Origin of the sequence: Pseudomonas sp. NY15181 (assembly GCF_048068055.1) — a bacterium.
In the GTDB taxonomy this organism is placed as follows: domain Bacteria; phylum Pseudomonadota; class Gammaproteobacteria; order Pseudomonadales; family Pseudomonadaceae; genus Pseudomonas.
Genome location: NZ_JBLUPT010000003.1, coordinates 221,093 through 327,265 on the forward strand (window position 1 = coordinate 221,093; position 106,173 = coordinate 327,265).

General features: G+C 65.0%; 118 protein-coding genes, 3 tRNA genes, 1 pseudogene and 1 riboswitch (2 of these 123 only partly in view). Of the genes and pseudogenes, 75 read left to right on the top strand and 47 right to left on the bottom strand.

Annotation, left to right across the window (positions count from 1 at the left end):
- A protein-coding gene (gene hrpA / locus ACNFBT_RS09585) for an ATP-dependent RNA helicase HrpA (protein ID WP_416748708.1) crosses the window boundary here: on the top strand, positions 1–493 show its 3' end. The gene continues 3,527 nt to the left of window position 1, outside the view; 493 of the gene's 4,020 nt are visible here — the last part of the coding sequence; its start codon lies beyond the left edge, outside the window; its stop codon occupies positions 491–493.
- Positions 494–749: 256 nt separating this feature from the next.
- Here hrpA and ACNFBT_RS09590 read toward each other — a convergent pair whose 3' ends face one another.
- Entirely contained in the window at positions 750–1,454 is a 705-nt protein-coding gene (locus tag ACNFBT_RS09590) for a glutathione S-transferase N-terminal domain-containing protein (protein WP_416748710.1), read from the bottom strand.
- Positions 1,455–1,593: 139 nt separating this feature from the next.
- On the opposite strand from ACNFBT_RS09590, the gene ACNFBT_RS09595 reads away from it, so the two are divergent.
- Positions 1,594–2,031 carry an HIT family protein gene (locus ACNFBT_RS09595; RefSeq protein ID WP_416748712.1) on the top strand — a complete coding sequence of 146 codons (438 nt, stop codon included), beginning with the start codon at positions 1,594–1,596 and terminating at the stop codon, positions 2,029–2,031.
- Between the two features lie 19 nt (positions 2,032–2,050).
- On the opposite strand, the gene ACNFBT_RS09600 is transcribed toward ACNFBT_RS09595, so the two are convergent.
- The gene (locus ACNFBT_RS09600) at positions 2,051–2,470 is read right to left on the bottom strand and encodes a 3-isopropylmalate dehydratase (RefSeq protein WP_416748714.1); all 420 of its coding nucleotides are present in this window, start codon (positions 2,468–2,470) and stop codon (positions 2,051–2,053) included.
- 196 nt (positions 2,471–2,666) lie between these two features.
- Between ACNFBT_RS09600 and ACNFBT_RS09605 the strand changes: the two genes are divergently transcribed.
- On the top strand, positions 2,667–3,731 hold the full coding sequence (locus ACNFBT_RS09605) for a GGDEF domain-containing protein (RefSeq protein ID WP_416748716.1): 1,065 nt from the start codon (positions 2,667–2,669) through the stop codon (positions 3,729–3,731).
- Positions 3,732–3,736: 5 nt separating this feature from the next.
- On the opposite strand, the gene ACNFBT_RS09610 is transcribed toward ACNFBT_RS09605, so the two are convergent.
- On the bottom strand, positions 3,737–4,249 hold the full coding sequence (locus tag ACNFBT_RS09610) for an ankyrin repeat domain-containing protein (RefSeq protein ID WP_416748718.1): 513 nt from the start codon (positions 4,247–4,249) through the stop codon (positions 3,737–3,739).
- A 408-nt stretch (positions 4,250–4,657) separates the two neighbouring features.
- Here ACNFBT_RS09610 and ACNFBT_RS09615 point away from each other — a divergent pair, with 408 nt between their 5' ends.
- From ACNFBT_RS09615 to ACNFBT_RS09625, 3 genes are read left to right on the top strand one after another with little or no spacing between them, the layout of a single operon-like run.
- Entirely contained in the window at positions 4,658–5,779 is a 1,122-nt protein-coding gene (locus ACNFBT_RS09615) for a beta-ketoacyl-ACP synthase III (protein ID WP_416748719.1), read from the top strand.
- Positions 5,779–6,390 carry an RNA polymerase sigma factor gene (locus ACNFBT_RS09620; protein WP_416748721.1) on the top strand — a complete coding sequence of 204 codons (612 nt, stop codon included), beginning with the start codon at positions 5,779–5,781 and terminating at the stop codon, positions 6,388–6,390. The genes ACNFBT_RS09615 and ACNFBT_RS09620 overlap by 1 nt, the downstream gene beginning before the upstream one ends.
- A complete protein-coding gene (locus ACNFBT_RS09625) occupies positions 6,384–6,623 on the top strand; it encodes a zf-HC2 domain-containing protein (protein ID WP_416748723.1) in 240 nt (79 codons plus the stop codon). Before ACNFBT_RS09620 ends, ACNFBT_RS09625 begins: the two co-directional genes overlap by 7 nt.
- Positions 6,624–6,769: 146 nt before the next feature.
- Here the strand turns inward: ACNFBT_RS09625 and ACNFBT_RS09630 are convergent, their stop codons facing one another.
- Positions 6,770–7,684, bottom strand: coding sequence for a VTT domain-containing protein (locus ACNFBT_RS09630; protein ID WP_416748725.1), 915 nt, complete (start codon positions 7,682–7,684; stop codon positions 6,770–6,772).
- Positions 7,685–7,983: 299 nt separating this feature from the next.
- On the opposite strand from ACNFBT_RS09630, the gene ACNFBT_RS09635 reads away from it, so the two are divergent.
- Positions 7,984–9,300 carry an OprO/OprP family phosphate-selective porin gene (locus tag ACNFBT_RS09635; protein ID WP_416748727.1) on the top strand — a complete coding sequence of 439 codons (1,317 nt, stop codon included), beginning with the start codon at positions 7,984–7,986 and terminating at the stop codon, positions 9,298–9,300.
- 116 nt (positions 9,301–9,416) lie between these two features.
- On the opposite strand, the gene ACNFBT_RS09640 is transcribed toward ACNFBT_RS09635, so the two are convergent.
- The gene (locus tag ACNFBT_RS09640) at positions 9,417–9,881 is read right to left on the bottom strand and encodes a GNAT family N-acetyltransferase (protein WP_416748728.1); all 465 of its coding nucleotides are present in this window, start codon (positions 9,879–9,881) and stop codon (positions 9,417–9,419) included.
- Between the two features lie 145 nt (positions 9,882–10,026).
- On the opposite strand from ACNFBT_RS09640, the gene ACNFBT_RS09645 reads away from it, so the two are divergent.
- Positions 10,027–11,166 carry an acyl-CoA dehydrogenase family protein gene (locus tag ACNFBT_RS09645; protein ID WP_416748730.1) on the top strand — a complete coding sequence of 380 codons (1,140 nt, stop codon included), beginning with the start codon at positions 10,027–10,029 and terminating at the stop codon, positions 11,164–11,166.
- A 41-nt stretch (positions 11,167–11,207) separates the two neighbouring features.
- Positions 11,208–12,389, top strand: coding sequence for a CaiB/BaiF CoA transferase family protein (locus tag ACNFBT_RS09650; RefSeq protein ID WP_416748732.1), 1,182 nt, complete (start codon positions 11,208–11,210; stop codon positions 12,387–12,389).
- Between the two features lie 6 nt (positions 12,390–12,395).
- On the opposite strand, the gene ACNFBT_RS09655 is transcribed toward ACNFBT_RS09650, so the two are convergent.
- The 3 genes from ACNFBT_RS09655 to ACNFBT_RS09665 form a co-directional block, all read right to left on the bottom strand.
- On the bottom strand, positions 12,396–12,893 hold the full coding sequence (locus ACNFBT_RS09655) for a SprT family zinc-dependent metalloprotease (protein WP_416748734.1): 498 nt from the start codon (positions 12,891–12,893) through the stop codon (positions 12,396–12,398).
- A gap of 185 nt (positions 12,894–13,078) precedes the next feature.
- Entirely contained in the window at positions 13,079–13,675 is a 597-nt protein-coding gene (locus ACNFBT_RS09660; RefSeq protein ID WP_416748736.1) for a Yip1 family protein, read from the bottom strand.
- Between the two features lie 160 nt (positions 13,676–13,835).
- Positions 13,836–14,432 carry a DNA-J related domain-containing protein gene (locus tag ACNFBT_RS09665; protein ID WP_416748738.1) on the bottom strand — a complete coding sequence of 199 codons (597 nt, stop codon included), beginning with the start codon at positions 14,430–14,432 and terminating at the stop codon, positions 13,836–13,838.
- Between the two features lie 101 nt (positions 14,433–14,533).
- Between ACNFBT_RS09665 and ttcA the strand changes: the two genes are divergently transcribed.
- The 7 genes from ttcA to ACNFBT_RS09700 all read left to right on the top strand — a co-directional run bounded on the left by ttcA (position 14,534) and on the right by ACNFBT_RS09700 (position 18,956).
- Complete coding sequence (ttcA, locus tag ACNFBT_RS09670) at positions 14,534–15,361, top strand: tRNA 2-thiocytidine(32) synthetase TtcA (RefSeq protein ID WP_017522174.1); 828 nt, start codon at positions 14,534–14,536, stop codon at positions 15,359–15,361.
- Between the two features lie 20 nt (positions 15,362–15,381).
- Positions 15,382–16,053 carry a DNA-3-methyladenine glycosylase I gene (locus ACNFBT_RS09675; RefSeq protein WP_416748740.1) on the top strand — a complete coding sequence of 224 codons (672 nt, stop codon included), beginning with the start codon at positions 15,382–15,384 and terminating at the stop codon, positions 16,051–16,053.
- A 29-nt stretch (positions 16,054–16,082) separates the two neighbouring features.
- Positions 16,083–16,847: an NAD-dependent deacylase gene (locus tag ACNFBT_RS09680; RefSeq protein ID WP_416748742.1), complete on the top strand. Its 765-nt coding sequence runs from the start codon at positions 16,083–16,085 to the stop codon at positions 16,845–16,847.
- 69 nt (positions 16,848–16,916) lie between these two features.
- On the top strand, positions 16,917–17,546 hold the full coding sequence (locus ACNFBT_RS09685; RefSeq protein ID WP_416748743.1) for an NlpC/P60 family protein: 630 nt from the start codon (positions 16,917–16,919) through the stop codon (positions 17,544–17,546).
- 81 nt (positions 17,547–17,627) lie between these two features.
- Entirely contained in the window at positions 17,628–18,158 is a 531-nt protein-coding gene (locus ACNFBT_RS09690) for a C40 family peptidase (RefSeq protein WP_416748745.1), read from the top strand.
- A gap of 18 nt (positions 18,159–18,176) precedes the next feature.
- Positions 18,177–18,839, top strand: a complete 663-nt coding sequence (locus ACNFBT_RS09695; RefSeq protein WP_416748747.1) for an O-methyltransferase — start codon at positions 18,177–18,179, stop codon at positions 18,837–18,839.
- Between the two features lie 41 nt (positions 18,840–18,880).
- Positions 18,881–18,956 (top strand) — tRNA-Ala (locus tag ACNFBT_RS09700).
- 54 nt (positions 18,957–19,010) lie between these two features.
- Here ACNFBT_RS09700 and ACNFBT_RS09705 read toward each other — a convergent pair.
- The 5 genes from ACNFBT_RS09705 to ACNFBT_RS09725 form a co-directional block, all read right to left on the bottom strand.
- Positions 19,011–19,709 (bottom strand): pirin family protein, encoded by a 699-nt coding sequence (locus ACNFBT_RS09705; RefSeq protein ID WP_416748749.1) that lies wholly within the window; start codon positions 19,707–19,709, stop codon positions 19,011–19,013.
- Between the two features lie 139 nt (positions 19,710–19,848).
- Positions 19,849–20,604, bottom strand: a complete 756-nt coding sequence (gene tcyN / locus ACNFBT_RS09710) for an L-cystine ABC transporter ATP-binding protein TcyN (protein WP_416748751.1) — start codon at positions 20,602–20,604, stop codon at positions 19,849–19,851.
- Positions 20,601–21,275: a cystine ABC transporter permease gene (gene tcyL / locus ACNFBT_RS09715; RefSeq protein ID WP_152221461.1), complete on the bottom strand. Its 675-nt coding sequence runs from the start codon at positions 21,273–21,275 to the stop codon at positions 20,601–20,603. Before tcyL ends, tcyN begins: the two co-directional genes overlap by 4 nt.
- Positions 21,272–22,072, bottom strand: coding sequence for a cystine ABC transporter substrate-binding protein (gene tcyJ / locus ACNFBT_RS09720; RefSeq protein WP_416748753.1), 801 nt, complete (start codon positions 22,070–22,072; stop codon positions 21,272–21,274). The genes tcyL and tcyJ overlap by 4 nt, the downstream gene beginning before the upstream one ends.
- Before the next feature lie 116 nt (positions 22,073–22,188).
- Entirely contained in the window at positions 22,189–23,190 is a 1,002-nt protein-coding gene (locus ACNFBT_RS09725; RefSeq protein WP_416749445.1) for a D-cysteine desulfhydrase, read from the bottom strand.
- 241 nt (positions 23,191–23,431) lie between these two features.
- Here ACNFBT_RS09725 and hflK (ACNFBT_RS09730) point away from each other — a divergent pair, with 241 nt between their 5' ends.
- The 7 genes from hflK (ACNFBT_RS09730) to ACNFBT_RS09760 all read left to right on the top strand — a co-directional run bounded on the left by hflK (ACNFBT_RS09730) (position 23,432) and on the right by ACNFBT_RS09760 (position 30,756).
- Positions 23,432–25,393, top strand: a complete 1,962-nt coding sequence (gene hflK, locus ACNFBT_RS09730; RefSeq protein WP_416748755.1) for a protease modulator HflK — start codon at positions 23,432–23,434, stop codon at positions 25,391–25,393.
- Positions 25,390–26,439: a protease modulator HflC gene (gene hflC, locus ACNFBT_RS09735; RefSeq protein ID WP_416748757.1), complete on the top strand. Its 1,050-nt coding sequence runs from the start codon at positions 25,390–25,392 to the stop codon at positions 26,437–26,439. The genes hflK (ACNFBT_RS09730) and hflC overlap by 4 nt, the downstream gene beginning before the upstream one ends.
- Entirely contained in the window at positions 26,432–27,472 is a 1,041-nt protein-coding gene (gene hflK / locus ACNFBT_RS09740; protein ID WP_416748759.1) for a protease modulator HflK, read from the top strand. The genes hflC and hflK (ACNFBT_RS09740) overlap by 8 nt, the downstream gene beginning before the upstream one ends.
- A gap of 133 nt (positions 27,473–27,605) precedes the next feature.
- Entirely contained in the window at positions 27,606–28,058 is a 453-nt protein-coding gene (locus ACNFBT_RS09745) for a hypothetical protein (protein ID WP_416748761.1), read from the top strand.
- A gap of 18 nt (positions 28,059–28,076) precedes the next feature.
- Positions 28,077–30,041 (top strand): cation-translocating P-type ATPase, encoded by a 1,965-nt coding sequence (locus tag ACNFBT_RS09750; RefSeq protein ID WP_416748763.1) that lies wholly within the window; start codon positions 28,077–28,079, stop codon positions 30,039–30,041.
- A gap of 64 nt (positions 30,042–30,105) precedes the next feature.
- The gene (locus ACNFBT_RS09755; RefSeq protein ID WP_416748764.1) at positions 30,106–30,312 is read left to right on the top strand and encodes a hypothetical protein; all 207 of its coding nucleotides are present in this window, start codon (positions 30,106–30,108) and stop codon (positions 30,310–30,312) included.
- 189 nt (positions 30,313–30,501) lie between these two features.
- A complete protein-coding gene (locus ACNFBT_RS09760; RefSeq protein ID WP_416748766.1) occupies positions 30,502–30,756 on the top strand; it encodes a hypothetical protein in 255 nt (84 codons plus the stop codon).
- A 130-nt stretch (positions 30,757–30,886) separates the two neighbouring features.
- Here ACNFBT_RS09760 and ACNFBT_RS09765 read toward each other — a convergent pair whose 3' ends face one another.
- From ACNFBT_RS09765 to ACNFBT_RS09815, 11 genes are all read right to left on the bottom strand, one after another.
- Entirely contained in the window at positions 30,887–31,189 is a 303-nt protein-coding gene (locus ACNFBT_RS09765; RefSeq protein ID WP_416748768.1) for a LasR-specific antiactivator QslA, read from the bottom strand.
- A 539-nt stretch (positions 31,190–31,728) separates the two neighbouring features.
- Positions 31,729–32,073, bottom strand: a complete 345-nt coding sequence (locus tag ACNFBT_RS09770; RefSeq protein WP_416748770.1) for an ABC-type transport auxiliary lipoprotein family protein — start codon at positions 32,071–32,073, stop codon at positions 31,729–31,731.
- Between the two features lie 2 nt (positions 32,074–32,075).
- The gene (locus ACNFBT_RS09775; protein ID WP_416748772.1) at positions 32,076–32,270 is read right to left on the bottom strand and encodes a hypothetical protein; all 195 of its coding nucleotides are present in this window, start codon (positions 32,268–32,270) and stop codon (positions 32,076–32,078) included.
- Positions 32,254–33,516 carry a sel1 repeat family protein gene (locus ACNFBT_RS09780; RefSeq protein WP_416748774.1) on the bottom strand — a complete coding sequence of 421 codons (1,263 nt, stop codon included), beginning with the start codon at positions 33,514–33,516 and terminating at the stop codon, positions 32,254–32,256. The genes ACNFBT_RS09775 and ACNFBT_RS09780 overlap by 17 nt, the downstream gene beginning before the upstream one ends.
- 7 nt (positions 33,517–33,523) lie before the next feature.
- Complete coding sequence (locus tag ACNFBT_RS09785) at positions 33,524–34,705, bottom strand: DUF6396 domain-containing protein (protein ID WP_416748776.1); 1,182 nt, start codon at positions 34,703–34,705, stop codon at positions 33,524–33,526.
- 74 nt (positions 34,706–34,779) lie between these two features.
- The gene (locus ACNFBT_RS09790) at positions 34,780–36,702 is read right to left on the bottom strand and encodes a phospholipase (RefSeq protein ID WP_416748778.1); all 1,923 of its coding nucleotides are present in this window, start codon (positions 36,700–36,702) and stop codon (positions 34,780–34,782) included.
- Complete coding sequence (locus tag ACNFBT_RS09795; protein WP_416748780.1) at positions 36,702–39,413, bottom strand: type VI secretion system Vgr family protein; 2,712 nt, start codon at positions 39,411–39,413, stop codon at positions 36,702–36,704. Before ACNFBT_RS09795 ends, ACNFBT_RS09790 begins: the two co-directional genes overlap by 1 nt.
- Before the next feature lie 185 nt (positions 39,414–39,598).
- On the bottom strand, positions 39,599–40,222 hold the full coding sequence (locus ACNFBT_RS09800) for an ABC-type transport auxiliary lipoprotein family protein (protein ID WP_416748782.1): 624 nt from the start codon (positions 40,220–40,222) through the stop codon (positions 39,599–39,601).
- A complete protein-coding gene (locus ACNFBT_RS09805; RefSeq protein ID WP_416748784.1) occupies positions 40,219–41,157 on the bottom strand; it encodes an MlaD family protein in 939 nt (312 codons plus the stop codon). The genes ACNFBT_RS09800 and ACNFBT_RS09805 overlap by 4 nt, the downstream gene beginning before the upstream one ends.
- Positions 41,158–41,943 (bottom strand): ABC transporter ATP-binding protein, encoded by a 786-nt coding sequence (locus tag ACNFBT_RS09810; protein ID WP_416748786.1) that lies wholly within the window; start codon positions 41,941–41,943, stop codon positions 41,158–41,160.
- Entirely contained in the window at positions 41,940–43,085 is a 1,146-nt protein-coding gene (locus ACNFBT_RS09815) for an ABC transporter permease (RefSeq protein ID WP_416748788.1), read from the bottom strand. The genes ACNFBT_RS09810 and ACNFBT_RS09815 overlap by 4 nt, the downstream gene beginning before the upstream one ends.
- A gap of 130 nt (positions 43,086–43,215) precedes the next feature.
- Positions 43,216–43,442: riboswitch (cobalamin riboswitch) on the top strand.
- Between the two features lie 107 nt (positions 43,443–43,549).
- Here ACNFBT_RS09815 and btuB point away from each other — a divergent pair.
- The 11 genes from btuB (at position 43,550) to ACNFBT_RS09870 (ending at position 54,695) form a co-directional block, all read left to right on the top strand.
- The gene (gene btuB / locus ACNFBT_RS09820) at positions 43,550–45,394 is read left to right on the top strand and encodes a TonB-dependent vitamin B12 receptor (protein WP_416748790.1); all 1,845 of its coding nucleotides are present in this window, start codon (positions 43,550–43,552) and stop codon (positions 45,392–45,394) included.
- 14 nt (positions 45,395–45,408) lie between these two features.
- Positions 45,409–46,020, top strand: a complete 612-nt coding sequence (gene cobO, locus ACNFBT_RS09825; RefSeq protein WP_416748791.1) for a cob(I)yrinic acid a,c-diamide adenosyltransferase — start codon at positions 45,409–45,411, stop codon at positions 46,018–46,020.
- Positions 46,021–46,246: 226 nt separating this feature from the next.
- Positions 46,247–47,539, top strand: coding sequence for a cobyrinate a,c-diamide synthase (locus tag ACNFBT_RS09830; protein ID WP_416748793.1), 1,293 nt, complete (start codon positions 46,247–46,249; stop codon positions 47,537–47,539).
- Between the two features lie 13 nt (positions 47,540–47,552).
- A complete protein-coding gene (gene bluB, locus ACNFBT_RS09835) occupies positions 47,553–48,203 on the top strand; it encodes a 5,6-dimethylbenzimidazole synthase (RefSeq protein WP_416748795.1) in 651 nt (216 codons plus the stop codon).
- The gene (cbiB, locus tag ACNFBT_RS09840) at positions 48,200–49,129 is read left to right on the top strand and encodes an adenosylcobinamide-phosphate synthase CbiB (protein ID WP_416748797.1); all 930 of its coding nucleotides are present in this window, start codon (positions 48,200–48,202) and stop codon (positions 49,127–49,129) included. The genes bluB and cbiB overlap by 4 nt, the downstream gene beginning before the upstream one ends.
- Entirely contained in the window at positions 49,130–50,131 is a 1,002-nt protein-coding gene (gene cobD / locus ACNFBT_RS09845; protein ID WP_416748800.1) for a threonine-phosphate decarboxylase CobD, read from the top strand.
- Between the two features lie 8 nt (positions 50,132–50,139).
- On the top strand, positions 50,140–51,600 hold the full coding sequence (locus ACNFBT_RS09850; RefSeq protein ID WP_416749447.1) for a cobyric acid synthase: 1,461 nt from the start codon (positions 50,140–50,142) through the stop codon (positions 51,598–51,600).
- A gap of 128 nt (positions 51,601–51,728) precedes the next feature.
- Positions 51,729–52,250: a bifunctional adenosylcobinamide kinase/adenosylcobinamide-phosphate guanylyltransferase gene (gene cobU / locus ACNFBT_RS09855; protein WP_416748802.1), complete on the top strand. Its 522-nt coding sequence runs from the start codon at positions 51,729–51,731 to the stop codon at positions 52,248–52,250.
- Positions 52,247–53,302 (top strand): nicotinate-nucleotide--dimethylbenzimidazole phosphoribosyltransferase, encoded by a 1,056-nt coding sequence (gene cobT / locus ACNFBT_RS09860; RefSeq protein WP_416748804.1) that lies wholly within the window; start codon positions 52,247–52,249, stop codon positions 53,300–53,302. Before cobU ends, cobT begins: the two co-directional genes overlap by 4 nt.
- The gene (gene cobC, locus ACNFBT_RS09865; RefSeq protein WP_416748805.1) at positions 53,299–53,889 is read left to right on the top strand and encodes an alpha-ribazole phosphatase family protein; all 591 of its coding nucleotides are present in this window, start codon (positions 53,299–53,301) and stop codon (positions 53,887–53,889) included. Before cobT ends, cobC begins: the two co-directional genes overlap by 4 nt.
- Entirely contained in the window at positions 53,886–54,695 is an 810-nt protein-coding gene (locus ACNFBT_RS09870) for an adenosylcobinamide-GDP ribazoletransferase (RefSeq protein ID WP_416748807.1), read from the top strand. Before cobC ends, ACNFBT_RS09870 begins: the two co-directional genes overlap by 4 nt.
- A 175-nt stretch (positions 54,696–54,870) precedes the next feature.
- Here ACNFBT_RS09870 and ACNFBT_RS09875 read toward each other — a convergent pair whose 3' ends face one another.
- Positions 54,871–56,691 carry an acyl-CoA dehydrogenase C-terminal domain-containing protein gene (locus ACNFBT_RS09875; protein WP_416748809.1) on the bottom strand — a complete coding sequence of 607 codons (1,821 nt, stop codon included), beginning with the start codon at positions 56,689–56,691 and terminating at the stop codon, positions 54,871–54,873.
- 174 nt (positions 56,692–56,865) lie between these two features.
- Between ACNFBT_RS09875 and ACNFBT_RS09880 the strand changes: the two genes are divergently transcribed.
- The 5 genes from ACNFBT_RS09880 (at position 56,866) to ACNFBT_RS09900 (ending at position 60,377) form a co-directional block, all read left to right on the top strand.
- Positions 56,866–57,282 (top strand): MarR family winged helix-turn-helix transcriptional regulator, encoded by a 417-nt coding sequence (locus ACNFBT_RS09880; RefSeq protein WP_416748811.1) that lies wholly within the window; start codon positions 56,866–56,868, stop codon positions 57,280–57,282.
- 75 nt (positions 57,283–57,357) lie between these two features.
- Positions 57,358–58,551 (top strand): MFS transporter, encoded by a 1,194-nt coding sequence (locus ACNFBT_RS09885; RefSeq protein WP_416749449.1) that lies wholly within the window; start codon positions 57,358–57,360, stop codon positions 58,549–58,551.
- Positions 58,548–58,670 (top strand): hypothetical protein, encoded by a 123-nt coding sequence (locus tag ACNFBT_RS09890; RefSeq protein ID WP_416749468.1) that lies wholly within the window; start codon positions 58,548–58,550, stop codon positions 58,668–58,670. Before ACNFBT_RS09885 ends, ACNFBT_RS09890 begins: the two co-directional genes overlap by 4 nt.
- Before the next feature lie 48 nt (positions 58,671–58,718).
- A complete protein-coding gene (locus ACNFBT_RS09895) occupies positions 58,719–59,270 on the top strand; it encodes a glutathione peroxidase (RefSeq protein ID WP_416748813.1) in 552 nt (183 codons plus the stop codon).
- Between the two features lie 165 nt (positions 59,271–59,435).
- Positions 59,436–60,377 (top strand): DUF2167 domain-containing protein, encoded by a 942-nt coding sequence (locus ACNFBT_RS09900; RefSeq protein WP_416748815.1) that lies wholly within the window; start codon positions 59,436–59,438, stop codon positions 60,375–60,377.
- A 69-nt stretch (positions 60,378–60,446) separates the two neighbouring features.
- On the opposite strand, the gene ACNFBT_RS09905 is transcribed toward ACNFBT_RS09900, so the two are convergent.
- From ACNFBT_RS09905 to purM, 3 genes are read right to left on the bottom strand one after another with little or no spacing between them, the layout of a single operon-like run.
- A complete protein-coding gene (locus ACNFBT_RS09905) occupies positions 60,447–61,163 on the bottom strand; it encodes a DUF3108 domain-containing protein (RefSeq protein ID WP_416748817.1) in 717 nt (238 codons plus the stop codon).
- A 10-nt stretch (positions 61,164–61,173) separates the two neighbouring features.
- Complete coding sequence (gene purN, locus ACNFBT_RS09910; protein WP_416748819.1) at positions 61,174–61,824, bottom strand: phosphoribosylglycinamide formyltransferase; 651 nt, start codon at positions 61,822–61,824, stop codon at positions 61,174–61,176.
- Positions 61,824–62,885 (bottom strand): phosphoribosylformylglycinamidine cyclo-ligase, encoded by a 1,062-nt coding sequence (gene purM / locus ACNFBT_RS09915; protein WP_416748821.1) that lies wholly within the window; start codon positions 62,883–62,885, stop codon positions 61,824–61,826. The genes purN and purM overlap by 1 nt, the downstream gene beginning before the upstream one ends.
- Before the next feature lie 209 nt (positions 62,886–63,094).
- Between purM and ACNFBT_RS09920 the strand changes: the two genes are divergently transcribed.
- Together ACNFBT_RS09920 and hda are read left to right on the top strand one after the other, a co-directional pair.
- Positions 63,095–64,135: a DUF2066 domain-containing protein gene (locus tag ACNFBT_RS09920; protein WP_416748823.1), complete on the top strand. Its 1,041-nt coding sequence runs from the start codon at positions 63,095–63,097 to the stop codon at positions 64,133–64,135.
- Between the two features lie 158 nt (positions 64,136–64,293).
- A complete protein-coding gene (gene hda / locus ACNFBT_RS09925; protein ID WP_416748825.1) occupies positions 64,294–64,998 on the top strand; it encodes a DnaA regulatory inactivator Hda in 705 nt (234 codons plus the stop codon).
- Between the two features lie 24 nt (positions 64,999–65,022).
- On the opposite strand, the gene ACNFBT_RS09930 is transcribed toward hda, so the two are convergent.
- From ACNFBT_RS09930 to arsC, 3 genes are read right to left on the bottom strand one after another with little or no spacing between them, the layout of a single operon-like run.
- Positions 65,023–65,472: a DUF2069 domain-containing protein gene (locus ACNFBT_RS09930; protein ID WP_416748827.1), complete on the bottom strand. Its 450-nt coding sequence runs from the start codon at positions 65,470–65,472 to the stop codon at positions 65,023–65,025.
- Complete coding sequence (wrbA, locus tag ACNFBT_RS09935) at positions 65,473–66,069, bottom strand: NAD(P)H:quinone oxidoreductase (protein WP_416748829.1); 597 nt, start codon at positions 66,067–66,069, stop codon at positions 65,473–65,475.
- Positions 66,066–66,419 (bottom strand): arsenate reductase (glutaredoxin), encoded by a 354-nt coding sequence (gene arsC, locus ACNFBT_RS09940; RefSeq protein ID WP_416748831.1) that lies wholly within the window; start codon positions 66,417–66,419, stop codon positions 66,066–66,068. The genes wrbA and arsC overlap by 4 nt, the downstream gene beginning before the upstream one ends.
- A gap of 124 nt (positions 66,420–66,543) precedes the next feature.
- Between arsC and ACNFBT_RS09945 the strand changes: the two genes are divergently transcribed.
- Positions 66,544–67,773 (top strand): YihY family inner membrane protein, encoded by a 1,230-nt coding sequence (locus ACNFBT_RS09945; protein WP_416748833.1) that lies wholly within the window; start codon positions 66,544–66,546, stop codon positions 67,771–67,773.
- A 157-nt stretch (positions 67,774–67,930) separates the two neighbouring features.
- The gene (locus tag ACNFBT_RS09950; protein ID WP_416748835.1) at positions 67,931–68,128 is read left to right on the top strand and encodes a hypothetical protein; all 198 of its coding nucleotides are present in this window, start codon (positions 67,931–67,933) and stop codon (positions 68,126–68,128) included.
- On the opposite strand, the gene ACNFBT_RS09955 is transcribed toward ACNFBT_RS09950, so the two are convergent.
- Both ACNFBT_RS09955 and ACNFBT_RS09960 read right to left on the bottom strand, forming a co-directional pair.
- A complete protein-coding gene (locus ACNFBT_RS09955; RefSeq protein WP_416748836.1) occupies positions 68,129–68,524 on the bottom strand; it encodes a hypothetical protein in 396 nt (131 codons plus the stop codon). It abuts the gene before it with no gap.
- A 182-nt stretch (positions 68,525–68,706) separates the two neighbouring features.
- Entirely contained in the window at positions 68,707–70,116 is a 1,410-nt protein-coding gene (locus tag ACNFBT_RS09960; RefSeq protein ID WP_416748838.1) for a PilZ domain-containing protein, read from the bottom strand.
- Positions 70,117–70,146: 30 nt separating this feature from the next.
- Here ACNFBT_RS09960 and ACNFBT_RS09965 point away from each other — a divergent pair, with 30 nt between their 5' ends.
- Together ACNFBT_RS09965 and ACNFBT_RS09970 are read left to right on the top strand one after the other, a co-directional pair.
- Positions 70,147–70,617, top strand: coding sequence for a TlpA disulfide reductase family protein (locus ACNFBT_RS09965; RefSeq protein WP_416748840.1), 471 nt, complete (start codon positions 70,147–70,149; stop codon positions 70,615–70,617).
- Complete coding sequence (locus ACNFBT_RS09970) at positions 70,617–70,892, top strand: acylphosphatase (protein WP_416748842.1); 276 nt, start codon at positions 70,617–70,619, stop codon at positions 70,890–70,892. The genes ACNFBT_RS09965 and ACNFBT_RS09970 overlap by 1 nt, the downstream gene beginning before the upstream one ends.
- A gap of 144 nt (positions 70,893–71,036) precedes the next feature.
- Here the strand turns inward: ACNFBT_RS09970 and ACNFBT_RS09975 are convergent, their stop codons facing one another.
- Both ACNFBT_RS09975 and ACNFBT_RS09980 read right to left on the bottom strand, forming a co-directional pair.
- The gene (locus ACNFBT_RS09975; RefSeq protein WP_416748843.1) at positions 71,037–71,996 is read right to left on the bottom strand and encodes a hypothetical protein; all 960 of its coding nucleotides are present in this window, start codon (positions 71,994–71,996) and stop codon (positions 71,037–71,039) included.
- 8 nt (positions 71,997–72,004) lie between these two features.
- Positions 72,005–73,720, bottom strand: a complete 1,716-nt coding sequence (locus tag ACNFBT_RS09980; RefSeq protein WP_416748845.1) for a proline--tRNA ligase — start codon at positions 73,718–73,720, stop codon at positions 72,005–72,007.
- Positions 73,721–73,831: 111 nt separating this feature from the next.
- On the opposite strand from ACNFBT_RS09980, the gene ACNFBT_RS09985 reads away from it, so the two are divergent.
- A complete protein-coding gene (locus tag ACNFBT_RS09985) occupies positions 73,832–74,239 on the top strand; it encodes a PaaI family thioesterase (protein ID WP_416749451.1) in 408 nt (135 codons plus the stop codon).
- An 83-nt stretch (positions 74,240–74,322) separates the two neighbouring features.
- Here ACNFBT_RS09985 and ACNFBT_RS09990 read toward each other — a convergent pair whose 3' ends face one another.
- On the bottom strand, positions 74,323–75,648 hold the full coding sequence (locus ACNFBT_RS09990; RefSeq protein ID WP_416748847.1) for an OprD family porin: 1,326 nt from the start codon (positions 75,646–75,648) through the stop codon (positions 74,323–74,325).
- A 725-nt stretch (positions 75,649–76,373) separates the two neighbouring features.
- Between ACNFBT_RS09990 and ACNFBT_RS09995 the strand changes: the two genes are divergently transcribed.
- Together ACNFBT_RS09995 and ACNFBT_RS10000 are read left to right on the top strand one after the other, a co-directional pair.
- Positions 76,374–76,799 (top strand): HIT family protein, encoded by a 426-nt coding sequence (locus tag ACNFBT_RS09995; RefSeq protein ID WP_416748849.1) that lies wholly within the window; start codon positions 76,374–76,376, stop codon positions 76,797–76,799.
- Positions 76,800–76,802: 3 nt separating this feature from the next.
- The gene (locus tag ACNFBT_RS10000; protein ID WP_275610768.1) at positions 76,803–77,009 is read left to right on the top strand and encodes a SlyX family protein; all 207 of its coding nucleotides are present in this window, start codon (positions 76,803–76,805) and stop codon (positions 77,007–77,009) included.
- 55 nt (positions 77,010–77,064) lie between these two features.
- On the opposite strand, the gene ACNFBT_RS10005 is transcribed toward ACNFBT_RS10000, so the two are convergent.
- The 3 genes and pseudogenes from ACNFBT_RS10005 to ACNFBT_RS10015 all read right to left on the bottom strand — a co-directional run bounded on the left by ACNFBT_RS10005 (position 77,065) and on the right by ACNFBT_RS10015 (position 78,347).
- Complete coding sequence (locus ACNFBT_RS10005; RefSeq protein ID WP_243806129.1) at positions 77,065–77,295, bottom strand: cold-shock protein; 231 nt, start codon at positions 77,293–77,295, stop codon at positions 77,065–77,067.
- Positions 77,296–77,394: 99 nt separating this feature from the next.
- Positions 77,395–77,658: pseudogene (locus ACNFBT_RS10010) on the bottom strand (cold shock domain-containing protein membrane protein); the annotation flags it as partial.
- A 218-nt stretch (positions 77,659–77,876) separates the two neighbouring features.
- The gene (locus tag ACNFBT_RS10015) at positions 77,877–78,347 is read right to left on the bottom strand and encodes a Dps family protein (protein ID WP_416748852.1); all 471 of its coding nucleotides are present in this window, start codon (positions 78,345–78,347) and stop codon (positions 77,877–77,879) included.
- Positions 78,348–78,591: 244 nt separating this feature from the next.
- Between ACNFBT_RS10015 and ACNFBT_RS10020 the strand changes: the two genes are divergently transcribed.
- The 13 genes from ACNFBT_RS10020 (at position 78,592) to ybgF (ending at position 89,308) form a co-directional block, all read left to right on the top strand.
- Complete coding sequence (locus tag ACNFBT_RS10020; RefSeq protein ID WP_416748854.1) at positions 78,592–78,861, top strand: FmdB family zinc ribbon protein; 270 nt, start codon at positions 78,592–78,594, stop codon at positions 78,859–78,861.
- A gap of 43 nt (positions 78,862–78,904) precedes the next feature.
- Positions 78,905–80,683, top strand: a complete 1,779-nt coding sequence (gene aspS / locus ACNFBT_RS10025; protein ID WP_416748856.1) for an aspartate--tRNA ligase — start codon at positions 78,905–78,907, stop codon at positions 80,681–80,683.
- 70 nt (positions 80,684–80,753) lie between these two features.
- Positions 80,754–81,500 carry a YebC/PmpR family DNA-binding transcriptional regulator gene (locus ACNFBT_RS10030; protein ID WP_416748858.1) on the top strand — a complete coding sequence of 249 codons (747 nt, stop codon included), beginning with the start codon at positions 80,754–80,756 and terminating at the stop codon, positions 81,498–81,500.
- 116 nt (positions 81,501–81,616) lie between these two features.
- A complete protein-coding gene (gene ruvC, locus ACNFBT_RS10035) occupies positions 81,617–82,141 on the top strand; it encodes a crossover junction endodeoxyribonuclease RuvC (protein WP_416748860.1) in 525 nt (174 codons plus the stop codon).
- 31 nt (positions 82,142–82,172) lie between these two features.
- Entirely contained in the window at positions 82,173–82,778 is a 606-nt protein-coding gene (gene ruvA, locus ACNFBT_RS10040) for a Holliday junction branch migration protein RuvA (RefSeq protein WP_416748862.1), read from the top strand.
- Positions 82,779–82,788: 10 nt separating this feature from the next.
- Positions 82,789–83,847 (top strand): Holliday junction branch migration DNA helicase RuvB, encoded by a 1,059-nt coding sequence (ruvB, locus tag ACNFBT_RS10045; protein ID WP_207885030.1) that lies wholly within the window; start codon positions 82,789–82,791, stop codon positions 83,845–83,847.
- A 52-nt stretch (positions 83,848–83,899) separates the two neighbouring features.
- A complete protein-coding gene (gene ybgC / locus ACNFBT_RS10050; protein ID WP_275610776.1) occupies positions 83,900–84,346 on the top strand; it encodes a tol-pal system-associated acyl-CoA thioesterase in 447 nt (148 codons plus the stop codon).
- Position 84,347: 1 nt separating this feature from the next.
- The gene (gene tolQ / locus ACNFBT_RS10055) at positions 84,348–85,043 is read left to right on the top strand and encodes a protein TolQ (protein WP_416748865.1); all 696 of its coding nucleotides are present in this window, start codon (positions 84,348–84,350) and stop codon (positions 85,041–85,043) included.
- Positions 85,044–85,067: 24 nt separating this feature from the next.
- The gene (gene tolR / locus ACNFBT_RS10060; RefSeq protein ID WP_416748867.1) at positions 85,068–85,532 is read left to right on the top strand and encodes a protein TolR; all 465 of its coding nucleotides are present in this window, start codon (positions 85,068–85,070) and stop codon (positions 85,530–85,532) included.
- Positions 85,529–86,596 (top strand): cell envelope integrity protein TolA, encoded by a 1,068-nt coding sequence (gene tolA, locus ACNFBT_RS10065; protein ID WP_416748869.1) that lies wholly within the window; start codon positions 85,529–85,531, stop codon positions 86,594–86,596. The genes tolR and tolA overlap by 4 nt, the downstream gene beginning before the upstream one ends.
- Positions 86,593–87,891 carry a Tol-Pal system beta propeller repeat protein TolB gene (tolB, locus tag ACNFBT_RS10070; RefSeq protein WP_416748871.1) on the top strand — a complete coding sequence of 433 codons (1,299 nt, stop codon included), beginning with the start codon at positions 86,593–86,595 and terminating at the stop codon, positions 87,889–87,891. The genes tolA and tolB overlap by 4 nt, the downstream gene beginning before the upstream one ends.
- Positions 87,892–87,943: 52 nt before the next feature.
- A complete protein-coding gene (gene pal / locus ACNFBT_RS10075) occupies positions 87,944–88,450 on the top strand; it encodes a peptidoglycan-associated lipoprotein Pal (protein WP_017522099.1) in 507 nt (168 codons plus the stop codon).
- 6 nt (positions 88,451–88,456) lie between these two features.
- Positions 88,457–89,308: a tol-pal system protein YbgF gene (gene ybgF / locus ACNFBT_RS10080; RefSeq protein WP_416748873.1), complete on the top strand. Its 852-nt coding sequence runs from the start codon at positions 88,457–88,459 to the stop codon at positions 89,306–89,308.
- A gap of 88 nt (positions 89,309–89,396) precedes the next feature.
- On the opposite strand, the gene ACNFBT_RS10085 is transcribed toward ybgF, so the two are convergent.
- Complete coding sequence (locus tag ACNFBT_RS10085; RefSeq protein WP_416748875.1) at positions 89,397–89,615, bottom strand: YegP family protein; 219 nt, start codon at positions 89,613–89,615, stop codon at positions 89,397–89,399.
- A 308-nt stretch (positions 89,616–89,923) separates the two neighbouring features.
- Between ACNFBT_RS10085 and queE the strand changes: the two genes are divergently transcribed.
- The 4 genes from queE (at position 89,924) to nadA (ending at position 92,636) form a co-directional block, all read left to right on the top strand.
- Positions 89,924–90,571 (top strand): 7-carboxy-7-deazaguanine synthase QueE, encoded by a 648-nt coding sequence (gene queE / locus ACNFBT_RS10090; RefSeq protein WP_416748877.1) that lies wholly within the window; start codon positions 89,924–89,926, stop codon positions 90,569–90,571.
- A gap of 38 nt (positions 90,572–90,609) precedes the next feature.
- Entirely contained in the window at positions 90,610–91,284 is a 675-nt protein-coding gene (gene queC, locus ACNFBT_RS10095; protein ID WP_416748879.1) for a 7-cyano-7-deazaguanine synthase QueC, read from the top strand.
- 59 nt (positions 91,285–91,343) lie between these two features.
- Positions 91,344–91,419: transfer RNA gene (locus tag ACNFBT_RS10100), tRNA-Lys, on the top strand.
- A gap of 158 nt (positions 91,420–91,577) precedes the next feature.
- Positions 91,578–92,636, top strand: a complete 1,059-nt coding sequence (nadA, locus tag ACNFBT_RS10105) for a quinolinate synthase NadA (protein ID WP_416748881.1) — start codon at positions 91,578–91,580, stop codon at positions 92,634–92,636.
- 62 nt (positions 92,637–92,698) lie between these two features.
- Here nadA and ACNFBT_RS10110 read toward each other — a convergent pair whose 3' ends face one another.
- On the bottom strand, positions 92,699–94,135 hold the full coding sequence (locus ACNFBT_RS10110) for a M48 family metalloprotease (RefSeq protein WP_416748883.1): 1,437 nt from the start codon (positions 94,133–94,135) through the stop codon (positions 92,699–92,701).
- A 227-nt stretch (positions 94,136–94,362) separates the two neighbouring features.
- Here ACNFBT_RS10110 and ACNFBT_RS10115 point away from each other — a divergent pair, with 227 nt between their 5' ends.
- A complete protein-coding gene (locus ACNFBT_RS10115) occupies positions 94,363–94,614 on the top strand; it encodes a sulfurtransferase TusA family protein (RefSeq protein ID WP_152221589.1) in 252 nt (83 codons plus the stop codon).
- A 53-nt stretch (positions 94,615–94,667) separates the two neighbouring features.
- The gene (locus tag ACNFBT_RS10120) at positions 94,668–95,747 is read left to right on the top strand and encodes an AI-2E family transporter (RefSeq protein ID WP_416748884.1); all 1,080 of its coding nucleotides are present in this window, start codon (positions 94,668–94,670) and stop codon (positions 95,745–95,747) included.
- Positions 95,748–95,801: 54 nt separating this feature from the next.
- Here the strand turns inward: ACNFBT_RS10120 and ACNFBT_RS10125 are convergent, their stop codons facing one another.
- Together ACNFBT_RS10125 and ACNFBT_RS10130 are read right to left on the bottom strand one after the other, a co-directional pair.
- Positions 95,802–96,275 carry a peroxiredoxin gene (locus ACNFBT_RS10125; RefSeq protein WP_416748886.1) on the bottom strand — a complete coding sequence of 158 codons (474 nt, stop codon included), beginning with the start codon at positions 96,273–96,275 and terminating at the stop codon, positions 95,802–95,804.
- Positions 96,276–96,286: 11 nt separating this feature from the next.
- Positions 96,287–96,844, bottom strand: coding sequence for a glycine cleavage system protein R (locus tag ACNFBT_RS10130; RefSeq protein ID WP_207885018.1), 558 nt, complete (start codon positions 96,842–96,844; stop codon positions 96,287–96,289).
- A gap of 172 nt (positions 96,845–97,016) precedes the next feature.
- Here ACNFBT_RS10130 and dapA point away from each other — a divergent pair, with 172 nt between their 5' ends.
- The 5 genes from dapA to ACNFBT_RS10155 all read left to right on the top strand — a co-directional run bounded on the left by dapA (position 97,017) and on the right by ACNFBT_RS10155 (position 100,725).
- Positions 97,017–97,895 (top strand): 4-hydroxy-tetrahydrodipicolinate synthase, encoded by an 879-nt coding sequence (gene dapA, locus ACNFBT_RS10135; RefSeq protein ID WP_416748888.1) that lies wholly within the window; start codon positions 97,017–97,019, stop codon positions 97,893–97,895.
- Between the two features lie 13 nt (positions 97,896–97,908).
- On the top strand, positions 97,909–99,102 hold the full coding sequence (bamC, locus tag ACNFBT_RS10140) for an outer membrane protein assembly factor BamC (RefSeq protein ID WP_416748889.1): 1,194 nt from the start codon (positions 97,909–97,911) through the stop codon (positions 99,100–99,102).
- The gene (locus ACNFBT_RS10145) at positions 99,041–99,799 is read left to right on the top strand and encodes an MBL fold metallo-hydrolase (protein WP_416748891.1); all 759 of its coding nucleotides are present in this window, start codon (positions 99,041–99,043) and stop codon (positions 99,797–99,799) included. The genes bamC and ACNFBT_RS10145 overlap by 62 nt, the downstream gene beginning before the upstream one ends.
- A gap of 30 nt (positions 99,800–99,829) precedes the next feature.
- A complete protein-coding gene (purC, locus tag ACNFBT_RS10150; RefSeq protein ID WP_416748893.1) occupies positions 99,830–100,540 on the top strand; it encodes a phosphoribosylaminoimidazolesuccinocarboxamide synthase in 711 nt (236 codons plus the stop codon).
- A 95-nt stretch (positions 100,541–100,635) separates the two neighbouring features.
- Positions 100,636–100,725: transfer RNA gene (locus tag ACNFBT_RS10155), tRNA-Ser, on the top strand.
- Positions 100,726–100,811: 86 nt separating this feature from the next.
- On the opposite strand, the gene ACNFBT_RS10160 is transcribed toward ACNFBT_RS10155, so the two are convergent.
- The 3 genes from ACNFBT_RS10160 to ACNFBT_RS10170 all read right to left on the bottom strand — a co-directional run bounded on the left by ACNFBT_RS10160 (position 100,812) and on the right by ACNFBT_RS10170 (position 102,233).
- Positions 100,812–101,189 (bottom strand): hypothetical protein, encoded by a 378-nt coding sequence (locus ACNFBT_RS10160; RefSeq protein WP_416748895.1) that lies wholly within the window; start codon positions 101,187–101,189, stop codon positions 100,812–100,814.
- 100 nt (positions 101,190–101,289) lie between these two features.
- Positions 101,290–101,634: a carboxymuconolactone decarboxylase family protein gene (locus tag ACNFBT_RS10165; RefSeq protein WP_207885013.1), complete on the bottom strand. Its 345-nt coding sequence runs from the start codon at positions 101,632–101,634 to the stop codon at positions 101,290–101,292.
- Positions 101,635–101,750: 116 nt separating this feature from the next.
- Positions 101,751–102,233 carry a GreA/GreB family elongation factor gene (locus ACNFBT_RS10170; protein ID WP_416748897.1) on the bottom strand — a complete coding sequence of 161 codons (483 nt, stop codon included), beginning with the start codon at positions 102,231–102,233 and terminating at the stop codon, positions 101,751–101,753.
- 144 nt (positions 102,234–102,377) lie between these two features.
- Here ACNFBT_RS10170 and ACNFBT_RS10175 point away from each other — a divergent pair, with 144 nt between their 5' ends.
- The 3 genes from ACNFBT_RS10175 (at position 102,378) to rmuC (ending at position 105,757) form a co-directional block, all read left to right on the top strand.
- Positions 102,378–102,746, top strand: coding sequence for an antitoxin Xre/MbcA/ParS toxin-binding domain-containing protein (locus tag ACNFBT_RS10175; RefSeq protein WP_416748900.1), 369 nt, complete (start codon positions 102,378–102,380; stop codon positions 102,744–102,746).
- The gene (locus ACNFBT_RS10180) at positions 102,747–103,517 is read left to right on the top strand and encodes an RES family NAD+ phosphorylase (RefSeq protein WP_416748902.1); all 771 of its coding nucleotides are present in this window, start codon (positions 102,747–102,749) and stop codon (positions 103,515–103,517) included.
- A gap of 875 nt (positions 103,518–104,392) precedes the next feature.
- Positions 104,393–105,757, top strand: coding sequence for a DNA recombination protein RmuC (gene rmuC, locus ACNFBT_RS10185; protein WP_416749454.1), 1,365 nt, complete (start codon positions 104,393–104,395; stop codon positions 105,755–105,757).
- A gap of 216 nt (positions 105,758–105,973) precedes the next feature.
- On the opposite strand, the gene ACNFBT_RS10190 is transcribed toward rmuC, so the two are convergent.
- Positions 105,974–106,173, bottom strand: the end of a protein-coding gene (locus ACNFBT_RS10190; RefSeq protein ID WP_416748904.1) for an NAD(P)/FAD-dependent oxidoreductase. The gene runs 1,147 nt beyond the window's last position; 200 of the gene's 1,347 nt are visible here — the last part of the coding sequence; its start codon lies beyond the right edge, outside the window — the gene reads right to left on this strand; it ends in the stop codon at positions 105,974–105,976.

Consider the following 106,173-nt stretch of genomic DNA (forward strand, 5'->3'; position numbering starts at 1 on the left):
GGCCGAGAAGAAGCGCGGCGCCTGGACCGAGCACGCCGAGCGCATCGCCCGCCTGACCCTGGAAATCCTCAAGCTCTGGCACGGCCTGCAGAAGCGCTTCAAGGGCAAGATCGACCTGGCCATGACGGTGCCGCTGAACGACGTGAAGGGGCAACTGGCCAGGCTGGTCTACCCCGGCTTCGTGCGCGACACGCCGCTGGAGTGGCTCAAGGAGTACCCGCGCTACCTGAAGGCGGTCGAGCAACGTCTGGACAAGGTGGCAGGGCAAGTCCAGCGCGACCGCGTGTGGAGCGGCGAGATGGCCGGCTACTGGGAGCAGTATTCGGCGCGCCTGGCCAAGCACTGCCAGGAAGGCAAACGTGACCCCGAGCTGGTGCTGTACCGCTGGATGCTGGAGGAATACCGCGTCTCGCTGTTCGCCCAGCAACTGGGGACGAAGGTGCCGGTGTCGGACAAGCGCCTGTCGAAGCAATGGAGCCAGGTCGAGGCGTAGGGTGTATAACGTTCGACGTTATACACCGTTTGACCTGGGTTTCCGGCCGCTCCGACTTCAACCAGGACGCTTGTCACCGAGTGCTTCTAGCTCAACCAATGCGTCAACTGACGATCATGGCGTATCGGCGTACAACCGCGAACGGTTGTACGCCCTACGGGCTGAACCCTCAGTGTTCACGGACACCCCCCTCTCCCTTCGGGAGAGGGCTGGGGTGAAGGGAGCCGCATAGCGGCTTTGCCTCCGCCTCCGCGCTTTAGTCCCGCTTCGGAATCCCCAGCCCACGCTGCACCGCCGGCCGCGCCAGGAATCGCTCCAGCACGCGCTTCACATTGTGGAAGTTCTCGAAGCCCACCAGATCGCCCGCTTCATAGAAGCCGATCAGGTTGCGAATCCACGGGAAGGTGGCGATGTCGGCAATGGTGTAGCGCTCGCCCATGATCCAGTCGCGGCCTTCCAGGCGCTGGTCGAGCACGGCCAGCAGGCGCTTGGCTTCGTCGACGTAGCGCTGCAGCGGGCGCTTGTCCTCGTAGTCCTTGCCGGCGAATTTGTTGAAGAAGCCGATCTGGCCGAACATCGGGCCGATCCCGCCCATCTGGAACATCACCCACTGCAATGTCTCGTAGCGGCCGGTGGCGCCGGGGAGGATCAGCGAGTCGGTCTTGTCGGCGAGGTAGACCAGGATCGCGCCGGACTCGAACAACGCCAGGGGTTTGCCGTCCGGGCCGTTGGGATCGATGATCGCGGGGATCTTGTTGTTCGGGTTGAGCGAGAGGAATTCCGGGGAGTGCTGGTCGTTGCGCTCGAAGCTGACCAGGTGCGGCTCGTAGGGCAGGCCCAGCTCTTCCAGCATGATCGACACCTTCACGCCGTTGGGCGTGGGCAGCGAGTACAGCTGCAGGCGGTCAGGGTGTTCGGCGGGCCATTTGCGGGTGATGGGGAACGCGGAAAGATCCGACATGCAAACTCCGGTCTGTTGAGCGAAAGGCCTCAGGATAGACCCCTGCGCGTCGCCGGTCATGACCCGCGCGCGACAAACCGGTATGGTGCGGCCCCATAGTCACCGGACCCACACCCAGTCAAGGGAAAAGGAACTCACCATGAGCCTGCACGGCACCTACGATCCGCAGAACATCTTCGCCCAGATCATTCGCGGCGACGCTCCCTGCTACAAGCTGTACGAGGACGACGACGTGCTCGCCTTCCTCGACCTGTTCCCGCAGTCCTATGGCCACACCCTGGTGATTCCCAAGAACTCGCCGGCACGCAACATCCTCGAAGTCGATCCCGACGCGCTGGGCAAGGTGATGCGCGTGGTGCAGCGCCTGACCGGCGTGATCGTCGACGAGCTGAGCCCCGATGGCGTGCAGGTCGCCCAGTTCAACGGCGCGCCAGCGGGGCAGACGGTGTTCCATATCCACATGCACATCGTCCCGCGCTATGCCGGCGAAGGCCTGGGGATTCACGCGGCGAACAAGGCCGAGGCGGTTGAACTGGAGAAGCTGCAGGCGCGCCTCGTCGCTCGCTTGAACGGCTGAGACGAGCCCGGGCTGGCGGTTACCGGACCGCCGGCTGGATGTCGAAACCGGTGCGGTTGTCGCTGTTGATGCGGAAGCTGTTGTCCTGGCCGGGCTCCAGCGACACCAGCAGTTCGCGGCGCAGCATGGCCTTGCTGCACAGGCCGTCGCCGTCCTTGTCGCCGATGATGCCGACCACGTGCTTGCCCGCCGGCACGTGGAAGCTGGCCGACTCGCCCTTGCCGATGCGCGCCGCCACTTCATGGTCGATGGTGACGGCGACGTAGCAGCCGCCGCCGATGTAACCCACGTCGCGGGTCACGTCGACCTTGACGCTGTCCTTGCCCGGTTGCTGATAGGCCAGCAGGCGGTCGGTGGGAACGGGATGGACTTCATCGCTCTGGTACGAGGCACAACCGGACAGCACCAGCAACGGCAGGACGGCAAGGATCGAACGCATAGATTTCCTCCACGGATGATGCAGCGAAGGCTAGCCCAGAGCGGCCGATCCTGCAGTGAATCGGCCTGCTCAGCGAATGATTCGCTCAGATAGCCCTACGTACTGTGGGAAATTGGAGTAGTCTTCTGTGACGGGAGACAAGGCCGGATGACGGGGGTGGTCGACCCGCTGACGGCCGAGCCAAGGAGCCAGGCTGATGTACCGCAACAGCGATCCCGAACAACTCTACGAGCCCAGCACCGGGCCATCGGGGCTGGAAGAAGCCGATCACCGCTTGCTGATGCGGCTGATCTTCGTCTGCACCGGCGTGACCCTGGGAGTGTTCTGCGTCCTCCAGAGCCTGGCCGGCAACTATTGGCTGGCCGCTGTCGAAGCGGCTGCCTGCGGCCTGCTGCTGTGGGCCTCGCACCGGCTCAAGCGGGTGCGCCATCTGGTGCCGTGGATCTTCGCCTACCTGCTTCCGACCTTCTGTTTCATCCTCTATATCATCGTCATGCCCAAGGCCTCGGCCTCGGCGTTCGTCTGGGTCTACCTGATGCCGGTCATGGCCTATCTGTTGCTGGGCCAGTGGCGCGGTTTTCTGCTGAGCGTGCCATTCATGCTGCTGGCGACCCTGATGTACCTCTACATGAACCACCTGCGGCTGGATGCGCCAGGGCTGATCGACATCGGCAACGGCATCTTCTGCGGCGTCCTGGTACTGGCCTTCATGCACCTCTACGAAGGGCGTCGCGCCGATGCCTACAAGCAACTGCGCCATCTCGCACTCACCGACGCGCTGACCGGGGTAGCCAGCCGCGAAAGCTTCCAGCGTGCGTTGCAACGCTGCATCCAGGAGTCGGCCCGCTACGACACGCGGCTGGTGCTGGTGGTGCTGGACGTCGATCACTTCAAGCTGATCAACGACCAGTGGGGGCACGAGGCCGGTGACAAGGCCCTGCAGCACCTGTGCAAGTCCCTGCGCCACCGGCTGCGTGCCACCGACCTGATCGGCCGCCTGGGCGGGGAGGAGTTCGGCATCCTGCTGCCGTTCACCGACCGCTTCGATGCCCAGCCGCTGGTGGAGGCGCTATGCCAGGAAGTGGCCCGGCGGCCATTGGAGTACTCCGGGCAGCGCATTCCGCTGTCCGCCACCTTCGGCCTGGCCGAGTGGCCCACCGACGGCCTGGATGCCGACGAACTCTACCGCTGCACCGACCGCCGCCTTTATCGAGGCAAGGCGGAAGGACGCAACCGACTGGTGCACAGCGACCCGGTCTGAGTGGCTCAGGCCGCTTGGAGCAGGGCGAGCGTATCGACGGCGTTCATCATCCGCGCCGCGGCCAGGGGCGTCAGGCCGCTGGCATCCTGGGCCGCGCGATCGGCGCCATGTGCCAGCAGGCAGCGAACGATCTCCGGGCGATTGAACATCGCCGCCATCATCAGGGCGGTCTTACCGTCGGGCGAGGCACCTTCGACGTCGGCACCATGCGCCAGCAATAGGAGGGTCATCGGCAGATCACCCTTGAAGGCCGCGCCGGCCAGGGGCGTCTGCCCGGCGTTGTTGCGCAGCTCCGGATCGGCGCCGTGCTCCAGCAGCAGTCGCGCTGTGTCATGGTGGCCGTAGTAGCTGGCCAGCATCAGCAGGCTGTCGCCCTTGTGGTTGCGCAGATTGGCCGGCAGGCCCTGGCGCAGCAGCGTGGCGAGGCGCTCGGTATCGCCCTGGCGAGCCAGATCGATCACCTGGTTGGCCAATTCCAGTGTCTGTTCGTCCATTTCCGGGCGGGGCATGTCACTCATCCTGTCAGTCTCCCTGGGCAATGGCGTGAAGCATACGGGCCGCCGCCGATTCCGGCGCGCCAGCCATGGCTATGGTGCCCTTGCAGAAATTCAATCGATCGGGCCATGCCAGGCAGTACGAGGCCTTATTACGGAAAGTGGCGCAATCACCACGCTTTGCCGGCGACTTTTTGCCGAAAATTGCAGCATAATCAGTGCCCCGTGGTTGTACTAAGGTGCCACTGCGGACCGCCGGGCGGTGAAAGATGCCGCCTGCGAAGGGGGATGGCAAACTGCCCTGTTACGTACCCCCGGACTCCGCGCCATGTCACGGAGCCCCAGAATATCCAGTGCCGGCCCCTGTGCGGGCACCTTGATGCCTAACTTTGCCGCCTGGTCCGGCGGCCCGATACTTGAAGAGGATTGACCGTGCATAAAGTCGTGATCAGCGGAACCGGCCTGTACACCCCGCCGTTCAGCATTTCCAACGATGAACTGGTGGAATCCTTCAATAGCTACGTCCGCAGTCACAACGAGCAGCACGCCGAGGCCATTGCCAAGGGCGAGATGGAGCCCCTGGCCGAGTCCAGTTCCGGCTTCATCGAGAAAGCCTCCGGCATCAAGAGCCGTTTCGTTGTGAACAAGGAAGGCATCCTCGACCCGCAGCGCATGACCCCGCGCATTCCGGAGCGCTCCAACGAAGACTGGGGCATCCTCTGCGAAATGGCCGTGCATGCGGCGAAGGAAGCCCTGCAGCGCGCCGGCCGTACCGCCGAGGACATCGATGGGGTGATCGTCGCCTGCTCCAACCTGCAGCGCGCCTACCCGGCGGTGGCTATCGAAGTGCAGGCCGCCCTCGGCATCCAGGGCTTCGGCTTCGACATGAACGTCGCCTGCTCCTCGGCCACCTTCGGCCTGCAGGCTGCGGTGAACAGCGTGCAGCTCGGCCAGGCTCGCGCCATCCTGATGGTCAACCCGGAAATCTGCACCGGCCACCTGAACTTCCGCGACCGCGACAGCCACTTCATCTTCGGCGATGCCGCCACCGCGGTAATCGTCGAGCGCGCTGACCAGGCCACCTCCAAGCACCAGTTCGACGTGGTGAGCACCAAGCTGCTGACCCAGTTCTCCAACAACATCCGCAACAACTTCGGCTTCCTCAACCGCGCCGCGGAAGAGGGTATCGGTGCGCGCGACAAGCTGTTCGTGCAGGAAGGCCGCAAGGTGTTCAAGGACGTCTGCCCGATGGTGGCCGAACTGATCGGCGAGCACCTGGCGCAGAACGACATCCCGGTCAGCGACGTGAAGCGCTTCTGGCTGCACCAGGCCAACCTGAACATGAACCTGCTGATCACCCGCAAGCTGCTCGGCCGCGACGCCGAGGCCCACGAGGCGCCGGTGATCCTCGACACCTACGCCAACACCAGCTCGGCCGGCTCGGTGATCGCCCTGCACAAGCACCAGGACGATCTGCCCGCTGGCTCCATCGGCGTGCTGAGTTCCTTCGGCGCCGGTTACTCCATCGGCAGCGTGATCCTGCGCAAGCGCTGATGGTGCCCCTCGACGACAGCGAACTGTTGTCGCGCCTGCTGGCCGGTGACCAGCAGGCTTTCCGCACCCTGGTCGCCACCTACCAGGGTGCGATGCGTGCCGTTGCCATCGCCATCGTCGGCGGTGCCCAGGCCGATGAAGTGGTGCAGGACGCCTGGCTCGCCGCCGTGCGCAACCTCGACGGCTTCCAGGGGCGCTCCAGCCTCAAGACCTGGCTGCTGACGATCACCGCCAATACCGCCAAGTCCCGCCTGCGCAAGGTCCGCCGGGAGGTCTCCCTGGACGACCTGCCCGCACCCCACGGCAGCATCGACGACGCCCGTTTCGCCGCGGACGGCCACTGGAGCCCGGCACCGCTGGCCTGGCACGAGGACTCCCCGGAGGCCCTGCTGGCCGAGGACGAATTGCGCGAATGCCTGGAAGAGACCCTTGCCAGCCTGTCCGAACTGCAGCGCAGCGTCCTGCTGCTGCGCGAACGGCAGGGGCTGGAGCTGGAGGAGATTTGTAATCTTCTGGACGTTTCGCTCTCCAATGTCAGGGTGCTGCTGCATCGCGCGCGGCTGAAGGTGTTCGCCACGCTGGAGCACTTCGAGGAGACCGGGGAATGCTGACCTGCAAGGAACTGGTGGCACGCTCCAGCGACCTGCTGGACGAACAACTGGGCTTTCGCGAGAAGCTGGCGCTACGGCGCCACCTGCTGCTGTGCCGCAACTGCCGGCGTTATCTGCGGCAGATGCGGCTGGCGCAGGCGACCCTGCGCGCGCTGCCGGAGAAGTCCGGCGCGGACACCGACCTGCTCGCCGCGCACCTCGCCGAATTGCGACGGGATCACTCGCGGCGCTGAATCCGCGCACGGCTCTTCGTAGGACCGAGGGGAACGCCCAGTCTTTGCTCGCGAACCTGCCTGACACCGTAGTCGCCGGAAGCCTCGCTTCGCGAGCAAGCTCGCTCCTACACGTTTCGGGGTTGTGCGGCCGTTCCTGCGTGCGCCTAGTCCGGCCCCTGCGCATGCCACGCATCCAGCCCACCTGAAAGCGCCCACGCGCGCGGATGTCCGGACGCTTGCAGGCGCTCGGCGAGCATGGCGGCGGAGAGTTCGTGGGGGCAGGCGCAGTAGATCACTACATCGCGATCACCCAGGCTGTCGCGCAAGTCGTCCAGCGGTGCGTCGAGCCCGAAGGGGATGGAGCCGGGGATCGCTTCGGCATCGAACTGCGCACGCACGTCGAGGATCAGCGGCGGCTGGTCGGCGTCGATTCGGGCGCGCAGTTCGTCGACGCTGATGCGCGGAATCCGCGAGGTGCGCCGCAGCAGGCTGTAGCGCTGCCAGAGCTTCCAGGCGATGAACAGGGCGAAGGCGCCCAGCAGCAGCGCGGCGCCGAGGCTGGCGTACTGGCTGAGCCAGTCGAGCACGTAATCCACCGCGTCGCTGAAGATGCTGCCGATCATCAGGGCCGAGCCAGCCCAGAGCGCGGCGCCGGCGCAGTCGTAGCCCAGGAAGCGGTGCAGGCGGGTTCCGGTCATGCCGGCCATTGTGGTGGTCAGCGCGCTGGCCCCAGGCAGGAAGCGCGAGATCAGCAGCGCGCGCGGGCCGATGCGCAGGTACAGGCTCTGGCTCTGGCGGATGCAGCTGTCCGGTGACAGCGAGACCTTGCACACGCTGCGCAGCATGAAGCCGCCGTAGTGCCGGCCGGCGAAGTACCAGATGCAGTCGGCGATCAGGCAGGCGACGACCGCCACCGCCAGCGCTTCGCCCAGCGGCACGCCGCTGCCTTGCAGGGCGAGGGCGCCGGCGACGATCAGGGCCGGGTAGGCAGGAATCGGCAGGCCGAGCTGCTCCAGCAGGACGTTGAGGAACAGCAGGGAAAGACCGTGCTGTTGGATCAGGGGTTGCAGTTCGTGCATGGGAAAGCCTGAGGGCAAGGTCTTTCAGGGGGAGGTGGAAGCATACCGCCAAAGCTACGGTCGGAAAGCGTCCGAAACCTAGTCGGACGTGGCTTAGGAGCTTTATGACTCAAGGAAATCAAAAGTTCCTCTGTAATAAAAGTTTTATCTACGAGCAACTGATCTGAAATAACCCCTCGCCAAGATTCCCAGCAACACAAACGGGGGCCGCCAGAACGGCCTGTGCGAGTCCTTGGGGGGCGCGCAGCAGCCAGGCACTCGGCGTGTTCAACGCTAAATACCATTAAGGGGAATCTTCGATGATCCGTAAGCACTTCGCCGGTTACGCCGCCACTGCCCTGGCACTGGCCGTTTCCGCCCAGGCTTTCGCAGGCACAGTCACCACCGATGGCGCCGATATCGTTATCAAGACCAAGGGCGGCCTTGAGGTCGGCACCACCGACAAAGAGTTCAGCTTCAAGCTGGGTGGCCGTCTGCAAGCGGATTACAGCCGTTTCGATGGTTTCTACACCAAGAACGGCAACGAGGCTGACGCCGCCTACTTCCGTCGTGCCTACCTGGAACTGGGCGGTACCGCGTACCGTGACTGGAAGTACCAGATCAACTACGACATGTCCCACAACTCGGGTAACGCTGACAACGGTTACTTCGACGAAGCTTCCTTCAGCTACGTCGGCTTCGCTCCGGTCACTCTGAAGTTCGGCCGCTTCGACCCGGACTTCGGCCTGGAAAAAGCCACCAGCTCCAAGTGGGTTACCGCTACCGAGCGTACTTCGGCCTACGAACTGGCTGACTGGATCAACACCCACCAGGACGGCATGGGTGCCCAGGTTGGCGGCGTGATCGCCAACATGGCCTACGTTGATGCGGGCGTGTACTCCAAGGACGTCGACGACAAGGACGGCGACAGCGTCAAGCAGTTCAACTTCCGTGGCGTGTTCGCTCCGATGAACACCGACGGCAACGTTCTGCACGTTGGTGTGGACTACGCCTACCGCGACCTGAACGACACCGCCTTCGACTCCCGCATCCGTCCGCGTCTGGGCATGCGTGGCGTGGCCACCAACGGTGGTAACGACGCTGGCGACAACGGCAACCGCGCTACCTTCGGCGGCGCCACCCTGAGCCCGGCCGGTTCCTACAAGGACGACACTACCTGGGGTGCTGAATTGGCCTACGCCTTCGGCCCGTTCTCCGCTCAGGCCGAATACCTCGACCGCAAGCTGAAAGCGGATGCCAATGCCTACCAGGACATCAAGGCTGACGGTTACTACGGCCAACTGGCCTACACCATCACCGGCGAGTCCCGCGTGTACAAGCTCGATGGCGCCAAGTTCGACACCATCAAACCGGCCGACAAGCAGCTCGGCGCTTGGGAAGTCTTCTACCGCTATGACCACATCAAGGTCGATGACCCGAACGTGACCGTAGCCACCGCTACCCGCGACGTGGGCGACACCAAGGCCAGCACCAACACCATCGGTGTGAACTGGTACGCCAACGAAGCCGTGAAGGTCTCCCTCGACTATGTTCACGTCTCCACCGACGGCATTCGCAATGCCAACGGCGACGACGATGGCGATGGCGTCGTGACCCGTCTGCAGTACGTGTTCTAAGCAATACGCAGTACCGTTGACTCCTTTGTGTGAACCCCCGCCTCGGCGGGGGTTTTTTTATGGGTGTCGGGATTGCTCTTCGTAAGAGCGAGCAAGCTCGCTCCCACAGGTCTGGCTCAGCGGAAGTTCGGCACCGCCGGCTGCCGTTGGAATTCGAACTCGATCAGCTCGTCGAAGGGGGTGTCCGGTTCGCGGCGCGCCCAGCCCAGGCGAGCCAGGAACGCCAGCGCCCCTGGGTTGTCCGGCATGACGCCCGCGCGCCACAGGGTGCTGCCCTGCAGGTCGGGGTGGGTCATGAGCAGAGCCTGGGCCTGACGGCCAACGCCGGTGCCGCGCAGCTCCGGCCTGACGGCGAGATCGGTGATGAAGTAGTAGGGATGCGCTTCCGCCGGCAGGCAAATGCCAACCACCGCCACCAGTTCATCGCCGCGAAGGACGCTGTATTGCGCTACCGCGGCATCGGCCAGCACGTGTTGCAGCCATTCGCGGTCCATCGGCCCCAGCTGCGCGTTGAGTACCGGATCGGCGAACCAGCTTTCATACGCGGGAAAGTCACCCGCCTGGAAAGGGCGAATCTGCATGCGGGCGCTCTCCGCTGGCGCTGTGGGACGCATTACCCTCGCATCCGCTGGCCGATTGCGTCAATCGACCCTGAGCGCTCGTGTCATTGAGGCCGCGCGCGGCCAGCAAATACCCTGCGGGCACTCAACCCACCGGGAGTCGACCATGCTGCGCAATCACTTCGAGACCGAGCACAACCTGTTCCGCGATGCGTTCCGAGCCTTCCTCGACAAGGAAGTGGTGCCTCATCAGGAAGCGTGGGAGGAGGCTGGCGTGGTGGACCGCAGCGTCTGGCGCAAGGCGGGGGAGATGGGCTTCCTGCTGCCCTGGGCGGAAGAGGAGTACGGCGGAACCGGTCTGAAGGATTTCCGCTACGAACAGATCATGTGTGAGGAACTGGCCGCCATCAACGAGCCGGGCTTCATGATTCCGCTGCATTCGGCGCTCTGCGGCCCCTATATCGCCGAGTACGGCAATGCCGAGCAGAAAGCCCGCTGGTTGCCGGGGATCATCCGCGGCGAGAGCATCCTGGCGGTGGCGATGACCGAGCCGTCTGCCGGCTCCGACCTCGCCGGCATGCGCACCACGGCGGTGGACAAGGGCGACTACTTCCTGCTCAACGGCTCCAAGGTGTTCATCTCCAATGGGCTGCTGGCGGACCTGGTCATCGTCGCGGCCAAGACTGATCCGGCGAACAAGCACGCCATGGGCCTGTTCGTGGTCGAGCGCGGCATGGAAGGCTTCGAGCGCGGGCGCAACCTGAAGAAGCTGGGCATGAAGAGCCAGGACACTGCCGAGCTGTTCTTCAACAACGTGAAGGTGCCGAAGCAGAACCTGCTGGGCGATGCCAAGGGAGGCTTCTTCTACCTGATGAACATGCTCGCCCAGGAGCGCCTGACCAACGCCTGCGGCGCAGTGGCCGGCGCCGAGGCGGCGCTGAACGCGACCATCGACTACGTGAAGGAGCGCAAGGCCTTCGACCGCCCGGTGGCGCACTTCCAGAACACCCGCTTCAAGCTCGCCGAGATGCGTACGCAGATCGACGTGGCGCAGGTCTTCACCGACCGCTGCGTGATGGACCACAACCAGAAGAAACTCACCCCGGAAGTGGCCGCCGAGGCCAAGCTGTTCACCACCGAGTTGCTGTGCAAGGTGGTCGACGAAGGCGTGCAACTGCACGGCGGCTGGGGTTACATGTGGGAGTACCCGATCTGCAAGATGTACGCGAACGCGCGCATCCAGCGCATCTTCGCCGGCACCTCGGAGATCATGAAGGAGATCATCAGCCGCGGCATGAAGCTCTGAGGCGCGGCCCCACGTATCGATTGAGCGAAACAGGAGTGCCCATGAACGGCCCGCTCGCCTCACTGAAGATCCTGGACTTCTCCACCCTGCTGCCGGGGCCGTTCGCCTCGCTGCTGCTGGCGGACATGGGCGCCCAGGTGCTGCGCGTGGAATCGCCCTCACGCATGGACCTGGTGCGCGTATTGCCGCCCCACGTGGATGGCACGTCCGCCAGCCACGCCTACCTGAACCGCAACAAGCGTTCCATCGGCCTGGACCTCAAGCAGCCACAGGCGGTGGAGGTGGTGAAGCAACTGGTGCGGGAATACGACATCGTGCTGGAGCAGTTCCGCCCCGGCGTGATGGACAAGCTCGGCGTCGGCTACGAGGCGCTGAAGGCGATCAATCCGAAGCTGATCTACGTGTCGATCACCGGTTACGGCCAGACCGGGCCGTTCCGTGACCGCGCCGGGCACGACATCAACTACCTGGCCCTGGCCGGCGTCGCCAGCTACACCGGCCGCCGCGACACCGGCCCGCTGCCGCTGGGCGTGCAACTGGCGGACATCGGCGGCGGATCGCTGCATGGCGTGATGGGGCTGCTGGCGGCGGTCATCCACCGGCAGCAGACGGGGGAGGGGCAGCAGGTCGACGTGAGCATGACCGACTGCGCGTTCAGCCTGCACGGCATGGCGGGCGCGGGGTACCTCGCGGCCGGGGTCGAGCCGGAAATGGAATCCCTTGCGCTCAACGGCGGCAGCTTCTACGACTACTACCGCACTCGCGACGGCCGCTGGTTCTCGGTCGGCAGCCTGGAGCCGCAGTTCATGCAGCAGTTCTGTGCCGCCATCGGACGCCCGGAGCTGGCCGCGCGCGGGCTCTCGCCCAAGCCGGAGGACCAGCAGGCGCTCAAGCGCGAGATCGCCATCGAGTTCGATAAGCATGATTTCAGCGAGTGGCAGGAACGCTTCGCCGCACTGGATGCCTGCGTCGAGCCGATGCTGTCCTTGTCCGAGGCGGTGGAGCATCCGCAACTGCGCGAGCGTGGCGTGGTCACGCAGGTGCCCAACGGCAAGGGGGGAGAGCAGCGGCAGATGGCCTGCCCGATCCGCTTCTCCGCCGGTCTGCCCGAGCCGAGCCACATCGGCGCCCCATTGGGCGCGCACACGGCGGAGGTGATGGCGGGGCTGGGCTATTCAGCCGAGCAGGTCGACGCGCTGAAGGCGGCGAAAGTCATCGCCTGAGCCATATCACTCGCGGCGGGTTTCGCCGGTGAACACCAGGGTCGCGCGGCAACGCCGGCAGTAGTAGCGGCGGCCCTGGGCGACCAGGTTGTGGCGTTGGGCGGAGAAGGGGAATTCGTTGCCCTCGCCGCAGTGGCAGCGGTACAGGTAGCGGGTGGCGCGGCGGCGCTTGATCTCGTAGGTGTGGCAGCGGTCCGGCGGCAGGCCGTAGATACCGCGCATGATGAGCTGCCATTCCTCGCCGTGGGGGCGGATGCGCGGGCCGAACATCTGGTGGGCGATCAGGTGGGCCACTTCGTGGGCCACGGTCTGCAGCAGGAAGTGATCGCGGTTTTCCCGGTACAGCTGCGGGTTGAAGCGCAGCAGGTTCTCATCGAGGTGGGCGACGCCGGCCTTCTGGCCGCGTAGCCGGAAGCTCACTTCCGGGCGGGGAAAGCGCCGCTGGAAGAAGGCTTCGGCCTGCTGGTAGCAGGCTTCGACGCGAGCGTTGAGCTGTTCAGGCATACAGTGGTTCTCCGACGGGGGCAGATTATGCCGCAGTCGAAGCGCGGGCGGAGGATTTCTCGCACCCGCTCGTCCGGGGTGCAGGTTCAGGCAAGCCGGGCGAGTTTCAGGCAAGTGCCGCTTCTACGAAGAGCCAAAAAGAAACCGGGCCACGAGGGCCCGGTTGTTCAGTTCAAGGGTGCGAATCAGGTGTATTCCGGGCCGACGCCGCTGCCCCAGAGGATCACCGACAGGGCGATCATCGCCACCAGCACCACCAGCCCCACCGCCAGCACGGAGCTGGAGAACAGGAAACCTTCATCCTTGGGAATGTTCATGAAGGTCGGGATGCCGACGTAGAGCAGGTAGACGGTGTAGCAGATTGCGGCGGTGCCGATGACCATGCCCAGCCAGAGGTGCGGGTAGAGCGCCGCCAGGCCGCCGATGAACAGCGGGGTGGCGGTATACGCGGCAAACACCACGCATTGGGTCAGCGATGGCGCTGCGTCATAGGTGCGTGCCATCCAGTGGATGAAGGCGCCCATCACGGCGACGCCGGCAAGCATGGCGATATAGGTCATGATGGTCAGCTGCATCGCGCTGGCGGCTGTCAGCTTGACCGGTCCCGCGTTGCCCAATACCCAGCCGACCTGCGTGGTGCCGATGTAGGCGGAAATGACCGGGATGGCAGCGAGGATCAGGACGTGGGTCAGGTACATGTGGCTGATGGATTCTTCTTCGCCACGGATTTCCTGCCATTCCTGATCGGGATGGGTGAAGAGCCCCCACACATGATGGATCATGTCAGCATTCTCCTCTTCTTATAGAAGGTCGCCCCCCAGCGAAGCGCCGGAGACGCGTAGCCAGCGTCATCCGGTGCTCGGCCGACCTATGCGACCTTAAGTCGCAGTATAGGGAGGGCTAAAGGCCTCGTCGTCCGTGGGTTTAGAGCAAATGGAAGTTTCACGGGCGACTGTAATAGCGCTCCAGAATTTCCATCGCCTTGTTGATCGATTGCAGCCGCGTGGTGCTGCCGCCGCGATCCGGATGGTGCTGGCTGACCAGCTGACGGTAGCGCAGCTTGATCAGCGCATAGTCCACCGGGCCGTCCTCCAGCTCGAAGAGGGCCAGGGCGGCGGCCTTCTCCTCGTTGCCCTGCATGCGCGTCCAGAAGCTTTCCAGCAGCTTTTCCACGTCGCGCTCGGTGGTTTCCTTCAGATGCTTCTCGTCGAGGTAGTAGGCGCGCAGGGCGTCCTGCTCGCCGAGCGCCTGCGCGCCACTCATATAAGGAGAGAGGCGGATCTGCAGCGGGCCAATTTCCAGGTGCGCGGTGTTCTCCGCCCAGAGCCGGTCGCGTAGCCGGTAGAGCGCGTTGAAGACCAGGAAGTGGGTGCGGAACAGCACCAGCTTGTCGATCAGCGGAAGGTTCGGAACATGCGTGGAATGCCGCGCCTTCAGCTGCTGAATCAGCTGGAATTCGGAGAGTCCTTCAGGCGCTTCGCGCAGCAGTTCGAGGAGCTGGTCGGCGAGGTCGAGGCTGTGATCGAGGTCGGGGGTCATGCTGTCAGATTAGCAGCGAGCCGATCAGGGGGCTGGGGTATGGGGCGCTTTGCGCGTAAAATGACCGGCTTTTCGTCTTGCCTTTCGGATTCCAGAGCACCATGGCCAGCACCCTTTCGGTCAACCAGAACAAACTGCAGAAACGCCTGCGCCGCCAGGTTGGCGAAGCGGTCACCGACTTCAATATGATCGAGGACGGCGACAAGGTCATGGTCTGCCTGTCCGGCGGCAAGGACAGCTACACCCTGCTGGACATCCTGCTGTACCTGCAGAAAGTAGCGCCGATCCAGTTCGAGATCGTCGCGGTGAACATGGACCAGAAGCAGCCGGGCTTCCCTGAGCACGTGCTGCCGGCGTACCTGGAGTCCATCGGCGTGCAGTACCACATCATCGAGAAGGACACCTACTCGGTGGTGAAGGAGAAGATCCCGGAGGGCAAGACCACCTGCTCGCTGTGCTCGCGCCTGCGCCGTGGCACCCTCTACACCTACGCGGACGAGATCGGCGCGACCAAGATGGCGCTGGGGCACCATCGCGACGACATCCTGGAAACCTTCTTCCTTAATATGTTCTACGGCGGCACCCTCAAGGCCATGCCACCCAAGCTGCTCTCCGACGACGGCCGCAACGTGGTGATCCGCCCGCTGGCGTACTGCAACGAGAAGGACATCGAAGCCTACTCGGTGCTCAAGGAATTCCCGATCATCCCGTGCAACCTGTGCGGCTCGCAGGAAAACCTGCAGCGCCAGGTGGTCAAGGAAATGCTGCTGGACTGGGAGCGCAAGTCGCCGGGCCGCACCGAGATCATGTTCCGTGCCCTGCAGAACGTGGTGCCGTCGCAATTGGCCGACCGCAACCTGTTCGACTTCAACAGCCTGCGCATCGACGAGACCGCCACCCCGCGCTTCCTCGATGTGATGAATCTGTAAGACCTCCGCAAGGACGCCCGATGCGCGATTACCCGTGGCTGTACGAGTATTGTCTGAACCGCTTCGGCTCGGTCGAGGCGCTGGAAGCCCGGATGCCGCAGCCCAAGACGCCGGCAGAACTGGCGGCGGTTGGCGATGACCGTTATCTGTCGCTGATCAGCCTGCGCATCTTCCGCGCGGGCCTCAAGCACAGCCTGGTGGACGCCAAGTGGCCGGCCTTCGAGGAAGTCTTCTTCGGCTTCGATCCGGAGAAGGTCGTGCTGATGGGCGGCGAGCGCCTGGAAAACCTGATGCAGGACACCCGGCTGATCCGCCACCTGGGCAAGCTCAAGAGCGTGCCGCGCAACGCGCAGATGGTTCTCGACATCGCGCGTGAATACGGCAGCTTCGGCAAGCTGTTGGCGAATTGGCCGGCGAGCGACATCGTCGGTCTGTGGAAGCTGCTGGCCAAGCGCGGCAATCAGTTGGGCGGCATGTCCGCGCCGCGTCTGCTGCGGATGGCGGGCAAGGACACCTTCGTCCTCAGCGACGACGTGGTCGCCGCGCTCAAGGCCCAGGAAATCGTCGACAAGAAACCCACCAGCCAGAAAGATCTGGCGCAGGTGCAGGCCGCGTTCAACCAGTGGCAGGAACAAAGCGGTCGTCCTCTGTGCCACATCTCGATGATGCTGTCTTACACGGTCAATCACTGAAGACGCGGCCCGGCCGCGGAGGAGGGCGCATGGACTCGGCGATCGAACGCACCGGCGCGGCACTGGCCCGCGCCGAACGCATCCTGGTGATCACTGGCGCTGGCGTCTCCGCCGATTCTGGCATGCCCACCTATCGCGGCCTGGGTGGCCTCTACAACGGTCGCACGGAAGAAGGGCTGCCCATCGAGGCTGCGCTTTCCGGGCCGATGCTGCGCGACAACCCGGCGCTGTGCTGGAAGTACCTGGCGGAGTTGGGCAAGGCCTGCCTCAACGCACAGCCCAACGCCGGCCACGAGGCCATCGCTGAACTGCAGCGGCGCAAGCCGGAGTGCTGGGTGCTGACGCAGAACATCGATGGTTTCCATCGCCGCGCGGGCTCGCCGATGGAGCGCCTGATCGAGATACATGGCGAACTCGCGCCGCTCTACTGCCAGTCCTGCGGCCAGGAAGGCGCTGGGCTGGCCGAACACCTGGAGGGCCCGCTGCCGCCGAAATGCGCGCGCTGTGGCGGCGTGCTGCGCCCGCCGGTGGTGCTGTTCGAGGAGATGTTGCCGGAGGCGGCGATCGACACGCTCTATGCGGAGCTGCGCAAGGGATTCGATGCCGTACTGCTGGTGGGAACCACCGCAAGCTTCCCCTACATCATCGAGCCGGTGATGCGTACGCGGGCTGCCGGAGGCTTCACGGCGGAGGTCAATCCGGGGCTGACCGACCTCAGTTCGGTGGTCTCGGAAAGAATGGTGGGTCGAGCCTTAGACATTATGCCGCGCCTGCTGAGTCACATTTCGCGATAAAAAACTTGCATTGAGCCGATTGAGCGGGCAAATTATCCCGCTACTAAATGGAACTAATGAGACACGGTCGTGCCCATGCTTAAACGCTTCGCACCCCTCGTGCCCATGAGTTTCGTTCTGTTGCTGGCAGCTTGTGCCAGCCATTCGCCGGAATCGCAGCAAAGCCAGGTAGCCGTAGCGCCGACCAGCCGCGCCGCTTTTCTCCAGATTGACCAGAATAAGGTCACGCAGGCGGATGAGTCGCAGGACGAGGGGGCCAAAAACTATAACGGCAGTTCGACCACGCACGTATCCGACATTCTGGATCGCGCGTTCTCGCTGATCGGTACTCCGTACCGCTTCGGCGGGAAATCGGAACGGACTGGTTTCGATTGCAGCGGCTTCGTGGGCTATCTGTTCCGCGAAGAAGCAGGCATCAACCTGCCGCGCTCCACGCGCGAGTTGATCACCATGGATGTCCCGCTGGTCTCGAAAGAAGACCTGCAGCCGGGCGACCTGATCTTCTTCAATAATCGTGGTCGTGGTCGGGTGAGCCATGCCGGCATCTATATCGGTGACGGTCAGTTCATCCACTCCGCCAGCCGTCGTGGTGGTGGTGTGCGGGTGGACAGCCTGGACGAGAGCTACTGGCGCTTGAGCTACATGGAAGCCAAGCGCGTACTCGAGCCGGGTTACCAGCCCAAGACGGTGACTCGCTAAACTTAAAGTTTTACTTTAAGTATTGCGTTCAAGTTACTGTCGGTGCAAAGTGATGGCATTCCTTCGCAGGGATGCCATCACATGCTCGTTCCACAGCGCATCATCCTCATTGCCGTTCTCGCCTCCCTGGCCGCCTGCGCCAGCCGCACTCCGCCGTCGCCACCGTCCGTGGTGAACGCGCCTTCGCTCCCTGCCTACAATTCGCAAGCTGCCGATGACGTCCTGATCCGTGCCATTGGCCTGGTTGGTACACCCTATCGCTGGGGCGGCAATACGCCCGATGGCGGTTTCGATTGCAGTGGCCTGATCGGCTACGTCTACCGCGATGCCACCGGCCTGCAGCTGCCGCGCTCCACGCGCGAGATGATCACCATGCGTGCGCCCAGCATCGGTCGCGAGTCACTGCAGAGCGGCGACCTGGTGTTCTTCGCCACCAGCGGTGGACGTGGCGTCAGTCATGCGGGTATCTATGTCGGAGAAGGGCGCTTCGTTCATGCGCCCAGAACGGGCGGGACCGTACGCCTGGACAGCCTCGACAGTGCCTATTGGCAGAAAGCCTTCCTGGAAGCCAAGCGCGTCCTCGCCGTGCAGAGTCTCGCCTTTCATCCCTGATCATTTGCGGGAAGGGCCATGACTACGCGCACGCTGAACCTGGACGACACCCTCTACCAGTACCTGCTCGATGTCTCCCTGCGGGATTCGCCGATCAAGGCCCGCCTGCGTGCGCAGACTGCGGCGCTGCCCATGTCGCGCTGGCAGGTCGCCCCGGAGCAGGGGCAGTTCCTCGCCTTGCTGGTGAAGCTGATCGGCGCCCGGCGCCTCCTCGAAGTGGGTACCTTCACCGGCTACAGCGCACTGTGCATGGCCGAAGCGCTTCCCGCCGATGGGCATCTGCTGTGCTGCGATCTGCCCGGCGACTACAACGAAATCGCGCGCGCCTACTGGGCGGAGGCGGGTGTCGACAGCCGCATCGAACTACGCCTGGGTCCGGCGCTGTCCACGCTGGAGAGCCTGATGGCTGGAGGCGAGGACGGCTGCTTTGATCTGGTCTTCATCGACGCCGACAAGGCGCGATATCCCACCTATTTCGAATACGCCCTGAGCCTGCTGCGCAGTGGCGGGCTGGTGGTCTTCGACAATGTGCTGTGGAGTGGCAGGGTGCTCGAAATGGAGCCGGAAAGCGCCGACACGCGGGCCATCCAGCAGCTCAACCGGGCATTGAAGGAAGATGCGCGGGTCGACTACTCGCTGGTGCCGATCGGTGACGGCATGAGTCTTTGCCGCAAGCGGTGAAATTGCCGGTCTGATCGTGCGGGGCTAGATTGCTCTGTATCGGGCCGATAGCTCAGCTGGGAGAGCGCCGCGTTCGCAATGCGGAGGTCGGGAGTTCGATCCTCCTTCGGTCCACCAGACGCAAAAAAGGCACGCCAATCGGCGTGCCTTTTTCGTTTCCATCGCGTGGCGTCAGGCGATGTCGACCAGAATGACTTCACTGTCTTCCAGCGCGGTCACCTTCACCACCGCCTCATCGGCGATTGCGGCACCGTCGCGGGCCTCCAGCAGCACGCCATTCACTTCCACCTTGCCAGTTGCCGGTACCAGGTAAGCGCGGCGGTCTGCGCTCAGCTCGTACTCGGCGCTCTGGCCGGCCTTGAGGGTGGCGGCGACCAGGCGGCCTTCGGCGCGGATGCGCAGGGCGTCGCCGTCGTTCTCATAGCCGCTGGCCATGGTGACGAAGCGCCCGGCGCGGTCGCCCTTCGGGAAGGGTTTGGCGCCCCAGGACGGCGTACCGCCGCGTACCGAGGGGATGATCCAGATCTGGAAGATCTTGGTCACATCCTTCTCGAGGTTGTACTCGGAGTGCACGATGCCGGTCCCGGCGCTCATGACCTGTACGTCGCCGGCCTCGGTGCGGCCCTTGTTGCCCAGGCTGTCCTGGTGGGTGATCGCGCCTTGGCGGACGTAGGTGATGATTTCCATCTCGCGGTGCGGGTGCGGCGGGAAGCCGGTGCCGGCAGCGATTTCGTCATCGTTCCAGACGCGGAGGTTGCCCCAGTCCATACGCTCAGGGTCGTAATACTCGGCGAAGGAGAAGTGGTGCTTGGCATTGAGCCAGCCGTGGTTGGCGCCGCCGAGTTGCTGGAAGGGTCTGCGTTCGATCATGGCGAAGTCCTCATGGGCACGGCCAGCGGGATCGCCGGCTCGTGCGGTTCATGGGAGCTATGTTCTCTCGCAATTGATCGATATAAAAGCGCAATTATCCGAGCAAAAGAATCGATTTAATCGATTTGTCTGCGGCGAATCAGGACCCGCCCTGGGTGAGGAATTTGCTGAGGAACTGCCGCGTGCGTTCTTCCCGCGGGTTGGAGAAAAGCGCCTTGGCATCGCCCTGTTCGACGATCACGCCCTTGTCGATGAAGATCGCCCGGTTGGCCACGTCGCGCGCGAAGCTCATCTCGTGGGTGACGATGACCATGGTGCGTTTTTCCTGCGCCAGGCCACGGATGGTTGCCAGCACTTCGCCCACCAGTTCCGGGTCCAGTGCCGAAGTCGGTTCGTCGAACAGGATCACATCCGGTTGCATCGCCAGCGCCCGGGCAATGGCCACCCGTTGCTGCTGACCGCCGGAAAGACGCTTGGGATAGGCGTCTTCCTTGCCGGCCAGGCCGACCTTGGCGAGCAGCGCGCGGGCGCGTTGCTCGGCCTGGGCGCGGGGCTCCTTCTTCACGATCACCGGACCTTCGATCACGTTCTCCAGCGCGGTGCGATGTGGGAACAGGTTGAAGTTCTGGAACACGAAGCCCACGTGCTGGCGCAGCTTGCGGATCAACCCCTGCTGGCCGCTCAGCGGGCGCGAGGCGTCGATGCGGATCTGACCGACCTGGATGGTGCCGCCGCTGGGAACTTCCAGCAGGTTGAGGCAGCGCAGCAGGGTGGTCTTGCCTGAGCCGCTGGGGCCGATGATCGCAACCACTTCGCCGGCCTCGACGGTCAGGTCGATGCCCTTGAGCACCTCCTGGCCGCGGAACTGCTTGGTCAGCTGGCGTACTTCGATCATGCCTCGTGCTCCTGGTCATGACGGTTGACCCGCTCTTCCAGACGGTTCTGCAGGTGCGACAGGATGCTGGCGAGCACCCAGTAAAGGAGCGCGGCGGCGAGGTACATGGTGAAGACCTCGAAGGTGCGCGCGGTGATGAGTTGCGCCTGGCGGAACAGCTCGGGCACCTGGATGGTGGCGGCCAGGGCGGTGTCCTTGACCAGCGAGATGAAGCTGTTGCCCAGCGGCGGCAGCGCGGTGCGCGCGGCCTGCGGGAGGATCACCCGGCGCAGGGTCTGGGCGCGGGTCATGCCGATGCTCGATGCGGCTTCCCACTGGCCCCGGTCGATGGAGCCGATGGCGGCGCGCAGGATCTCGCAGACATAGGCGGCCATGTTCAGCGAAAAGCCGATCAGCGCCGCGGGCAGCGGGTCGAGCTCGATGCCCAGTTGCGGCAGGCCGTAGTAGATCATGAAGAGCTGGACCAGCAACGGCGTGCCGCGGAAGAACGACACGTAGATGCGGGCGAGCCAGCTCAGGGCGGTGAATCCGTACAGGCGCATCAGCGCCAGTCCGAAACCCAGCAGCAGTCCGAAGAACATGCCGCCTACGCTGAGGACTACTGTGAAGACCGCGCCCTTGAGCAGGAAGGGCGCGGAATCCAGCGCAAGCTGCAGGCTTGCGTCGATCATTGGGTCACGTCAGCCTTGAACCACTTTTCCGACAGCTTTTTGAGGGTGCCGTCAGCACGCAGCTTGTCGATGGCCTTGTTCAGCGCCGCGAGCAGCTCCGGGTTGCCCTTGCGCAGGGCGATGCCGGCTTCCTGGCGGGCGAAGGGTGCGCCGGTCAGTGCCATGGCGCCATTGGTCTTGTTGACCATGTCGAAGGCGGCCAGGCGGTCCACCAGGATCACGTCGATGCGACCGCTGCGCAGGTCCTGGAACTTGGTTGGGTCGTCCTCGTAGGTGCGTACGTCAGCCTGCGGTACGTGCTCCTTGAGCCACTGTTCGTAGTTGGTGCCCAGGCCGACACCGACTTTCACCCCGGCGAGCTTCTCGGGGGTGTCGTACTTGCTCTCGTCGCCCTTGCGGACCAGAGCCTGGATACCGGAAACGGTGTAGGGCTCGGAGAAGTCGTACTTCTTCTTGCGCTCTTCGGAGATGGTCACCTGGTTGATCACCAGGTCCAGGCGCTTGGATTCCAGGGCGGCGAGGATGCCGTCCCACTTGGTCGGCTGGAGCTTGGCCTTGACGCCCAGTTCCTTGGCGATCAGGTCGGAGAAGTCCACTTCGAAACCGGCGAGCTTGCCGTTCTCGTCCTGGAAGCTGAAGGGCGGGTAGGTGCCCTCGAGGCCGACCCGGACTTCGCCCTTGGACTTGAGTTGGGCGAGCAGGTCGTCGGCGGCCTGGGCCTGGCCGAACAGGCTGGCGCCAAGGGAGAGGGTCAGGCTGGCAAGCAGGAAGTGACGGCGCAGTGCAGAGAAGGTCATGGTGAGCCCCGTTTTTGGTGTTTTAAGCAGGTTAGTCAACGCGTGGCGACTATAGGGTTGTAGTTGTTATTCTATAAAATAATAAAAAATTACATGCTTAGTCTTATTTTTCTGTCTCAGCTCGCTGGATGGTAGGCGAACAGCGCCGGTGAGCCGCCGGTGTGCAAGAAGAGTAGCGGGCCCTGGTTGGCGAAGCGTTGACGGGCGACGCCATCGAGCAGACCGGCCATGGCCTTGCCGGTGTAGACCGGGTCGAGCAGCAGGCCTTCGTGGCTGGCCAGCAGGCGTACCGCCTCCAGCGTGCCGGCGTTGGGTTCGCCATAGCGCGGGGCGAAGTACTCGTCCCAGAGTTCCACCTTCGGCGCCTTGGCGGTGTCCTGGCCGAGCAGTTCCAGCGTGCGCTGGATCAACCCTTCCACTTTCGGCCGTTGCGCCGCGTCGGTGCGCGAGACGGTCACACCGATGACCGGCAGTTCCGGCAGGGCATCGGCCAGCGCCACGGCCAGCCCGGCATGGGTGCCGGCGCTACCGGAGGCCAGCACCACGGCGGCGAAGCGCTGGCCGCTGTGGCGAATCTGTTCGGCCAGCTCCAGCCCGGCGCGCACATAGCCCAGTGCACCGAGGGCGTTGGAGCCGCCAATGGGCACCAGGTAGGGCTTGCGGCCCTCGCGCTGCAGGCGCTCGCCGGTCTGCTGCAGCAGCTCGTCGGCGTTGTCCAGGTTGGGCACCAGTTCGACCTCGGTGCCGAAGAGGTCGAGCAACAGGCGGTTGCCGTTGCTCAGATAATTGTGGTCGCCGGTGCCGATGGGGTCTTCCAGCAGCGCCACGCAGCGCAGGCCCAGCTTGGCCGCGACGGCCGCCGTCTGGCGAACGTGGTTGGACTGGATCGCACCCGCCGTCACCAGGGTGTCGGCGCCAGCGCGCAGCGCGTCCGCGGCGAGGAATTCGAGCTTGCGTACCTTGTTGCCGCCCAGGGCGAAGGGGGTGGTGTCGTCGCGCTTCACATGGATATCGCGACCCAGGCGGGCGGACAGGCGCTCCAGTTTTTCCAGCGGCGTCGGGCCGCCGGCCAGTTCGAGACGAGGGAAGCGGGCGAGCGATTCGCGCAAGGAGCTCATGGGAAAATCTCGGGGCAGCACGGTGAAGAGCTCACGATAGAGCGCCAGGCGGCGCATCGCAATGGACTTCATGTCGCCATGCGGCGGGTGTCGTCGCGACAACAATTTCACATGTTTCGTTATAAGGTTACATTTTTATCGCCGCCGGCTTCATACAGCCTTAATCTTCTACGCTCAGGCTCGCCGGCGCGCCGCTTTCACTCGAAAGAGGTGGGCGATCCGTTCAACCGTTGGAGCATCCATGAGAGTCGACCTGGATATCGAGGACCGCAGCCTGGAAGGGTTACCGCGTTTCCAGCGCTCGGCGTACCAGTCGCGTCGCTTGTCGCTGCTCACCTGGCTGTCGGGGGGCCTCGCCGCGCTGCTGTTCCTGGTGGCGATCTTCATCGGCCTGTTCACCGCCGACTCGCTCTGGTTGCCCATGCTGTGCAACAACGCCGCGGCACTGCTGTTGCTGGCGGCGGTGAGCCAAGCGGCCTTGCGCGTGGCTCGCTGGCGCGCTACGGCGATCGGGACGGCGGAATCGGCAACGACGCCTGAAGCGCCAGTCGATCTTGCGCAGCTCAGTGCCTACGATCGCCTGCTCGAGCGCATCAGCCGCTCAAGCCAGCGCCTGGCGCAGCGCATCGGCGTCGGCGCCCTTTGGCTGGCGGGATTGGCCCTGGTGGCCCTGTTGATCGTCAAGGCCGGCTGGAACCTCGCGACACCGGCCGTTTCGCTGGGCCAGGCAGGCTGGCTGGTCACCGGGCTGCTGACTTTGTCGGCGTTCGGCCTGCTGGTGGTGGAGCGGCACCTGAGCGCGGCCAGCGTCGAGGAATGGCCCGAAGCGGCTGCCTTATCGCTGATGGTGCGCGCGGTGATCGTCGTGCAACTGCTGTCGCTGCCCGGTCTGCTGTTCTCCAACGGCGAGAGCCTGTGGCCGAGCCGGTGGGTGGTGTTGGTGGGCCTGCTGCCGGTGTTGCTGGCGGCGGAGCTGATCCTGCGCGCGTTGCTCTCGGTCTTCAGCCCACAGCGCCCGCGCGAGGAGCCCCGGCTGATCGGCGAAAGCCTGGTCGCCGCGCAGCTGCGCTGGCCACCGCGTCCGCTGCAGTTCCTGCAGAGCGAACTGCAACAGCGTTTCGGTATCGACCTGCGCCAGATCTGGGCATTCGGCTTCATGCGCCGCGCCTTCCTGCCGGTGGTGGGGTTGATGCTGCTGGTGGGCTGGCTGCTCACCGGCGTCAGCGAGATATCCATGAACGGGCGGGGCGTCTACGAGCGCTTCGGCAAGCCGGTGGCGGTCTATCCGCCGGGGCTGCACGTCGGGCTGCCGTGGCCGTTCGGCCGCGTGTTGCCGGTGGAGAACGGGGTGATCCATGAACTGGCGACCTCCGGCGACTCCGCCCGGGCCGATCTGCTGGTCGATGCCGAAGGCCCCGCGCCGGAGGCTGCCAACCGCCTGTGGGACGCTTCCCATGTGAGCGAGAACTCGCAGGTGATCGCAAGCGAGGCGAGCGGCCAGCAGAGCTTCCAGATCGTCAACATGGACGTGCGCTTTGTCTATCGCATCGGGTTGAGCGACAAGGCGGCGCTGGCGGCGACCTATAAAAGTACCGACGTGCCGGAGCTGATTCGCAGCACCGCCAATCGCGTGCTGGTCCACGATTTCGCCGCCCGCACCCTTGACGGCGTGCTGGGCGCGGAGCGCGAGGCGCTGGCACGGGACATCGGCAAGGCCGTACAGGACGACCTCGATCGGCTGGACAGCGGGGTGGAAATCCTCGCCACCGTGGTCGAGGCGATCCACCCGCCGGCCGGCGCGGCCAATGCCTACCATGGCGTACAGGCGGCGCAGATCACCGCGCAGGCGCTGATCGCCCGTGAACAGGGCAAGGCCGCCGAGCAGACCAATGCCGCACGCCAGGCCGCCAGCGCCGCGACCGACAAGGCGTCGGCCGATGCCCGGGAAACCCTGGCCCAGGCCCAGGCCGCCGATTTGCGCTTCGGCGCCGAGCGCTCCGCCTGGCAGCGAGCCGGGCAGGCATTCCTGCTCGAACAGTATTTCAGCCAGCTGGGCCAGGGCCTGGCCGGCGCCCGCAGCCTGGTCATCGATCACCGCCTGAGCGCGGACCAGGCGCCGACCCTCGATCTGCGCAGCTTCGGCGCGCCGGTCGATCCGCAGCGCGGCAAGCCCGCCAACCGTACCCAGGAGATCGCACCTTGAGTCCGACCCACGTTCACGGCGATCACCACCACGACCATGAGCACGGTCACGATCACGGGCATGACCATGATCATGGCCATCATCACGGGCATCACCATGACGAAGGCCCGGCGCGTTTCCCCTGGCGTCGTACCGCCCTGGCCAGCCTGCTGGTGCTGTTCGCCGCTGCGACCGCCTGCCTGGTGCAGGTGCGCTCCGGCGAGGCAACGGTGATCACGCGCTTCGGCAATCCCGCTCGGGTCTTGCTGGAGCCTGGGCTCGCCTGGCGCCTGCCGATTCCATTCGAGGCCGCCGTGCCGGTGGACCTGCGATTGCGCACCACCTCCAGCGGCCTGCAGGACGTCGGCACCCGCGATGGCCTGCGGATCATCGTGCAGGCCTATGTCGCCTGGCAGGTGAAGCCTGACCCGGACAGCATCCAGCGCTTCATGCGCGCGGTGCAGAACCAGCCGGATGAAGCGGCCCGGCAGATCCGTACCTTCGTCGGCTCCGCGCTGGAGACCACCGCCAGCGGATTCGATCTTTCCGACCTGGTGAACACGGATGCCGGCAAGGTGCGCATCGCCGACTTCGAGCAGCGCCTGCGCGAGCAGATCGAGCGCCAGTTGCTCGACACCTACGGCGTGCGTGTAGTCCAGGTGGGCATCGAGCGGCTGACGCTGCCCAAGGTCACCCTCGGCGCCACGGTCGACCGCATGCGCGCCGAGCGCGAGACGATCGCCACCCAGCGCACCGCCGAAGGCAAGCGCAAGGCCGCGGAGATCCGCTCCGCCGCCGAACGCGATGCGCGCATCCTGCAGGCCGACGCCACGGTGAAGGCCGCCGACATCGAAGCCCAGTCGCGGGTGCAGGCGGCTGATATCTACGGCAAGGCTTATACCGGCGCGCCTGAGTTGTACAACATGCTGCGCTCGCTGGACACCCTCGGCACCCTGGTCAACTCCGGTACGCGCCTGGTGCTGCGGACCGACGCGGCGCCGTTCCGAGTGCTGGTGGATGGCCCGCCGCAGCAGCCGGCCGGCAAACCGGACAACACGCATGAGTGAGGTGCGGGAGGAGGGCGCAAGCCCCTGGCTGCAGGCCGGGCGCCTGGCGTTCCTGGCGCTGTACGGCGTGACCCTGCTGGCGGCGCTGGGTTGGGCGCTGTCCAATGTGCGCCAGATCGGCCCGGAAAGCCGGGCCGTGGTGCTGCGCATGGGGGCGCTGGAGCGTATCCAGAACGCCGGATTGCTGCTGGCCTGGCCACGCCCGTTCGAGCAGGTGGTGATCCTGCCGTCCGCCGACCGAGTGATCGAGCGTCGGGTGGAGACCCTGCTGCGCTCGGGGCTGGCGCAGAAGTCCGATCTGGACGGCAGCCTGGCCAACGACGCCACCGCCGGCTCCGGCTACCTGCTCACCGGCGATGCCGGTGTGGTGCAGTTGGATGTACGGGTGTTCTACAAGGTCACCGCCCCCTACGACTTCGTGCTCCAGGGCGGGCATGTGCTGCCGGCGCTGGACCGGCTGGTGGCGCGCAATGCGGTGGCGGTGTGCGCATCGCGTGACCTGGACACCATCCTGGTCGCCCGCCCCGAGTTGATCGGCGCCGACAGCAGCGTCGCCGAGCGCCGCGAACGGCTGCGCGGTGACCTGCAGCAGGGCATCAATCGCAGCCTCGCCGCGCTGGTGTCAGCCGGCAACGGTCTGGGCATCGAAATCGAACGGGTGGACGTGCAGTCCTCGCTGCCGCGCGAGGCGGTGAGCGCCTTCAACGCCGTGCTGACCGCCAGCCAGCAGGCGGAGCAGGGCGTTGCTGCGGCGCAGAATGACGCCGCTCGCCAGCTCCAGGCTGCCAACCAGGCCGCCGATCGCACGCTGCAGGTCGCCCATGCCCAGGCCAGCGAGCGCCTGGCCCGCTCCCAGGCGGACACCGCCACCATCACCAGCCTGGCGCAGACCCAGCAACAGCATGCCGACCCCGGGCTGCTGCTGCGCCTGTACCGCGAGCGCGTGCCGGGCATCCTGTCCCGCGCGGGGTCGGTGACCACGGTCGATCCGCGCGATTCCGGGCACCTGATCCTGGAAGGACCGCAGCCGTGAGCGCGCTGATCGCCGGAGGCTGTGAATCAATGTGCGGACAGTCGTGCGGCGAACCGCTACGCTCGCAGTGCAAGTCCGGCACCTTCGTCCGGGCGGATCACGACAATCAGGCACACCAGGGGCGGGACATCCAATGACATCAGCCGGACTTCAGACCATCCACCAAACCCGACGCTCGCTGCGACGCCTGGCCTTGCAGTGCCTGGGCGCGCTGGCGCTGGTCCTTGGTTGCAGCCTCCCGGCCCATGCCGACCGTGTCCTGCCTGCGGGCATGATGCTGGCCTTCGTCGACTACGCGCAGTTTCCGATGATCACGCTGAAACGCCCCCGGCCCAGCCTGCTCAAGCAGATCCTCACCCTGGGGCTGTACCGGAAGAACATCACCTATCCGGTGGCGGCCTCCGTGCGTATTCGCGACGAGGACAACCACTTCCTCGTGAATGGAATGATGCCGCTGCTCAAGGGCAAGGTCGTCGCCGTCAAGCCCGGCATCGACAAGCAGATCAACCAGATCTGGGTCCTGACCGAAGCGGAAGCCAACGAGTACGCCACCCGGCCGGGAACCCTCTTCCCACCCATCAACTAAAGCAGGCACCTTCGCGGTATGAGCGTTCACCACCATCACGGCCATGCGCATCACGGCCACTCCCATGGCCACCTCACCGGTGGAATGCTCACCCGCGACGAGCAGCGCAGCGCAGCGCGCCAGCTCAGCCTGGCGATGATCGCCCTCGGCCTGCTGGTGCTGGGCCTGCTCTGGCGCTGGTTCGCCCCACAGCAGGAAGGCGTGGCGCAGATGCTCCTGGGCATCGCCTCGCTGCTGGTGGCGGTGCCGGTCCTGCGCTCGGGCTGGTACAGCCTGCGGCACCCCAGCCTGCACGGCATCACCGACCAGCTCATCGCCCTGGCCATGCTGGGCGCCTGGGCCACCGGCGACCTGATGACCGCCGCACTGCTGCCGATCATCATGATCTTCGGTCACGTGTTGGAAGAACGCAGTGTGATCGGCTCGCAGGAAGCCATCGAGGCGCTGGGCCGTCTCACCCGCAGCCAGGCGCGGCTGATCGCCGCCGACGGCAGCGTGCGCGAGGTGGACAACGGCGAGCTGCGGCCGGGCGACCAGGTGGAAGTCCGCGCCGGCGACCGTGTGCCCGCCGATGGCCGGGTGCTGGAAGGCCAGGCCAGCCTGGATACCGCGCCGATCACCGGGGAGTCGGTGCCGCTGGAAGCGGGCGTCGGCATGGACGTCTACGGTGGCGCGATCAACCTCGACGGCCTGCTGCGCATCGAAGTGACCCGTACCGGCGATGCTTCCACCCTGGGCAAGGTCATCGCCCTGATGCAGCGCGCCGAACAGTCCAAGCCGCCCATCACCCGCCTGCTGGAGCGCTACGCCGGGCGCTACATGGTGCTGGTGCTGCTGATCGCCGCCGTCACCTGGTTCATCACCAACGACCCGCAGGCCATGCTGGCCGTGCTGGTCGCCGCTTGCCCCTGTGCGCTGGTGCTGTCGGCCCCGGCCACCGCCATCGCCGGCATCGCCGTCGCAGCTCGCCACGGCATACTGATTCGCAGCTCGGCGTTCCTCGAAGAACTGGCCGACCTGACCTCGCTGGTGATCGACAAGACCGGCACCCTGACCTACGGCGCACTGCGTCTGCAGGCCGTGCGCGCGGAGCCGGGCGAGGCCCGGGACGACATCGAGCGACTGGCCGCCAGCCTGGGCGCCGCCAGCAGCCACCCGGTCAGCCGTGCGCTGGCGTCGCTGGCGCCGCACGATGCGCATCACCCGCTCGCCGACCTCCACGAACGGCAAGGCCTCGGCGTGGTCGCCCGGACCGAGCGGGGCGAGGCCGCCCTTGGCCGACCGGAGCTGTTCGCCCGCTTGGGGATCGCGACGCCGGCGGTGCCGGACCACGACGGCCCCATCGCCGGGCTGTCGCTGGGCGGGCGTTTCCTGGCGTGGTTGCTGCTCGCCGACAGCGTTCGCCCCGAGGCGGCGCATGCGGTGACGGACCTGCGCGAGCTCGGGATCGGGCGCCAGTTGCTGCTGACCGGCGACCGCCAGAGCGTGGCCGACGCACTGGCCCGTGAGGTCGGCATCGACAGCGTGGTGGCCCAGGCACTGCCGGAAGACAAGCTGACGCGGGTCAACGAGGAAATCCGCAAGGGGTTCCGTCCACTGGTGGTGGGCGACGGCATCAACGACTCGCTGGCGCTCAAGGCCGGCGTGGTCGGGGTGGCGATGGGCGCCGGCGGGGCGGATATCGCCCTGGCCTCGGCGGATATCGTGCTGATCGGCAGCGATCTTCGCCGTCTGGGCACCTGCGTACGGCTCAGTCGCCAATGCCGCAGCACCCTGCAGGTCAACGTGCTGATCGGCCTGGGCTGGACCCTGGCCATCGTCGCTGCCGCCGCCTTCGGCCTGCTGGGCGCGGCCGGAGCGATGATCGCGGCGATCCTGCACAACCTCAGCACGCTGCTGGTGCTGGGGAACGCCGGCCGCCTGCTGCGCTTCGATGAGGCCCTCGGACAGCCGGTCGCTCGTCTTGCCGACGCATCGGCGTGAGCCGCAGGTGGGCGAGATCGGCTATCATGTGCGCCGTTCCAGACTCTTATAGAACCCTCGACCCATGACTTCCTCTCAGCAGCCGCCCCGCGACGACAGCGCGGAAAACGCTCAAGAATCCACCACCCTGTCCCTGACCGAACTTGCCAAGGCCGCCCTGGCGGCGCAGAAGCAGGCGAATTCGGCCTATCAGCACCGCAAGCCGCACGACAAGGCGGAATTCCGCCCACCGCATCCGCGTGGCTCCCGTCGCTCGATGGGCAAACGCTGAGACGGCGTTCCGTTTTAAGGCCCTCCGGTCACCCTGGGAGGGTCGTGGGCTGAACTGCGTCGCTGAGTTCAGGTCGAACTCCCACCGCCAGTCACAGGCGGTCGTTCGAATCACCCGCCCGCTTTCGCGAAACCGTCAGGGAACGACGGGCGCGCCACCCGCAGGCGCATCGCGTAGCAAGGAGAAGCCATGAAATATCTGCTCCCCGTACTGTCCCTGCTGGCCCTGGGTGGCTGCATCACCATGACCGGCAACTACGAAGTCAGCGCCCACGACGAAGCGGGCAACGCCCTGGGCAAGGGTAAATTCCTCGCCCACGGCAGCGGCATCTACACCGTGCGCAATTCCCTCTGCTCGGTGTACCCCAAGGCCATCGTGACCATCCGCGATGTGGATAGCGACCAGGAGCTGGAGGGCGAGAGCCCGTACCACTGCCACAAGTAACGGGCGGCTGGCCGAGGGGCGCTTCGGCAGCTCCTCTGAAGCGGTCGTTCGCGAGCAAGCTCGCTCCTACAGAGAATCCTCGCATCCGCAATAGGGACGGCTCGTGGCGTGCCACGAGCCGTCTGGCGCATTACTGCGGGACGCGTTGCAGGTATTGCTGCAGGTGGCTGAGGAAGCCTACTTCGTAAGCTGTTTTGTCCACTGCCGTAGAGTGGACGAGCCGGCCGCGTACGTAGCTGGTCCAGAGATAGGTGTGCCCCTGGCCGTTCAACCATTCCTCCGCACGTCGGATGCCACAGTCCAGCGCGGGTTGGGCGTTCTTGGGCCATACGAGCGGCAGGCCGAGCTGGTCATCGAATGGCGGAAGGTCGTCGCTGACAATATTGGTTGAGAGAGTTGATTCGGGGTCGAGGGTGGTGCTGTCTGAAGTCATGCTTGAAGCTCCGTTTCGTTGAGGTCAGGAGCTGCCGCCATCGCTGTCAAACAATGGAGGCAGACCACGCGGGGTTGACAGACCGGGAAACGGAACCGGCAGACCTCACGGGGAGGTCTCCCCGCGCGATCTGCCATAAACCCCTGCGATCAGAAATCGCAGTCGTGACAAGGCCTACGAAAAGCGTTCGCCGCTTTTCGCATGCACCTGCTGGCGCAATCGCGCCGTTTCGTCGGGCTGTCAAACCCGATCACGGATATAGCCGTGACGGGCGCAGCATAGGGGCTGCGCCCCGGACCGGCAAGGACAGGTGCTCGCGCGGGAGAGATATCGGCGGCGTCTGACAAAAATGAAGGACGGTGTCTGCCGAATGGCATAACGGAGCACGTGCTGGCAGGGTAGCGCGTCCCTGAGTGACCCAGTAAGTGACTAAGTAGCTGCTGAAATTGAACCGTCCGCGCGGCGCCTGCTGGCGGAAAAGGAGGCCCGATAGCTCGGGCCCCGGATCAGTTGCCGGCCTGGGTTGGCTGCCCGATCCTCTACACCTGCCCCTGCTGCAACGTCCACTCCACCACCTGCGCGGCGAACTGGTCGCTGGCCTTGCCGAAGGCGGTGACCACTTGCGCGACCTGTTTGCCATCCACCGCCTGGCGGACCTCGAAGCTGCGCGAGGCGACGATGCGCTGGCCGAGGGGGAGCACCAGGCGCGCTTCGTAGCGGATGTGTACGACTGGTTTGTCCCCCTGGTATTCGCTCTGGAAGGCGTGCAGCACGCCGTTCAGCGTCGCCAGGGTTCGGTCCCCTTCCTTGTGGTAGACGCGGCGGTAGAGCGGTTTGTGGTGTTGCCAGTTGACGTAGGTGTTGATGCGGTGGGGCGAGGACATGCTCAGACGTCCAGCCCCTGTGCGCGCTCCAGGTCCACCAGGCGCGTAGTGGGGCCGTCGGGGCGCAGGCGTTCCCCCACATTCACTGGCAGCAGGACCAGGCCCGGCTGCGGGCTGTTGCTGCACCCCAGCAGTAACAACCCCAGCAGAACCGCGGTCAGCCACGTGAACAGACAGGACCTAGGCCTCACCGACATAGCCCCATTTGATGATCCATTCCCGGTCCACCATCTTGTCGGGCAGTGGCCAGATGCGCGGTACGAAGTCCTTGCCCCAGCAGCGGGGCAGGATATCGCCCTGTTTGAAGTAGCGGACTTCCTGGCTCCAGTAACTCTGCGCCACCCAGTAGCCCGCCAGCGGACAGGCCTGGTCGCTTTCGCAGATGAGGTTGGAGGCCTGGCGCACGAAGTTAGGCGACTCGGGCAGGGGGCGCCCGGTGGCGGGATTGAGTTGCTTGGCCTTGGCCAGTTGTTCGATCAGCGCTTCGCTGGGCTTGGGCGGTGGGACATTGGCCTTGCGTTCCTCCACCCATTGCAACTTGCCGTCCCACGGGGGCAATTTGGCTGGCGGCAGTGGCACGATGTCGTTGATTTCGGGGACTTTGGGCGAGGCGTAGGAGTAGTCGGCCAGGAGGCTCCAGATTTTTTCGTACCGGTCGGCGCGTTCGAGGTCCTTTGGTTGAGCTAGGTAATAGATTTCGCTAGCAGGTGTCACTCCGAGAAAGGCTTTTGACAGACGCCCAGCGGCAGACTCATTCCCTGCTGCCACCCCCTTTTGCAATATATCCACAGCCTCGTTGTAGTTTTTACTGTCACGCAGGTACAGCGAGAGTGTGACAGCCGCTTTGCCTTGACCTTGCTCGGCCGCACAACGATACATCTGCTTAGCGACTTCAGGCGCACTATCGCTCGGTATCAATTTCTCGGCCACATAGGCCTGGGCGTTGGCGCTCCCCTCATCGGCCGCCTTGCGGTAGTAACGCAGGGCCATTTCCTGATCTTCCTTCAGGCCCGCAGCGCCCTTGCTTAGAAAGATGGCGACATAGTAGTAACCGCTGGCAACGCCAGCTTTTATCAACTGCTGGCTGAAGCGCAGCCGCTCCTCGCCGACAAGGTGGTAATCGCCATACAGCCCGCCGTTCTGCAAATTGATCGTGGCCTTGGCATGGCCGTTTTCGGCGGCAATACGGTACAGCCGTTCGATCTCGGCATACACGGCTGGGTCCTGTTTGAGCAGGTTGTTCTTTTCCAGCCAGCCGCCGTAGTGGAACAGGGTGTCGCTATCCGCCGTGGGCTTGGGGTAGCGTTCATGGCGGCAGGTGAAGGCCAGGTCGGCGCGGATCTGGGCAAGTCGGTCCAAAGGCAGAGGTGCGGCGCGCTGGGGGCTGTTGCTGCACCCCAGCAGTAACAACCCCAGCAGAGCCACGGTCAGCCACGTGAACATCGAGGGCCTATGCCTCACCGATATAGCCCCATCTGATGATCCATTCCCGGTCCACCATCTTGTCGGGCAGTGGCCAGATGCGCGGTACGAAGTCCTTGCCCCAGCAGCGGGGCAGGATATCGCCCTGTTTGAAGTAGCGGACTTCCTGGCTCCAGTAACTCTGCGCCACCCAGTAGCCCGCCAGCGGACAGGCCTGGTCGCTTTCGCAGATGAGGTTGGAGGCCTGGCGCACGAAGTTAGGCGACTCGGGCAGGGGGCGCCCGGTGGCGGGATTGAGTTGCTTGGCCTTGGCCAGTTGTTCGATCAGCGCTTCGCTGGGTTTGGTCGGTGGGACATTGGCCTTGCGTTCCTCCACCCATTGCAGCTTGCCGTCCCACGGGGGCAGCTTGGCTGGCGGCAGCGGGAGGATATCGTTGATCTCGGGGACTTTTGGGGAGGCGTAGGATGATCTGGCAAGAATTCGCCAAATTGTTTTATATCGGTCGGCGCGTTCGAGGTCTTTTTGTTGTCCGAGGTAATGGGCCTCGTCAGTAGGTGTCACTCCGAGAAACGCCTTTGACATACGACCCGCCGCAGATTCACTCCCTGCAGCCACCCCTTTTTGCAATATGTCCACAGCCTCGTTGTAGTTCTTACTGTCGCGCAGGTAGAGCGAGAGCGTGACAGCCGCTTCGCCTTGACCTTGCTCGGCCGCACAACGATATAGTTGCTTAGCGACTTCAGGTGCCCTGTCGCTTGGTATCAACTTGTCGGCCACATATGCCTGGGCGTTGGCGCTACCTTCATCAGCCGCCTTGCGGTAGTAGCGCAGGGCCATTTCCTGATCTTCTCGCAAACCAGCGGCGCCTTGATTCAGGAAAATGGCCACGAAGTAATAACCAGTGGCTACACCGGCTTTTATCAATTGCTGACTGAATCGCAGATGCTCCTCGCCCGTGAGGTGGTAGTGGTCTCCGCGCATGCTGCCGTTCTGCAGGTTGATATTGGCCTTAGCATGGCCGTTTTCGGCGGCGACGCGGTACAACCGCTCGATCTCGGCATATACCGTTGGGTCCCGCTTGAGCTGGTTGTTCTTTTCCAGCCAGCGGGCGTAGTGAAACAAAGTGTCGGCGTCCGCCGTGGGCTCGGGGTAGCGTTCATGGCGGCAGGTGAAGGCCAGGTCGGCACGGATCTGAGCAAGTCGGTCCATGGGAGCATCCTTGTTCGCGTGCGGGCCGCTACAGGCAGCCAACAGCAGGCAGGTCAGTAAAAGTGGAGGGCGCATCAGTCGAGGTTGCTCAAGGTGGCTTTGTCGTAATAGAAACCCACGAGCGAGGCGTAGGGCCCTAGCGTGCCGCTCTTGTCACCTTGGCGTTTTTTGTTCTCGTCAATAATCTCTTTCCAAGCGTCAAAGGCTTCCTCCGGATCATCCGCAGCTCCATTCAGCGCAGACTCCGTATCCCCTGGCTCCACCTTGCAACGGGTATGCAGCTCCCACAGCTCCCGCCGCATGGCTTTCGTCACGTCATGCCACTCGTGGGCGATATTCAATTCGCTGTCCACCATCATGCTGCGGGTATTGATGTTGGCCGAGCCGTGGGTGGTGAAGACGTCGTTGACGATCATCAGCTTGGAGTGGATGTACACCGGCATCCACGGCTTGCCCGGCGGGGAGTCGGGGGCCACCAGGGAGCAGATATGGGTTTTCAGGCCGTCAATTTCCTCGGGCACTACGGGCTTTCCTTTGATGTCTTTGATCTTGCGTTCAACCTCCTGCCGCCACGCCTCCAGCTCACGCTGGCCTTTCCTGTCGTTGGGGCCATCGGGCCGGGGCCGGGGCGGCATGTCCTGTTTCATCTTTTCGATGCGGCGCAGCTTGGTGACTTCGGGAATGGTGTCGGCGCGGCCCAGGCTTTCCAGCATGCGCTGGGTATTCACGGTGCCCTTGCCGATGCCTTCATCGGTGACGTTGGTGACCACGAACAGATGCAGGGCTCCATGCTCTTCGGACTTGCGCCCTTCTGCGGTCTGGCAGGTGATGGTGTTCTTGATCGCGTCGGCCAGGGCCGGCCAGCGGAAGTACTGGTTTTCGATGTAGATGAACTGGGTGGCGTTGTTCACCGCTTGCAGGTAGAGCGTTTGGATATCGTGATGACCGCTCTGCGCCTGGGTGCGCAGCAGTTGGGCGAGCAGCTGCGTGTCCTTCTGCTCGGCGCCCGGCCCGGCGGTCGGTGACGGCGGATAGGGCACCCGCAGGGTGACGTTGCCGACGGACACCGGCATGCCCTGGGTGAATGCCTGACGGGCTGCGATGAGGTCTTCGCCGGTTTCCTTCTCCCAGGCCTCGGCGAAGTTGCGGTGCAGGCTTGCCAGTATCGGCCCGCTGACACGACAGGAAATGTCCTGCCGGGGCGTGAAGCCGCGCGGGCCACGGTTGGGGGCATATTGCGGCGCCTTGGGCTGGAGCGGGTCGGGGCGCATCCGTGCGCTGTGGCCGTCGGTATCCCAGTATTCGTCGAGCATGTTGTGGCCCATGACGAAGCCGACGGCTTTCTCGGGCAGTTCGTAATCCACCAGCACACTTTTCTGGTGGTGCGTCACCGCTCCGGCCAGCGCCAGGTCGGTGCCCCTGCTCAGTTCCCGGTCCAGGGCGTTCCGATTGACGTCGTCGTAGATGCGCTTGCGCTCGCTCAGGCTGAAGCCACGGCTGACGAAGACAGGAGTATTGGTCTGCACACGCTCGGCGGCCTTGCCATCGGATACCGAGTAGGCCTTGAACCATTTCTGATCCTCGGCGTGCTGCTCGTCCGTTGCGGTCTGTCCTGCCCGGTCCTTGGGTCCTCCCTTGCCCGGCAGGTTGGCCTCTCCGGCGGCGCCGGCGGCGTTCAAGGGCATTTCCCAACCCAGCACGCGCACATGGACGCCCTGGCTGGCCTTGCGCCGGAGTAGTTCCCCAATGGCGGGCTGAGCGCCATCACGGATGAAGTACATGGACGGCTGGAAGCCCCAGCAGATGATATCGATGGACTTCTCGGCGGCGGCGATGGCCTCGTGTACGGCCCTGAAGGCGGTTTCGCCATTGATGAGGTAGCGGTAGCGGGTGGCCATCGGCGGGTATTCGGTGTCCTGGACGAACCAGGGCGAGGTGGCGGTGGCCGTCCGGGTATGTTGCAACGCCATGGGCACGGTGATTTTGCAGGTGAACATCAGCTGTCTCCTTTCAGCGCATCGGGGCCGTCGAGCAGGTAGGCGTACAGCAAGCGGTGGTCGGTATGCGCAGCCCCCGGCGGGGCCCCTGGACCGGCTTGGAAGCTGTGGTGGTTCAAGCCACGGTTGGCCAGGTGCCCTTGCTCGGGGTTGCGGTAGTCGGTGGGGATAGGGAGCTGGTACTGAACCCCGTTGGCCATTTCCAGCCGGTACTGGCGGGTGACGACCTGATGGTCGAAGGCGAGGTAGCCGGTGTCGTCCAGAACGCCTTTTTGCAGGATGCTGCCATCGGCATAGAGGGTGTAGGGCATGCCGGCCCAGAACGTCCGGGGAGCGTTGGGTGCCTGGGGAATACTGATGCGCAGCCGCTCCACGGACTGGAGCTTCGGATACTCCGGATGGGTGGCCGGCATGCTGGCCGGCCCGCGCATATCGAAATGCGCCGCCTTGATGGTGAAGTCGCCCTTGGTTCCTAGCTCGATACGGTACGGGTCGAGGGTGATGTAGGTGCCACCGGCGTTGAGGGTGATTTTCTTCCGGGCGGTGATATGGATTTCGTCCTCGGTGCTGACGATGTCCAGGCCGTGGCGGGCGAGCAGTTGCAGGCCGTCGTTCTGCGCCTGGATCGTCACCGGGCCCTGGTTGGCGTAGAGCTTCATGCCCAGCTTGCGCACGAACAGGCCGATGCTTTGCCCCACGGCGGCGGTGAAGCGCTTGGCCACGCTGACGTCCATGTTGGCGCGGGCAGTGGCGATCAGGTTCTGCCCGGCGGCCAGTTGCAGGTGGTTACCGCTGGTGAGAGCGATACCGGCGGGCGCAGAGGCGAGGATGCCGGGCTGCTTCAGCAGTTCCAGGGCGGCCTTGAGTTGTTCCGGGGCGTATTGGTCCGGCTCGTGAGCGACGGCAAGGGCGGCATCGCGGGCCATGCTGCGCACCAGCTCCAATGCTTTCTGTAGTTCACGCACGGCGGCGTCCATGCTGAGGGTGTCGCCCTGGGCGCGCGGTTGTTCGTCGGCGCTGATGAACAGGCCCTTGCCCGCGCGCACGGCGCCGTGGCCGTCGGTGCGCAGTTCGAAGCCTTCGCCGCGCTTCTGTCGCTGCGCATCCACCAGATGCCCAAGATTGAGCTGGCTCTTGCCGCTGTGCTCGGTGCTGAGCTTGATGTGCTCCTCGCCGCGTCGGTCTTCCAGGCGCAGTTTGTTGTTGCTGGGCGTGCGCAGGACGTTGCGCTGGTAGTTCTTCAGGGTGACGGGGTCGGGGTGGAGGCTGTCGTGGAAACAATGGGCGATGTACGGGAAATCAAGGTCCCCGCGCTCGAAGGCCACTGCGACTTCGGTACCCGCCAGCAGTGGCAGGTGCAGGCCATAGGTGTCGCCGGCATAGGGGCGGGCCAGTCGTAGCCAGGCGCTGCTGTGGCCGCGCTTCCACGGGCTGCGGTCAAAGAGAAACTCAACCCGGTATTTGCCGTTGATGTCGATTTCGGCGTAGGTGGGGTGTTCCTCGGGGCTGACGATGCGCGCCGGAACGGTGCCGGCGATACGCGGTTTGTGGCGCAGCGGTGGGCGGAAACAGACGCTCTCGGAATAGGGAATGGCCTCGAACTGCGCTTCGAAGCTGCGGTCGCGGGCGGCGTGGGTGATGAGGCGGGTGATCACGATGCGCGGGGTGAAGGCCTGCGGCGCACCGCCGCTGAGCGTCAGTACGTCGGCGGGTTGCAGGGTGGCGCTGCTGGTGACTCCGCTGAGCCGGGTGCGGCCATTGAGGTAGCGTTCATGGCGCAGCCGTGCGTAGAAGTAGCCGGATTCGCTTTGCAGGTCCTGCTCGTCCAGACCCAGCGGATCGCCTAGGACCCGGTAGGGTTCGGCGTAGTGATAGGCCTCGCCGTACAAGCCTTTGGCGCCACGGCTGTGGTCGACGTCGCCGTCGAGGAAGGCGGTCGCGTCGGCGTGGTGGTAGGCGCGGATGTTGATGTGCTGCTCCACCACCCGATGCTGGCTGCGCAGGTTCCAGGCGCTGTCCTGGCCGCTGCTGCTGGTGCCCGAGAGCGGGCGGCAGGGCAGTTCGACATCGAAGCGGTAGCCACGTTGGTCGTCGTGGAACTCAATGACTTCGATTTTCAGCCTCTGGTCGCTACCGAAGGTGAACCAGATGCCGACGTCGGCCAGCAGGCGGGCGATGAAGGCGAGGTCCGATTCGCCGAACTGCATCACCTGTTCGCGCTTGGGGTACTCGCGCTTGAGTGTCTGGAAGTTGAAGTCCTGTCCCGCCAGTCCATGCTCGCGCAGGATGCTCTCGACGATTTCCGGGACGGTCTGATGCTGGAAGATGCGGTGCTGCCGACCCAGCCCGAGCAGCGCCAGGCGTGGCTGGAGGGTGACCTCGTAGTGGGCTTCGTCGCGGGAGTCGACGGGCAGGCGGCGGAACTGCGTAATGACGCCGTGCAGGGTGCGCAGGGGCGCTGCCGGCACGGCGCCCTGGCCGGCGAAGGGCAACGAGGTGGGCGCTGGATGGAGGCTGAAGTGGGCGGCTTTCAGCAGGACCTGCGCGGGTGGGATGTCACGGTCGGTGCTGGTGAAGGTGATGCGATAGGTGAAGGGTTCGGAGAGCGTTTCCTCGCCCTCGAAGCTGAGCGTATCGACGGGCGCGGCGAGGTCACGGATGAAGAGCTTGTGCCGGCGATGATCGAAGAGGAGCGGGCGTGTGGCGAGCATGGGCGGGCTTCCTTTTCCGGAGGAAACCCGCATGGGATCAGTTGGAGCGAAGTCTTGACTATCGGATGGGTCTTAGGGGCGTCCTGAAATGGCGTCAGTACTTTCCGCCAAATTCATACGGCCTGCATTGTGCAGGCTTTGCTTGTGCATGAGTTCCGCGTTTGTAACCTGCAGCAGGAGCTTTCTCAGGGCTGCCCGATCCTCTGCGCCTGCCCCTGCTGCAATGTCCACTCCACCACCTGCGCGGCGAGCTGGTCGCTGGCCTTGCCGAAGGCGGTGACCACTTGCGCGACCTGCTTGCCATCCACCGCCTGGCGGACCTCGAAGCTGCGCGAGGCTACGATGCGATGGCCAAGGGTGCGCACCAGGCGCGCTTCGTAGCGGATGTGCACGACCGGCTTGTCGCCCTGGTACTCGCTCTGGAAGGCACGCAGCTCGCCGGTGAGGTCGAGGTCGGCCTGCAGGCTGGCTTCGTCGCTGCTCAGAGCACGGATGCTGCCGTTGGCGGTGAAGGCGTCGAGCAGGCGGTCGCGCAGCAGGCCCGGGGCGCGGTTGCTCCAGCGCGCGCCCTGGTAGCTGCTGATCTGGTTGCCCTGCGGAATCACGGCAATGCGGTTGCTGTCCAGTGCGAGGCTCGCGCTGGGGGCGCTGACCCGCAGCGACCAGTCCACCGCCGCGTTGCTGCGCGTCGGTTGCTGGGTCGCCGGCAGCAGGTAGAAGTCCGGGGTTTCCGCTTCCGGGAGAATCGAGCAGGCGCTGAGCAATCCGAGCAGGGCGGCGACGCCCAGCAGGCGGGGGAGGGCGGTCATGGCTGGAACTCCTTGTTGCGTTCGCGGCCGAGCAGGTAGCCGGTGGGGTTTTCCTGCAGTCGGCGAGTGACGCCGCGCAAGTCCTCCAGGGTGGCGCGCAGCTCTCGCACCGCCGGACCAATTTCGCCCAGTCCGCCCAAGCCGCCGTTCACCGCGTCGTAGTTGTTGTTGAGCAGTTGCTCGACTCGCTCGCTGCTGGCGCGCAGGGCGGCCAGGGTCTTCTGGGTGTCGTCGAGGATGGCCGGGCCGCGGCTGCCGAGGGTCTGGTTGGCGCGTTCGAGCAATGCGCTGGCGTTGGCCAGGGTAATGCGCGCCTGCTCGCTGGCAGCGGCCATTTCCTTGATGGTCTGGCGGATGTCGGCGCGCTGCTCGGCAAGCACGCTGGTGGCCTGATCGATATGGTCGAGGGTGCGGCTGATGTGGTCGACGTTTTCCTGGGAGAACAGGCGGCTTGTGTTGGTGAGCAGGTTGTTGATGTTTTCGGCGATGTCTCCCCCGTTGGCGAGGAATTTGGCCAGTGGCGACGGAATGGTCTTGATCACCGGGATGCTGCCGTCCTTGCTGACCAGCGGCGGGCTGTTCTGGGCGGTGCTGGAGAGCTGGATGATGGACTGGCCGGTGACGCCGGTCAGTGCCAGCTTGGCGCGGGTGTCTTCGCGGATCGGCGTGCTTTCGTAGACGCGGATGCGCGCACTGACCTTGCTCGGGTCGTTCGGGTCCAGGCGCAGGGACACCACGTCGCCCACACGGATGCCGCTGTACTGCACGGAGCCGCCTTCGGAGAGGCCGCTCACCGCCTCGTTGAAGATCACGTCGTAGAACTTGAACTTCTGGTCGTTGGCCGACTGTGACAGCCATAGCGCGAAAAGCAGTGCGCCGATCGAGACGATCAGGGTGAACAGGCCGATCAGCACGTGATGGGCACGGGTTTCCATTCAGTTTTCCTCCCGCAGGTGCTCTGTGGCCTGCAGCGCGGCACGGCCCCGCGGGCCGTGGAAGTAGTCCTGCACCCAGGCGTCGTCGGTGCCGGCGACCTGTTCCAGCGGTCCGACCACCAGTACGCGTTTCTGCGAGAGCACGGCGACGCGGTCGCAGATGGTGTAGAGGGTGTCCAGGTCGTGGGTGACCAGGAACACGGTGAGGCCGAAGGCGTCGCGCAGGGTCAGGATGAGTTGGTCGAAGGCCGCCGCGCCGATGGGGTCGAGGCCGGCGGTGGGCTCGTCGAGGAACAGGATGTCCGGGTCCAGCGCCAGGGCGCGGGCCAGGGCGGCACGCTTGACCATGCCGCCGGAGAGCTCGGCAGGGTACTTGGCGCCGGCATCCGGTGGCAGGCCGGCGAGGGAAATCTTCACCTTGGCCATGAACTCGGCATCGGCTCGGGACAGCCCGGCGTGCTCGATCAGCGGCAGGCAGATGTTCTCGCTGACGGTCAGCGAGGAGAACAGCGCGCCGTTCTGGAACAGCACGCCGAAGCGCCGTTCCACCTTCGAACGCTGAAGCGGGGATAGCGCTGGCAGGTTCTGGCCAAACACGTGGACGCTGCCTTCGCTGGGCTGGCGCAGGCCGATGATGCTGCGCAGCAGCACGGACTTGCCGGTGCCCGAGCCGCCGACCACGCCGAGGATCTCGCCCTTCATTACGTCGAGGTCGAGGTGCTCGTGCACGGCGTGGCTGTCGAAGCGGTTGGCCAGGTCGCGGACGACAATGATTGGCTCGCTCACCAGCCCATCTCCATGAAGAACAGGGCGAACACCGCGTCCAGCAGGATCACCACGAAGATCGACTGGACCACGCTGGAGGTGGTGTGCTCGCCCACCGACTGCGCGCTGCCGCTGACGCGGAAGCCTTCCAGGCAGCCGATCACGGCGATGATGAAGGCGAACACCGGGGCTTTGACGATGCCCACCAGGAAGTGCTGCACGGCGATGTCGTTCTGCAGCATGTAGAGGAACATTCGCGGCGAGATATCCAGTGCCAGGGCGCAGACCACGCCGCCGCCGAAGATGCCGGAGATCATCGCCAGGAAGGTCAGCATCGGCAGCGTCAGCAGCAGGGCGAGCACCCGTGGCAGCACCAGCAGTTCCACCGGGTCCATGCCCAGGGCCTGGATGGCGTCTATCTCCTGGTTGGCTTTCATCGAGCCGATCTGCGCGGTGAAGGCGCTGGCGGTGCGGCCGGCCAGGAGGATGGCGGTGAGCAGCACGCCGAATTCGCGGAGGAAGGCGAAGCCGACCAGGTCGACGGTGTAGATCGCCGCGCCGAACTTCTTCAACACCGTGGCGCCGAGGAAGGCCACCACTGCGCCGACCATGAAGGTGAGCAGGGCGACGATGGGCACGGCGTCCAGCCCGGTCTGCTCCATGTGTGCGGCCAGCGAAGTGAAGCGCCAGCGACGCGGGCGCAACAAGGTGCGCGCCAGGGTCTGCAGGGTCAGGCCGATGAAGCCCAACCCGCCGATCACATGGCCACGGAAGGCTAGGGTAGCGATGCCGATGCGTTCGAGGACATCGACGATGGCGTTGCCCGGGGGCGGCTTGCGTTCGTCCAGACGGCACTGGGTGATGGCGCTGCCCACGGTGCGCAGCAGGGCCAGGCGCTCGGCGGGCAAGTTGCGGGTGATCTGGTCGAGCTGGTCCATGCGCGCGCCGCCGATGACTTCGGCGAGCAGCGCCGCACCAGCGGTGTCGAGGGCGCCGAGGCCACTGAAGTCCAGCGCGGCGGGTTGGTCACCGTGACGCACGCCGGCGACCTGGGACTCCAGGGTGCTGAAATGCGCCAGCGTCCAGTCGCCGCTGACGTGCATCAGGGGAGGGCTGGAACGGCTATCGAGCTGGAGTTGGCCGGGCTGGGCGGTTGTCGTCATGAATCGCATTCTAGCGAAGTTCTGCGGTGCAACCAGTTGACTTATGTTTCCTCCCTTGGACGCTCTGGCACGGGCCTCGTCGGAGGGCGCGACAGCCTGTTCAATTGACGCCCCAGGCCGCGAGCCTCTAAGCTGCGCGCCTGCTTCAGGTGCCCCCGGCGTGAGTCGGGGGTGAAACAGGGAAGCCGGTGAATTCGGGCCATGCGGTCCGACCAGTCCGGCGCTGCCCCCGCAACGGTAAGCGAGCATCGAGCCGCATTTCGCCACTGTGCCCTCGGCATGGGAAGGCGCGGTTTCAGGAGCCTCTCACGGCCCCACTCGCAAGCCCGGAGACCGGCCTGTTGCAAGCCATGGCATCGCGGGAGGCGCTGTCGATCGCTCCGGCCAGCTGCCGGCGCGTTACCGTCCTCCGCCTGCCTTTTCGGGTCAGAGCCGCGCGGGTGAGAGCGGCGGAGTAAGTTAACGTGAAGCATTTATTCTCTTGGCCGACAGCGCTGGCGCTGGGCGGCTTTTCCTGTATCGGCCTTGCGGCCGACGAAACGCCGCTGGCGCTCGACGATCAACTGGTGACCGCCACGCGCACCGAGCAACGCACCGGACAGAGCCTCGCCTCAGTCAGCGTGCTGGACCGCGCGGACATCGAACGCGCCCAGGCGCAGTCGGTGCCCGACCTGCTGCGGCGCTTGCCGGGCATTTCACTGAGCAGCAACGGCGGGCCCGGCAAGGCCACCAACCTGTATCTGCGCGGCAGCGAATCCGACCATGTGCTGGTGCTGATCGATGGCGTCAAGGCCGGCTCGGTGTCCTCCGGCGGCGCGTCGTTGCAGGACCTCCCGGTGGCGCTGATCGAACGCATCGAAGTGGTGCGCGGGCCGCGCTCCAGCCTGTATGGCTCCGAAGCCATCGGCGGGGTGATCCAGATTTTCACCCGCCAAGCCGTGGAGCAGGGCTTCAAGCCCTGGGCCTACGCAGGGGCGGGCAGCCAGAGCACCTATGAAGGCAGCGCCGGGGCCTCGGCCGGCAACGGGCGCGGCTGGTTCGCCCTGGGCGTGTCCAGCCTGGATACCGCCGGCATCGACGCCAAGGCCAACGGCGCCAGCGGCCACGAGCCGGACAGCGACGGCTACCGCAACCTCTCAGGTTCGCTGCGCGCGGGCTACCGCTTCGACAGCGGTCTGGAGCTGGATGGCAGCCTGTTGCAGAGCGACTCGCACAACGACTTCGACACGGTGAACAGCCGCCGCACCCAGGGTTTCGACGCCTACAACGACGGCGTACAGCGGGTGATCGGCGGCCGCGCGCGGTTCGCCCCGCTGGAGCCCTGGCACGTGAGCCTGTCCGCCGGGCGCAGCGAGGACAAGTCCGACGCCTACCAGGACGGTGCCTTCTACTCGCGCTTCGACAGCCGCCGCGACACCGCGTCCTGGCAGAACGACCTGGACCTCGCGCCCGGCCAGACCCTGACCCTGGGCTACGACTGGCAGCGGGACGAGCTGAGCAGCTCCGCCGACTACGCGGTGACCTCCCGCGACAACCGCGGCACCTTCGCCCAGTACCTGGGCAGCGCGGGGCGCCATGACTGGCAACTGAGCCTGCGCCACGACGACAACCCGCAGTTCGGCAGCCGCAACACCGGCAACCTCGCCTGGGGCTATGCGCTGACCGAGGCCGTACGGGCCTTCGCCAGCTACGGCACGGCCTTCAAGGCGCCGACCTTCAACGAACTCTATTACCCCGGCTACGGCAATCCCGACCTGGACGCGGAAACCTCGCGCAGCGTGGAGCTTGGCGTGGACGGGCGCCACGACTGGGGGCACTGGGCGGCGAATCTGTACCGCACGGTGGTCGACGACCTGATCGCCTACGATTCGGCACTGCGGGCGCCGGACAACATTGACCAGGCGCGCATCCGTGGCATCGAACTGCAACTGGGCAGCCAGTGGCGCGACTGGGTGTGGAACGCCAACGCCAGCCTGCTCGACCCGGAAAGCCGCGCCAGTGGCAGCCGCGGCAATGACCTGCCGCGCCGTGCCCGGCAACTGTTCAACCTGGACCTCGACCGGCGCTTCGACGCGCTGAGCCTGGGCGCCAGCCTGCATGCCGAGGGTCGCCGCTACGACGACCTGGCCAACCGCAATCGCCTGGGCGGCTTCGCCACCCTGGACCTGCGCGGCGAATATGCGTTGAGCCCGGAGTGGCGCCTGCAGGCGCGCCTGAGCAATCTGTTCGACGCCGACTACCAGACCACCCTGGGCTATGAGCAGCCCGGCCGCGCCGTACTCTTCGGCGTGCGCTACCAGGCCCTTTGAGAGGAGAGACACCGATGAGCGAATCCCCGGAAAAGGACGAGCGCCACCGTTCGCGCATGCAGCGCAAGAAAACCGTGGTCGACGAGAAGATCGCCCAGGCCCAGGGCGAGCGCGGCGTGTTCCTGGTCCACAGCGGCAACGGCAAGGGCAAGAGCAGTTCGGCCTTCGGCATGGTCGCCCGCGCGTTGGGCCACGGCATGAAGGTGGGCGTGGTGCAGTTCATCAAGGGCGCCGTCACTACCGGCGAGGAGGCCTTCTTCCGGCGCTTCCCCGAGGAGGTCAGCTACCACGTGATGGGCGAGGGCTTCACCTGGGAAACCCAGGACCGCCAGCGCGACATCGCCAAGGCCCATGAAGCCTGGGAGGTCGCCCGCCGGTTGCTGAGCGATCCGCAGGTCGGCCTGGTGGTGCTGGACGAGGTGAACATCGCGCTCAAGCATGGCTACCTGGAGCTGGATACCGTGCTCGCCGATATCGCCGCCCGCCCGCCGATGCAGCATGTGGTCGCCACTGGGCGCGGCGTGCTGCCGGCGATGGTCGAGGCGGCCGACACCGTGACCGAGATGGGCCTGGTGAAGCATGCCTTCAAGGCCGGGATCAAGGCGCAGAAAGGGGTGGAGTTCTGATGTTCGTGGCTGGCCCTCACCCCAACCCTCTCCCAAGGGGAGAGGGGGCAGTTGGGTGCTTCATGCATCAATGGTTTGAGTTGATCAACCACTGTGCTGCCGTGTCGTCCGTCCAAAGTGCTGGCCGGCGAGCGCCGTACTTTGATGACACGCCGAACGGCGCCCTCTCCCTCCGGGAGAGGGCTGGGGTGAGGGCGCTCTTTGCCTCGATGATGGAGTCCCATTGATGCAAAGTCGTCATTGCCCCGCACTCCTGATCGCCGCGCCCGCCTCCGGCCAGGGCAAGACCACCGTCACCGCCGCCCTGGCGCGCCTGCACACGCGCCTCGGACGCAAGGTGCGGGTGTTCAAGTGCGGCCCGGACTTCCTCGACCCGATGATCCTCGCCCGCGCCAGCGGCGCGCCGGTCTACCAGCTGGACCTGTGGATGGTTGGCGAGGCCGAGAGCCGCCGGCTGCTCTGGGAGGCCGCCGAGGAGGCCGAACTGATCCTGATCGAAGGTGTGATGGGGCTGTTCGACGGCTCGCCCTCGGCCGCCGATCTCGCCCGTTGCTTCGGCGTGCCGGTGATGGCGGTGATCAACGGCCAGTCCATGGCGCAGACCTTCGGCGCCCTGGCGGTCGGCATGGCCACCTACCAGCCGGACCTGCCGTTCTCCGGCGTGCTCGCCAACCGCATCGGCAGCCAGCGTCACCGCGACCTGGTGCGCGACAGCCTGCCGGAGTGGATTCGCTGGTATGGCGCGTTGCCGCGCGACGCCGAGGTGGAACTGCCCAGCCGCCACCTGGGCCTGGTGCAGGCCGATGAACTGGCCGACCTCGACGCGCGCCTGGATGCCGCCGCCGATGTCCTGGCCGCCAGCGCCAGTACCGAGCTGCCGGCGCCGGTGAGCTTCGCCGCACCCGAGCCGCGCACTGCGCAGGGCCGCCTCGACGGCGTGCGCGTCGGCGTGGCGCGGGACAACGCCTTCGCCTTCCTCTACCAGGCCAATCTCGACCTGCTGCGTGAACTGGGCGCCGAACTGGTGTTCTTCTCGCCACTGCGCGATGAAGCCCTGCCCGAGGTGGACAGCCTCTACCTGCCCGGCGGCTACCCGGAGCTGCACCTGCGGGCGCTGGCGGAAAACCAGGCCATGGCCCAGGCCATCCGTGCGCACCACGCTGCCGGCAAGCCGATCCTGGCCGAATGCGGCGGCATGCTCTACCTGCTCGATGCGCTCACCGATGTGGCGTGTGAGCGCGCCGAACTGCTCGGCCTGCTGCCCGGCGAGGCGCGCATGCAGAAGCGCCTGGCGGCATTGGCGCTGCAGGCGGTGACGTTGCCGGAAGGCACCCTGCGCGGCCACACCTTCCATCATTCGCTGCTGGACAGCGCGGAACCACCGCTGGCCCGGGGCGTCTGTCCGAACGACAAGCCGGTGGCCGAGGCGGTGTTCCGCCGTGGTCGCCTCACCGCGTCCTACATCCACTTCTACCTGCCGTCCGACCCGGACGCCGCAGCGGCGTTGCTCAGACCATGAAGAACTGCAGACCATGACCGACCACGCCTACAGCCCTGAAGAGCGCGCCGCGCTCTACCGCGCCATTGCCGAGCGCCGCGACATGCGCCACTTCAGTGGCGGCGAGGTGGCGCCCGAACTGCTCGCCCGCCTGCTGGAGGCTGCACACCAGGCGCCCAGCGTCGGCCTGATGCAGCCCTGGCGCTTCATCCGCGTCACCCGTCCGGAACTGCGCCAGGCGATCCACCGTCTGGTGGACGAGGAGCGCGTGCGCACCGCCGAGGCACTGGGCGAGCGCTCCAACGAATTCATGCGGCTGAAAGTGGAGGGCGTGCTCGATTGCGCCGAGCTGCTGGTGGGCGCGCTGATGGAGGGCCGCGAGGCCCATGTCTTCGGCCGCCGCACCCTGCCGCAGATGGACCTGGCGTCGCTGTCCTGCGCCATTCAGAACCTCTGGCTGGCATCCCGCGCCGAAGGCCTGGGCATGGGCTGGGTGTCGCTGTTCGACCCGGCCGCGCTGGGCGCACTGCTCGGCCTGCCCGCCGGTGCCGAGGCGGTGGCGGTGATCTGCCTCGGCCCGGTGGAACAGTTCTACCCAGCGCCCATGCTGGCTCTGGAGGGTTGGCGCGAGCCGCGCCCGCTGACCGAACTGGTATTCGAGAATCACTGGGGAGAGCAGCCATGAGCCTGGCGTTGCTGACTGTGCTCGGGGTGGCGCTGGACGCGCTGCTCGGCGAGCCGAAACGCTGGCATCCGCTGGTGGCCTTCGGGCGCCTCGCGGACCGCCTGGAGCGCCGCTTCAATCGCGCGCGCGCCGATGCCGGAAAAGATACTCCCGGTCTCGGCTGGCGCAGCCACGGTGTTACCGCCTGGATCATCGCGGTGATCCCGCTGACGCTGATCGCGCTGCTGCTCAGCCTGCTGCCCTACGTCGGCTGGCTGGTGCAGGCACTCGCCCTGTATGCCGCGCTCGGCCTGCGCAGCCTGGGCGAACACGCCGAGCCGGTGGCGCTGGCCTTGCGCGCCGGCGACCTGAACGAGGCGCGTCTGCGCGTGGGCTACGTGGTCAGCCGCGAGACCGCTGAGCTGGACGAGACTGCCGTGGCCCGCGCCGCCACCGAGTCGGTGCTGGAAAACGGCAGCGATGCGGTGTTCGCCGCGCTGTTCTGGTTCGCCGTGGCCGGTGCGCCCGGTGTGGTGCTGTATCGCCTGAGCAATACCCTCGATGCGATGTGGGGCTATCGCAACGCGCGCTTCGAGCGCTTCGGCTGGGCGGCGGCGAAGATCGACGATGCGCTCAACTACATCCCCGCGCGGCTGGTCGCGCTGACCTATGCGTTGCTCGGTCAGGGCCGCCTGGCCCTGCGCTGCTGGCGCACGCAGGCGCCGCAGTGGGACAGCCCCAACGCCGGCCCGGTGATGGCCGCAGGCGCCGGTGCGCTGGGCGTCTCGCTGGGCGGCGCCGCCCGCTACCACGGCGAGCTGCATGAGCGCCCGCAGCTGGGCGCAGGCCCCGCGCCGATCGCGGCGGACATCTGGCGGGCGCTGGCGCTGGTGCGCCAGGGCGTGCTGCTGTGGCTGGCGGTCATCCTGATTCTGGGAGTGCTCTGAATGCTCGAACATGGTGGCCGGTTGCGCCGGGCGGCGCAGCACTACGGTATCCCGCTGGCGGATTGGCTGGACCTCTCCACCGGCATCTCGCCCTGGCCCTGGACTCTGCCGAACATTCCGGCCAGTGCCTGGATGCGCCTGCCCGAGGACAGCGACGGCCTGGAAGCGGCCGCGTGCCGCTACTACGGCGCGGAGACGCTGCTGCCGCTGCCCGGCAGCCAGGCGGCCATCCAGTTGCTGCCGAAGCTACGCCGGCCGGGCAAGGTCGGCGTGGTCGCGCCCTGTTACGCCGAGCACGCCGAAGCCTGGCGCAGCGCCGGGCATATCCTGCGGGAAGTCAGCGACCAGGAAGTGGCCCATCACCTGGAGCGCTTCGACGTGCTGGTAGTGGTCAACCCGAACAACCCCACCGGCCGGCGCATCGAGCCCGGCGTGTTGCTGGAGTGGCACGCGCAGTTGCAGGCGCGCGGCGGCTGGCTGGTGGTGGATGAGGCGTTCATGGACGGCACCCCGGAGCAGAGTCTGGTCGCCAGTTGTGCCAGCCGTCCCGGCCTGATCGTGCTGCGGTCCTTCGGCAAGTTCTTCGGCCTGGCCGGCGCGCGCCTGGGGTTCGCCTTCGCCGAGCCGCGCCTGCTGGCGAGTCTTGCGCAATTGGTCGGCCCCTGGGCGGTGAACGGCCCGACGCGCTGGGTTGCGCAGGCGGTGCTGGGCGACTTCCACGAACATGTGCAGCGTCGCCGCGACCTGGCCGATGCCAGCCGGCGCCTGGCGGGGCTGCTGGGCGAGCACGGCTTCGCGCCCCAGGGCGGCACGTCGCTGTTCCAGTGGACGGTGTCGATGCAGAGTCACGCGCTGCGTGACCACCTGGCTCGCCAGGGGATTCTGGTGCGCCTGTTCGAGACGCCGGCCAGCCTGCGCTTCGGCCTGCCGCCGGACGAGGACGGCTGGCAGCGCCTGGAGCACGGCCTGCATACCTTCAACCAGATGGAGAGCCTGCGATGACCACCCTCATGGCGCAGGGCGCAACATTGATGGTGCAGGGCACCACCTCCGACGCCGGCAAGAGCACCCTGGTGACCGCGCTGTGCCGCTGGCTGCGCCGCCAGGGCGTGGCGGTGGCGCCGTTCAAGCCGCAGAACATGGCACTCAACAGCGCGGTGACCGCCGACGGCGGCGAGATCGGCCGCGCCCAGGCGGTCCAGGCCCAGGCCTGCGGGTTACCGCCGCACACCGACATGAACCCGGTGCTGCTCAAGCCCAACAGCGACATCGGCGCCCAGGTGATCATCCACGGTCGCGCGGTGACCAGCATGAACGCCGCCGCCTACCACGACTACAAGCGGGTGGCGATGCAAGCGGTGCTGGAGTCCCACGAGCGTCTGCGCACCCAGTACCCGGTGGTGATGGTGGAAGGCGCGGGCTCGCCGGCGGAGATCAACCTGCGCGCCAACGACATCGCCAACATGGGCTTCGCCGAGGCGGTGGACTGCCCGGTGATCCTGATCGCCGACATCGACCGTGGCGGCGTCTTCGCCCATCTGGTCGGCACCCTGGAACTGCTCTCCGAATCGGAGCGGGCGCGGGTGAAGGGTTTCGTGATCAACCGCTTCCGGGGCGACATCGCTCTGCTTCAGGGCGGCCTCGACTGGCTGGAAGAGCGCACCGGCGTGCCGGTACTCGGGGTGCTGCCGTACTTGACGGACTTCCACCTGGAAGCCGAGGACGCCATCGACGTCCGCCAGTCGGCCAAGTCCGGTGAGCGCCTGCGGGTGGCGGTGCCGGTGCTGCCGCGCATCAGCAACCACACCGATTTCGATCCGCTGCGCCTGCACCCGCAGGTGGAGCTGACCTTCGTCGGGCCGGGGCAGCCGCTGCCGCCGACCGACCTGATCATCCTGCCCGGCTCCAAGAGCGTGCGCGCCGATCTCGCGTTCCTCCGTGAGCAGGGCTGGGAGTCGGCGATCCAGCGCCACCTGCGCTATGGCGGCAAGCTGCTGGGGATTTGCGGCGGCCTGCAGATGCTCGGTCGCACCCTGGCGGACCCGCATGGGCTGGAAGGCACGGCGGGGGAGAGCGACGGCCTTGGTCTGCTGGACTTTTGCACCGTGCTGGAGCCGGAGAAGCAACTGCGTAACGTCAGCGGCCGGTTGGCACTGGAAGAAGCGAAGGTCGCCGGGTACGAGATCCATGCCGGCGTTACCCAGGGGGCGGCGCTGGCGAGTCCGGCGGTACGCCTGAACGATGGCCGTGTCGATGGCGCCATGAGTGCGGATGGCCAGGTGATGGGGACCTACCTGCACGGCCTGTTCGAGTCGCCGGCCGCTTGCTCGGCGCTGCTGCGCTGGGCAGGGCTGCGCGAGGTACGGAGCATCGACTACTACGCGCTGCGCGAACGCGACATCGAGCGCCTGGCCGATCACGTCGAGGCGCATCTGGATACCGCACGGTTGAGGTCCCTATGCGGGCTATGAATCTGCTTTTCGTAGGAGCGAGCTTGCTCGCGAACAGGCCTGCCCGGATGCATCGGAGTTATGCGGTTCGCGAGCAAGAACTGGGCGTCCCCCTCGTTCCTACAGGTCATGGTTTGCCCGGAGGCAATATGCTTGAACTGATCCTCGGCGGCGCCCGTTCGGGCAAGAGCCGCCTGGCCGAGCGCCTGGCGCTGCAAAGCGGTCTGCCGGTCACCTACGTCGCCACGGCCCAGGCCGGCGATGGCGAGATGTCGGCGCGCATCCTCCAGCACCGCGAGCGCCGTCCCGCGCACTGGGGGCTGGTGGAAGAACCGCTGGCGCTGGCCGACGCACTGGAGCGCCTGGCGGCGCCGCAGCGCTGCGTGCTGGTGGATTGCCTGACCCTGTGGGTCACCAATCTGCTGATCTTTGAGGACGGCTGGCGCCTGCGTGGCGAGATCGATGCGCTGCTGGAGGTGCTGCCGCGCCTGCCGGGGCGGATCATCCTGGTGAGCAACGAAACCGGTCTTGGGGTGGTGCCGCTGGGCGAGCTCAGCCGCCGTTATGTCGATGAGGCCGGCTGGCTGCACCAGTCGCTGGCCGAGGTCAGCGAGCGCGTGGTGTTCACCGTCGCCGGCCTGCCCATGGTGCTGAAGGGGGATGCGTTATGAGTTTGCAATGGTGGTTGCAGGGTACCCAGCCAATCGACCGCGTGGCGCAGGACAAGGCCGCCGCGCGCCAGGAGCAGTTGACCAAGCCGCGAGGCGCGCTGGGCCGGCTGGAAGAGGAAACCATCCGCCTGGCCGGCCTGCAGGGCCGCGAGCGGCCGACGCTGGAACACATCTGGATTGCCCTGTTCGCGGGCGATCACGGGGTGGTGGCCGAGGGCGTGTCGGCCTATCCGCAGGCGGTGACCGTGGAGATGCTGCGCAACTTCGTGCGTGGCGGCGCGGCGATCAGCGTGCTGGCCCGCGATCTCGATGCACGCCTGGAGGTCATCGACCTGGGCACGGCGACACCGCTGGAGCCCTTGCCGGGTGTACTGCACGTGATGGTTGGCGCCGGCACCGCGAACTTCACCAAGGAGCCGGCGATGACCGCCGCGCAGTGCCTGATCGCCCTGGAAACCGGGCGCGAGGCGGTGCGCCGCGCGCAGCAGGCCGGCACGGAGCTGTTCATCGGTGGCGAGATGGGCATCGGCAACACCAGCGCCGCCGCGGCGCTGGCCTGTGCGCTGCTGGACGAGCCGGCGCAGGCGCTGGTCGGCCCCGGCACCGGGCTGGATGCGCCGGGCGTGGCGCGCAAGGTCGAGGTGATCGAGCGCGCGCTGGCGCTGCATCGCCCCCATTGCGACGAGCCCTTCGAGGCGCTGTGCCGCCTGGGCGGTTTCGAGATCGCCGCACTGGTCGGCGCTTACCTGGCCTGCGCGCAGAAGGGCATTCCGGCGCTGGTGGACGGCTTCATCTGCAGCGCTGCCGCGCTCTGCGCCATGCACCTGAATCCCGGTTGCCGCGACTGGCTGCTGTTCGCCCATGCCGGCGCAGAGCCGGGGCACCAGCGTGTGCTTGCCGCGCTCGACGCGCAGCCGCTGCTGGACCTCGGCCTGCGCCTGGGCGAGGGCAGTGGCGCGGCGCTGGCGGTGCCGCTGCTGCGCCAGGCGTGCCGGCTGCATGACGGCATGGCCACCTTCGCCGAGGCGGCGGTGTCGGACCGCCCGGCATGACGCTGCGCCTGGACCTGTTGCGCCACGGTGAGACGGAGCAGGGCGGCGGCTTTCGCGGGCGCCTGGACGATGCGCTGATCGAGACTGGTTGGGCACAGATGCGGGCGACGGTCGGCGACGCGTGCCGCTGGTCGGCGGTGGTCAGTTCTCCGCTGCGCCGCTGCGCGGCCTTCGCCGAGGAGCTGGCGGGCCGCCACGGGCTGCCGCTGAGCCTCGACTCCGACCTGCGCGAGCTGGATTTCGGACAATGGGAAGGCCTTTCGCCAGCTAAGCTGATGGAAAGCGATGCCCAGGCGCTGGGACGTTTCTGGTCCGATCCCTACGCCTTCCCGCCGCCGGGTGGCGAGCCGCTGGGCGAATTCGAGTCCCGCGTATTCCGCGCGCTGGAGCGGTTGTACTGCGACCACGCAGGCACCGCTGTACTGGTGGTGACCCACGGCGGCGTGATGCGCCTGCTGGGGGCATTGGGCGGTGGCTTGCCGGCCCGGCGCTTGCTGGAGGTGGTGGTCGAACATGGCCAGTGCCTGTCGCTGGCGGTGGCGCGTGAAGGCGATAGCTGGCGAATCCAGCAGGCGGAACCGCGATGAGCGAACAACCCGAACGAGAGGAGCCCGTGCCGCCTGCGGGTGACGCACCCACCTCCTTACCCGCCGGTCGGCTCAGCGACTGGTGCTTGCCGCTGGTGGCGCTGCAGTTCCTCACCCGTCTGCCGGTGCACTTCAAGTACATGCCGACCCCGGAGCAGTTCGGCCGGGCAACATTGTTCTATCCGCTGGTGGGTTTGCTGGTCGGTGGGGTGTTGATGGGCGTGGGCGAGCTGCTGGTCAACGTGCACCTGCTGCTTCAGGCCGCGTTGTTGCTGGCGCTGTGGGTGGCGATCAGTGGCGCCTTGCATCTGGATGGGCTGGCCGATACCGCGGATGCCTGGGTTGGCGGCCTGGGTGATCGCGAACGCACCCTGGCGATCATGAAGGACCCGCGCTGCGGCCCCGTGGCGGTGGTGACCCTGGTCGTGGTGCTGTTGCTGAAGTTCGCCGCGCTCACCGCGGTGCTCGGCAATCACCAGTACTGGGCGTTGCTGCTGGCGCCGTGGCTGGGGCGCTGCGTCTTGCCCCTGCTGTTCTTCACCACCGGGTACGCCCGCCGTGGCGGTCTGGGGCAGGCGCTGGCCGACCACCTGCCGCGCCGGGCGATGCCCTGGATGCTGGTGGGTAATGCCGCGCTGATGGTGTTGGTGGGGCTGCCCGGAATGCTCGCGGTGGCGGTTACGCTGGTGGTCTTCGTCTGGTTGCGCAGCCGCTTCATCGCCCGCCTGGGCGGCACCACCGGGGACACCGCCGGGGCGATGGTGGAGCTGATCGAGTGCGCGGTGCTGGTGGCGCTGGCAGTCTGATCGGATCTTCTCCGTGGGGCGTACAACCGTTCGCGGTTGTACGCCGATTCACCTCGCTTTATCGCGGGTACCAGGATCGAACCTGGAGCGCCCGGGGGCAAAGGTCAATCGGCGTATAACGCGGTGCGTTATACGCCCTACGTTCCCGCGCCGTCGCCAAGGAGCGGAGCTGCGGTCAATCGAAGGCGAAATGCTCCGTCTTCAACCCCATGATCGACCGCACCGGCTTGGCCATCGCCGCGGCGTGCCCCTTGGCGCGCGGCAGCAGGCGGGCGAAGTAGAAGTCGCTGGTGGCGATCTTGGCCTTGTAGAAGTCGCTGGACTCGCTGCCGCCCTGGCGCAGGCGCTTGCGCGCGGCGGCTTCCTGCAGCGCCCAGGAATACGCCAGCGCGGCGTAGCCGGAGAACATCAGGTAGTCGTGGCTGGCGGTGCTCACCATATCGCGCTGCTTGCGGGCGGTAAGGGCGATGCGCATCGTCAGCAGGTTCCACTGCGCGCAGAGTTTCAGCAGGGTGAGCGCGCGGCCGCGCATGGCCGGTTCCCGCTTGAGCAGTTCGACGGCGAACTTCGCCACCTGGGCGGTGAAGTCGCGCACGGCCTTGCCCTGGGTCATCAGCAGCACCTTGCGGCCGAGCAGGTCCAGTGCCTGGATGCCGGTGGTGCCCTCGTAGAGCGTGGCGATCCGCGCATCGCGGACGATCTGTTCCATGCCGTGCTCCTTGATGTAGCCGTGGCCGCCGAACACCTGCATGCCCAGGTTGGCGCTTTCCAGGCCCAGTTCGGTCAGGCAGCCCTTGAGGATCGGGGTGAGGAAGCCGAGCTTGTCGTCCCAGCGGTCGTACTCGGTGTTGTCGCGGGTCAGCAGGCCCTGGATCATCTTGTCGGCGTACTGGGTGGCCAGGTAGATCAGCGCGCGGCCGCCCTCGGCCACGGCCTTCTGGGTCAGCAGCATGCGGCGCACGTCGCCGTGGTGCATGAGCGTGTCGGCGATCTGCTCCGGTTCCTTGGTGCCGGAAAGCGCACGCATGGAGCGGCGCTCGCGGGCATAGGCCAGGGCGCCCTGGTAGGCGAGTTCGGCGGTGGCCACGCCCTGGATGGCGGTGCCGATGCGGGCGCTGTTCATGAAGGTGAACATGCATTCCAGGCCCTTGTTCGGTTCGCCGATCAGGTAGCCGGTGGCGCCGTCGAAGTTCATCACGCAGGTGGCCGAGGCCTTGATTCCCATCTTCTTTTCCAGCGCTCCGCAGGTCACGCCGTTGCGAGGGCCGAGCGTGCTGCCTTCGCCAGGAAGGAACTTGGGCACGATGAACAATGAGATGCCGCGCGTGCCTTTCGGCGCGTCGGGCAGGCGGGCGAGGACGATGTGCACGATGTTCTCGGTGAGGTCGTGCTCGCCGGAGGAGATAAAGATCTTGGTGCCGGTGATCGCGTAGCTGCCGTCGGCGTTGGTTTCGGCGCGGGTCTTCACCTGGCCCAGGTCGGTGCCGCACTGGGGCTCGGTGAGGCACATGGTGCCGCCCCAGCGACCTTCGGTGAGCGGAGTGAGGTAGGTCTGCTTCTGCTCCTCGGTGCCGTGCTGCATCACGGTGTTCATCGCGCCCAGCGACAGGCCGGGGTACATGGAAAAGGGCCAGTTGGCGGTGCCCATCATTTCCTGCTTGAGCGCGCCCAGGCTCATCGGCAGGCCCTGGCCGCCGTATTCCACCGGGTGCGACAGACCCTGCCAGCCGCCGGCCACGTAAGCGTCGTAGGCTTCCTTGAAGCCCTTGGGCGTGCGCACTTCGCCGTTCTCCAGGTGGCAGCCTTCCTCGTCGCCGCTGTGGTAGAGCGGGGCGATCACTTCCTCGCAGAGCCTGGCGCATTCGCCGAGGATGGCGTCGACCATGTCCGGCGTCGCTTCGCCGCCGTTCACCAGATTCTTGTAGTGCGTGGGGAAGTCGAAGACTTCATTGAGCAGGAAACGGGTGTCGCGCAGCGGAGCTTTGTAGATGGGCATCGGAAACCTCGGAGCATGGCGCGCCCCGTCGAGGGTGAGGGGCTGGATGGCCGCAGTTATACGGCCGGCTCCGCGTGGTGCCCTTGGCTGCGCCAACGTGGCGCTCTGGCAGATGGGACAATCGGTCGCGGCCGAGATTGACGGTTTGCCTGTTGCGGGTATATACACGCATTCATGCTGACGACCCAATGCCTCTGCACCAAACTGCGCCGGTCCGCCCGCGCGGTCACCCGTGTCTATGATGACGCCCTGAAGGGAGTCGGGTTGACCACGCCGCAATTTTCCCTGTTGCGGCACCTGTCGCGGCTGGAGCAGCCGAGCATTTCCGACCTGGCCGAAGCCATGGGGCTGGACCGCAGTACCCTCGGGCGCAACCTCAAGCCGCTGGAAGGCGAAGGGCTGGTGCGCCTGGCGGAGGGCGAGGACCTGCGCAATCGCATTGTGGTGCTGACCCCGGCGGGGCTGGCGCGCATCGAGCAGGGCCGTGAAGCCTGGGATGCGGCGCAGCGGGATGTGACGGCTCACCTGGGCGAGGACAAGCGCCGTCAGCTGGAAGCCTTGCTGGATGAATTGGCCGAGCTGGAGAGCTAGTGGCGGCCGGCGTGCAATGGAAAGACCCTGATTGAAAGCGGGTATATACCCGTGTAGGAGAGAACGATGTCGAAGCTGTCGCGCACGGGGTTCTGGATACTCTTGTCCGGCGCCCTGATCCTGGCCCTGTCCCTGGGCATCCGCCACGGCTTCGGCCTGTTCCTGGCGCCGATGAGCGCCGAGTTCGGCTGGGGGCGCGAGACCTTCGCCTTCGCCATCGCGCTGCAGAACCTCATCTGGGGTATCGCCCAGCCGTTCACCGGGGCCATCGCCGACCGTTTCGGCGCCATGCGCACGGTGCTGGTGGGCGGCATTCTCTACGCCATCGGCCTGGTGCTGATGGGCTATTCAGACTCGGCCTTCAGCTTGTCGCTGAGCGCCGGCCTGCTGATCGGCGTCGGCCTCTCCGGCACCTCCTTCTCGGTGATCCTTGGCGCGGTGGGCCGCGCGGTACCGCTGGAGCGCCGCAGCATGGCCATGGGTATCTCGGCGGCAGCTGGTTCCTTCGGCCAGTTCATCATGCTGCCCGGCACCCTCGGTTTGATCGGCTGGCTGGGCTGGTCCGCCGCGCTGCTGGCGCTGGGGCTGCTGGTGGCGTTGATCGTCCCGTTGTCCGGGCTGATGCGCGACAAGCCGCTGCCGCGCCAGGGCCACGAGCAGACCCTCGGCGAGGCGTTGCGCGAGGCCGCCGGTCATTCCGGTTTCTGGCTGCTGTCGTTGGGCTTCTTCGTCTGCGGCTTCCAGGTGGTGTTCATCGGCGTGCACCTGCCGGCGTATCTGGTTGATCGCCATCTGCCCGCTACCGTCGGCACCACGGTGCTGGCGCTGGTGGGCCTGTTCAACGTGTTCGGCACCTACATTGCCGGCTGGCTCGGCGGGCGGATGAGCAAGCCCAAGCTGCTCACCGGCCTGTACCTGCTGCGTGGCGTGGTGATCCTTGCTTTCCTCTGGGCGCCGCTGACGGTATGGACGGCCTACGCCTTCGGCATCGCCATGGGGCTGCTGTGGCTGTCGACGGTGCCGCTCACCAATGGCACCGTGGCCACGCTGTTCGGTGTGCGCAACCTGTCGATGCTCGGCGGCATCACCTTCCTGTTCCACCAGATCGGCGCCTTCCTCGGCGGCTGGCTGGGCGGTTATGTGTATGACCACACCGGCAACTACGATCTGGTCTGGCAGATTTCCATCCTCCTCAGCCTGCTCGCCGGCCTGCTCAACTGGCCGGTGCGCGAGCGCCCGGTCGAGCGGGCGGCGCTGGGGGCGGCGTGAGGCGTTCACTGGCGATCGTGCTGGCGCTGGGCCTCGGCCTGGTGCTGGCCGGCCTTGCCTGGTGGGGCTGGCAGCTTGGCGGGCTGGCGCTGATGCAGCTGGGCATGGGCAGTTGCTGAGGGTCGTCGCGCAGCGTAGCGTGGCGGGATAATTCGAGGATCACTGCCATGCGTCTTTCCCTGCTCGCCCTGTCCCTGTTATTGCCCCTGGCCGCGCAAGCCGCCGATTGCCCGGCGCTGCTCAAGACCCAGGGCGAACTGCCCAAGCTGCGTTCCAAGGACAGCCTCGACCTCTGCCGGCTCTACGCCGGCAAGCCGCTGGTGGTGGTGAACACCGCCAGTCACTGCGGCTTCACCCCGCAGTTCAAGGGGCTGGAAGCGCTGTACCAGAAGTACAAGGGGCAGGGCCTGGAAGTGCTCGGCGTGCCCTCCGACGACTTCAAGCAGGAAGACGCCGACGCCGCGGAGACCGCCAAGGTCTGCTACGGCAACTACGGCGTGACCTTCAACATGACCTCGGTGCAGCACGTCAGCGGCGATGAAGCCATCCCGCTGTTCAAGGACCTTTCCGCCCAGGCCGACCAGGTGCCGCGCTGGAATTTCTTCAAGTACGTGGTGGATCGCCAGGGCAAGGTGGTGGCGGAGTTTTCCAGCCTGACCAAGCCGGATGATCCGGAATTGCAGGCGGCAGTGGAGAAGGCTATCGCCAGCCAGCCTTGAGCCGTGGCGGCGCCAGGAAGCCGGGCCGATGCCCGGCTTTTTTGTGCCTGTGCCCGTTGCGGGGAAATTTTCTGTTACAGATGTTGTGGCGAGGTGCCACAATTCACGCCTCGGAACCGCGTCAGGCGGTCGCCGGATCATGGACTGATTCAGGAGATTTACCCTATGGATGGCAAAGCCCTTTTCCTCGCCGTACTACTCGCCCAGGCCGTCGCCGCACCGGCGTTCGCGGCCACCGCCACGTCCAGCCAGAGCGAGGCGCCCGCTCCCGCAGCGCCTGCCGCCGCACCGGCGGCCGAGTCGGACGAGGAGATGTCCCCCGAGACCTTCGTCGCCAGCCTGCACTTCAAGAAGGGCAAGGTAGTTGTGGGCGACAACCTCGCGACCTTCGATCTGCCGGAAAACTTCGTATTCCTCGACGGCAAGGATTCCGAGCGCGTACTCGAGGCCTGGGGCAACCCGCCGAGCTCCGAGCCGCCGCTGGGCATGCTGATGCCCGCCGGTGTATCGCCCTTCGAGCCCGCTGCATGGGCGGTGACCGTGGAGTACGAGGAGAGTGGCTACGTCTCCGACGAGGACGCCGGGAAGATCGATTACGCCGAGATGCTCAAGGAGATGCAGGACGACCTGCGCGAAGCCAATCCGGAGCGCGAGAAACAGGGCTTCGAGGCGATCCAGCTGATCGGCTGGGCGGCGCCGCCGCACTATGACGCGGCGGAGAAGAAGCTGTACTGGGCGAAGGAGCTGAAGTTCGGTGACAGCAAGGAGCACACGCTGAACTACAACATCCGCGTGCTGGGCCGCAAAGGCGTGCTGGTGCTGAACTTCGTCGCCGGCATGGAGCAACTGCCGGAGATCGAGAAGAACGTCGGCAAGGTGCTGGCGATGACCGAGTTCAACCCCGGTAGCCGCTACGTGGACTTCAACCCGAGCGTCGACAAGGTCGCCGCCTATGGTCTGGGTGCGCTGATCGCCGGCAAGGTCGCGGCCAAGGTCGGTCTGTTCGCCACCCTGCTGGTCCTGCTGAAGAAGCTCTGGATCGTCCCGGCGCTGGCCATCGGCTGGATTGCTCGCCGCTTCAAGCGCAAGCCGTCCACCGAGGGTTGATTCGCAGGCATGACTCTCTAGGCAAAGAAAAGCCGGGCAATTGCCCGGCTTTTTCGTGCTGCTGAAGGATCAGCCTTTCTCGCCCTGGACGGTCTTGCCGTTCACGGTGCCTTCCTTGAGCATGATCTGGTATTCCTTGCCATCGGACTCCTGCTGATACAGGCGAACCAGCAGGAAGTCCCAATCCTTGGCGAACCAGAGGATGGTCTTGCGGTTGCTCTTGGTGGGGTCGCGCACGCGCTCCACCTTGATGGCGGTGATCAGGCCGGCCTGGGTGCGGACCTTCTCCTCGCCGAGCACGCGGAAATCGTAGGTATCGCTTTCGGTACCCTCGATCACCTGGTAGCTCATGGCCTTCTTGCCGACGGCCACGTCATGCTGCAGCGCGAGCTGGTAGGTGGACTTGTCCAGCTGGCCCTTGTTCAGCGGCTGGCGCACCTGGTCGCCACGGTCGTTGCCCAGTACCTGCTTCTCGGACCAGTCGAAGTCGAGCTCGGTCTGCTTGTTCTTGCCCAGCCCTTCGCGGGCCCAGCGGTAGGTCAGCGGCAGGTAGACGTCGTTCTCGACTTTGAAAGTGCTGCTTTCGGTGAGGCTGGCGAGCAGCATGGACGCCTTGAAGTCCAGTTCCCAGCGGCCGCCGTCGCCTTGCTTGAGGCTGCGGGAAGCGGTCCCGCTGATCGGCATCTGTTTCCAGTCGGCGGTATAGCTGGCCTCGAATGGCTTCAGGTCGAAGGCCTGTGCCGGCAAGGTCAGTACAGCCATCAGGAACAGCAGGGCTCTGCGCATTGCGAATCTCCTAGGTTCGGTACGAATAGCCGGAGGCGGGGAGCGTTTCCCCATCCAGCATGGCGCCATGCTCGCCCAGGCGCAAACGGCCTTCGGCGAACCAGTGCATGGCCAGCGGGTAGATCACATGCTCCTGCAGGTGAACGCGCTGCGCCAGCGTCTCCGGCGTGTCGTCAGACTGTACCGGGATTGCGGCCTGTACGACCAGAGGACCTCCGTCAAGTTCCTCGGTGACGAAGTGCACACTACAGCCATGTTCGGCGTCGCCGGCTTCCAGCGCCCGCTGGTGGGTGTGCAGGCCCTTGTACTTGGGCAGCAGGGACGGATGGATGTTCAACAGGCGGCCGTGGTAGTGGCGCACGAAGCCCGGACTGAGGATGCGCATGAAGCCGGCGAGCAGCACCAGGTCGGGGTTGAAGCCGTCGATGGCCTGGATCAGCGCGGCATCGAAGCTTTCACGGTCGGCGTAGGCCTTGTGGTCGAGGAAACAGGTCTCGATGCCGACCTTGCGCGCGCGCTCCAGGCCATAGGCGTCCGCGCGGTTGGACACCACCGCGCGGATCACCGCCGACGACGGGGCGTCGGCGAGGCTGTCGATCAGGGCTTGCAGATTGCTGCCGGAGCCGGAAATCAGCACCACGACATTGCAAGGTGTGGACATCAGTGGCCTTTCAGGTTGTTCAGGACCACGCGCTCGGCGTCGGCGGCGCAGGCGTCGATGCGGCCGATGACCCACGGCTGCTCGCCGGCGTCACGCAGAGCCTTCAGGGAAGCTTCGACCTGATCCTGGGCGACGCAGATGACCATGCCCACGCCGCAGTTCAGCACGCGGTGCATCTCGGTCTCGTCGACGTTGCCTTTTTCCTGCAGCCAGTCGAAGACCGCCGGGCGCTGCCAGCTGGCGACGTCGATCACGGCCTGGGCGTTGTCCGGCAGTACGCGCGGGATGTTGTCCAGCAGGCCGCCACCGGTGATGTGGGCCATGGCCTTGACCGCGCCGGTCTGCTTGATCAGCTGCAGCAGCGGCTTGACGTAGATACGGGTCGGGGCCATCAGCAGGTCGGCCAGGGGCTTGCCGCCGAGCTGGGTGGACTCGATGTCGGCACCGGAGACTTCGATGATCTTGCGGATCAGCGAGTAACCGTTGGAGTGCGGGCCGGAGGAGGGCAGGGCGATCAGGGCGTCGCCGGCGACCACTCTCGAGCCGTCGATGATTTCCGATTTTTCCACCACGCCGACGCAGAAGCCGGCCAGGTCGTAATCTTCGCCTTCGTACATGCCCGGCATCTCGGCGGTTTCACCACCGACCAGGGAGCAGCCGGCCAGCTCGCAACCGGCGCCGATGCCGGTGACCACGGTGGCGGCCACGTCGACGTTGAGCTTGCCGGTGGCGTAGTAGTCGAGGAAGAACAGCGGCTCGGCGCCGCACACGACCAGATCGTTCACGCACATGGCGACCAGGTCCTGGCCGATGCTGTCGTGCTTGTTCAGGTTCAGCGCCAGGCGCAGCTTGGTGCCGACGCCGTCGGTGCCGGAGACCAGTACGGGTTGCTTGTAGCCGGCCGGGATTTCGCACAGAGCGCCGAAGCCACCCAGGCCGCCCATCACTTCCGGACGCGCAGTGCGCTTGGCGACGCCTTTGATGCGTTCGACCAGGGCTTCGCCGGCGTCGATGTCCACACCGGCGTCCTTGTAGCTCAACGAGGGTTGCTTGTTGCTCATAAATCCAGGCCTATAGAGGGATGATTCGTCTTGCGGCCAGAGCACGCCATCGGCGCGCTCAGCCTGCGCGGGAGGCGCGGGATTTTATCAGGCTTGCCCGGCAGCGGCCATCTCGCGCTGTTGCCGCTGGCTGGACGGCTGTTTAAGGTATAGGCCTTCTTTGCCGCCTCGCACGATGCGGCGTCCCGATTCCTCCGCGAGAGCCCGCCATGCGTCTGACTGCCCGCCTGTTGATCCTCTGCCTGTCGCTGCTCAGCCTGCCCGGCTTCGCTGAAACCCTGGGCAACCTCTATCAGGTGCACGAGCCGGTCGCCTCCCAGCAGCCGGACGAGCGCAACGCCGGCCTGACCCGTGCCCTGCAGACCCTGGTGCAGCGCCTGACCGGCGATACCCGCGGCCTGCAAAGCCCTGCGCTGGCCGGTTACTTCAAGGACCCGCAACAACTGATCAGCCAGTACGGCTACGAGAACGGTCCGCCCATGGCGCTGGTGGTCGACTTCGATCCGACCGCCACCGACAACGCGCTGCGCCAGGCCGGTCTGCCGGTGTGGGGCGCCAGCCGTCCGTCTGTTCTGGCCTGGTGGCTGAACGAAGGCGCCAACGGCACCAGCCTGGTGGGTGACAGCCAGGAGGCCGCAGCGCCTCTGAACCGTGCCGCCCAGCGCCGCGGCCTGCCGCTGCGCCTGCCGATGGCCGACCTCAGCGAACAGCAGGTCGGCACCGCCGAGAACATCAATGCCGCGCAACCCGGTGCGCTGCAGTCTGCCTCCGAGCGCTACGGTGCTGATGCGCTGCTGGCGGTGGACGCCAAGGAGGCTGACGGCAAGTGGACCGCCACCTGGCGCGTGTGGATGGGCGACAGCCGCGAGCAGGGCCAGGCCCAGGGCGATACCCCCGATGCGCTGGCCGATGCGGTGATGCTGGGTGTTTCGCAGCGTCTGTCGCAGCGCTTCGTTGGCACTGCCGGCGCCGCCACCGCGCAGGTCCTGCAGATCGAAGGGGCGGACCTTGCCCGCTACGCCACGGTGTCGCGCCTGCTGGAGCCGATGGGCGCCAAGCTGGTGCTGGTGCAGGGTGGGAAGCTGATCTACAACGTTACCGCCAGCCCCGAGCAGCTGCGTGCGCAACTGGCCCTGGCCCATCTGCAGGAGTCGCCCGCCGAACCGGCGCAGCCGGCGGTGGATGCCAACGGCCAGCCGGTGCCGAATCCCGCCGTACCGCGTGCGAACGTCCTGCGCTTCCACTGGTAGCTTTCACGGATAAAGCCGGGCCCCGGGGGCGGACAAAGTCCCGTTCCCAGGCCCCGGCTGCTCTGATCCGCACTGAGGAGCTGCGTTATCCTTCTGATTTGGATAAACTTTCAGTCACCACGGCCCACCACAAGCGATTGAAGAAACGCCCGGCCCGCATGACTCCTATGCAGCTTCCCTTAAGCGTACGCCTGCGCGATGACGCAACGTTCGCCAACTACTACCCCGGTGCCAATGCCGCGGCGCTGGGCTATGTCGAGCGTCTGTGCGAACCGGAGGCGGGTTGGACGGAGAGCCTCATCTACCTGTGGGGCGCCGAAGGCGTAGGCCGCAGCCACTTGTTGCAGGCCGCCTGCATCCGCTCCGAACAGTTGGGCGAGCCGTCCGTCTATCTGCCGATGGCTGACCTGGTGGCCTACGGCCCGGAGATCTTCGACAACCTCGAACAGCGCGAACTGGTGTGCCTCGATGACCTCGACGCGCTGGCCGGCAAGCGCGAGTGGGAAGAGGCGCTGTTCCACCTGTTCAACCGCCTGCGCGATTCCGGCCGCAAACTGCTGCTCTCGGCCTCGGTATCGCCGCGCGAGCTGCCGGTGAAGCTGCCGGACCTGAAGTCCCGCCTGACCCTCTCGCTGATCTTCCAGCTGCATCCGCTGACCGACGACGAGAAGCTCCGTGCCCTGCAACTGCGTGCTTCGCGCCGTGGCCTGCACCTGACCGACGAAGTGGGGCGCTTCATCCTCACCCGCGGTGCGCGCAGCATGCAGTTCCTCTTCGACCTGCTGGACGAGCTGGACAAGGCCTCGCTGCAGGCCCAGCGCAAGCTGACCATTCCCTTCCTGAAGGAAACCATGGGCTGGTAAAGCCCAGGTTTCCTTCGCGGTACCTCAGGCGCTCGTCGCTTCCGACTTCGACTCTTCGCCTTCTCCAGCCCGCTTGCGGTCGTACTGGAAGCGCCAGCGTGTGTACATCAGCGCCGAACAGAACAGCGACACGCTGAGGATGATCTCCGCCCAGCCGAAAATGGCGTGGTTGGGATCGAAGGCGTTGAGCACGCCGAGAATGAAATACAGGTTGATCACATAGCACGCCCAGGCATGGCCGCGGGCGCTGCCGATCAGTATGCCCGGCGCCACCAGCAGCAGTGGCAGCAGCTTGAATGCCAGGACCGCCCAGGGCACCCAGTGCGCGGCGCCATGGGCGTCGGCGAACAGCAGGTCCCAGATGACGATGAGCAGGATCAGCCCGATGAAGCTGCCGAGGGCGACCGCGCGGCTGGCGGCCAGCCGGGGTTTGAGCCACTCCATGGGCGGCAGCGGTTTGTTCTTGCGGGCCATTCAACTCTCCAGTTTGCGGGCGACTTCGGCCAGGCGCTTGCCCAGCGCGCGGCACAGGGTGATTTCGTGGTCATCGAGGCTGCGCTTGCCGTCCGCGCCGGCGAAGTGGCTGGCGCCGTACGGCGTGCCGCCGCCGCGGGTCTCCAGCAGCGCCGGCTCGCTGTAGGGGATGCCGGTGACGATCATGCCGTGGTGCAGCAGCGGCAGCAGCATCGACAGTTGTGTCGTTTCCTGGCCGCCATGCAGGCTGGCGGTGGAAGTGAAGACCGCCGCCGGCTTGCCGACCAGGCCGCCGGTCAGCCAGAGGCTGCTGGTGCCATCGAGGAAGTACTTGAGCGGCGCGGCCATGTTGCCGAAGCGCGTCGGGCTGCCCAGGGCCAGGCCGGCGCACTCCTTCAGGTCGTCCAGGGTGGCGTAGAGCGCACCTTCGGCGGGGATGTCCGGGGCCACGGCTTCGCACTCGGTGGAGACCGCCGGCACCGTGCGCACGCGCGCCTCCAGGCCGCCCTGTTCCACGCCACGGGCGATCTGCCTCGCCATCTCGGCGGTGGAGCCGTGGCGGCTGTAGTAGAGGATCAGGATGTAGGCTGTGCTCAAGGCAGGATCTCCAGTACCTTCTCCGGCGGGCGGCCGATCACCGCCTTGTCGCCGACGATCAGTATCGGCCGCTCGATCAGCTTGGGATGGCTGGTCATCGCCTCGATCAGTTGCTCGTCGCTGAGGGCCGGGTTGGCCAGGTCGAGGGTCTTGTACTCGTCCTCGCCGGTGCGCAGCAGTTGGCGCGCGCCGATGCCGAGCTTGCCGAGCAGCGCCTTGAGTTCCGCCGCGCTGGGCGGGGTTTCCAGGTAGCGGATGATCTCCGCCTGGATGCCGCGTTCTTCCAGCAGTTCGAGGGCGCCGCGGGATTTCGAGCAGCGGGGATTGTGAAACAGTGAAATCTGGCTCATGTGCCGGGACTCGCAAGGCCGATGAAGTGGCGGCTATTCTAACCGCCTCCTCGGATCGGACTGAACCGCTGTCGTGCGCCGCGATCTACGAGGACGGTTTTTCTGTGCAGCCTAAGGACAATTCATGCGTGACCGCTTGCAGGGCCTGGTCGAATTCGGCCGCTATCTGGTCCAGCGCTTCCTCGCCGACAAGGCGCCCAACAGTGCGGCGGCCCTGACCTATACCACGCTGTTCGCCGTCGTCCCGATGATGACCGTGACCTTCGCCATGCTGTCGGCCGTGCCGGCGTTCGAGGGGATGGGGGAGCGCATCCAGCTGTTCGTGTTCCGCAACTTCGTGCCCTCCACCGGCGAAGCGGTGGAGGCCTACCTGCGCAACTTCATCGTGCAGGCGCGGCACCTGACGTGGCTGGGCGTCGCGTTCCTGGCCGTCACCGCGTTCACCATGCTGGTGACCATCGAGAAGGCCTTCAACGCCATCTGGCGCGTGCGCCAGCCGCGCCGGGGTGTCGCGCGCTTCCTGCTGTACTGGGCGATCCTCAGCCTGGGGCCGCTGTTGCTGGGCACAGGCTTTGCGGTGTCGACCTACATCACCTCGCTGTCGCTGTTGTCCGGCCCGCATGCCTTGCCGGGGGCGGCGATGCTGCTGAAGTTCATGCCGCTGCTGTTCAGCGTGGCGGCCTTCACCCTGATCTATGCGGCGGTGCCCAATGCGCGGGTGCCGTTCCTGCATGCCCTGGCCGGTGGGGTGTTCACCGCCATCCTGTTCGAGGCGGCGAAGTCCCTGTTCGGCCTCTATGTCAGCCTGTTCCCCGGTTACAAGCTGATCTACGGCGCTTTCGCCACGGTGCCACTGTTCCTGCTGTGGATCTACCTGTCCTGGCTGATCGTGCTGTTCGGTGCGGAGCTGGTCTGCAATCTCTCCTCGACGCGCCTGTGGCGCCGCCGCGCGCTGCCGCGCCTGCTGGTGATCCTCGGGGTGCTGCGGGTGTTCTTCGATCGCCAGCGGCACGGCGTGCCGACCCGGCTGGAACATCTGCACCGTGCGGGCTGGCTGCTGCCGGAAGACGAGTGGGAGGAGATCCTCGACTTTCTGGAGGGCGAGCAGCTGGTTTGCCGCGTAGGTGCGACCAGTGCGTCCTGGGTGCTGTGCCGCGACCTGGGCAGCTACCGCCTGCATCACCTGCTCAACCGCAGCCCCTGGCCGCTGCCGTGCCTCGATGCCTTGCCGGCCGAACTGGACGAGCCCTGGTACCCCGCCTTGCGGCAAACCCTGGAGCGCTATCAGGCGGAGCGGCAGGCGCTTTTCGGAGCCAGCCTCGCAGAATGGTTGAAGCCGTCACATTCTGAGTGACGTAAAACGTCAGTTTCGGGCGATTCTGATTCTTCGGAAACTTCGTACGCAGTTTAGGACGCGCCAATCATGGCTGTTCGTGGATTGGCACGCTTCTGGCTACAGTCCTGTCAGGACAATGATGTCCTGCAGAAGTTCCTTCAAGGCCCGTGAATCCATGAATGACGACCAGAAGAACGTAGTACACCTGCATCAGCGCGATCCGCAAAGCGCGCTGGAGAGGCTGAATAGAATTACTGGTCTGCAATTCAGCAGTTGGCCGGAGTCCCTGTTACCTGTAGTACAGGGCGAGGCGAAGGACCTGCCGCCACAAACGGAGCTCGAACCTGTGGCCCAGGTACGGCAGTTGGGCTGATCAGAGGCTGGTGGCAATCGGTCGAGCCGTGCTGTCCTGCGGCTCGACCGCCTGTACAAACAGCTCTTCGACCACCAGGCGCGACAGGCCGACGGCCGTCCGCAACCTCACCTGCATATCCTCGATTCGCTGGCGGAATGGCAGACGGGCGATCCCCGACAGCAGGATGCGACTCTGCGAATTCACCGTGCCGTGATCGACGGCCACTTCCCTGTCCTTTTCGCCATCCCGGTAGGTGACCACCAGTGTCACTGGCAGCGCTGTCACGCCGGGCAGGTGCAGCCAGACTGCGACGTTGTAGTCGCTCAGGCGCCCGCCGCCGGCCGAGTTGGCGGAGCGCGCATTACTGACGATGTGGCTGGGAACCTTGCTGACGAGCTGGTCGTTGGGCTGCATCTGGCGATCCTGTCGAGACTGGGAGGCGTGCGTGGCGCCTGCCGCATACTGGGGCTGTCGAGAGGCGGCTGGATGAAGTGCTTCTAGTCGGCTCGGACGAACGTCCGAATTATAAGTAGGAGATATCCGACAAACCGGGCTTACTGCCGATCTTGGCTGTGACTTGTCTCGCAATTCAGCTTTCAGGCAAGCCGCAGTGGATGTCGGGAGACGAGGGGCGTGCCCAGGTTCGAGGCCGGTAGCGGCAGGATGGTCTGGTTGTCGAAGCTGGCCAATTGCAGCCAGAGGTTTTCACCTTCCACGAAGTGCCCCTGCGGCAGCCAGAGGCCGTGATACCAGCCATTGCCGGGCTCTGGGGTGCTCTGCAGCACGCCGGGGTGACGCTGCGCGTCAGGGGCGCGGCGGAGCCAGACGGGGCGGGGGAGTCCTTTCAGATAGCGCAGGCCCAGGTGCAGCCCGTCATTGTTGAGGTGCCGCCAGCGCACGATGGCCAGGGTCGGAGTGCCGTTGCTGTTCAGGATCAGCAGCAGTTGGCCGACCGGAAACTGGTTGGCGCGATTACCCGCGCAATGGATGCGGGTGCCTCCGGCGCTGACGTCCAGTATCCCGGCCTCGCAGCCGCCCTGGGCGTCGGAGGTGAGCAGGTGCTGCTGGATGGCGCCCAGTCCCACGATCAGTTGGCAGGTGCCGGTCTGCTCCAGGCGCTCGTGGCGGCGTGGGTGATGTCCCAGCCAATGATGGCGGATGCGCTCGAGCAGGGCTCCCTGGTCGGCCCTGCGCAAGGGGGCGGGGTCGTGCAGGGCGATCAGCAGCGCGCCCAGCTCCAGGCGGCGCAGTCGTTCGGAGGGGGCATCGGCGCCCTGCTCGGGGCTGACGCAGGGCTGGTCGGCGCCCAGGTCCACCAGGTAGCCCTCCTGTTCCTCTTCATCCCAGGGCTGCAGTCGTCCGAGGGCGGCGAGGGGCGCCAGGGCGCTGAACAGTTGCGGGGCTTCGCCTTCGGCCAGGTGGAAGGGGTTGCTCAGGGCGAGCAGCAGAATCTGCTGGTAGAGGCCGCGCAAGGTTCCGGCGGGGACGGGATCGAAGGCGGCGGCCACCGGCTCGTCGAGACACTCCTGGTGTTCGCCGATCCAGTACAGCAGGTGGCTGTCGCGCCAGAGCACTCCGGGCGGCTGCTGGTACTGCTGGTAGTGGCGCAGCAGTGCCTGGGCCAGGAAGTGCTGGGCCATGTACAGGCACCAGGCCATGTGCGGCCGGGAAGGTTTCCGACCCTGCAGGATCTGCAGCAGCAGGCGTTTGAAGCCCGCCGCAAGCTCGGTGCAAAAATGCACGAAGAGCACCGGTGGCGTCTTTTCGTGGCGAACCAGCTGCGAATAGTGGCGATATTCTTCGGTCAGGCTTTGCAGGGCGCGTTGCCTTTCCAGTAAGGTCAGCGCACATCGGTTGAGGCGGAACAGGGTGCCGAGGGCCTTCTGCAGTCCTTCCTGCAGGGAATGGCGCCGGGATTCCTGAAGCCTGGCCGCCAGATTGCTCACTGCATCGGAATCCTCTTCGAGGATATCCGGCACCTCCAGACGCAAGGCGTCGAGCGTCATGAACACCCCGCATACACGAGGACTGAAGGCATGGGAGTGCGGCTCCGTATTTTGATGGGACTGGTCGCCGGCCTGCTCCTGGCCGGTTGTTCGGCGGACTATGGTACCGATCAGCACGGACAGAAAGTAACCGCTGCGAGCATGGATGGCCAGTGGCTAGTTATTAATTATTGGGCCGAATGGTGCGCACCGTGCCGCAAGGAGATTCCCGAGCTGAACCGGCTCGCGGAGCAGGGCAAGGCGCAGGGCTTCCGAGTGCTGGGCGTGAACTTCGACGGATTGCGCGACGCCGACCTGGAGAAGGCCGCGCAGGCGCTGGGAGTGCAGTACACCGTGCTGGCCGATGACCCCGCGCCGCACTACAGTCTGCCGCGCAGCGAGGCGCTGCCTGTAACCTATATCGTCGACCCTGAGGGCAAGTTGCGCGAGCAGTTGCTCGGCGAGCAGACCGCTGCCGGCCTGCAGGCGCGCCTGACCGAGCTGCAAGAGGAGAAGCACTGATGGCCAGAATCTGTCTGCACGGTTATGTGAGCGGCAAGGTGCAGGGCGTGTATTTCCGCCAGAGTACGCAGGAGCAGGCCGAGAGCCTGGACGTCGATGGCTGGGCGCGCAATCTGGACGATGGTCGGGTGGAGGTGCTGCTCGAAGGCGAGGAGGGCGCCGTGCGCGAACTGGAGAAGTGGCTGGCCCGTGGGCCGGTCAAGGCCAAGGTGACGGCGGTGGAGCTGGAGCCGATGACACCCCAGGGCATCGCCGGCTTCATCGTGCGCCGCTGAGAGCCTGTTTACGATCAGCTGCGCGTCGGCATAACTGCGTTAAAAACAGGTTCGGACTGCTCATTTACAGCTCGTAAACTCCGCGTCCTCGCCCGTTTTTGCCTTGTTCTGCTCTAGCTCGCGCGATCGTAAACAGGCTCTGAATCAGTTGCTCGCTGCGCCCGGATCGGCAGCCAGGCGGCCGGCATCGGTCATCAGGCTGTGGAGAAATTCCTTCTGCAGCTCCGGATCATTGCGGGTCAGCTCGATCAGGCTCTGTTCCAGCTCGCTGGCTTCCTCTTCCATGCCCAGTTCGGACAGGCGCTTCACCCGGTGCACCCAGTGGTGCACATCATCCGCTTCGAGGTCGTCGTAGATCAGCCGGTGGGCTTCCTGCAGCTTGCCGCGCAGTGAACGGCTGACCTGCAGGCTGGCATCGGCGCGGGTGTCGTCCGAAGGGTCCTGAACGCTGAACTGCAGGCGACCGATGCGGCTGACTTCCTCGTCGCTGAAGGGGCCTTCGAGCAGGTTCAGGCGCAGTACGCCGTGGCGGTCGGTGAGCAGTTCCTGGGAGTTCTTGCCGGCGGTGATGGTCACCGGACGCTCCGACCAGGGCAGGCTCGAATACTCCGTGCGCTTGTCGCGCTGCTTCTCTTCGATGTTTGCCAGGTTCTGCTCGGCGCGGCCGTTGGACTGCATGTTCATGAACGGATTCATGCCGTCGATGCCGTAGCGGATCCAGCCTCGGGTGACGCTTTCGGGCAGGTTGCCCAGGGCGAACACGTTGACCACGTTGGCGCCGATACCGCCAACGAAGGCCACGACGCCCAGCGGCATTTCGTAGACCTTGCGCCAGCCCTGGTAGGGCGTATAGCGGTCGTAGCGCCGGGTGACCTCGAACTCGGTGACTTCGAAGGTCTTCTGTTCCTGCACGCGAATGCGTCGCTGCGGCAGTTCCAGGGTGCCCGGCGTGCCTACGTCGATCTGCAGGCTGTGGTCGAGCAGTTTGCGCTCGACGCGTTCTTCGTGCTCGCTGCGTTGCGACAGCTGGTTGGCGCAGCCGCTCAGCAGGAGGCTGCCGCCGAGGGCGGCAACCACGAGGCTGGAGGTACTTCGGGGGAACATCGCTCTGCTCAGTTACGGATCTTGGCCGTGATGAAGGCTTGCAGGTCGGACAGGGCGACAGGCTGCGACTCGGCGTCGCGACGGCCCTTGTATTCCAGGGCGCCATCATCCAGGCCGCGCTCGCTGACCACGATGCGGTGCGGGATGCCGATCAGCTCCATGTCGGCGAACTTCACGCCGGGGCTGGTCTTCTTGTCGCGGTCGTCCAGCAGTACTTCGAAGCCTGCAGCGGTGAGGTCGGCGTACAGCTTGTCGGCCGCGGCACGCACTGCTTCGTTCTCGTACTTCATCGGCACGATGGCGATCTGGAAGGGCGCCAGGGCGGCCGGCCAGAGGATGCCGCGGTCGTCGTAGTTCTGCTCGATGGCGGCAGCGACCACACGGGATACGCCGATGCCGTAGCAGCCCATGATCAGGGTGACCGGCTTGCCGCTCTCGCCCAGTACGGAAAGCTTCATGGCTTCGCTGTACTTGGTGCCGAGCTGGAAGATGTGGCCGACTTCGATGCCGCGGCGGATCACCAGGGTGCCCCGGCCGTCCGGGCTCGGGTCGCCGGCGACGACGTTACGCAGGTCGGCGACTTCCGGTACCGGCAGGTCGCGTTCCCAGTTCACGCCGAAGTAGTGCTTGTCGTCGACGTTGGCGCCGGCGACGAAGTCGCTCATCAGGGCCACGGAGCGGTCGACGATGCAGGGCAGCGGCAGGTTCAGCGGGCCGAGGGAGCCGGGCGCAGCGCCGATGGCGGCCTGGATGTCCTTCTCGCTGGCCATCTGCAGGGGGCTGGCCACCAGCGGGTGGTTGCCGGCCTTGATCTCGTTGAGTTCGTGGTCGCCACGGACGACCAGTGCGATCAGCTTGCCTTCCTCGGCGGCGTGCACCACCAGGGTCTTGATGGTCTTCTCGATCGGCGCACCGAACTTTTCCACCAGGTCGGCGATGGTCTTGGTATCGGGGGTGTCGACCAGGCGCAGTTCCTCGGTGGCGGCGCCGCGAGCGGTTTCGCGCGGCAGCGCCTCGGCCTTCTCGATGTTGGCTGCGTAGTCGGAGCTGTCGCTGAAGACGATGTCGTCTTCGCCGGAGTTGGCCAGTACGTGGAATTCGTGGGAGCCGCTGCCGCCGATGGAGCCGTTGTCGGCCTGCACCGGACGGAACTCCAGGCCCAGGCGGGTGAAGATCTTGCAGTAGGCGTCGTACATGACGTCGTAGGTCTGCTGCAGCGAGTCCTGGCTGGCGTGGAAGGAGTAGGCGTCCTTCATGATGAACTCGCGGCCGCGCATCAGGCCGAAGCGCGGACGGATCTCGTCACGGAACTTGGTCTGGATCTGGTACATGTTGATCGGCAGCTGCTTGTAGCTGTTCAGCTCGTTGCGCGCCAGATCGGTAATGACTTCCTCGTGGGTCGGACCGACGCAGAATTCGCGGTCATGACGGTCCTTCAGGCGCAGCAGCTCGGGGCCGTACTGCTGCCAGCGGCCCGATTCCTGCCACAGTTCGGCGGGCTGAACGGCGGGCATCAGCACTTCCAGGGCGCCGGCGGCGTTCATTTCCTCGCGAACGATGGCTTCGGCCTTGCGCAGCACCCGCAGACCCATTGGCAGCCAGGTGTACAGACCGGACGCCAGCTTGCGGATCATGCCGGCGCGCAGCAGCAGCTGGTGGCTGATGACGACCGCATCGGAGGGGGTTTCTTTCAGGGTGGAAAGCAGATACTGGCTGGTACGCATCTTTGGCCGTTATGTCGGTTGCGAAGAGGGATATAGGCTGGGCATTGTACGGTGCAGGTCTGGCTGCGTACAGGGCGTGGCGGGCAGAGAGGGAGGCGCAAGGTGAGTCGACTGAATGCGGCGCAGGTGCAGGCGTTCATCCGGGCTGGGTTGCCCATGGCGGATGAGATGGATTTTCGCGTCGACGCGCTGGAAGGGCGTAGTGCGTTCGCGCGTATTCCTTTTCACGGCAAGCTGGTTCGCCCGGGTGGAACGGTGTCCGGGCCGACCATCATGGCGCTGGCGGATGCGGCGATGTATGCAGTGATTCTGGCCCAGCTGGATAACGTCGAGATGGCCGTTACTTCCAACCTCAATATCAATTTTCTCAGCAAGCCGAAGCCGGAAGATCTTCTGGCGGAGGCGAAGATATTAAAGCTGGGGCGCCGTCAAGTGGTGTGCGAGGTGTCTGTCTATTCCGTGAGCAATCAGGAGGAATTGGTTGCCCATGTAACCGGCACCTATGTATTGCCGATGTAACGAGTTCGTTCGAAGTTGTTTGCAAGTTGCAAGAAAAAGCCCGGCCGAAGCCGGGCTTTTCATTACCTGCAGTTCGCTCTGTATTACAGAACGGACAGCGGGTAGTCGACGATCAGACGGAACTCGTCGATATCGCCTTCGGCCTGGTCGGTGTTGGCGCGGTGCCAGGACTGGCGGACGCGGAAGGACAGGTCCTTCGCCGGGCCTTCCTGAACTACGTACTTGGCCTCGACGTTGGTCTCGTGGTGCTTGCCGTCTGCGCCATAGCCATAGTTGGCGTAGGGGCTGTTCGGATCGATCTTGGTGCCGTCGATGTCGTCACCGTGCACGTAACGGGTCATGAAGGTCAGGCCGGGTACGCCGTACTCTTTCATGTTCAGGTCGTAGCGAGCCTGCCAGGATTTTTCACCCGGACCGTTGAAGTCGGAGTACTGGATGGAGTTGGCGAGGAAGATCGAGTCGCCGCCTGCGTTGTTGTCACCGATGCCGATGTAGTCGAACGGAGTGTTGCCGTTCACTTTCTGGAAGGCCAGGGTCAGGGTGTGCGCGCGCAGGAAGGAGTAGGCGGCGGCCAGCGAGTAGGTGTTGTTGCTGATGTCACCCAGCTTGGCGGAGCCCGACTCGCGGGTGTTGTAGTAGTTGACGTCAAAGCCCAGGGACTGGTCTTCGGCGATCGGCAGGGTGTAGTTCAGGTTGACGTAGTACTGGTCCCACAGGTCTTCAACCTGGGCGCCGTACAGTTGTGCACTGAACTGATCGTTGAAAGCGTACTTGCCGCCGATGAAGTCAGCGGAGTTGGCGGTAACGCCACCGTATTGCGACCAGATCTCGCCGTCACGGTTGGTGGTGTCCTGGCCGGTACCGGAGTAGTAGTGGCCGCCTTCGAGGTCCAGACCTTCGATTTCGCTGCTCATCAGCGCGATGCCGCTGGCGGTTTGCGGCAGCAGGCGGGTGCCGCCTACGGCGAATACCGGAGCGGTCGGCTGCATGTCACCGGCTTTCAGCTCGGTCTTGGAGATGCGGACCTTGACGGCACCGCCGGCTTTGCCGAAGTCGTCGGCCTTCTCGCCGTTGTCGTGAACCGGCAGGTTGCCGGTAGCGCCGTAGCCGCTGCCACCGTCGAGCTTCAGACCCAGGTAGCCGAAGGCGTCAACGCCGAAGCCTACAACGCCCTGAGTGAAGCCGGAGTTGTAGTTGGCCCAGAAACCTTGAGTCCAGTCACGGGAGTCACGGGCGCCATCTTTCTTGTTGCGATTGAAGTAGTAGTTGCGAACCAGGAAGTTCAGGCTGCTGTCTTCGACAAAGCCTTTTGCATCAGCCTGGTTGCCTACGAAGGGTTCGGCCATTGCCAGTTGCGTGGTGCCTGCAGATACCGCCAGGGCGATGGCGCTCCACTTCATCACTTTCATTGTGATTGCTCCTTTGGTTTTGAAATTATCTGCCATCACAGTGCCGCGGTGACGGCTCATTCTTTTTGTCGGCGCTAACTTATAGCACGCGTGTTGTCTTGGCGATAGTTGCTCAAATAATCACGCGAAAACTTTACTGGGCTGTCGCAAACCTGCATGAAGCGTGTCGCATTCAGGCAGATTCGATGTTGCAAAAAGAGATTGCTCCCCCGGATTGCAGCAAGTTGCGGATTGCGTCAGCCATGGTGGTTCGTTCTCCATTGACCACTTTCGGGTTCCCTTCGCCGTGCTGCCTTCGGGCCGGGCACGGCGGCGATGTCCTTGCCCCTTGTCCTTCAGCTAGCAACAAGCGTGCACAAGTGCTGCGTTGTTGCTGCGCGTCGTCGGGCTTGCGGCGCGATGACGCATTTCACGGCTTCCGTGGCGGATTTGCAATAAAGAGCATGCGGCAGCGTCGTTTTCAGAATTGTGTCGTGTTCGTTGGTTTGACGATTTTTCGATGCTTTTCAGAGCACTTGGCTGTGGATTCGCTTCCCGCGGCCTGTTGTCGGAATCTGTCGTGTTCGCGCGCTGCACAGTCCCGGGGCCTGCCGGTTGGAGGTTTGCCCAGGTGAGGTGCATCGTGCGGGCGTATTCGCTGACGGGGCGCTCTAGTATCCTTCGCGCCCTTCGGCCCCGGGTGGGGCTAGTCTTATCAATGCGTTCGTCGAACAGGAGATGTGGTTATGTTCGCCCTGGATTCCCGCCTGAAGCAGGACACCGTCCCGGTGGGGGATTTTCCATTGAGCAGTCTGCTGCTGATGAATGACTCGCAGTATCCGTGGTTCATCCTGGTGCCCCGGCGCGAGGATGTCAGCGAGCTGTTCCAGCTCGATCCCGATGATCAGCAGCAGCTCTGGCGGGAAGCCACGCAACTGGCGGAAACCCTCAAGGACACCTTTTGCGCCGACAAGATGAACGTTGCCAATCTGGGCAATGTCGTCAGTCAGTTGCATGTCCATGTGATCGTGCGCCGTCGCAGCGATGCGGCCTGGCCGGGGCCTGTCTGGGGTCGCCATCCGGCGGTGCCTTACAGTGCCGAGGAGCTCGCCCGCCTGCGTGAGAAGTTGCGCATGGTGCTGGGTGATGAGTTCCGTTTTGCGCAGGAGTGAGTGATGGAGCTGGAAGATCGGGTTGCCGACCTGGAGAGCCGACTGGCGTTTCAGGATGATGCATTGCAGACCCTGAGTGATGTGGTCTACGAGCAGGAGCGGGTGATCGAGCGTCTGCGTCTGCAGATGCAGGCGCTGATCAAGCGTCTCGAGGATCTGCAGGGGCAGGTGGGTGTCGCCGATGACGAGGCGCCGCCACCGCATTACTGAGTCCGGAAGGCCAATAAAAAAGCCCGCCAATCGGCGGGCTTTTTTATTGGGGTGCTCAGCGGCGGTTGGGCAGGGCGGCGATCACGTCCTCGGCCTGCAGTCCCTTGTCGCGCTGGACGACGGAAAACTCCACACGCTGGCCTTCGATCAGGATGCGGTGGCCCTCGCCGCGGATGGCGCGGAAGTGCACGAAGATGTCTTCCCCGGTGTCGCGGGAGATGAAGCCGAAGCCTTTGGAGGTGTTGAACCACTTCACGGTACCGGTTTCGCGGTTTTCGTCGCTGATCGGCGCGGTGGTCGGGGTGTTGCCTTTGTTCAGGCTGGCGGCCCATTGCAGGGCGACGGCGGCGGCCAGGCTCAGCAGCGGCAGCAGGATGGCCGGCTGCTCGCCGATGAAGGGCAGCGGTGCGAGCAGGATCAGCACTTGCAGAACGACGGCCAGCACCACCAGGGCGGTCGACAGGCTTTGCAGTGCCGCGGGCTGCTTGATGCCGCTGCCGGGGGCGAGCAGCAGGCTGGTCAGGCCGAGCAGGGCGAGATAGATGGCATCGCTTTGTTGCAGGTAGGGCAGGGTATCGTTGCGCAAACTGGGAACGAACGACAGCACGAGTGCTGCGACGCCCGTCAGGAGATGGACGACTTTCAACATGGCTACAGATTCACCTTGAGCGGGTAACGAAGAAGCAGCCGTCCCTTGATGCGACGCCAGATAAGGAAATGAAAGCGTGCCGGACGGCCTATGCGTGAAGCGCACGGCGGTTATTTAACAGCAAACCACTTGCCTCCACAAATCAACCGCTTAGGTCATTCGTAGGGGGGCGGAAAAGCCCGCCTGCGGGCGGGCTCCTTCTATCTATTAAGGAAGGGTCAGTCGGCGAGGAGGCTGCGGAGCATCCAGGCGGTCTTTTCATGCACCTGCATGCGCTGGGTGAGCAGGTCGGCGGTGGGTTCGTCGCTGACCTTGTCCAGCAAGGGGAAAAGACTTCGGGCGGTGCGGACCACCGCTTCCTGCCCCTGTACCAGGAGGCGGATCATCTCCCGGGCCTCCGGAATGCCTTCCTCCTCCTTGATCGAGGATAGGCGGGTGTAGGCGGCATAGGTGCCGGGGGCGGGGAAGCCCAGTGCGCGAATGCGCTCGGCGATGCTGTCCACCGCCAGTGCCAGTTCGGTGTATTGCCCTTCGAACATCAGGTGCAGGGTGTTGAACATCGGTCCGGTGACGTTCCAGTGGAAGTTGTGGGTCTTCAGATACAGGGTGTAGGTGTCGGCCAGTAGTCGGGAAAGGCCCTCGGCAATGGCGGCACGATCCTGTTCGGCGATTCCGATGTTGATTTCCATGGCGACCTCCTTGGGTGCGGCGTGTCTGTCGATTCGGTATGTGGAGGTCAGGCTAGCATCGGCGGTTTTGTGAGGCTCTTGGCTTGTGTCAAGGCAATCGATAGGGTTCCTCTATTGTTCTTCCTGGCGGCGAAGCGTGCGCCAGCGAGCAGGGGGGCGGCTGCAAGCCTTGGTTTTTTCAGGCTATAATCCCGCCTTTGCCGCGGGATGCGGGCCCGTGGCGCTGTCTCAGCCAAGGTGTCCGATGCCGATTTACGAATACCAGTGCCAATCCTGTGCACATCAGCTGGAAGCGATTCAGAAGTTCAGCGATGCGCCGTTGGTCGATTGTCCGGCCTGCAAGGCTCCCGAATTGAAGAAGATGTTGTCGGCGCCAGGCTTCCGCCTGGGCGGCGGCGGTTGGTACGAGACCGACTTCAAGACCGGGGCGAAGAAAAACCTGGCCTCCAACGATACTCCTGCGGCCTGTCCGGCCACCGGTTGCGGTGGTGGCGGCTGCTCCGCCAGCGAATGAGCGGTTCCCTAGAATTCAAGACTTTCGAGAAGCGAAACACACCATGATGCGCAGCCACTATTGCGGCCAATTGAACGAGAGCCTGGACGGTCAGGTAGTCACTCTTTGCGGTTGGGTACACCGCCGCCGCGACCACGGCGGGGTGATCTTCCTCGACGTGCGTGATCGTGAAGGTCTGGCCCAGGTGGTGTTCGACCCGGATCGCGTCGAGACCTTCGCCAAGGCCGACCGCGTGCGCAGCGAGTACGTGGTGAAGATCACCGGCAAGGTGCGCCTGCGTCCCGAAGGCGCGCGCAACGCCAACATGGCTTCCGGCGCCATCGAAGTGCTGGGCCATGAGCTGGAAGTCCTGAACCAGGCCGAGACTCCGCCGTTCCCGCTGGACGAATACTCCGACGTGGGCGAGGAAACCCGCCTGCGCTACCGCTTCATCGACCTGCGTCGCCCGGAGATGGCCGCCAAGCTGAAGCTGCGCGCGCGCATCACCAGCAGCATCCGCCGCTACCTGGACGAGAACGGCTTCCTTGATGTGGAAACCCCGATCCTCGGTCGTCCGACCCCGGAAGGCGCGCGTGACTACCTGGTGCCGAGCCGTACCTACCCGGGCCACTTCTTCGCCCTGCCGCAGTCGCCCCAGCTGTTCAAGCAGCTGCTGATGGTGGCCGGCTTCGACCGTTACTACCAGATCGCCAAGTGCTTCCGTGACGAAGACCTGCGTGCCGACCGCCAGCCGGAATTCACCCAGATCGACATCGAGACCAGCTTCCTGGAAGAAAGCGACATCATCGAGATCACCGAGAAGATGGTTCGCCAGCTGTTCAAGGAAGTGCTGAACGTCGAGTTCGACGAATTCCCGCACATGCCCTTCGAAGAAGCCATGCGCCGCTTCGGTTCGGACAAGCCGGACCTGCGCATCCCGCTGGAACTGGTCGACGTCGCCGATCAGTTGAAGGAAGTAGAGTTCAAGGTCTTCTCCGGCCCGGCCAACGATGCCAAGGGCCGCGTTGCCGCCCTGCGCGTACCGGGCGCAGCCTCCATGCCGCGTAGCCAGATTGACGACTACACCAAGTTCGTCGGTATCTACGGTGCCAAGGGCCTGGCCTACATCAAGGTCAACGAGCGCGCCAAGGGCGTGGAAGGCCTGCAGTCTCCGATCGTCAAGTTCATCCCGGAAGCCAACCTGAACGTGATCCTCGATCGCGTCGGTGCGGTCGATGGCGACATCGTGTTCTTCGGCGCCGACAAGGCCAAGATCGTCTGCGACGCCCTGGGCGCGCTGCGTATCAAGGTCGGCCATGACCTCAAGCTGCTCACCAAGGAGTGGGCGCCGATGTGGGTCGTGGACTTCCCGATGTTCGAAGAGAACGACGACGGCAGCTTGACTTCCCTGCACCACCCGTTCACCGCGCCCAAGTGCACCCCGGAAGAGCTGGAGGCCAACCCGGCCGACAAGCTGTCCCGTGCCTACGACATGGTGCTCAACGGCACCGAACTGGGTGGCGGCTCCATCCGTATCCACGACAAGGCCATGCAGCAGGCGGTATTCCGCGTGCTGGGCATCGACGATGCGGAGCAGGAAGAGAAGTTCGGCTTCCTCCTCGACGCCCTCAAGTACGGCGCACCGCCGCACGGTGGCCTGGCCTTCGGCCTGGACCGTCTGGTGATGCTGATGACCGGCGCTGCCTCGATCCGCGAAGTGATCGCCTTCCCGAAAACCCAGAGCGCGGGCGATGTCATGACCCAGGCGCCGGGCACCGTGGATGGCAAGGCACTGCGCGAGCTGCACATTCGTCTGCGCGAGCAGCAGAAGGCTGCCGAGTAAGTCGATTCAAATTGCAGCGGCGCCCGCACACCGGGCGCCGCTTGCCGAAACAAGTGATACGGAGTGAGTTATGGCGGGTCATTCTAAATGGGCCAACATCAAACACCGCAAGGAACGTCAGGACGCCAAGAAGGGCAAGATCTTCACCAAGCTCATTCGTGAGCTGACCGTCGCCGCCAAGCAGGGCGGCGGGGTGCCGGCGGACAATCCGCGTTTGCGCCTGGCCGTGGACAAGGCGCTGACCGCCAACATGACCCGCGACACCATCGACCGCGCTATCCAGCGCGGCGTGGGTTCCAGCGAAGCGGACAACATGGCCGAGCTGACCTACGAAGGTTACGCGCCCAGCGGCGTGGCGATCATCGTCGAGGCCATGACCGACAACCGCAACCGCACCGCGGCCGAAGTGCGCCATGCCTTCAGCAAGTGCGGCGGCAACCTGGGCACCGACGGTTCCGTTGCCTACATGTTCGAGCGCAAGGGCCAGATCAGCTACGCGCCGGGCGTGAACGAAGAAGCCCTGATGGATGCCGCGCTGGAAGCCGGTGCCGACGACGTGGTGGTCAACGACGACGGCTCCATCGACGTGTTCACCAGCTTCGCCGACTTCATCTCGGTCAACGAAGCGCTGACCGAAGCCGGCTTCAAGGGCGAGGAAGCGGAGGTCACCATGATTCCGTCGACCACCGCGACCCTGGATCTGGAAACCGCGCAGAAGGTCCTCAAGCTGATCGACATGCTCGAAGACCTGGACGACGTGCAGAACGTCTACTCCAACGCGGATATCCCGGATGAGGTGATGGCCCAGCTGGGCTGATCCCTCCGCCGGCGATGCTCTAAAGCCGGAAGCGGGAGTGGTCGTGAGTGGCGCCTCCCGCTTCCGGTTTTTGTCATTTGAAGTGCGCGTTACGGACAAGGTTTGATCGGACGGACATGACCCTGATTCTCGGCATCGACCCAGGCTCACGGATTACCGGCTTCGGCGTGGTGCGCGATACCGGCCGCGGCTGCGAATACGTGGCCTCGGGCTGCATCCGCACCGGCAACGGCGAGCTGTTCGAGCGCCTGCAAATCGTCTTCCGTGGCGTGCGCGAGGTCATCCAGACGTACAAACCGACCATGATGGGCATCGAGCAGGTGTTCATGGCGCGCAACGCCGACTCCGCGTTGAAGCTGGGGCAGGCGCGTGGCGCGGCCATCGTGGCGGCGGCGGAAGAGGGGCTGCAGATCGCCGAGTACACCGCCAGCCAGGTCAAGCAGGCCATTGCCGGCACCGGTGGCGCGGACAAGCAGCAGGTGCAGATGATGGTGATGCACCTGCTCAAGCTTACGCAGAAGCCGCAGATCGACGCCTCCGACGCCCTGGCCATCGCCCTGTGCCACGCGCATACCCGGCAGAGCCTTGTACCGCATGGGCTGGTAGGTGCGCGTCGACGTGGCGGCCGCCTGCGCCTGTGATCCCGAATCTAGCAATTAAGGACGCTTACCTGTGATTGGACGCCTGCGTGGCAATCTGGCGGAAAAACAGCCGCCGCACCTGATCGTCGATGTGAATGGAGTGGGCTACGAACTCGAAGTGCCGATGACCACGCTCTATCGTCTGCCCAGCATCGGCGAGCCGGTGACCCTGCATACGCACCTGGTGGTGCGCGAGGACGCCCATCTGCTCTATGGCTTCGCCGAGAAGCGTGAGCGCGAGCTGTTCCGCGAACTGATCCGCCTCAACGGGGTGGGGCCGAAACTTGCCCTTGCACTGATGTCGGGCCTGGAAGTCGACGAACTGGTACGCTGCGTCCAGGCGCAGGACACTTCCACCCTGGTGAAGATCCCGGGGGTGGGCAAGAAGACTGCCGAGCGCCTGTTGGTCGAACTCAAGGATCGTTTCAAGGCCTGGGAAAATATTCCGTCGATCGCGCCGCTGGTGGTGGAACCCAGGCTGGTCGCCGCAGTCTCAAGCGCCGAATCCGATGCAGTCAGTGCCCTGATCGCCCTGGGCTTCAAGCCCCAGGAGGCGAGCCGCGCTGTAGCCGCCGTGCAGGAAGAAGGCTTGTCCAGCGAAGAACTCATCCGCCGTTCCCTCAAGGGCATGGTCTAGGTAGACACTGATGATCGAAGCCGATCGCCTGATTTCCTCAGCTTCCAGTCGCGACCGCGAAGAGCAGTTCGACCGCGCCATCCGCCCGCTCAAGCTGGCGGACTACGTCGGCCAGCCGGTGGTGCGCGAGCAGATGGAGCTGTTCATCCAGGCGGCCCGTGGGCGCCAGGAGGCCCTCGATCACACGCTGATCTTCGGCCCGCCCGGCCTGGGCAAGACCACTCTGGCGAACATCATCGCCCAGGAAATGGGTGTTTCGATCAAGAGCACGTCCGGCCCGGTGCTGGAGCGCCCTGGCGACCTGGCGGCGATTCTCACCAACCTCGAACCCAACGATGTGCTGTTCGTGGACGAGATCCATCGCCTGTCGCCCATCGTCGAAGAAGTGCTGTATCCGGCCATGGAAGACTTCCAGCTGGACATCATGATCGGCGAAGGCCCGGCGGCGCGCTCCATCAAGCTCGACCTGCCGCCCTTCACCCTGGTGGGGGCGACGACTCGCGCCGGCATGCTGACCAATCCGCTGCGCGACCGCTTCGGTATCGTCCAGCGCCTTGAGTTCTACGGTGTGGACGACCTGTCCAGCATCGTCGCCCGCTCGGCGGGCATCCTGGGCCTTGAGATCGAGCCGGCGGGCGCCTACGAGATCGCCCGACGCGCACGCGGCACGCCGCGAATCGCCAACCGCCTGCTGCGCCGCGTGCGGGACTTCGCCGAGGTGCGCGGTACCGGGCACATCAGCAGCGACATCGCCGACAAGGCGCTGAACCTGCTGGACGTTGACGAGCGCGGCTTCGATCATCAGGATCGCCGCCTGCTGCTGACCATGATCGACAAGTTCGACGGCGGGCCGGTGGGTATCGACAACCTGGCGGCGGCCATCAGCGAAGAAAGACACACGATTGAAGACGTGCTGGAGCCCTATCTGATCCAGCAAGGCTATATCATGCGCACTCCCCGGGGACGTGTAGTGACCCGGCATGCGTACCTGCATTTCGGCCTGAACGTGCCGAAGCGGATGGGGGAGGGGGCGACACCGGATCTGTTTGCCCCTGAAGATGGTAATTAATTGCATTTGCGGGCGATTGCCGATTGGCAAAGCCTTTACTTGGTTCTAGAGTATGCGCGCACAACACGGGGGTCAGCCGTTCCAGCAGCGGTTTCGGGTCTATTACGAAGACACCGATGCCGGCGGCATCGTCTACTACGTCAACTACCTCAAGTTCATGGAGCGGGCTCGTACCGAGCGGCTGCGTGATCTGGGCTTTGCCCAGTCGCAGCTGGCGGGAGAGAACCTGCTTTTCGTCGTTCATTCGGCAGAGGCGCGCTATCACGCGCCGGCCCGCCTGGATGACGAGCTGCTTGTTAGCGCCGAGGTGGAGGAGTTGAACCGCGCGAGCCTGAAGTTTCGTCAACAGGTTCGGCGGGCGTCAGATTCGACCTTGCTCTGCGAGGGGCGATTCCTGGTGGCGTGCGTGCGGGCGGACAACCTGAAGCCCCGCGCTATCCCAGATGTGTTGCGCGCGGCATTTGCCGGCAGTCCGGACACCCTTTCAGCAGGAGATTAACGTGGAACCGAACGTCGTCGACCATACTTCCATGTGGAGCTTGATCAGTAACGCCAGCATCGTGGTACAGCTGGTCATGCTGACCCTGGTGGCCGCCTCGGTCACTTCGTGGATCATGATTTTCCAGCGCAGCAACATGATGCGCTCGGCCAAGAAGGCCCTGGAAACCTTCGAAGAACGCTTCTGGTCGGGCATCGACCTGTCCAAGCTCTACCGCCAGGCCGGCAGCAACCCTGACCCGGACTCGGGCGTCGAGCAGATCTTCCGTGCCGGCTTCAAGGAATTCTCCCGTCTGCGCCAGCAGGCCGGCGTCGACCCGGATGCGGTGATGGAAGGTGTTGCCCGCGCCATGCGCGTCGCCATTTCCCGTGAGGAAGAAAAGCTGGAAACCAGCCTGCCGTTCCTCGCCACCGTCGGTTCCACCAGCCCGTACATCGGTCTGTTCGGTACCGTGTGGGGCATCATGAACTCCTTCCGTGGTCTGGCCGCCGTGCAGCAGGCAACCCTCGCCACCGTGGCGCCGGGCATCGCCGAAGCGCTGATCGCCACCGCCATCGGCCTGTTCGCCGCGATCCCCGCGGTCATCGCCTACAACCGCTTCGCCGCTCGCTCGGAAATGCTCATCGGCCGTTACTACACCTTCGCCGACGAGTTCCAGGCCATCCTGCACCGCAAAGTGCACACCAGCGACGATTGAAGACGACGTAAGAGGTAAGCCGATATGGCAAGGGTTCGTCACAAGCGCAAGCCGGTCGCCGAAATGAATGTGGTGCCCTACATCGACGTGATGTTGGTGCTGCTGGTCATTTTCATGGTGACCGCGCCGATGCTCAACCAGGGGGTCAAGGTCGACCTGCCCAAGGTTTCCAGCGAGGCGCTGCCGCAGGACAACGATTCGCGTGTCCTCACCATCTCCATCAAGGCCGACAAGACCTACTACTGGAACATGGGTTCGGAGGTCAATCCGGACCAGGGCAAGGGCAGCCAGACTGCCGTCTCCCTCGACCAGCTGGTCAGCGCTGCTACCGGCATCCTGTCCGAGAACAGCCGCCAGGGTAAGAAGGTTCAGGTCTTCGTCCGTGGCGACAAGGCGGTCGATTACGGTTCGGTGATGGCCGTCATGGGCGGCCTGCAGAAAGCCGGGGTCGGCAACGTCGGTCTGATTACCGAGGCGCCGGGGACTTGATGCACCAGCTCGAGCGCTCTCCTTCGGAAAGCTACTTCTGGCCGATCGTTCTGGCCGTAGCCCTGCACGTCCTGATCTTCGCCATGCTCTTCGTCAGCTGGGCCATGACGCCTGAACTGCCGCCCTCGCGGCCGATCGTTCAGGCCACCCTGTACCAGCTGAAGTCCAAGAGCCAGGCGACCCAGCAGACCAACCAGAAGATTGCCGGCGAAGCCAAGAAAACCTCGTCGAAGCAATACGAGCAGGAGCAGCTCGAGCAGAAGAAAGCCGAGCAGCAGGCCATCGCCGAGGCCAAGGCCGAGGAACAAAAGAAGGCCGATGCAGCTCAAAAGGCGGCCGAGGCCAAGAAAGAGGCCAAGGAAGCTGAAGCCAAGAAAGAGGCCGAAGCCAAGAAGGCGGAGGAGGCCAAGAAGGCCGCCGATGCCGCCGAGGCCAAGAAAGAGGCTGAGGCGAAGGCGGCTGCCGAGAAGCAGCAGGCCGATATCGCCAAGAAAAAAGCCGAGGAAGAAGCCAAGAAGCAGGCCGCCGACGACGCCAAGAAGAAGGCGGCTGAAGAGGCCAAGAAGAAGGCTGCCGAGGACGCGAAGAAGAAAGCCGCTGCCGAGGAGGCCAAGAAGAAGGCCGCCGCCGTGGCGGAAGCCAGGAAGAAGGCGGCTGCGGCCGCGGCCCGCAAGGCGACGGAAGACAAGAAGGCCCAGGCCCTGGCTGAGTTGCTGTCGGACGATACGCAGCGACAACAAGCCTTGGCTGATGAGCAAGGTAATGAGGTGGCGGGTAACTACGACGACCTGATCGTGAGTCTGGTCAGTCAGCAGTGGAACCGCCCGCCCTCAGCTCGTAACGGAATGAGCGTAGAAGTGCTGATTCAGATGTTGCCGGACGGGACGATCACCAACGTGAGTGTGACCCGCTCCAGTGGTGATAAGCCTTTCGATGACTCGGCAGTGGCCGCTGTCCGAAATGTAGGGCGAGTTCCCGATCTGCAAAAATTGGATCGTGCCACTTTCGATAGCCTGTATCGTCAGCGTCGTATGGTCTTCAAACCGGAGGATTTAAGTCTGTGAGTACCCTGATTCGCTTCGCGCTGTTCGCCCTGGCCCTGGTGGCCGGCGTGGCGCAGGCCGCCGACCCGCTGGTGATTTCCAGCGGTCGCGACTCGGCCGTCCCGATTGCCGTGGTTCCGTTCGGCTGGCAGGGCGGCAACGTCCTGCCCGAGGACATGTCCAACATCATTGGCAATGACCTGCGTAACTCCGGTTACTTCGAGCCGATTCCGCGGCAGAACATGATCAGCCAGCCGACTCAGCCTGGCGAGGTGATGTACCGTGACTGGCAGGCACTGGGTGCCCAGTACGTGCTTATCGGCAACATCGTACCGGCCGGCGGCCGTCTGCAGATCCAGTACGGTCTGTTCAACGTGGCGACCCAGCAGCAGGTCCTGACCGGCAGCGTGGGCGGCACCACTGACCAGTTGCGCGACATGTCGCACTACATTGCCGACCAGTCCTTCGAGAAGCTCACCGGCATCAAGGGCGCCTTCGCCACCAAGCTGCTCTACGTGACCGCCGAGCGCTTCTCCGTGGACAACACCCGCTACACCCTGCAGCGCTCCGACTATGACGGCGCGCGCCCGGTGACCCTGCTGCAGTCCCGCGAGCCGATCCTGTCGCCGCGTTTCTCGCCTGATGGCCGTCGCATCGCCTATGTCTCCTTCGAGCAGAAGCGTCCGCGCATCTTCATGCAGTACGTCGACACCGGCCGCCGCGAGCAGATTTCCAACTTCGAGGGTCTCAACGGCGCCCCGGCGTTCTCGCCGGACGGTAACCGCCTGGCCTTCGTGCTGTCACGCGACGGCAACCCGGAGATCTATGTGATGGACCTGGGCAGCCGCCAACTGCGTCGCCTGACCAACAACCAGGCGATCGACACCGAGCCCTTCTGGGGCGCGGACGGCTCGACCCTGTACTTCACCTCGGACCGTGGCGGTAAACCGCAGATCTACAAGATGAACGTCAATTCGGGCGCCACCGACCGCGTGACCTTCATTGGCAACTACAACGCCAACCCGAAACTTTCCGCGGATGAGAAAACGCTGGTAATGGTTCACCGCCAGGACGGTTTCACCAACTTCCAGATCGCGGCCCAGGACCTTCAGCGCGGCAATCTGCGCGTGCTCTCCAACACCACGCTGGACGACTCGCCCACTGTCGCGCCAAATGGCACGATGCTAATATACGCCACCCGCCAGCAGGACCGGGGCGTGCTGATGCTCGTCAGCATCAATGGACGCGTTCGGTTGCCGATTCCCACCGCCCAAGGCGATGTTCGCGAGCCTTCCTGGTCCCCTTACCTGAACTGACGGTTGCCAACTGTTTCAAACTTATACACTGGGGTTCATTAGGAGTTACATGATGGAAATGCTGAAATTCGGCAAATTTGCCGTTATCGCCCTCGCCATGGCCGTAGCCGTAGGCTGCTCGTCCAAGAAAGGCGATGCTACTGGTGAAGGCGCCAATGGCGGCGTTGACCCGAACGCTGGCTACGGCGCCAACAGCGGTGCCGTTGACGGCTCCCTGAGCGACGAAGCCGCTCTGCGTGCTATCACCACCTTCTACTTCGAGTACGACAGCTCCGACCTGAAGCCGGAAGCCATGCGCGCTCTGGACGTACACGCCAAGGACCTGAAAGGTTCCGGCCAGCGCGTAGTCCTGGAAGGCCACACTGACGAGCGCGGCACCCGCGAGTACAACATGGCTCTGGGCGAGCGTCGTGCCAAGGCCGTTCAGCGCTACCTGGTACTGCAGGGCGTTTCCCCGGCTCAGCTGGAACTGGTTTCCTACGGTAAAGAGCGTCCGGTTGCCACTGGCCACGACGAGCAGTCCTGGGCCCAGAACCGTCGCGTTGAGCTGAAGAAGTAAGACGTGATGCCGATGCGCCTGCGTTTTCTGACCTTGATCGCATGCGGCCTGCCCCTGATGGCGGCGGCCGCGGTTCCGGTACAGGACGGCAATGGTGGCGGTTACGCCAACCAGCCGCCCTCGGGTTATGGCACCGCAGGCGCTGAGGGCGCCTACGCCGGAGGCGGGATGACTACTCAGCCCGTCTCCGGACAGGCACAGCTGTTCATGCAGCTGCAGCAGATGCAGGACGAAATGTCCCGTCTGCGTGGCATGCTGGAAGAGCAGCAGAACCAGATTCAGCAAATGAAGCAGGAAAACCTGGAGCGCTACCAGGAACTCGACAGCCGCATTTCCAGCGGTGCGGGTGCCGGCGCCGCCGGTGCTGCTCAACAGAATTCCTCCGCTGCCGGCGTCGCTGCCGGAGCTGCCGCAGGTGCCGGCGCCGCCGCCGCTGCACAACAGCAGCCCGCTGCCGCCGCCAGCAACGAGCCGGGTGACCCGGCAAAAGAAAAGCTCTACTACGACGCCGCCTTCGACCTGATCAAGGCCAAGGACTTCGACAAGGCCAGCCAGGCCTTCGGCGCCTTCCTGCGCAAGTACCCCAACAGCCAGTACGCCGGCAACGCACAGTACTGGTTGGGCGAAGTGAACCTCGCCAAGGGTGACCTGCAGGGCGCCGGCCAGGCCTTCGCCCGTGTCAGCCAGGCTTACCCGAGCAGCGCCAAGGTGCCGGACTCGCTGTACAAGCTGGCCGACGTCGAGCGCCGCTTGGGCAATACCGAGAAGGCTCGCGGCATCCTGCAGCAGGTGATCGCCCAATACCCGGGCAGCTCCGCCGCACAGCTCTCCCAGCGTGACCTGAAGAACCTCAAGTAAGGTTCCCGGCCCAATAAAAAAGCCCGCGCCAGTCGCGGGCTTTTTTATTGGGCGGTAAAACAGCGGCTTTCGATAAGGGCCGAGTGGCTCACTTGCGCAATTGCGTGTAGTGCTCGTCACCCCGGATTGGCGCCTCCGAGCCGTGTTGCACCAGGGCAATGGAGCGCTCGCAATCGGTGAGGTTGTGATAGCTCTCCGAACTCATGGCAATGATCCTCGAGTTCTTCGCAATGAATCGCCAGCGCCATTCGTGGCGGATGTCCTTGTAAACGTGAAAGTGCGCAACCGACATACTTGTCTCCTTCATCAGTAGGGGCCGTCCTTTGGGCCGGCCAGGTGAAGTTAACAGCGGTTGGCCGGCGCCAAGAGGGCGCTCCAGGAGTCCGACGGGAATAACCGAAAGTGATGACTCCCCGTTACTTGTTTCCCGGTTCTCGATCCTTCGGACTGAGGCTGACGACTTCTGATAGAATTGCCGCCGCTCTCGGAGACGATAGTGGTTTCAGCTCGGCTGACGTCTGCTGTGTTCCGAAGTTTTCCGGGTACGCCCACGTACCCACGACTCCAACGCAACGGAGGCGGATGGCCTGTATCGCCGTCACGCCCGTGGCTGATATGCAACAGACTCTGCGAATCACCGAGATTTTCTACTCGTTGCAGGGGGAGACGCGCACCGCCGGCTTGCCGACCGTGTTCGTTCGCCTGACCGGCTGTCCCCTGCGCTGCAACTACTGCGATACCGCCTACGCCTTCAGCGGCGGCGAAGTCCAGACCCTCGACGCCATCCTCGAGCGCGTCGCTGCCTACAAGCCGCGCTATGTCTGCGTCACTGGCGGCGAGCCGCTGGCCCAGCCCAATTGCATCCCGCTGCTGCAGCGCCTCTGCGATGCCGGCTATGACGTGTCGCTGGAAACCAGCGGTGCGCTGGATATCTCCGCCACCGACCGCCGCGTCAGTCGTGTACTGGACCTGAAGACGCCGGGCTCCGGCGAAGTGGCGCGCAACCTCTACGAGAACATTGGTGAGCTGACGCCCAACGATCAGGTGAAGTTCGTCATCTGCTCGCGGGATGACTACGACTGGGCGGTCTCCAAGCTGATCGAGTACCGCCTGGAACAGCGTGCCGGCGAGGTGCTGTTCTCGCCCAGCCACCGGCAGGTGGATGCCCGTGCGCTGGCCGACTGGATCGTCAGCGATAACCTGCCGGTGCGTCTGCAACTGCAGCTGCACAAGATTCTCTGGAACGACGAGCCGGGCCACTGAGCGCGGAGGAGACCTGTTTTATGGGCAATGAGAAAGCCATGAACGACAAGAAGGCCGTGATCCTGCTCTCCGGTGGCCTGGATTCCGCGACCGTGGTCGCACTGGCCAAGGCCGAAGGCTACGACTGCTACACTATGAGCTTCGACTACGGTCAGCGCCACCGCGCCGAATTGCAGGCGGCCGAGCGTGTTGCACGCCAGTTGGGCGTCATCGAGCACAAGGTGATTGGGCTGAACCTGAACGGCATCGGTGGCTCGGCCCTGACCGACAGCAGCATCGACGTGCCGGAGGCGCCGAGCGAAGGCATTCCGGTGACCTACGTGCCGGCGCGCAATACCGTCTTCCTTTCCCTCGCCCTGGGTTGGGCGGAGGTGCTGGGGGCGCGGGATATCTTCATCGGCGTGAATGCGGTGGACTATTCCGGCTACCCGGATTGCCGCCCCGAGTTCGTCGAGGCCTTCGAGCGCATGGCCAACCTGGCCACCAAGGCCGGTGTGGAAGGCGAGGGATTCCGCATCCAGGCGCCGCTGCAGTTCCTCTCCAAGGCGCAGATCGTGCAGGCCGGCATCGCTCAGGGCGTAGACTACAGCCTTACGGTTTCCTGCTATCAAGCGGACGATGACGGGCGCGCATGTGGCAAGTGCGACAGTTGTAGGCTGCGTGCTGACGGCTTCCGCGCAGCCGGGATAGAAGACCCGACGCGATATTTTTGAAAAAAGTTTTCACGGGGTGTTGTTTTTACGTTAGAAATCAGTATTATACGCACCACGTCGGGTCGTTAGCTCAGTCGGTAGAGCAGTTGGCTTTTAACCAATTGGTCGTAGGTTCGAATCCTACACGACCCACCAACAAATCCTGTAAAAGCCCCGTGATCGAAAGGTCACGGGGCTTTTGCTATGTGCCGGAAAAAGTCCGTCGTGCGACCGCCGACGGCGCGTCGTCCGAAGGGCGGTGGTGATAAAATCGTCGGCATAACCAGAACCGCGCCTGTAGAGGTTTCCACACGATGTCCCAGATTTCCGAACGCCTGCTGGTTCAGGCTCACCTGGCTGCCAAGCAGCCGCGGGTGCTGAGCGCGCAGGAAGAGGCCGATTACCGTGCGGCCATCGCTGCCGAGTTGAAGGCACAGAACGCCGTGCTGGTCGCGCATTACTACTGCGACCCGGTGATCCAGGCGCTGGCCGAGGAAACCGGCGGTTGCGTGTCCGACTCGCTGGAAATGGCCCGCTTCGGCAACCAGCATCCGGCCCAGACCGTCGTGGTGGCCGGCGTTCGCTTCATGGGTGAGACCGCCAAGATCCTCAACCCGGAAAAGCGTGTGCTGATGCCGACCCTGGAAGCGACCTGCTCGCTGGACCTGGGCTGCCCGGTGGACGAGTTCTCGGCGTTCTGCGACCAGCATCCGGAGCGCACCGTGGTGGTCTATGCGAACACTTCGGCGGCCGTGAAGGCACGCGCCGACTGGGTGGTGACCTCCAGCTGCGCCGTGGAAATCGTCGAGCACCTGATGGACAACGGCGAACCGATCCTCTGGGCGCCGGACCAGCACCTGGGGCGCTACATCCAGCGCGAAACCGGCGCTGACATGCTGCTCTGGGATGGCGCGTGCATCGTCCACGAGGAGTTCAAGGCCAAGCAGCTGGAAGACCTCAAGGCGGTCTATCCGGATGCCGCGATCCTGGTTCACCCGGAGTCGCCTGAAGCCGTGGTCGAACTGGCCGATGCGGTCGGCTCCACCAGCCAGCTGATCAAGGCGGCGCAGACGCTGCCGAACAAGCGTTTCATCGTCGCCACCGACCGCGGCATCTTCTACAAGATGCAGCAGCTGTGTCCGGACAAGGAATTCATCGAGGCGCCCACCGCCGGCAATGGCGCGGCGTGCCGCAGTTGCGCGCACTGCCCGTGGATGGCCATGAATACCCTGGAGCGCACCCTGGCGTGCCTGAAGGAGGGGAGTGGCGAGATCTTCGTCGATCCGGCACTGATTCCCAAGGCCATCAAGCCGCTCAAGCGCATGCTCGATTTCACCCAGGCGGCCAGGCTGAAAGTGGCAGGCAACGCCTGATCGAGTGCGGCAAAGAAAAAGCCCGGCGAATGCCGGGCTTTTTTTGTACCTGAGCGCTGGGGTCAGCGGCCCATCATCTGTTTCAGCAATTGCTCCTGTTCGCGGAACTCCTGCTGGCGTGCATCCAGGCGCGCGGCCAGGGTGAAGTTGCCTCCGGCACGTCGCTTGGCGAAGTCCAGCTGCTCGATGGCGTGCTTGTAGTCGCCGGTCAGCGCGTAGAACTCCGCACGCGCCTGGTACACGCCGATGGCGTTGCCGCTGAGGGTGCAGGCATCGGCCAGGCGGCTCCAGACATCGGGGTCGAGCGGTCGTTTCTGCGACAGCTTGAACAGCGTCTTCTCGGCGTCGGCGGCGCGGTTGGTCTTCATCATCAGGTCGGCCTGGGCCTGGATCAGCGGATAGCTGTCCGGGTATTGGCCGAGCATCTTCTGCACCCGTGCCTGCGCGTCGGGCAGCTTGTTGGCGGTGATGTCCACGTCGACCATCGCCAGGTTGTAGCTGATGTCGTTGGGCGCCTTGGCCAGCAGTTGCTGGAGGCCGCTGCGCGCGTCGTTGAGCTGGCCGATCCTGGTCTGCGAAAGGGCCAGTCCATAGCGTGCAGCGTCGTTCTTCGGGTCTTCGTCGAGCTGCGCGCGGAACTGCTTGCTGGCCATGCCCGGGGTGTCCTCGAACATCTGCTGGACGCGGGCGCGCATCAGTTCGTAGCGCAGGGTGTCTTCCTTGCCGCCCTTGGGATACTGCTCGGCACGGTTGCGGGTGTCGGCGATACGCGAGTCGGTGACCGGGTGGGTCAGCAGGAATTCCGGCGGCTTGCCCTCGTAGCGATACTGGCGGGCGAGGCGCTCGAACATGTTGGGCATGGAGCGCGGGTCATAGCCGGCGCGCACCATGGTGGTGACGCCGACCCGGTCGGCTTCCTGTTCATTCTGCCGGGAGAAGCGCAGCTGGTTCTGGATCGCTGCCGCCTGGGTCGAGGCGATGGCGGCGATGCCGGCATCACCGGCGCCGGCCGCGGCGGCGACGATGCCGGCCAGCATGGCCGCCATCACCGGCACCTGCATGCGCTGCTGGGCTTCGATGCCGCGGGCGAAGTGGCGTTGGCTCAGGTGGCCCAGTTCGTGGGCCAGTACGGCGATGTATTCGCCTTCGCTCTGGGCGTAGAGGAACAGGCCGCCGTTGACGCCCACGACGCCGCCGGGGGCGGCGAAGGCGTTGATCTGCTTGTCGCGGATCAGGATGAATGCCAGACGGTGGTCCTGTAGCTCGCTGGACTCGGCCAAGCGATAGACGGTGGACTCGACGTAGTCCTTGAGTTGCGGGTCGTTGAGGGTATCGACCTGGCTGCGCAGCATGCTCAGCCAGGCGCGGCCGAGCTGGAACTCCTGCTCCGGGGATACGATGGACGAGCTGGCGTCGCCCAGGGATGGCAGATCGTCCGACATCGCGGGCGCGGCGAGGGCGCAGGCGATGGTGAGCAGGGCAGGGCGCAGTACTTTCATGTACAAGAGGCTCGTTCCGAGAAAGGCTCTACTTTAGCCGTACGTTATTACCAATGCCTAGGTTGCCAGGCGCGACTGTTGCGCAAATCGACGTCAGTATTTTCTCCGCTACTTGCGCTCCAGGCCGCGAGGCTGACGGCTTCCTGCGAGACTGCGGGTGTCGCGGGCCCTGGTTACTTTTCCAATGCTTTCGGTATTCTTGAACGCCACTCTCGGAGTTTGTTTCGATGTCTGATTCCACACCGCCCATCCCTGCCTGTGACGCGGAGCTGGATGCCAGCGGTCTCAATTGTCCTCTTCCCCTGCTCAAGGCCAAGCTCGAGCTGAACCGCCTGCCCAGCGGGGCGGTGCTCAAGGTAATCGCCACCGACGCCGGGTCCCAGCGGGATTTCCGCGCATTTGCCGACCTCGCCGGGCACTCCTTGCTGCATGAAGAGGTCGAAGCAGGCGTCTATCGCTACTGGCTGCGCAAGAAGTAGCCCTCGTTCCCGGATAACCGGGACGTTACCCCTTTCGTTTCGCAGGTCTGTTCATGCTCAAGGTTTTGCAGGACTGGATGCAGCGCTATTTCTCCGATGAGGAGGCGATAGTGCTGGCGGTCATTCTGGTGCTGGGTTTCAGTGTCATCCTGGCCTTTGGCGGCATGCTCGCGCCGGTACTGGCGGCGATGGTGATCGCCTTCCTGATACAGGGCCTGGTGGGCGTGCTGGAGCGTGTGCGCTTGCCGCACCTGTTCGCCGTCTGGCTGGTCTATTCACTGTTCCTCGGACTGCTCGCCGTGTTCCTGCTGGTGCTGGTGCCGCTGGTCTGGAAGCAGCTGTTCACCCTGCTCAACGAACTGCCGAGGATGCTCGGCGAGTGGCAGGCCACGCTGCTGATGCTGCCTGAGCGCTATCCGGACATGGTCACCGAGGAGCAGGTGCTGCGCACTGTCGAGGCGGCGCGCAGCGAACTGGGCCAGCTCGGCCAATGGGCGCTGACCTTCTCCCTCTCCGGGGTGCCGGTGCTGGTCAACATCATGATCTACCTGGTGCTGGTGCCGATCCTGGTGTTCTTCTTCCTCAAGGATCGCCGCCGCTTCTACCTCTGGTTCCGCCGCTACCTGCCGCGCGAGCGGGGGCTGATGAAACAGGTGTGGAACGAGATGAACCAGCAGATCGCCAATTACATCCGTGGCAAGGTCATCGAGATTTTCATTACCGGCGTGGCGACCTACATCGCCTTCGCGGTGCTGGGGCTGAACTACGCGGCGCTGCTGGCTCTGCTGGTCGGCCTGTCGGTGGTGGTGCCCTACATCGGCGCGGTGGTGGTGACGGTGCCGGTGGCGCTGATCGCGCTGTTCCAGTGGGGCTGGAGCGACCAGTTCATCTACCTGATGGTCGCCCACGCGATCATCCAGGCGCTGGACGGCAACGTGCTGGTGCCGCTGCTGTTCTCTGAGGCGGTAAACCTGCACCCGGTGGCGATCATCTGCGCGGTGTTGCTGTTCGGCGGCTTGTGGGGCTTCTGGGGCGTGTTCTTCGCCATTCCGCTGGCGACCCTGGTGAAGGCCGTGCTGGATGCTTGGCCGAGGCACCCGGAGCCGGAGCGACAAGTCAGCCCGATGATGTGACGGACAAAGAAAAAGGCCGCTGAAACAGCGGCCTTTTTCATGCGACTCGATGACTCAGGCCTGGTTCAGCGCCTGGGCCGCGGCGAACACGGCATCGACGTGGCCGGGCACTTTCACGCCGCGCCACTCCTGGCGCAGCACGCCCTTGGCGTCGATCAGGAAGGTGCTGCGGTCCACCCCCATGTATTCCTTGCCGTAGAGCTTCTTGAGCTTGATCACGTCGAACAGCTGGCAGACGGCTTCGTCCTTGTCGCTGATCAGCTCGAAGGGGAAGCACTGCTTGGCCTTGAAGTTCTCGTGGGACTTGATGCCGTCGCGGGATACGCCGAATACGACAGTATTGGCCTTGGCGAAGTCATCGATCTTGTCGCGGAATCCCTGGCCCTCGGTGGTGCAGCCGGGGGTGCTGTCCTTGGGGTAGAAGTACAGCACGACTTGCTTGCCTTTGAATTCCGACAGACGGAATTCGACACCGCTGGTGGCGGGGGCCTGGAAATCGGCGACGGCTTTGTTCAGTTCAACGGCCATGGGCTCTCTCCTTAGGGATGCTGCGGGCGCCAGGGCTCGATCAGCGCGTCCAGGTTCAGGGCGTCGGCAAAATCCAGGAACTGGTCGCGCAGCCAGCTGATCTGGGTGCCGGCCGGCAGGGTCACGGTGATGGTGGCGTTGAGCATGCTGGTGTTGGTGTGCGGCGCCTGGTAGGTGTCGCAGGTGAGGTTCTCCAGCTCGATGTTGTGGTCGATGAAGAACTGGCACAGCTCATTAAGGATGTCCGGACGGTACACGGCGCTGACGTAGGCCACGTAGGGCAGGGCCTGGGCGCGGGTGACGTGGACGTTGCTGCGGGTGACGCTGAGGGTGAAGCCATGGCGCTTGGCCAGCGCCGGCAGGCCGCCTTCCAGGCGGGCCAGGGCGTCCCAGCTGCCGGCGACCTGCAGGACCAGCGCGCTGAACTCGCCGTGGCGGGTCAGGCGGCTGCTGATCACCGAGCAACGGTTATCGACGCAGGTGCGGCACAGCACGCTGGTCAGCTCCATCGGGTTCGGGCCCAGCGCACTGATCAGAAGAAATTGTTCACGAGGGTGGGAGGTGGACATGCAGCTTTCCTGGGAGTGGCGGCCAAGCGGGCCGCATCGACAAAGGGGGAAGGGTAGCGAAAAGAGCCGATGAGGGGAATGTCTGACCGCTCGCAGGACGCTGCTGTCACCTTGTGCGTGGCCGGTGGCGACAGTACCATTACGGCTTTCTTTTTCCGGCAGGAGCGGTTGCATGATTGCGGGCAGTATGGTGGCGCTGGTCACCCCCTTCGATGCTCAGGGTCGACTGGATTGGGACAGCCTCGCGAAGCTGGTGGACTTCCACCTGCAGGAAGGCACCAACGCCATCGTTGCGGTCGGCACCACGGGTGAATCGGCCACGCTGGACGTGAGCGAGCACCTGGAAGTGATCCGTCGCGTGGTTGACCAGGTCAATGGCCGCATCCCGGTGATCGCCGGTACCGGCGCCAACTCCACCCGTGAAGCGGTCGAGCTGACCGAGGCTGCCAAGAGCGGCGGCGCCGACGCCTGCCTGCTGGTGACCCCGTACTACAACAAGCCGACCCAGGAAGGCCTGTACCAGCACTTCCGCCACATCGCCGAAGCCGTGGCCATCCCGCAGATCCTCTACAACGTGCCGGGCCGCACGGCCTGCGACATGCTGCCGGAGACCGTCGAGCGCCTGTCCAAGGTGCCGAACATCATCGGCATCAAGGAAGCCACCGGTGACCTGCAGCGCGGCAAGGAAGTACTGGACCGCGTCGGTAAGGACTTCCTGGTCTACTCCGGCGACGACGCCACCGCCGTCGAACTGATGTTGATGGGCGGCAAGGGCAACATCTCGGTGACCGCCAACGTCGCTCCGCGCGCCATGAGCAACCTGTGCGCCGCCGCCATGCGTGGCGATGCCGGCGAAGCCCGCGCCATCAACGACCGCCTGATGCCGCTGCACAAGGCCCTGTTCATCGAATCCAACCCGATTCCGGTGAAGTTCGCCCTGCACGAAATGGGTCTGATTCCCGAAGGTATCCGCCTGCCCCTGACCTGGCTCAGCCCGCGTTGCCACGAACCGCTGCGTCAGGCCATGCGCCAGACCGGCGTGCTGGCTTAAGGAGCCCCCTCGCATGAAGCGACTGGCAGGACTGACTGCGCTCGCCCTGGTCATCGGCAACACCTCCGGCTGCGGCTGGCTGTGGGGCCCGGATGGCTATTTCCGTGACCGTGGCGACGATTACCTCAATGCCCGCGAAACGGCGCCGATGAAGGTGCCCGAAGGCCTGCAGAGCAAGCCGCTCGACCCGTTGCTGCCGGTGCCGATGAACGTCGCCACCAGCACCGAGAAGGAAGGCGAGTTCGAAGTGCCGCGTCCGCAGCCTCTGGCTGGCGGCGCTGGCGAGGTCAGCGACTTCAGCCTGCAGAAGAGTGGCGATTCGCGTTGGCTGATCGCCCAGCGTCCGCCGGCGGAAGTGTGGCCGGTGGCCCACCAGTTCTTCCAGGACAACGGCTTCTCCATCGCCAACGAACGCCCGCAGACCGGCGAGTTCAGCACCAACTGGCAGCCGTTCTCGCAGCTCTCCGCGCCCCTGACGCGCCGCCTGAGCAGCCGCGTCTCCGGCGTCGAGCCCGACAGCGAAGCGCGTGTGCGCGTGCGCATCGAGCCGGGCGTGGAAACCAACACCAGTGAAGTCTACGTGCTGAGCGAAACCCGCCCGGCCGGCAGCACCGCCAGCGCCGACTGGCCGTCCAAACCGGTGGTTCCGAGCCTGGATGCCGCGCTGCTCGACGAAATGCTGGCCAGCATGGCTACCAGCGCCGAGAAGGGCGGCTCCGTCTCCCTGCTCGCCGCGCACTCCGCCTACGACACGCCCGGCACTGCCGAGCTGAGCAAGGACGGCAGCGGCAACCCGGTACTCACCGTGGATTCCGACTTCGACCGCGCCTGGGTCAGCGTGGGCCGTGCGCTGGATCGCGCCGACATCCGTGTCGACGACCTCAACCGCAGCCTGGGCGTGTACTACGTCAACATCGCCGAAGGCGCGAAGAAGAAGGACGAAGACAAGCCTGGCTTCTTCAGCCGCCTGTTCGGCGGCGGCGAGAAGACCAAGGAAGAGGAAGACGCCAAGGCGCAGCGCTACCAGCTTCGTCTGACCAGCGTGAACAACACGGTGCAGATCACCGTCGACAAAGACATCAACACCTCCGCGCCGGCCGATGTCGCGCAGGGCGTGCTGGAAAAACTCCAGGAGAGTATGCGGAATGCACTTCGCGGTCCTGGGGAGCGGAAGCCGGGGCAATTCGGCCTTGGTGAGCAGCTCTGACACCCGGATACTGATCGATTGCGGCTTTCCGCTGCGTGAAACCATCCGCCGTCTGGCACGCCTGGGCGTAGAGCCCGGGCAGCTGGACGCGGTCCTGGTCACGCATGAACACTCCGATCACATCAACGGCGTCGAACTGCTGGCCCGGCACCATCGAATACCCGTGTACCTCAGCGCCGGCACCCTGCAGGGAATGCGCAAGCCGGTGGAGCCGGCGGCGCTGCTCAAGGGCGGCGACCGCCTGGTACTGAAAGACCTGGAAGTCACTGCGGTGAGCGTCTCCCACGATGCGCGGGAGCCCCTGCAGTACGTGTTTTCCGATGGCCGGAAGCGCTTTGGCCAGCTCACCGATCTGGGGGCCGCCACGGCGCAGGTGCTGGAGTGCTATCGTGGCCTCGATGCGTTGATCATCGAGGCAAACCACGATAACGACATGCTGGCCCGCGGTCCGTATCCCTACCCACTCAAAGCCCGCGTCGGCGGCCAGTGGGGACATTTGAACAACCGGCAGGCCGCCGAACTGGTGGCCCAGCTGGGCTGGGAAAGCCTGCAGCACCTCGTGCTGGCGCATCTCAGCGAAAAGAACAACTCGCCGCAGCTGGCCCGGCAAAGCTTCGTCGACACCCTAGGGTGCGACCCGGACTGGCTGCAGGTAGCCGATCAGCATTCGGGACTCGACTGGCGCACCATCGCCTGAGCCCATCCATTCAAGCAAGCGGAGCCCATCATGGAAAAACGCGAAGAACTCTATCGCGGCAAGGCCAAATCGGTTTACACCACCGATGACGCCGACCGCCTCGTCCTGCTGTTCCGCAACGACACCTCGGCGTTCGACGGCAAGCGCATTGAACAGCTCGACCGCAAAGGCATGGTGAACAACAAGTTCAACGCCTTCATCATGCAGAAGCTCGAAGCCGCCGGCATCCCGACCCAGTTCGACGCTCTGCTGTCGGACAACGAAGTGCTGGTCAAGAAGCTCGCCATGATCCCGGTCGAGTGCGTCGTGCGTAACTACGCCGCCGGCAGCCTGGTGCGCCGCCTGGGCGTGGAAGAGGGCCTGCAGCTCACTCCGCCGACCTTCGAACTGTTCCTGAAGAACGACGCCCTGGGCGACCCCTTCATCAACGAATCCCACGTCCAGGCCTTCGGCTGGGCGACCCTGGAGCAACTGGCCGAAATGAAGGCCTACTCCTTCAAGGTCAACGAAGTGCTGAGCAAGCTGTTCGACGACGCCGGCCTGCTGCTGGTGGACTTCAAGCTGGAGTTCGGCGTGTTCCACGGCAAGATCGTCCTGGGCGACGAATTCAGCCCGGACGGCTGCCGCCTGTGGGACAAGGAAACCCGCAAGAAGATGGACAAGGACCGCTTCCGCCAGGGCTTGGGCGACGTGATCGAGGCCTACGAAGAAGTGGCTCACCGTCTCGGCGTGCCGCTGTAAAACGGCGAAATCACGCAAGCGCCTGATACCACGCAAAAAAATCCGAAAACAAAGCTTCGCGTTCGGACTTCAAGCTGGTATCATGCGCGCCGCACGGAGAGATGCCGGAGTGGTCGAACGGGACGGATTCGAAATCCGTTGAGTCAGCAATGGCTCCTAGGGTTCAAATCCCTATCTCTCCGCCATTACATATGGCCGAAGCCCCTGAAATTCCTAGAGTTTCAGGGGCTTTGTCTTTTCCGGTCCGGTAATTTTCCGCCTGCCGCTTCAATCACCCGCAATACCCATCCATCTTCTCCCGATTCCGCTCCGTAGGCTCCGCCTGATACTGCTGCCGCCAGAACTGGCACGGCGCGCTGTTGAAGCGCTTGTCCTGTTCTGCTTTCTCGGCCTCGCGATTCTGTTGTTCCTGCACGGCCTGCTGACGTTGCTGGTATTGCTGGAACATTTCTTCATTGCTGCGAGGGGCAGGGGGAGCGGCGGGAGGTGTCGCTGGCGGTGCGGCGGGATAGCTGCTGGCCAGGAAGGGCGGAAGCGCGCGATAGATCAGCCAGCCGGTGGCGGCCACGGCCATGCAGCCGAGCCAGATGCCGGCGGCGATGCCGAGAGCGAGTTTCCAGGCGCTGAGGTGGGTGGGTGTCTGGGACATGGGAAGCGGGAGTGAGTGGGCGGGCCCCACTGATACCCCATCGCTGCCGATCAGGAAAGAGCTGGGCCCGCGACGCCGCAGTGGCGTCGCGGGCGCGGCTTCACTTCTGCGCGGAGGACTCGAAGGCTTCCATGGCGCGCAGGGAGTAGACGTAGGCGGCGCCGGCGTTCATGGCGATGGCGGTGGCCAGGGCCTGGGCGACTTCGGCTTCGGTGGCGCCGGCCCGGCGTGCGGCTTCGGCGTGGACGCCGATGCAGCCGTCGCAGCGGGTGGTGATGGCCACGGCCATGGAGATCAGTTCGCGGGTCTTGGCATCCAGGGCGTCACCGTCGGCGGCTGCGGCGTCGAGGGCCTGGTAGGCGGCGATCATCTTCGGGTGTTTCTTGCCCAGGGCGCCGAAGGCTTTCTTCACGGCGGGGACGTATTCGGACCAGTTGAACAGCATGGTGCTTCTCCTTGAGGCCACGGAAGGAAAGGGTGTGGCCTTGAAGCTTAGTCTGCGTCAGTCGGTCGGCCGGGTATTGTCTGTTCCGCTCGTTTTTTACATCCCACCCGGAGCGATCAGTAGGCGTCGAGGATTTCGTAGCGCTGGCGGGTATTGCCCTGGCCGATTTCCAGTTCGTCGCCGGGCAGGCGATGGAGCAGGGCGCTGCCCAGTGGGGCGCGGCTGGTGATGACGAGGATCTCGATACCCTCGTGTTGCACTTTTACGCCGGCCGCATCGGGCCCGAGGAAGACCCAGCGGTGCTGGCCACTGTCATTGACCAGTTCCACCAGGGCGCTGGTCTGGATGCCCGACTGCTCGTCGAAGTCGCGCAGTTGCAGGTTCTCGAACAGGGACAGCGCCTGGCGGATCTCCTCGACGCGGCGCGATTGGCCGGCGGCGAGGTAGGCCGCTTCGAGGCCGAGGGTGTCGTACTTGTTCTCGGCGATGTTTTCTTCATGGGTGGCCGTTTCATGGGCCGTTTTGGCGGCGCGCACGGCGATCTCCAGGTCTTGCGCGAGCCTGGCGAGAATGCGTTGGTAGACCTGCTGCTTGTTCATCACGGAGGAGTCGTCGGTCGGGCTGTGTATCCTGCTGGCTTTAGCGCCGTGCGGCGACTGGCGCTGCCAGGGGAGGGTGGCTGGTTCGTGTTTTATCAGCATTTGATGGTATATTTGCTGAAAGTACACAATTAGGAGATCGCCATGAGCGCCCTGTTACGCGAAAGCCCCGCAGCCGATGCCGTTCTGGCCAAGGCGGTACTTACGGCTCGCGAACATCTGGCGATGACCCAGCAGGAGCTGGCGGCGATCGTGGGGGTGGAACGTAGCGCCGTCAGCCGCTGGAAGCAAGGCGGCCTGCGGGTGGACAGCAAGACCGGCGAGCTGGCCCTGCTGCTGGTGCGGGTCTACCGCTCCCTGTTCGCCCTGTTCGGCGGCAACCTGGAGGACATGCGCCACTTCCTGCGCACCGAGAACCGTCACTTGAGCGGCGTGCCGCTGCAATTGATGGAGCAGGTGCAGGGGCTGGTGGCGGTGGTCGAGTACCTGGACGCTATCCGGGGCAAGGTCTGAATGTCCTTCGAGGTGGGCGCCCGCATCTGGGCCAGACATGAGTCAGAGTCGGTCATCAGCCCCATCCGTGGGCGCCTGGTGCGTCTGGTGGAGAGCCAGGGCCAGGTAGCCACGCTGCAACTGGTGGACACCCTGGAAGAACAGGCGCTGCTGGAGGAGTTGCTGGAAACCAGCAAGCCGCGCATGCCGCCGCCCGCCGAGCACCTGCACTATCTATTGAAGACGCCGTTCCGCTATCCGCCGTTGCGCTGGGGCTCGCGCTTTGGCCGGCGGCATGAGCCGAGCCTGTTCTATGCGGCGCTGAAACTGGATACGGCGATGGCGGAGTCGGCCTTCTACCGCTTCGTGCTGTGGGAGGGGATGGGTTCGCCGCCGCCGAGCGGGCGAATTCTCTCCGAACATTCCTCCTTCGAGGCGCGCTTCCAGGTGCAGCGCGGCGTGCGCCTGCAGTTGCCGCCGTTTCGCGAGTACGAACCGGCGCTGCGCGATCCCTCGGATTACCGCGTCGCCCAGGGCCTGGGCAGCGCAATGCGCGAGGCCGAGGTCGAGGCATTCGAGTACCGCTCGGCGCGCTGCCCGCACGCTGGGGTGAACGTGGCGTTGTTCGCGCCGTCAGCCTTCACCGAGAAGCGTCCGCGCAACCTGATGCCCTGGCTGTGCGAGACCACTGCGGAGTACGTCGCCTTCAAGCATGCCCAGGTGCCGGATACGCCGCGCCTGTTCCCGCGCGCGCAGTTCCTGGTGGAGGGGCGCCTGCCCTATCCGGCCTGACCGTTTGTCGTGCCGCGGCATGCCGTCGCGGGCATCGGTGTAAGGTGCGGGATGGTCACGCAGGGAGTGCCAAACCTTGGATATACGGATAGCGGTCCACCCCATCGACAGTCGTCGCTGGCGGGTCTACCTGAACCAGTTCTTCATCGATTGCGATAGCCGCAGCGCGGCTGAACGCGCTTTCGCGCGGGCCTGCGCCGCTGAGCGGCAGTTGGCCCTGCTGCCCAGCCCTCCTACGGTCATCCGCTCCGAGCGGCGGCGATCCCGGCGGGTGGAGTGGGCATGAAACGGCTGATCCTCCCTCCATCGAGCCCGCCCCGGATGATCCGGATGTCGGCACGGGCCTCGCCTGGCTGATTCGATTGCCGTTCGCTTTTCACTCCGCAATCTCCTTTCCGCCGCCCTTAAACGGGGCGGTCGGCTGCACCCTGGCGCGCACTTGTGCACAACGCTGATGCGCGCTGTCAAGCCCCTGCAATATTGCATTCTGCCACTTGCTTGTTTCTCTTGCGTTTTTTAACTTATTGAAAAATAAAGAGAATTTTAGTTGGTGAAAAAATCACCAATCTGTCGCGCACCCCCGTCTGGCTGGGGGTGGGGCGCTTTTTCATCACGTTTTCCACCAAGTTATCCACAGCTTCTGTGGATTGTCCCGAGCGCTTGCTCAGGAGCCCTGTTCCAGGGCCTTTACAGGTGACAAGGCGCCTCCAGGTGGCCGCTGTTAGTATTGCGCGATTGTTTGTCACACCCCGGAGTGCCGCATGCCCCTCGACCTGTCCGCCTTGTTGCTCGGTGCGCTCGCCGGCCTGTTGCCCATGGTGGCGCTGGCCTGGCGCCTGCAGTCGCAGCGTGTCGCCACGGAGCAGGAGGCGGCCCTGCTGCGCGAGCGCCTGGCCAATGCGCTGCTCGCGCAGGACGGCCTATCCGCCCAGGCCGAGGCGGATCGCGAGGCCTTCCAGCGCCTGAGCGGCCGGCATGGCGAATTGTCCGCCGAGTCCGCCGCGTTGCGCCGCGAGGTCGAGCTGGGCAAGCAGGAGCGCGAGCGCCTGGGCGCGGCGGAGCAGGACTGGCAGGCCGAGCGCGCGGACAAGGAGGCTGAACTGCGACGCCTGTCCGCCGAGCATGCGGCCTTGTCCGCCGAATTGCGCGAGCAGCAGGACAATCACCAGCAGCGCCTGGGCGATCTGCAATCGGCACGGGATGAGTTGCGTGCGCAGTTCGCCGAGCTGGCTGGGAAGATCTTCGACGAGCGCGAGCAGCGCTTTGCCGAATCCAGCCAGCAGCGCCTGGGGCAGCTGCTCGACCCATTGAAGGAGCGCATCCAGTCCTTCGAGAAACGCGTGGAGGAGAGCTACCAGGCCGAGGCCCGCGAGCGTTTCTCCCTGACCAAGGAGCTGGAGCGCCTGCAGCAGCTGAACCTGCGCCTGGGTGAGGAGGCGACCAACCTGACCCGCGCGCTGAAGGGCCAGAAGACCCAGGGCAACTGGGGCGAGCTGGTACTGGAGCGGGTGCTGGAGCACGCCGGCCTGGAGAAGGGCCGCGAGTACGAAACCCAGGTCAGCCTGCGAGCGCCGGATGGCGAGCGCTTCCAGCCCGACGTGCTGATCCGCCTGCCCGGCGACAAGCAGGTGGTGGTGGACGCCAAGGTCAGCCTGACGGCCTACCAGCAGTTCATCGTCGCCGAGGACGAGGTGATCCGCCAGCAGGCGCTGAAGGCGCACGTACTGTCCCTGCGCAACCATGTGAAGGGGCTTTCCGGGAAGGATTACCGGCGCCTGGAAGGGCTGCACAGCCTCGACTTCGTGCTGTTGTTCATGCCGGTGGAGGCGGCCTTCTCGGCGGCGCTGCAGGCCGAGCCGAACCTGTTCCAGGAAGCCTTCGAGCGCAACATCGTGATCGTCAGCCCGACCACCCTGTTGGCCACGCTGCGGGTGATCGACAGCCTGTGGCGCCAGGAGCGGCAGAACCAGAACGCCCGCGAGATCGCCGAGCGTGCCGGGGCGCTGTACGACAAGTTCGTGCTCTTCGTGCAGGACCTGGACGAGATGGGCACCCGCCTGCAGCAGCTGGACAAGGCCTACGCGGCGGCGCGCAACAAGCTCAGCGAAGGACGCGGCAACCTGATCAGCCGGGCCGAGCAGGTGAAGCTGCTGGGCGCGCGAGCGAGCAAGAGCCTACCGACGGATTGGCTGGAGCGGGCGTTGAGCGATGATTCGCCGTTGGTGGAGGAAGGGGAGTAGGTGTAATTCGCGGGATCGATCTGGAGCGTAGGGCGTATAACGTTCGACGTTATACGCCGTTTGACCACGGCCCCCGAGCACTCCAGGGTCGGTCCGAAGCCGCTGTTTCGATGCACTCCGAGCTTGGCAATGGCGCCGACAATGAGCGCGGTGTATCGGCGTACAACCGCGAACGGTTGTACGCCCTACGGATATGCCGACCGTTGACTCAGTTCGTCAGAACAGCGAGTAGGGCTTGCCCGCTGTGCCATCGGCGAAGCGCCGCAGCCTGAAGGCATGCAGGTCCATCCCCGGTTGCCCTTCGAGAATCCACCGGCTCATCAACTGGCCGACGATGGGCCCCATCGCGAAGCCATGCCCGCAGAAGCCTGTCGCCACCAGCAGGCCCGGCACTTCCGCCGGAGCATCGAGCACCG

Excerpts from the sequence above, each read along its gene's own strand:
- ACNFBT_RS09590 (WP_416748710.1), bottom strand. The coding sequence starts at position 1,454 with ATGTCGGATCTTTCCGCGTTCCCCATCACCCGCAAATGGCCCGCCGAA.
- ACNFBT_RS09595 (WP_416748712.1), top strand. The coding sequence starts at position 1,594 with ATGAGCCTGCACGGCACCTACGATCCGCAGAACATCTTCGCCCAGATC.
- ACNFBT_RS09600 (WP_416748714.1), bottom strand. The coding sequence starts at position 2,470 with ATGCGTTCGATCCTTGCCGTCCTGCCGTTGCTGGTGCTGTCCGGTTGT.
- ACNFBT_RS09605 (WP_416748716.1), top strand. The coding sequence starts at position 2,667 with ATGTACCGCAACAGCGATCCCGAACAACTCTACGAGCCCAGCACCGGG.
- ACNFBT_RS09610 (WP_416748718.1), bottom strand. The coding sequence starts at position 4,249 with ATGAGTGACATGCCCCGCCCGGAAATGGACGAACAGACACTGGAATTG.
- ACNFBT_RS09620 (WP_416748721.1), top strand. The coding sequence starts at position 5,779 with ATGGTGCCCCTCGACGACAGCGAACTGTTGTCGCGCCTGCTGGCCGGT.
- ACNFBT_RS09625 (WP_416748723.1), top strand. The coding sequence starts at position 6,384 with ATGCTGACCTGCAAGGAACTGGTGGCACGCTCCAGCGACCTGCTGGAC.
- ACNFBT_RS09630 (WP_416748725.1), bottom strand. The coding sequence starts at position 7,684 with ATGCACGAACTGCAACCCCTGATCCAACAGCACGGTCTTTCCCTGCTG.
- ACNFBT_RS09635 (WP_416748727.1), top strand. The coding sequence starts at position 7,984 with ATGATCCGTAAGCACTTCGCCGGTTACGCCGCCACTGCCCTGGCACTG.
- ACNFBT_RS09640 (WP_416748728.1), bottom strand. The coding sequence starts at position 9,881 with ATGCAGATTCGCCCTTTCCAGGCGGGTGACTTTCCCGCGTATGAAAGC.
- ACNFBT_RS09645 (WP_416748730.1), top strand. The coding sequence starts at position 10,027 with ATGCTGCGCAATCACTTCGAGACCGAGCACAACCTGTTCCGCGATGCG.
- ACNFBT_RS09650 (WP_416748732.1), top strand. The coding sequence starts at position 11,208 with ATGAACGGCCCGCTCGCCTCACTGAAGATCCTGGACTTCTCCACCCTG.
- ACNFBT_RS09655 (WP_416748734.1), bottom strand. The coding sequence starts at position 12,893 with ATGCCTGAACAGCTCAACGCTCGCGTCGAAGCCTGCTACCAGCAGGCC.
- ACNFBT_RS09660 (WP_416748736.1), bottom strand. The coding sequence starts at position 13,675 with ATGATCCATCATGTGTGGGGGCTCTTCACCCATCCCGATCAGGAATGG.
- ACNFBT_RS09665 (WP_416748738.1), bottom strand. The coding sequence starts at position 14,432 with ATGACCCCCGACCTCGATCACAGCCTCGACCTCGCCGACCAGCTCCTC.
- ttcA (WP_017522174.1), top strand. The coding sequence starts at position 14,534 with ATGGCCAGCACCCTTTCGGTCAACCAGAACAAACTGCAGAAACGCCTG.
- ACNFBT_RS09675 (WP_416748740.1), top strand. The coding sequence starts at position 15,382 with ATGCGCGATTACCCGTGGCTGTACGAGTATTGTCTGAACCGCTTCGGC.
- ACNFBT_RS09680 (WP_416748742.1), top strand. The coding sequence starts at position 16,083 with ATGGACTCGGCGATCGAACGCACCGGCGCGGCACTGGCCCGCGCCGAA.
- ACNFBT_RS09690 (WP_416748745.1), top strand. The coding sequence starts at position 17,628 with ATGCTCGTTCCACAGCGCATCATCCTCATTGCCGTTCTCGCCTCCCTG.
- ACNFBT_RS09695 (WP_416748747.1), top strand. The coding sequence starts at position 18,177 with ATGACTACGCGCACGCTGAACCTGGACGACACCCTCTACCAGTACCTG.
- ACNFBT_RS09705 (WP_416748749.1), bottom strand. The coding sequence starts at position 19,709 with ATGATCGAACGCAGACCCTTCCAGCAACTCGGCGGCGCCAACCACGGC.
- tcyN (WP_416748751.1), bottom strand. The coding sequence starts at position 20,604 with ATGATCGAAGTACGCCAGCTGACCAAGCAGTTCCGCGGCCAGGAGGTG.
- tcyL (WP_152221461.1), bottom strand. The coding sequence starts at position 21,275 with ATGATCGACGCAAGCCTGCAGCTTGCGCTGGATTCCGCGCCCTTCCTG.
- tcyJ (WP_416748753.1), bottom strand. The coding sequence starts at position 22,072 with ATGACCTTCTCTGCACTGCGCCGTCACTTCCTGCTTGCCAGCCTGACC.
- ACNFBT_RS09725 (WP_416749445.1), bottom strand. The coding sequence starts at position 23,190 with ATGAGCTCCTTGCGCGAATCGCTCGCCCGCTTCCCTCGTCTCGAACTG.
- hflK (WP_416748755.1), top strand. The coding sequence starts at position 23,432 with ATGAGAGTCGACCTGGATATCGAGGACCGCAGCCTGGAAGGGTTACCG.
- hflK (WP_416748759.1), top strand. The coding sequence starts at position 26,432 with ATGAGTGAGGTGCGGGAGGAGGGCGCAAGCCCCTGGCTGCAGGCCGGG.
- ACNFBT_RS09745 (WP_416748761.1), top strand. The coding sequence starts at position 27,606 with ATGACATCAGCCGGACTTCAGACCATCCACCAAACCCGACGCTCGCTG.
- ACNFBT_RS09750 (WP_416748763.1), top strand. The coding sequence starts at position 28,077 with ATGAGCGTTCACCACCATCACGGCCATGCGCATCACGGCCACTCCCAT.
- ACNFBT_RS09755 (WP_416748764.1), top strand. The coding sequence starts at position 30,106 with ATGACTTCCTCTCAGCAGCCGCCCCGCGACGACAGCGCGGAAAACGCT.
- ACNFBT_RS09760 (WP_416748766.1), top strand. The coding sequence starts at position 30,502 with ATGAAATATCTGCTCCCCGTACTGTCCCTGCTGGCCCTGGGTGGCTGC.
- ACNFBT_RS09765 (WP_416748768.1), bottom strand. The coding sequence starts at position 31,189 with ATGACTTCAGACAGCACCACCCTCGACCCCGAATCAACTCTCTCAACC.
- ACNFBT_RS09770 (WP_416748770.1), bottom strand. The coding sequence starts at position 32,073 with ATGTCCTCGCCCCACCGCATCAACACCTACGTCAACTGGCAACACCAC.
- ACNFBT_RS09775 (WP_416748772.1), bottom strand. The coding sequence starts at position 32,270 with ATGTCGGTGAGGCCTAGGTCCTGTCTGTTCACGTGGCTGACCGCGGTT.
- ACNFBT_RS09780 (WP_416748774.1), bottom strand. The coding sequence starts at position 33,516 with ATGTTCACGTGGCTGACCGTGGCTCTGCTGGGGTTGTTACTGCTGGGG.
- ACNFBT_RS09785 (WP_416748776.1), bottom strand. The coding sequence starts at position 34,705 with ATGGACCGACTTGCTCAGATCCGTGCCGACCTGGCCTTCACCTGCCGC.
- ACNFBT_RS09790 (WP_416748778.1), bottom strand. The coding sequence starts at position 36,702 with ATGTTCACCTGCAAAATCACCGTGCCCATGGCGTTGCAACATACCCGG.
- ACNFBT_RS09795 (WP_416748780.1), bottom strand. The coding sequence starts at position 39,413 with ATGCTCGCCACACGCCCGCTCCTCTTCGATCATCGCCGGCACAAGCTC.
- ACNFBT_RS09800 (WP_416748782.1), bottom strand. The coding sequence starts at position 40,222 with ATGACCGCCCTCCCCCGCCTGCTGGGCGTCGCCGCCCTGCTCGGATTG.
- ACNFBT_RS09805 (WP_416748784.1), bottom strand. The coding sequence starts at position 41,157 with ATGGAAACCCGTGCCCATCACGTGCTGATCGGCCTGTTCACCCTGATC.
- ACNFBT_RS09815 (WP_416748788.1), bottom strand. The coding sequence starts at position 43,085 with ATGACGACAACCGCCCAGCCCGGCCAACTCCAGCTCGATAGCCGTTCC.
- cobO (WP_416748791.1), top strand. The coding sequence starts at position 45,409 with ATGAGCGAATCCCCGGAAAAGGACGAGCGCCACCGTTCGCGCATGCAG.
- ACNFBT_RS09830 (WP_416748793.1), top strand. The coding sequence starts at position 46,247 with ATGCAAAGTCGTCATTGCCCCGCACTCCTGATCGCCGCGCCCGCCTCC.
- bluB (WP_416748795.1), top strand. The coding sequence starts at position 47,553 with ATGACCGACCACGCCTACAGCCCTGAAGAGCGCGCCGCGCTCTACCGC.
- cbiB (WP_416748797.1), top strand. The coding sequence starts at position 48,200 with ATGAGCCTGGCGTTGCTGACTGTGCTCGGGGTGGCGCTGGACGCGCTG.
- cobD (WP_416748800.1), top strand. The coding sequence starts at position 49,130 with ATGCTCGAACATGGTGGCCGGTTGCGCCGGGCGGCGCAGCACTACGGT.
- ACNFBT_RS09850 (WP_416749447.1), top strand. The coding sequence starts at position 50,140 with ATGGCGCAGGGCGCAACATTGATGGTGCAGGGCACCACCTCCGACGCC.
- cobU (WP_416748802.1), top strand. The coding sequence starts at position 51,729 with ATGCTTGAACTGATCCTCGGCGGCGCCCGTTCGGGCAAGAGCCGCCTG.
- cobT (WP_416748804.1), top strand. The coding sequence starts at position 52,247 with ATGAGTTTGCAATGGTGGTTGCAGGGTACCCAGCCAATCGACCGCGTG.
- cobC (WP_416748805.1), top strand. The coding sequence starts at position 53,299 with ATGACGCTGCGCCTGGACCTGTTGCGCCACGGTGAGACGGAGCAGGGC.
- ACNFBT_RS09870 (WP_416748807.1), top strand. The coding sequence starts at position 53,886 with ATGAGCGAACAACCCGAACGAGAGGAGCCCGTGCCGCCTGCGGGTGAC.
- ACNFBT_RS09875 (WP_416748809.1), bottom strand. The coding sequence starts at position 56,691 with ATGCCCATCTACAAAGCTCCGCTGCGCGACACCCGTTTCCTGCTCAAT.
- ACNFBT_RS09880 (WP_416748811.1), top strand. The coding sequence starts at position 56,866 with ATGCTGACGACCCAATGCCTCTGCACCAAACTGCGCCGGTCCGCCCGC.
- ACNFBT_RS09895 (WP_416748813.1), top strand. The coding sequence starts at position 58,719 with ATGCGTCTTTCCCTGCTCGCCCTGTCCCTGTTATTGCCCCTGGCCGCG.
- ACNFBT_RS09900 (WP_416748815.1), top strand. The coding sequence starts at position 59,436 with ATGGATGGCAAAGCCCTTTTCCTCGCCGTACTACTCGCCCAGGCCGTC.
- ACNFBT_RS09905 (WP_416748817.1), bottom strand. The coding sequence starts at position 61,163 with ATGCGCAGAGCCCTGCTGTTCCTGATGGCTGTACTGACCTTGCCGGCA.
- purN (WP_416748819.1), bottom strand. The coding sequence starts at position 61,824 with ATGTCCACACCTTGCAATGTCGTGGTGCTGATTTCCGGCTCCGGCAGC.
- purM (WP_416748821.1), bottom strand. The coding sequence starts at position 62,885 with ATGAGCAACAAGCAACCCTCGTTGAGCTACAAGGACGCCGGTGTGGAC.
- ACNFBT_RS09920 (WP_416748823.1), top strand. The coding sequence starts at position 63,095 with ATGCGTCTGACTGCCCGCCTGTTGATCCTCTGCCTGTCGCTGCTCAGC.
- hda (WP_416748825.1), top strand. The coding sequence starts at position 64,294 with ATGACTCCTATGCAGCTTCCCTTAAGCGTACGCCTGCGCGATGACGCA.
- ACNFBT_RS09930 (WP_416748827.1), bottom strand. The coding sequence starts at position 65,472 with ATGGCCCGCAAGAACAAACCGCTGCCGCCCATGGAGTGGCTCAAACCC.
- arsC (WP_416748831.1), bottom strand. The coding sequence starts at position 66,419 with ATGAGCCAGATTTCACTGTTTCACAATCCCCGCTGCTCGAAATCCCGC.
- ACNFBT_RS09945 (WP_416748833.1), top strand. The coding sequence starts at position 66,544 with ATGCGTGACCGCTTGCAGGGCCTGGTCGAATTCGGCCGCTATCTGGTC.
- ACNFBT_RS09950 (WP_416748835.1), top strand. The coding sequence starts at position 67,931 with ATGAATGACGACCAGAAGAACGTAGTACACCTGCATCAGCGCGATCCG.
- ACNFBT_RS09955 (WP_416748836.1), bottom strand. The coding sequence starts at position 68,524 with ATGCAGCCCAACGACCAGCTCGTCAGCAAGGTTCCCAGCCACATCGTC.
- ACNFBT_RS09960 (WP_416748838.1), bottom strand. The coding sequence starts at position 70,116 with ATGACGCTCGACGCCTTGCGTCTGGAGGTGCCGGATATCCTCGAAGAG.
- ACNFBT_RS09965 (WP_416748840.1), top strand. The coding sequence starts at position 70,147 with ATGGGAGTGCGGCTCCGTATTTTGATGGGACTGGTCGCCGGCCTGCTC.
- ACNFBT_RS09970 (WP_416748842.1), top strand. The coding sequence starts at position 70,617 with ATGGCCAGAATCTGTCTGCACGGTTATGTGAGCGGCAAGGTGCAGGGC.
- ACNFBT_RS09975 (WP_416748843.1), bottom strand. The coding sequence starts at position 71,996 with ATGTTCCCCCGAAGTACCTCCAGCCTCGTGGTTGCCGCCCTCGGCGGC.
- ACNFBT_RS09980 (WP_416748845.1), bottom strand. The coding sequence starts at position 73,720 with ATGCGTACCAGCCAGTATCTGCTTTCCACCCTGAAAGAAACCCCCTCC.
- ACNFBT_RS09990 (WP_416748847.1), bottom strand. The coding sequence starts at position 75,648 with ATGAAAGTGATGAAGTGGAGCGCCATCGCCCTGGCGGTATCTGCAGGC.
- ACNFBT_RS09995 (WP_416748849.1), top strand. The coding sequence starts at position 76,374 with ATGTTCGCCCTGGATTCCCGCCTGAAGCAGGACACCGTCCCGGTGGGG.
- ACNFBT_RS10000 (WP_275610768.1), top strand. The coding sequence starts at position 76,803 with ATGGAGCTGGAAGATCGGGTTGCCGACCTGGAGAGCCGACTGGCGTTT.
- ACNFBT_RS10015 (WP_416748852.1), bottom strand. The coding sequence starts at position 78,347 with ATGGAAATCAACATCGGAATCGCCGAACAGGATCGTGCCGCCATTGCC.
- ACNFBT_RS10020 (WP_416748854.1), top strand. The coding sequence starts at position 78,592 with ATGCCGATTTACGAATACCAGTGCCAATCCTGTGCACATCAGCTGGAA.
- aspS (WP_416748856.1), top strand. The coding sequence starts at position 78,905 with ATGATGCGCAGCCACTATTGCGGCCAATTGAACGAGAGCCTGGACGGT.
- ACNFBT_RS10030 (WP_416748858.1), top strand. The coding sequence starts at position 80,754 with ATGGCGGGTCATTCTAAATGGGCCAACATCAAACACCGCAAGGAACGT.
- ruvC (WP_416748860.1), top strand. The coding sequence starts at position 81,617 with ATGACCCTGATTCTCGGCATCGACCCAGGCTCACGGATTACCGGCTTC.
- ruvB (WP_207885030.1), top strand. The coding sequence starts at position 82,789 with ATGATCGAAGCCGATCGCCTGATTTCCTCAGCTTCCAGTCGCGACCGC.
- ybgC (WP_275610776.1), top strand. The coding sequence starts at position 83,900 with ATGCGCGCACAACACGGGGGTCAGCCGTTCCAGCAGCGGTTTCGGGTC.
- tolR (WP_416748867.1), top strand. The coding sequence starts at position 85,068 with ATGGCAAGGGTTCGTCACAAGCGCAAGCCGGTCGCCGAAATGAATGTG.
- pal (WP_017522099.1), top strand. The coding sequence starts at position 87,944 with ATGGAAATGCTGAAATTCGGCAAATTTGCCGTTATCGCCCTCGCCATG.
- ybgF (WP_416748873.1), top strand. The coding sequence starts at position 88,457 with ATGCCGATGCGCCTGCGTTTTCTGACCTTGATCGCATGCGGCCTGCCC.
- ACNFBT_RS10085 (WP_416748875.1), bottom strand. The coding sequence starts at position 89,615 with ATGAAGGAGACAAGTATGTCGGTTGCGCACTTTCACGTTTACAAGGAC.
- queE (WP_416748877.1), top strand. The coding sequence starts at position 89,924 with ATGCAACAGACTCTGCGAATCACCGAGATTTTCTACTCGTTGCAGGGG.
- queC (WP_416748879.1), top strand. The coding sequence starts at position 90,610 with ATGAACGACAAGAAGGCCGTGATCCTGCTCTCCGGTGGCCTGGATTCC.
- nadA (WP_416748881.1), top strand. The coding sequence starts at position 91,578 with ATGTCCCAGATTTCCGAACGCCTGCTGGTTCAGGCTCACCTGGCTGCC.
- ACNFBT_RS10110 (WP_416748883.1), bottom strand. The coding sequence starts at position 94,135 with ATGAAAGTACTGCGCCCTGCCCTGCTCACCATCGCCTGCGCCCTCGCC.
- ACNFBT_RS10115 (WP_152221589.1), top strand. The coding sequence starts at position 94,363 with ATGTCTGATTCCACACCGCCCATCCCTGCCTGTGACGCGGAGCTGGAT.
- ACNFBT_RS10120 (WP_416748884.1), top strand. The coding sequence starts at position 94,668 with ATGCTCAAGGTTTTGCAGGACTGGATGCAGCGCTATTTCTCCGATGAG.
- ACNFBT_RS10125 (WP_416748886.1), bottom strand. The coding sequence starts at position 96,275 with ATGGCCGTTGAACTGAACAAAGCCGTCGCCGATTTCCAGGCCCCCGCC.
- ACNFBT_RS10130 (WP_207885018.1), bottom strand. The coding sequence starts at position 96,844 with ATGTCCACCTCCCACCCTCGTGAACAATTTCTTCTGATCAGTGCGCTG.
- dapA (WP_416748888.1), top strand. The coding sequence starts at position 97,017 with ATGATTGCGGGCAGTATGGTGGCGCTGGTCACCCCCTTCGATGCTCAG.
- bamC (WP_416748889.1), top strand. The coding sequence starts at position 97,909 with ATGAAGCGACTGGCAGGACTGACTGCGCTCGCCCTGGTCATCGGCAAC.
- ACNFBT_RS10145 (WP_416748891.1), top strand. The coding sequence starts at position 99,041 with ATGCACTTCGCGGTCCTGGGGAGCGGAAGCCGGGGCAATTCGGCCTTG.
- purC (WP_416748893.1), top strand. The coding sequence starts at position 99,830 with ATGGAAAAACGCGAAGAACTCTATCGCGGCAAGGCCAAATCGGTTTAC.
- ACNFBT_RS10160 (WP_416748895.1), bottom strand. The coding sequence starts at position 101,189 with ATGTCCCAGACACCCACCCACCTCAGCGCCTGGAAACTCGCTCTCGGC.
- ACNFBT_RS10165 (WP_207885013.1), bottom strand. The coding sequence starts at position 101,634 with ATGCTGTTCAACTGGTCCGAATACGTCCCCGCCGTGAAGAAAGCCTTC.
- ACNFBT_RS10170 (WP_416748897.1), bottom strand. The coding sequence starts at position 102,233 with ATGAACAAGCAGCAGGTCTACCAACGCATTCTCGCCAGGCTCGCGCAA.
- ACNFBT_RS10175 (WP_416748900.1), top strand. The coding sequence starts at position 102,378 with ATGAGCGCCCTGTTACGCGAAAGCCCCGCAGCCGATGCCGTTCTGGCC.
- ACNFBT_RS10180 (WP_416748902.1), top strand. The coding sequence starts at position 102,747 with ATGTCCTTCGAGGTGGGCGCCCGCATCTGGGCCAGACATGAGTCAGAG.